The following is a 115,343-nucleotide window of genomic DNA, read 5'->3' on the forward strand; positions in this document are numbered from 1 at the left end:
AGCCCTTGCCAAAATCTGAACAAGGTTTTAGGCCACACATTTTTTATTAAAATACCAATGCATAGCATAACAACAAGCAACATGATCTCTAAAAATATAAACGGCGGCTGATCATATAGATACAGCGCTAAAATAGCCGCTATAGTTAAGGCAGAAACAAAGGCATACTTTACAACATAGTGGGTTTGGTTAAGCGTTTGCTGTGCGTTTTCTTTTAGCCGTAAAAGCCGGCGCTTGCTTGCGTATATCCATGCTAAAAAAACTATTAATATAGTTATGGTAGCTGTATGGCTAACAATATTTATATGGCTGGTTGTTGTTGGGTCGAAAAAGTATTTTAATAATTTAGTGTTTAACCGGGTAGTTTTTGAAGCAACGGTATCAAAAGGCGTTAACTTTTTATTGTTGTTTTGCCAGATGTAACCATATTCGTTTGTGAGCGACCTTACCGTAAAATCATGGATCTTTAAATCAATACCGTCATTAACATCCAGGTAAGTAAGATCAAGTGCTGTTACCCTGTTTTGTAAAAGGCCTAATTTTATAATACTTTTTTGCATACATGAGTCAACCTTAGCCCATTTTTGCTGTATCTGGATAATCTGGGCCATGTACTTTTCTCTTAAAGTACTATCTGTTGGTACCGTATGCATAGTGGTATCCTGCTTAAATTCAGTATAGTCACTATGTATTTTATCAAGCCTGGCGTTGTCGTTGGTTAGTTCAGTCTGCCAATCGTCCAAGTCATCTTTGGAGTGTGATATCAGGTCGCGGATGGTAAAAAGATATCCTAAAGTACTCGACTGATCATTTTGGATTAAATTGCCTAATACAATCATCCGCCTTTCCATCGATGGCAGTTTCTGGCTAATATCTAAAGTATCAAACCCCCGGTTATAATCTGCAAGACCTTGATTATAAGAACTGTTATAATACTCTATTTTTTGGAGCAGGGCATTTAATGAATTGTCCGAATGTTTAAAGGTGCGCATCAATGAGTCGCGCTGTAAAACAGCATGGCGCAATGAATCGCGAACGGTGCGGTGAGCTTTTGGCTTTTTTCTTTGTGCATTACAATCAACAGCTGTTAATACAAACAAAAGTGAAAGCAAAATAAAGGCAGATATTTTAAACGGGTTGCGCATTGTTATTTTAATCAGTTAACAGGCTTTCAATAGCTAAACGGTATGATTCCATCCCAAAACCGGCAATTACGCCTTTACAGCTGGCTGCCAGCATTGAGCTGTGCCTAAATTCTTCGCGTTTATAAACGTTAGAGATATGTACTTCAATAACAGGTGTATTTATGGCGGCAATAGCATCGGCAATGGCAATAGAGGTATGGGTATAAGCACCGGCATTTAAAACAACACCGTTGTAGCTAAAGCCAATTTCGTGTAATTTGTTTATAATTTCGCCCTCTACATTACTTTGGTAATAATCAATTTGAATGTGGGTGTAACGCCTGCGAAGTTCCTGAAGGTAGGTTTCAAAATCAGTATTTCCGTAAATAGATTTCTCGCGAACGCCAAGCAGGTTTAAATTTGGGCCGTTTATAATTTGTATCTTCATCAGTTCAAACTTAAAAAAAAAATCAATTGGATTGGCGGTCGGCAATAAAAGGTTTTCAGGCTTATTTAAAATTAGAAAAATCGCTTTCGCCCAACTCTATCGAAGCATATAGCAGGGATATAGAAAAGCTCCATCAATTTTCTGACAGAGAGGGATTTAAAGTAAATCCAGAAAGCATAACCTTAACAGACCTGCGTTTGTTTATTGTATGGGCCAGCGAACTTGGGATGATCCCTTCTTCGCAAGCCAGGATCTTATCGGGCATAAAAGCATTTTATAAATACCTGCTGATGGAGGATCTGATAAAAAGTGATCCGTCAGAATTACTTGAATCGCCTAAAATTCAAAGAAAACTGCCTGATACTTTAAGTATTGCCGAAATAAATAAGCTGATAGATGCTATTGACCTATCCAAACCCGAAGGCGGCCGTAACAAAGCCATACTTGAAGTATTGTATGGTTGTGGCTTAAGGGTATCTGAGCTAACAGAGCTTAAGTTATCAAATCTATACCTGGAAATTGAATTTATAAAGGTAACGGGCAAAGGCAGTAAAGAGCGCTTAGTACCTATCGGAGGCTCGGCAGTAAAGGCTTTGAAAATCTGGATAGAGAATATCCGTGTACATATCCCCATAAAAAAAGGTGAGGAAGACCTTGTTTTTTTAAACAGGAGAGGATCAAGACTAAGCAGGGTATATGTATTTATGCTGATCAAACAATTAGCCTTACTTACCGGGATCAATAAAACAATAAGTCCGCATACTTTCAGGCATTCGTTTGCTACGCACCTGGTTGAAGGTGGGGCCGACCTGCGCGCCGTGCAGGAAATGCTTGGCCACGAAAGTATTACTACGACAGAGATCTATACCCATTTAGACAGGGAGTACTTGAAAGGAACTATTATCCAGTTTCACCCACGCAGTTAAGTTATCTAAACCCAAACGATTAAATCATTTACTTGCTTTTATCATCCTGTCTCTGCCGCTCATGTCTTTTCTTAACTCAGTGTTTATAAAGCCATTAGCAGTTAATAGTTCAACTGTTTCATTACCAAAACTTTCATTGATCTCAAAAAATAATAACCCGTTTTGGGAAAGATGGGCGCTTGCAAAAACGGCAATTTCCCTGTAAAATAATAACGGATCATTTTCAGGGACAAATAGTGCAGTATGCGGCTCAAAATCGGTTACATTACTGTGCATTTGTGTTTTATCATGCAATGTAACATAAGGTGGGTTGCTCACTATTATATCAGCTTTCAGCCGTTCAATTTCTGGGGTTACGTTTAAAATATCGCCTTCAATAAACTTAACTTCAGCATTGTTAAGCTCGGCATTTGACCTTGCAATTTGTAATGCTTCGGCCGAAATATCAATAGCCGCAACAGTAAAGGCAGGTAAATTATTTTTCAGGCTGATAGCAATACAGCCACTGCCTGTGCCAATATCTATAATGTTGCCGCCGATAAGTTTGTTGTTGTTTACTGCTGATAATACCCATTCTACTAATTCCTCGGTTTCGGGCCGGGGGATAAGTACGGATTGGTTTACATTGAATGTTAAACCATAAAACTCTGTTTTACCTAAAATATATTGTATTGGTTTGCCTGTTTTTAATTGGGAAAGGATGCTTACCAAATTTTCTATTTGTTCAATTGGCAGTTCCTTTTCAGGAAAAGCCTTGATTATGGCTTTTGATAGTTCGCTTATTTCACTGATAACTAAAAGAGTAAGGGCCTCTGTTTCGTTTGTGTCATACACTTCATTCAAGCCTTGTTTAAAAGCGGCAAAAACATCCTTTATAGTTTTCATGCAACAAAGTAACATAAAAGCTACTTTTGCAGCATGGTGCAACATGAAAAATATATGCAACGCTGCCTTGAACTTGCCGAATCAGGTAAAGGTTATGTAAGCCCGAACCCAATGGTAGGGGCAGTTGTGGTATATGAGGGCAACATTATAGGAGAAGGTTATCATCAAAAATACGGTGAAGCGCATGCTGAAGTAAATGCCATTAACCAGGTAATTAATAAGTTTCCTGATTTTGATGTACTGCTAAGTAAATCAACTATTTATGTTTCGTTGGAGCCCTGTGCTCATTATGGCAAAACGCCCCCCTGTGCCGATCTGATCATTAAAAACCGGCTATCAAAAGTTATGGTTGGCTGCCGCGATCCCTTTGCCCAGGTAGATGGTAAAGGCATTGAAAAACTACAGGCTGCAGGTATTGAAGTAATTACAGGCATTTTAGAAAAAGAGTGCCAATGGCTTAACCGCAGGTTTTTTACAAGGGTACAGAAGCAGCGGCCATATATTATATTGAAGTGGGCACAAACAAAAGATGGCTTTTTTGCACCTGATGATAACAGCCAGTTTTGGATAACTGGTGATGAATCGCGCAGGCTGGTACATCAATGGAGGGGCGAGGAAGATGCTGTTTTAGTTGGTAAAAATACCGCAGCTATTGATAACCCGCAATTAAATGTACGTTACGGCCAAGGCCGTGCACCCAAAAGAGTGGTGATAGACAGAAGGCTTGAACTGAGCTCTAAATTAAACTTATTTGATCAATCAGTAGAAACATTGATTTTTAATGAGGTTAAAATGGACGTTGATGGTAAAAACAAGTATATTGCCCTCGAAGATTTTGAACGCTATGTACCCCAATACATCTTGTTCCAGCTTTATCTTCAGGATGTACAGTCGGTAATTATTGAGGGCGGCGCTCATACATTAAATACTTTTATCGAAGCAGGGTTGTGGGACGAAGCACGTATTTTTACGGGGTGCGGAGAATTGAAAAGTGGAATCAGGGCACCGTCAGTTGCAGGTAAAAATACAGGCGAATACTCATCCGGGAACGATAAATTATTAATATTGATGAATGAGTGATTTTATCATTCATAAACATTTAATCAACCTAAATAAATGCTCTACGTTTTTTTAAGTATTTGCTGCAGCGTAATTGTTTCAATCATGCTAAAATTGGCTAAACGGTACCATATCGATGTGTATCAGGCTATAACATGGAATTACTCTATCGCAATTATTCTTTCCTGGCTGTTTTTAAAACCGCAGCTAAGTAATCTGGGCAATACTCCTTTTTATATCTATGGCACATTAGGCATTTTGTTGCCGGCATTATTTATTATTATGGCAGCATCCGTAAAAATTACGGGTATAGTACGTACTGATGTAGCTTACAGGCTATCGCTTTTTGTACCCATAGTTGCCGCTTTCCTTATTTTCGACGAAAAGCCTGATGCATTAAAAATCATCGGGATAGCTATTGGCTTTGTGGCTATAATTTGCTCAATCCCATGGCAAAAACAAATTGCTGGTACCAAAACGCCTGCAAACGCCTGGATCTATCTTTTAGTTGTATTTTTTGGAATGGGTTTAATTGATGTGCTGTTTAAACAGGTTGCCGCTTTTAAACAGGTATCAACAGGTACTTCACTTTTTATTGTTTACACCCTCTCGTTTGTAATAGCATTAATAGGCTTACTGTACCAGGTTTTTACAAAAAAAATGCGGTTCTCATGGCCTCATATTTTTATTGGCTGGGTATTAGGGATAGCCAACTTTGGTAATATTTTGTTTTATATAAAAGCCCACCAGGTATTGGCTAAAAATCCGTCGATAGTTTTTTCAGCCATGAATATCGGCGTTATTGTGTTTGGTACTTTGATAGGTGTATTTATTTTCAGGGAAAAGTTGAGCACGCTAAACAAAATAGGGATCGTATTAGCCATTATAGCTATCGCCGTTATTTATGATCCGGAATTTTTTACCCATTTGTTTTCGCATATTTCTTAATGCTTTTTGATGATACTTACCGCACTATTGAAAGGCCCTGCGAAGGTATTTTTCGTGATCGCGGCAGCAAATTCTTGGCCTTTGCTTACCCTATAAGTAATGAGGGAGAACTAAAAGAAATATTGGGTAAGTTAAGATCCGAACATCCCAAAGCTAACCACCATTGCTGGGCCATGCGCTTAGGCATTGACCGTTCTGTGTTCCGTATCAATGATGATGGCGAGCCGTCGGGCACAGCAGGCCGACCAATTCTAAACACATTGCTCTCTAAAGATCTAACCAATCTGGTGGTTATTGTAGTCCGCTATTTTGGAGGTACCTTACTGGGTGTTCCCGGTTTAATAAATGCATACAAGGCAGCTACCGAAGAAGCCTTAAAGAAAGGTGCTGTAATTGAACGGACAGTGAACGATATTTACACCATTCAGTTTGATTACCTGCAAATGAACGATGTAATGCGGATAATTAAGGAAGATAACCTGACTATTATAAAACAGGAATTTGATAATAACTCAATCATCCAACTCTCCATCCGCAAAACTCAGGTAAATCAAACCGTATCCAAATTAAATAAGCTGGAAGGGCTGATACTACGATACGATCACAGTTTGTAAACAAAGGGCTTAAATCTCCTTTTAAAGGACAAATTCAAACCTTTTTTATTCGCTGGTTGCGGCATAAATATGTATTTTAGTCGGATATGCAATCGTTTGAAATAGATAAGTCGGATCTGTTACGTATCGAAACCGCATTAGCGGGTGATGATGCTGAATTAGAGGTGGTTCTGAAAGAATACCATGCCTCTGAGATCGCTATGCTTTTTGAACGTTTGCCACAGGAAGCTAAAGAAAGGATCATCAACATTCTGCCTACTGACGTTGCTTCGGAAGTTATTTCTGAAATGCACGAGGAGCAGGATCCCGGAGAATTGCTGATCGGCCTTCATCCCGAAAAACGTTCTGAAATTATTGAGGAACTGGATTATGATGATGCCACCGATATTATCTCGCAGCTGGATGAAGATGAACAGCAGGAAATATTAGAAGACCTTGACCAGGAAGATGCCGACAGCATCCGCGCACTTTTAAAATACGACGAGGATACCGCCGGTGGGTTGATGAACTCTGAAATTATCAAGGTGAACATTAACCTGGATAAAAAAGATGCGCTGGATGAGATCATCCGCCAATCTGAAGAGATGGAGGAGTTTTACACCATTTACGTGGTAGATGATGCTGATATTTTACAGGGTATCTTATCCGTTAAATCTATATTAAAAGCCCGGCCTGAAGCGCGTGTACGGGATTTGGTGAACACTGATTTTGTGTTTGTAAAAGCCGACCTGGATCAGGAGGATGTAGCTGGTTTAATATCTCAATACAATTTAACAACCATACCCGTTGTTGATGATAATATGAAACTGCTTGGCCGTGTTACCGTCGATGATATAATGGACGTAATGGAGCAGGAGAGTACCGAGGATATATTAAAGATTTCGGGGGTATCAGAGGATGAAGAGCTGAGTGGTAACTGGAAAGATGCTGTTAAAAGCCGTTTGCCCTGGTTGGTTATCAATTTAGGTACGGCCTATCTTGCGGCATCAATTATCAGGCATTTTGATGCTACAGTAGCCCAATTGCCGGTATTAGCTGCCTACATGACCATTATTGCAGGTATGGGTGGTAATGCTGCTACACAAGCATTGGCTGTAACGGTAAGGCGTATATCCTTAAGTGATCTTAGCGATAAGCAAGCCTACAATACGGTATTAAAAGAGTTTTTAGTGGGGCTGATAAACGGCGCTGCTAATGGCTTGATCGTATTTTTTATAGCTATGTTTTATGATGCCGACCCATTACTGGGCCTTGTTTTGTTTTTAGCGATGACAGGTAACCTGATAGTGGCCGGCTTAACCGGGGCATCTATCCCATTGGTACTGAAAAGGGTAGGGATTGACCCGGCTGTGGCATCCTCCATCATCATAACCACATTTACTGATTGTGCCGGCTTTTTACTGCCTTTGTGGTTTGCTACTAAACTTTTATTGCACCATTAATAAGAAATAAAGACTTTTGTAAACACTAAATACATCAACGTAAAAGAATATAATGACTGAAGTAAGATACAACTGGACAAAGGAAGAGATAGCAGAAATTTATAACAGACCGTTATTAGACCTGGTTTATGAAGCGGCAAGCGTGCATCGTGAAAATAAGGATTATTCTGAAGTACAGATCAGTTCTTTAATCTCGATCAAAACTGGTGGCTGCCCCGAAGATTGTGCTTATTGCCCGCAGGCAGCACGTTACAATACCGGGGTTGATGTACACGCTATAATGCCAAAAGAAGAAGTTATTGCCGTGGCTCAAAAAGCTAAAGATGGTGGTGCATCCAGGTTATGTATGGGTGCCGCATGGCGCGAAGTACGTGACAACCGCGATTTTGATAAGGTTATTGAAATGGTGAAAGCGGTGAATGAGCTTGATATGGAAGTTTGTTGTACGCTGGGCATGCTTAACGAGGCACAGGCGCAACGTTTAGCTGACGCAGGCCTGTATGCTTACAACCATAACCTGGATACATCAGAAGAAGATTATAAACGTATTATTTCAACCCGTACTTATGATGAGCGCCTGCAAACGCTTGAGCATGTACGCAAAGCAAAGATCACCGTTTGCAGCGGTGGTATCATTGGCCTTGGCGAAACTGTTCAGGACAGGATCTCGATGCTTAAAACATTATCAAACTTACCTAAACACCCCGAATCAGTACCAATTAATGCTTTGGTGCCAGTAAAGGGAACACCACTGGCCGATCAGCCGAGGGTATCAGTTTGGGATATGGTACGTATGATTGCTACAACCCGTATCATAATGCCTAAAACAGTGGTACGTTTATCAGCAGGTCGTACAGAAATGAGTGTGGTTGAGCAGGCTTTTTGCTTTATGGCAGGAGCCAATTCTATTTTTGCCGGTGAAAAATTACTAACAACCCCAAACCCATCATTTGATAGCGATATGGCAATGTTTGAACTGCTTGGCTTATCCCCACGTAAAGCATTTAAAAATGGCAGGCCGGGTGTGGCTAAACAAGAAGAAACTGCTACAATTTAAATTCTTTTTAAAATATATTTAAGCAATCCTGTTGTTGATAGCGGGATTGCTTAATACTACTCAAAGTTACTATACCTTAGCATTTAATAACCAACGCCAGGCCCAGCGGGTTACAAGGTTAAAGCCTTTCCATTCATCAACAAATTTGATAATATCTTTCAGGCAGTTCTCGCTGAACTTATTCCTGAAGTTTTTGGATGCCAGCTTATAAGCTTCTTCTGGATTTTCGAGGCCTATGCGTTCATATATTTCCTTTTTTACGTACATGGTACGCACAAAATAAATATTAAAAAGAATCACATAACTATACAAGGTCCGTTTAATATAGCCTGCTTTTTGTGAGTATGTTTTCAGCAGGCTTTTAGTGAAAAGAATGTGCCGGCCCTCTTCAATATTATGCAGGTCGAACATCTTTTTTAATACTGGGTAAATGTTAGGTGCCCTGCGTGCATAATTACCATAAACATCAGTCACTAACTCTACGGATATGCTGCCCATAAATAAATAGTCGGCAGGCAGGTATTTATTGCTGAACTTCCCGAAAAATTTATGCATGCCCGATTGCTTAATGGGTTTACCGCCTAATTTTTGAATAGCCTGCCCAAACATTTCCTGGTGCCTGAATTCTTCAATCAGTTCTCTGAGGATAAAACGGTGTTCCACATTATCTGCAGGCAAGGTGAGGAGATGCCGGGTCATAAACAAACAGAACAGGCATTCGCCCCATGCGTAGGAAGCTACTACCTGTACCAGTTCATGCCTGCCAAGTTCTAATTTTTGTAATGGAGTAAGGGTATCGTAAATTTCAAGCCCTTGAAGCGAGGTTAAAAGTTCAGGCAAAAATATATCATCGGGCTGAGGATCAATCTGCCAGGGGATGTAAGTTTCAGGCAATAGGGGGTGTTCCTTACTGATTTTTATTAAGCGCTCAACCTCTTTTACATCCATAACCTCATCTTTTATTGATATTATCTATTTTACTATACCCTTAATGTGGGTGATAGGTTTTTATACGGCAAATAGTTGACCAAGATCTTTAAACGATTTAAACTCGAGCGCATTGCCTGATGGATCTAAGAAAAACATGGTAGCCTGTTCGCCGGGTAAACCCTTAAAACGGATGTAGGGTTCAATTACAAACTTTACCTGGTGCTTTCTTAGTCTTGTCTCCAGCTTCTGAAACTCATCCCATTCCAAAACAACTCCATAATGCGGAACGGGAACATCGTGCCCGTTGACAGGGTTAAAATGCTGTTCTGGTCTTTCATCAGGGCGAGGTTTCAGGTGTATTACAAACTGGTGGCCATATAAGTTAAAATCAGTCCAATGGTCAGCGCTCCTGCCTTCGCCACATCCCAATATCTCCCTGTAAAATTTTCTTGATTCTTCAAGATCATAAACCGGTAAAGCTACATGAAATGGCGTCAGTTTGCTCATAGTTATTATTTAACAGTGTACCTGAAAAGTTGGCGACCAATGTTACCATCCTTGTCTATACCCTCAATAATGGCGCGATAAGTGCCTTTACCATCAGCATTAAAAAACTCAACTGATGTTGTACCGGTTGTTTTATCGGTTGATATATTGGGGTTCCAGTAAATAGTACTGCGGGTATCTATCTGGTTTGGCTGTGTTTCTCTCGGGCCGCTATATCTTGGCAAATAAAATGCTCTTTTTATTTCATATCCCTTAGGCGCAAAAGTAAGCTCGTTTTTTAGCGGGATCATATCCTTTAACTGCTGTAGCGAGATTTTGGTCGACTCAATTTTTTTCATGTTCACAACCAAAGCGCCATTACTGTTATTTGCGCTGTTTACTAGCCCTAAATCATCCTTTAAAAACACCTCTACTGATTCAATGCTCATCGGGCTTATGTTATCCAGGTAATTAGCATCAACAGGCATACCTTTAACAAAAACCTGTACAGGAACTTTCTTCCCCTGGTTGTAATCTCGCATTACATAAAAGTTTCCCTGGTCATATATCATACCCATTGCCATGCCTTTTATACAATCAAGGGCATTGTTGCCGCAGTTTGTTAGCATATTGGTAGTTATCATGTGATCTGGCTGGCTGCCTAAGCTCGATGTATTGCTGTAATCGCTATGGCTGGCAGTTTTTACGATTCGTTTATCTTTAATTACCACCTCCTTTAATACGTGCGCATAGCTGTAGTGAAGTTTACTGTTTTGCATGTACGAGCTTAGCGTACTATCAATATTTATGATCTCATCGGGCGTGTTCGGGTTTACAGCAATACGCTGGTTTGGATCACCATCAACGGTTAGTACCAGGTCACTTGCTCGTGGATTATTCCGGGCGCTTAAATTTAGCTGGGTTGAATCTGAAAATACCAGGTTTGAAAACCTGAAACGGCCATCAGCATCAGTTATTGTGTTTTCTGAATAGTGTTTATCCTTAATCAGTAATCCAACGTTACCACGGTTAACTGGTATGCCGTTTGATGCTCTTAATGTACCTGTTAATACAATGCCTTGCTCCGGTAAAAAGCTGATTGCCGGATATTTATCATTTAATATACCTTCGTAATTAAACCTGCGGTATCCCTGTGTTTGCAGCAAAATGTCAAGGTCTGCACGCTTCTTATCATCCGGCTGATTAAAGTAGTAGTTTGGTTTTTCAATATATCCTGCAATATCGGCAGTTAACAGCAAATTTGTTAAAATGGTGCTTTCGGAATTTTCATCAAAAGGTACTTTTGAATCATCAATTACAGTCATAGAGAAATTACCATCTACCGGAGCACCGTTAAATTTGGCTATAACATTTAGTTTAACTTTTTGCCTGGTATTGTAGGTAGGATGCTCGCTTGCTATTGATAGGTTTAACTGATCATTATGCTGTATAAAAGCTATGCGCTCACTTAAAGGCTCACCATCTTCGGTAAACAGGGTTACTTGTACAATACCGGTTGGGAATTTATTTTTTGGGATAGATGAACTGTAAAACTGGCTCTCTAATTTTGTTTGTGCTGCAAAACAAATAACGCCTGCTGATTTTGCAAGTATAAAAAATGTTTTACCCTGGTAGTCTTTCAAAAATGCAGCATCAGCCTGTAGCTTTACCTTAAGGTTATCAGGATCGGTATTGTCAATGCCCAGGGCTATTGCATCATTAAACACTTTAGGCAGATCGGCCGTAGTTGTTGATCCATCTGCAAATGTTACGTTGGCCGTATAAGTTTTTCCTGCTTCGGGTGTAAAATCAAATACCCCCATCCCCAAATGTGACGAACTGAATTCAGCCGCTACCTTATTGGTATTATCGGTAATGGTTCCTTTAACATCAATACCTAAACCTGTTGATTTTGTGGCTTTAAAAGCAATTTTTGATTTTAAGCCCGTTATCAACTGCCCGCCTTCAGCAAAAAATTGAAAATCATTGGGTTTTGCAATTGATTTTAACGGAAAGATAGCACCGCCCTGCCGTCTATCGCCCTTGTCAATAGTTGTTATCAGGGTGGCAGAATCAAGCGTGTAGTTTTTGGGATTATAAAAGCTAATATCAATAAAGCCGTTTTTATCGGTATTGCCTTTGCCTTTCATAATATCCTCAAAATCCCGTTGAACGGTCCACGTTACTTTTTTATCGGCATACGGTTCGCCCTTGTCATTTTTATAATAGATGCCTGCCGATATTTTAGATGTTTTACTGACTACGGACCTTTTTAAAGAGATCTGCGTAGCCATATCGCTGTTTATAATATCGCCAATGGTAATGTTTTTGTTGAAGAAATAGGCTACATCCGAGTTATTCATCCAATTGGTATAGGCAACTACCCTGTAATTACCTTTTTTAAAGCTGTATTGTGAAAGCGGAATATCGGCCCATGCCACACCATTTTTTACAGGAAGTTTTAAGGTTTGTACCAATGAATCGTGAGCGGCAAGTATATCAACATAAATAATTTTGCTTATAGGCGATAACAAGTGCTGATCCATTGTTAAATAAGCCTTAAACCATATCGTATCGCCAACGGCATAATAGGGCTTATCAAAATGCAGGTAAACCCTTTCAATCGGGTAATCATTATAAAGCTTAGCCGTTTTAGTCATTATTTTATTTAAAACGGGATCCACATTTTGTGCGGATGCACTTAAGGAAAAGAGAATTAAAAACAGGGAGGAGATAAAAATGGTCTTTAAAGATCTCATGAAATTAGATTAAGACGAATTGTATAGGGCTAAGATAGCCCATTACGGTTTAAATACGCAGAAATGCCTGCCAGTTTAACATATTTTTACACTTGCCAACAGCAATGTTACTTAACAACCAATTGTATGGTGTTACGGCTTACCTGCTCAAGCAATATGGTTTTGCCATCGGTTAACTCTTTTAACGATGCAGGTGAATAATGGCGTACCGTAATTAAGGTAAGCCCCTGGTTATATTTAACCCTAAAACTTTGATTTAAGCCGTTTAAAAGCTTTTTAAACCTGTCCTCAAAAAGATCAATACAAACCGTAAAGCTCAGAGCCGATGTTTGCATCATGTTAACCTTAACCTGGCTTTTTGCAAATAAGCCGAAGATACCGCTTAAATGATCTTCGGAAATAAAGGAATAATCTTTGGCTGATATGGAAAGTAATACCTGGTTTTGTTTAAGGATGATAACGGGCTTCTCAAACTTATTGATGCCATTTTCTTTAATCACTGTTCCAGCTTCGCCGGGGTTTGTGAATGGTTTTACCAGCAATGGTATGTTGGCATTTTGAAGTGGTTTTATAGTTTTTGGGTGAATTACACTGGCACCATAATAGGTCATTTCAATAGCTTCGGAGTAGGAGAGTTCATCAAACTTAACGGTATCCTCAAAAAATTTGGGATCTGCGTTTAATATCCCCGGTACATCTTTCCAGGTAGTAACCGATTCGGCATCCAGGCACGATGCAATGATTGATGCCGTATAATCAGAGCCCTCGCGGCCTAAGGTGGTGGTGAAGTTTTCAGATGTGCCGCCTAAAAAGCCTTGCGTTACTACAATACCTTTTTGTAGTAGCGAAGGTATATCCTTATTAATACTTTCTTTTGTTTTATCCCATTGTACCACACCTTCGCGGTAAGTATTATCTGTGTGAATATATCCACGCACATCAAGCCACTGGCTATTTAAACCTGCTTTATTTAAATAGGCATTAACTATCCGTGTTGATACCAGCTCACCGATGGATACAATCTGATCATAAATAAAGTCGTAATCATCATGCGGCTCTTCTTCAATCATCCAGTCAATTTCAACAAAGCTATTGGCTACATCATTAAATATAGGGTTTGATGGCTCAAAAAGCTCCTCAATTATAGTATAATGATATTTTTTAATGTCGTTAAAAATATCATGAACATCCTCATCCTGGTCTACATAGGACTTAGTGAGTTTTTCAAGCGCGTTGGTGGTTTTACCCATTGCCGAAACTACGATCAGTAATTGATTGCCCTGGTACTGCTTAACAACGTTGGCAAGGTTAACTATGCCGCTTGCATCTTTTACCGATGCACCTCCGAATTTAAAAACAAGCATTATTTATATATTGTGCTACAGGTATTTTGGCTGTAGTAATGATTTAATTTGTTGGTTAAGCTATTCTTAAAGCTGTTCTTTTGATAATGATGCATTAAGCCAGCCTGCTTCCATATTGGCTTCGTACTTTTTATAAAAGTTAATTGCCGGTTCGTTCCAGTCAAGCACCTGCCAGGTCATTCCGCTAAAGCCTAATTCTTTGGCTTCAACAATTAATTGGTCAAATAATAGTTTTCCAATACCTTGTCCGCGTACGGCTTCGGTAACTATCAGATCTTCCAGGTACATACGGCTGCCTTTCCATGTCGAATACCTGATGTAGTACAAAGCAAAACCTGCAATTATTCCATCAGCCTCAACCACAAATGCTTTCCATACAGGCTTGGCCCCAAAACCGGCTTCTTCAAATTCATTCAGTGTAACGGTAACTTGTTCCGGAGCTTTTTCATAAAGTGCAAGCTCCTTAATCAGTTCCATTAAACGCGGGCAATCTTCTCTTTTAGCTACTCTTAAATTTAAATTCATTTTATAATTTTTGTTTATTGAGTAACCATTAGTTCTGCTCAATTATAAACCTGTTATTAATTGTTTTTGAAATGCTTTATAATTCGCTTGCCAAAAATAGTACTGCCTAAACGTACCATATTACTGCCCTGTTCAATAGCTAATTTATAGTCGGACGACATGCCCATCGATAAGGTGTCAAAAGCAGTATCTTTTCTAAAAAAGCTTTGTTTCATACCATCAAAAAACGTCCGGAGTTCGTAATATTCGTCCTTTATCTGTTTTTCATTATCGGTATTGGTAGCAATACCCATTAAACCACGTATGCAGATGTTTTTTAAGGCTGCTATTTCTTCTGAGCGTATTAGCTCAATTGCTTCGTCAAAACCCAAACCATATTTGGTTTCTTCATCAGCAATATAGATCTGTAAAAGGCAATCAATAACCCGCTTATTCTTTTCGGCATGTTTATTTATTTCCTGCAACAGCTTCAGGCTGTCAACAGATTGTATCATGCTGATAAATGGGGCAATGTATTTTACCTTGTTACTTTGCAGGTGGCCTATCAGGTGCCATTTAATATCTTTGGGTAGCTGTTCGTATTTTTCAACTAATTCCTGTACCATGTTTTCGCCAAACAAACGCTGGCCTGCATCGTAAGCCTCCTGCAGCTCTTCGGCAGGTTTGGTTTTTGATACGGCAATTAATGTTACGTTTATTGGTACAGTTTCTTTTTTTAAGCTTTTGATGTTCTCTGCAATGCTCATTTATCCGTAAATTTGCTTAATAATAAGCCGCTAAATTACAGAATGCGTAAATATATCACCTTGTTTTTTTCAGTATTGATTTTTTTATACTCATGTAAGAGTAATAAAGCACCTGATGGCGTTATCGATCACGATAAAATGGTTAGGTTACTGACCGAAGTTCATATCGTTGATGGCAGGTTGTATGGCGTTTTGCAATCGCAGGATAGTATTAATAAATACAGCACGGGCAAGTACGATCTCTTGTTTAAAAGATTCAATACCGATTCCACCCATTTTATAAAAAGCTTTAAATACTACGCTACCCAGCCCACAGAGTTGCAGGTTATGTATGATACAATAATGATTCGCCTAAAAAAGAAAACAGATTCATTAAACAAAGTGCAGCTCAAAAAAACAGATTCTACCAATAAATCCCGCTCAAAAAATGCTTTACCCCAATAATAGCGCCGATAAGCTGGGTTTTACCGAAGTTAAGGAATTAATTAAAGAACATTGCCTGAGTGAAATGGGCCAGCAAATGGTTGATAAAATTCAGGTAATGAATAATTACGACCAGATTCGTAAGTTTCTATACCAGGCAAATGAGTTTAAAAATATACTGGTAAATGATGCGGCTTTGCCTATCCATCATTTTTTCGACATTAAATCACTGGCCAACAAAGCTAAAATTGAAGGCACATTTTTAAGCGAAGAAGAGTTTTACCAGGTACAGGCATCATTAACCACTGTTTTTGCTGTTATTGGTTACTTTAACGAACGCGAAGGCCAATACCCCAACCTGGAAGCTTTATTTGAGCACCTGCCGATAGAAAAGGCGATTCTTAAAAAGATTGACCTGATTATTGATCCGAAAGGAAAGATAAGGCCCAATGCTTCGCGTGATCTTGCCGAAATAACATCAGGAATAGCCAAAGCTGAACAGGAAGCCCGCAAAAAGATTGATCAGGTATTTAAAAGTGCAGCAGGTAATGGTTGGACAGCCGACGGCTCACTAACCATTCGCGATGGCCGGTTGTGTATCCCTTTATTAGCCGAAAATAAACGTAAGCTTAAAGGTTTTATACATGATGAATCTGCATCGGGTCAAACGGTTTATATGGAGCCCGAGGAGGTTTTTACCCTGAATAACAGAATCCGCGATTTAGAGTTTGAACGCAGGCGCGAGATCATAAAAATATTAACTGCTTTAACTGACGAATTGAGGCCCTATGTGCCGCTTTTACTATCGTACCACAGTTTGTTAACCAAGCTTGATTTTGTACGGGCCAAGGCGTTATTCGCTATTGACGTGGAGGGTGAAATGCCCGAAGTGGTGAACGAGGCCAAGCTAAAACTGACCAATGCGCGTCATCCTTTATTGTTTTTAAATTTTAAAAAAGAGCAAAAAACGGTTGTGCCGCTCAACGTTCATATTGATGAGGGTACCCGTATCATTGTTGTATCTGGGCCCAACGCAGGTGGTAAATCTGTTTGTATGAAAACGGTTGGTCTTTTACAAATGATGGTGCAGGCAGGTTTACTGATCCCGGCTGCAGAATCAAGTATAGTGGGTGTTTTTAAACAACTTTTTGTTGATATTGGTGACGACCAGTCTATTGAAAGTGATTTAAGTACTTATAGTGCCCATCTATCAAAAATGAAAAATTTTGTAGAGCAGGCCAATGGGAAAACACTGATTCTGATAGATGAGTTTGGTACAGGTACCGACCCGCAGTTTGGCGGCCCGATAGCCGAAGCCGTTTTAGAAACCTTGAACCATAAAAAGGTTAAGGGTATGGTTACCACACACTACTCAAACCTTAAAATATTTGCCAGCCATACCGAAGGTATAGAGAATGCATCTATGCTTTTTAATAATGTGGAGATGAAGCCGCTTTACATGCTCGAAGTTGGTAAACCCGGTAGCTCATATGCGTTTGAGATCGCCCAAAAAATCGGTTTGCCTCAAAATGTGCTTAATCTTGCAAAAAACAAAGTAAGCGCCGGGCAAAAAAAGGTGGATACCCTATTAGTTGACCTTGAGCGTGAAAAGAAAGAGATCTTCGATACCAAACTCAAGTTAGATAAACAGCAAAGGCAGGTAAATACTCTGCTTGCTGAAAATGAAACTCTAAAAAGTTATTTAGAAGAGAATAAAAAGGCTTTAATAAGGGATGCTAAAGATCAGGCTAAAAACATTATTTTAAATGCCAACAAGTTGGTTGAAAACACCATATCCGAAATTAAGAGTAGCAACGCCGATAAAGAAAAGACCCGTAGCCTGCGCGAAAACCTGAACGTTGAACTTCAAAAAAATACTGTAAAACCAATAGTTGCCAAACCTGCCGCAACAGATGAGGAATTAAAACCTGGCGACTGGGTTAAACTTATTGACAGCGAAACCACAGGACAGGTTATTGAACTGATAAAAGATAACGTAGTAATTGCCATTGGCGATTTGCGTACGGTAGCTAAAAAGAAAAGGGTTGTTAAGGTTGCAAAATCAACCGTGCCAAAAGAGATAAGGAAAAGCTTTAACCATACGGGCGATGTTGCCAGCTTTAGCCCTGAAATTGATGTAAGGGGAATGCGTACCGAAGACGCTTTAAGCAATATTGAACGTTTATTTGATCGCGCCTTAATGATGGGTTTTGGTAACCTGAAAATTATTCATGGCAAGGGCGATGGTATTTTGCGTAAAATGATCAGGCAATACCTTAAAAAATATGACCAGGTTGACCGCATGGAAGACGAGCATTTAGACCGAGGCGGCGACGGAATTACTTATGTATATTTTAAATAATCAATAAATTAATATGCGTTTCAAATACCTTATTATCATTTATTTTTTTCTGACAGCTTTTAGTTGTAAAGCTCAAACTATAATTAATTATAATGATAACCATATTCATTATATGGGGCGCATTGCTATGAGAGATGACGCTGCTGAGCTATCATGGTCTGCCAGTTCAATAAAAATTAATTTTGAAGGCACGGGCGTGAGTGTTGTTTTAAAAGATGAAAGAGCCGATAATAATTATAACGTAATTGTTGATGGTAAGGTAATAAGTGTGCTTCACCCGGAAAACGGGAAAAAGGAATATGAGCTTGTAGCTGGGTTGCCAAAAGGTAAACACAGTTTAGAGTTATTTAAGCGTACCGAATGGGCAATGGGTAAAACATGGTTTTACCAGTTTGAGCTTGAAAATAAAGGTAAAATATTGGCGGCCCCGGCTACTAAAAAACGAAAGATTGAATTTTTTGGTAATTCTATTTCATGCGGATATGCTGATGAAGATACCACCGGGCAGGACAGGGGCACAAGCGCTTACGAAAACGGATATATCAGCTATGCAGCGCTAACCGCAAGGCATTATAATGCCGAGCTTCATAATACATCAAAAAGTGGGATAGGTGTAACTGTAAGCTGGTTCCCGATGGTAATGCCTGAGATGTACGACCGCCTTGATGCAACTGACCCAAACAGTAAGTGGGATTTTTCAAAGTATACGCCCGATCTGGTGGTTATCAACCTGTTTCAAAATGATGCGTGGATAGTAAATTTGCATGATAATGAACAGTTTAAAGCGCGGTTCGGCAATACGCCACCAACTACCGACTTTATAATAAATGCCTACGCTAATTTTGTAAAAAACATACGGGCTAAATACCCCAAAGCACATATCCTTTGCATCTTAGGTAGTATGGATGCCACTAAAGCAGGTTCACCATGGCCGGGATATATTGATAAGGCTGTTGCGGGCCTAAACGATAAAAACGTCTACACGCATTTTATCCCTTATAAAAACACCAACGGGCACCCAAGCGCTAAAGAGCAGCAAGCTATGGCAAACGACCTGATTACTTACATTGATAAAAACATAGCCTGGTAAAGGCTATGTTTCTAAATGATTCTCCTCGTCATCTTCATCTTCATCTTCGCCAACTTTTTGTTGATCCGGTAATTCATTAGGTCCGGGGATATTAACCTCGTCATCATGATAGGTGTTGCCTTTATGCGGGCGGTCATTTTCTCCGTCGCCACGTTCAACTTTTTCAGGTTTTGGCTCCCCGCTATTCCAGTTAGCGTAGGCTTGGGCTTTGTTATAATCTGGCTCGCCTTCCTGCGCTTTATCTTTAAAATTACTGTTTTCGGGATGCTCTTCAGATGGTTCGGTACGTGCCAGGTAAGCATTTGAGTAGCCAGCATTTTGCGAAGGATTGTTTTTATCATCCCCTGCAGGTGTGTTGCTACTTTTACCAAAGTTGTGTCCACCCATTCCCTGGCCTTCCATAACCGGCTTCATATTGTTTTCACTCTTGCCATAAAGGTTTCTTTCCAGGTTTTTTTCTTTTAAACCCTTTTCATCTTCCACCCGCCATGCCTTGGGTTTATCTTCGTCCTGGTTTGAATAATTATCCTTGTCATCCAAACCGTCTTCATTATTAATTGCCATATTATTTATTGATGATGTATAATTAATAAGGCTTCAATTTTATAATTGTTTCATTTATTTTGTTGTGGTTGAGTACTATTGCTGCAAGATAAAAAGGCTACTTTATTTTATTTGCTGAATAAAAGGAAAAGTATGTGCTATATCCTGCCGTCTATCCACAAAAAGAACTAATTTTACCGCAACCAATTATTGAAAATGAACAAAATAGTTAGTGGAGCTGATGAAGCTATCCATGATATTAAGGATGGTATGACCTTAATGATGGGTGGGTTTGGCATGTGCGGATTACCCGAAAATTGTATTGCGGCACTTGTACGCAAAGGCACAAAGGAACTTACCTGTATATCAAATAATGCCGGGGTTGATGATTTTGGTATCGGCCTGATGCTAAAGCAAAGGCAGGTGAAAAAAATGATTTCATCGTATGTTGGTGAAAATGCCGAGTTCGAGCGGCAGTTGCTCAGCGGCGAACTGGAAGTTGAACTAATTCCGCAGGGAACATTAGCCACCCGCTGCCTGGCGGCAGGCTATGGTATGCCCGCAATTTTTACCCCTGCCGGGGTAGGTACAGAGGTATCCATAGGTAAGGAGATCAGGAATTTTAACGGCAAGGATTATTTAATGGAAATGGCCTTTGAGGCTGATTTTGCTATTGTAAAAGCCTGGAAAGGTGATTCGATGGGGAATTTAGTTTTCCGTGCCACGGCCCGTAATTTTAATGCCGTTATGGCAACCGCCGGAAAGATCACCATTGCCGAGGTTGAGCATTTGGTTGAACCAGGTGAGCTTGACCCAGATCATATCCATACACCGGGAATTTATGTGCACCGGATATTTCAGGGTGTGGATTACGAGAAACGAATTGAACAGCGCACCGTAAGAAAGAGGTAACTTAAAAAGGTAATCCCTTAAAGTTGATAGTGATAATATTATAGAAAGATGCTTGATAAAGAAGGTATAGCGAAACGAATTGCAAAGGAAATTAAAGACGGATATTATGTTAACCTTGGTATTGGCATCCCTACGCTGGTGGCTAACTACATCACCGAAAATATAGATGTGGTGCTGCAGTCAGAAAATGGCTTATTAGGTATGGGGCCGTTCCCGCTTGAGGGCGAAGAAGATGCCGACCTGATAAATGCCGGTAAACAAACCATTACCATGCTGCCCGGTTCAGCTATATTTGATTCGGCCATGAGCTTTGGAATGATAAGGGCCAAAAAAGTAAACCTTACCATCTTAGGGGCGATGGAAGTATCAGAAAATGGTGATATAGCCAACTGGAAAATCCCCGGTAAAATGGTAAAGGGAATGGGCGGTGCTATGGATTTAGTGGCTTCGGCCGAGAATATTATTGTAGCCATGCAGCATGTTAACCGTGCAGGTGAATCAAAATTATTACCCAACTGCACCCTGCCATTAACAGGTGTAAATTGCGTTAAAAAAATTGTTACAGAATTAGCCGTGCTTGATGTATTACCCGGTGGCGGTTTTAAATTATTGGAGCGTGCACCCGGTGTAAGCGTCGAAGAAATTAAAAATGCCACAGCTGGCAAACTGATTATTGAGGGAGAAATACCAGAGATGGTTATTTAGAAATATATCAAGTTCAGTATTGTATTACTGACCTTGATGTTAACTTAATACATTACCGCGCAAATTCTTTGAAATCTCTTCGGTAATACAGATAATATCATCCGCCACGTGCGAGTTGTTTACAATTACTTCGTCACACTCATCCCTATAGGGTAATAAATACTCCTGGTAAGCGGGTACAACATGGTTCATCCATTTGTACATCACATCATCGTGCGAATAACCGCGCTCCAAAAGGTCGCGCTTAAGGCGGCGTTGCAGGGCAATCTCATCATCGGCCTCAATAAATATTTTAAGGTCAAGCGTTTCGGCTATTTTTTTAAAGTGCAGGATAAATAAACCTTCAACTATCAGGATAGGTGCGGGTTTTATTTCCAGCATCTTGGGGATAGCATCAGGATTATTAAACGTGTATTCTTTTTTAAGGATAGCCTGCCCGCTCATCAGCTTATCAATATCATCCTCAAAATGCTGGTGATCAATAGTGCCTGGCAGGTCGAAATTATAAAGCTTATTCTCCTCTTTGGTCATGTTATGTGCCACGGGAATATAATAGTCGTCCTGCGATACAAGGCTCACCTCATGCTCAGCAAAATGCTCTAAAAAACATTTCAGAAAAAACGTTTTGCCAGAACCGCTTCCCCCGGCAATACCAATAATATACGGTTTATTCATTCGGGCTACCGTAGCTGATAATTACATGAAAACGCTTATCTAAAGCACCTAACGAGTCGGCAACGTTTTTAGTCATCACGATAATAACGTCTTTGGTCGATTCATTGTCAGTAAACCTGCCAACTACCTTTGCAAAGGTGGTGCGATTGGTCATTGGGTTAGTGATCTTTACCACAGTTCCAATAGGAGCGGTGCGGTGCAGCACTAATTTTTTATTAGGATCAAGGCTGGTATCATCAATCCAGGTGGCTACACCTTTTTCATTTTTCTCGTATAAGCCAAAACGGTTTGCATTTAAGTGTTTTTCGGCATTGCTGCTATCTAAAGCAGGTGTTTTAATAACAGAATCGTGTTTGGCAACCTGGTCGTTATTTGCAACAGGTGCTTGTTGCTGAGGCTGTGGCTGGGCCGGTTGAGGCGTAGCCGCTCCCGATCTAACAGTTAATAACTGACCCGGGGTTAAATTGGTTGAGGTAAGGCTATTCAGCTTGGTTAAATCATCAACCGTAGTGTTAAATCTTTTTGAGATAGCGTATAAAGTTTCGCCGGCAGATACTTTATACTGCATGGTTGGCGAGGTATTCTCCTGTGGTACTTGCTGTACCGGTTGCGCAGGCAATTGTACCTGCACCGGTTTTTGAACTGCACGCTCCGGGGTTGATTCTTGCTGTTCAGCAGGTTCAGGGTTTTCTGATTGTTCTTTATGCTTGTGCTTTTTCTCTTCTTTGGCTTCCTTAGCTTCCTGTGCAAGGCGTTCTTTCTTTTCCTTCTTGGTTTCCTTTTTCTCAGGCTTTTCAGCTACTTCCTTAGTTTTTTCCTTTTTGGATGATGTTTTTTTATAAGGCTGATCGGTTGGTACCTCAACAATGGCACCTATCGACAGCGTTTCTTTTTTACTGTCGTTAAACTTCATTAAAGTTTGCGGCTTTATGTTGTAACGCCTTCCTATAGAATAATAGGTATCCTTGGCTTTAACTTTAAATAATATCAGTTTTTTACCGTCGTTGTTTTTAACACCAATTGAATCAATTAAAGGCTTGGCAGCAAGCGATAAGGAGAGGGTGAATAACGATAGGGTGATCAATAAAATCTTAAATCTCATAACTAAATCTGGATCAATAATTTATAGGGCTAAAACTTTTAGCTCGGTTGTGTTTTTAATATAAATCAAGCGGTTTTTGTGCAATATAAACGCTTCGGGTTGCATTTTTTGTATATCTGTATTTAACAAATCCTCGTAAACTCTGTTCACCCCGTCAAAAATATAAATTGCCTGAAATAACTGCCCTGCTTTTAACGCGTGCAAAGATACAATTCTGAAATTATTGTATTCAAGGTAATGTATCATATTTCCATAAGGATGTATGGATAATAAACCATAAGGTAAAAGTTCTTCGGTAATAACCGCCGGCACTATTACGCTATTTTTCATATCCATATAAACAGACGGTTCATAGATACGGGTTGTTGCACCGGTTTTAATATCTGCTAAAAATAATTTCCGGGGTTGTACACGTGCATCATATAAAACGGGCCCGTTAACTGATAAATGATCAAAAGAATAGCTGTAATTGCTCCAGAGTGTTTCGGTAGTCATGGCATCTACAGCCATTAGGCCTTTATGTGTGGGCCCGGTTTCTGATTGGTAATAATGCAATAGCAGTACACCATTGTGGGCTGCTTCAATGCCGGTAAGCCAGCGCTCGGGCGTGTCCAGGTTTTTAAGAAGGGTTAAACCGGTGTTTAAATCAAGGGCAGCAAACTGAACTTTTTTTTCTTCATTATTGCGGATCTCAACAAAAAGTATTTCGCTTAGCTCGTCAATTTCCATGCGCCAGATGGCCCCGCTGAATTGCTCGCTGATATGTGGCGACAGTGTCATAATGCGTACAAATATGAGTATAAATAACCGTGAATTGTTAAATTTGAACTATCACAACAACAAACAAATATGAACATGTTTGTTGTTGCTAAAACAATTATTATCATGAAAGCAGATAAAATAAGTCTTAAAGAATCAAAAGAAAAACCGGTTGTTGATCATTTAAATGAGTTATTAGCTAATTACCACATCTATTACCAAAAAGTACGCGGCTGCCATTGGAATGTTAAAGGCAAAAGCTTTTTTACCTTACACGTAAAGTTTGAAGAACTGTATACCGAAGCCCTTGCCAATATTGATGAACTTGCCGAAAGGATATTAACCCTTGGTAAAGCACCATACAGCACGTTTGGTGATTATATCAAAAAATCTGAATTAAAGGAAATTGATACTATCGGCCTAAAGGATACAACAATGGTTAAAGCTATTATTGATGATATAGCAACTTTAATTAAGCTGGAACGCGATATTTTAGAGATCACCGCTGATGCAGGCGATGATGGTACAAACGATATGATTAACCGCTTTATGCAGTTTAAAGAAAAAAATACCTGGATGCTGCGCTCATTTGTAAATGAAGACTAAGTAGTTTATAATCAAGCTATAAACAAAGCCCCGTTTAAAATTAAGCGGGGCTTTTTATTGCTTTTATGGCCTGTATTAATTTAATAATTCGGGTAAATCTTAAAATCGGTTAAATGATGGCTCATACAGCTTAAAATTTATAAATTTGAAGGCTGTAAATATTGCAGTATACGTTAATCTATCCAAAAAATAATATGAGTAAAGGGGTTGTAAGTAAAGACGAAGATTATTCACAATGGTATAATGACCTGGTGATAAAAGCCGACATGGCCGAGTATTCGCCGGTAAAGGGTTGTATGATCATTAAACCTTATGGTTATTCTATCTGGGAAAAAATGCAGGCTACGTTAGATGTTATGTTTAAAGAAACAGGACACAGCAATGCTTATTTCCCGCTGTTTATACCAAAGTCTTTCTTTTCAAAAGAAGCCAGTCACGTTGATGGTTTTGCTAAAGAGTGTGCCGTTGTAACGCATTATCGTTTAAAAAATGATGGTAATGGAAATATAGTGGTTGATGAAGATGCAAAGCTGGAAGAAGAACTGATCGTTCGCCCAACATCCGAAACTATTATCTGGAACACTTATAAAGGTTGGATCCAGTCATACCGCGACTTACCTATTTTGGTTAACCAATGGGCTAACGTTGTACGCTGGGAAATGCGTACCCGTTTGTTTTTGCGTACAACCGAGTTTTTATGGCAGGAAGGCCATACGGCACACGCTACCGCCGAAGAGGCAATAATTGAAACCGAGCAAATGCTTAATGTTTATGCTGATTTTGTGGAGAACTGGCTGGCATTACCCGTTGTGCGTGGTAAAAAAACGGCTAATGAGCGTTTTGCAGGCGCTTTGGATACCTATTGTATTGAGGCATTGATGCAGGATGGTAAAGCTTTACAGGCAGGTACATCTCACTTTTTAGGACAGAATTTTGCCAAAGCATTTGATGTTAAATTTACTAACCGCGAAAATAAGCTTGATTATGTTTGGGCAACCTCATGGGGCGTATCAACCCGTTTAATTGGGGCCCTCATCATGGCGCACTCTGATGATGCTGGCTTGGTATTGCCACCAAAATTAGCACCGATCCAAGTTGTAGCTGTGCCTATTTACAAGCACCAGGAAGAACTGGATAACATTTCGGCTTATATAGCTGAGCTTACCAAAGAGTTAAAAGCTAAAGGTATCTCTATCAAGTTTGATAAACGTGATACCCACCGCCCCGGAGCTAAGTTTGCCGAATACGAGTTAAAAGGTGTTCCTTTACGTGTTGCCATTGGCAGCCGTGATATGCAAAACGGTACTGTTGAACTGGCCCGCCGTGATACCAAAACTAAAGAAACTGTAAACCAGGAAGGCTTAGCTGCACATATTGAGCAGTTGTTAGAAGAGATCCAAAATAACATTTACCAAAAAGCTTTAAACTTTAAAACTGCTAACACTACCGAAGTTGATAGCTATGATGAGTTTAAAAGATTGTTAGATGAGCAACCTGGCTTTATATCAGCCCATTGGGATGGTACCTCAGAAACTGAGCAACAAATAAAAGACGAAACAAAAGCGACAATCCGTTGCATCCCTTTGGATAATAAGCAGGAAGCAGGCAAATGTATTTTAACCGGGAAACCATCAACACAAAGGGTGTTGTTTGCAAGGGCTTATTAATAAAGTGTTTCTAAAAGATCAGGATAATTAAGAACTGAATTTAAATAAAATCACCCATTTAAGGGTTAAGAGCTAATATGAAATTCGCAACCAAAGCTATACACGCAGGGCAGGAGCCCGATCCTACTACAGGAGCGGTGATGACACCGATATACCAGACATCCACCTACTGGCAAAAATCGCCAGGCGATAATAAGGGTTATGAGTACTCGCGTGGTACCAATCCAACCCGTAAGGCTTTGGAAAACTGTTTGGCTGCATTGGAAAATGCTGAATTTGGTCTTGCCTTTTCGAGCGGAATGGGTGCAACTGATGCAGTGATGAAACTGTTACAGCCCGGTGATGAAGTAATTACCGGTAATGATCTGTATGGCGGTTCGTACCGTATTTTTACCAAGGTATTTGCCAATTATGGGATCAAGTTTCATTTTCTTAACCTGTCAGATCCCGAAATTATCCGTCAGTATGCCAATGAAAATACCAAACTGATCTGGATTGAAACGCCTACTAATCCAACCATGCAGATTGTTGATATAGAGGCAATAGCCACCATCAGCAAAGAGAAAAATATTCTATTGGCTGTTGATAATACCTTTGCATCACCGTACCTGCAAAACCCGATTGATTTGGGTGCCGATATTGTAATGCACTCGGTAACCAAATACATTGGAGGCCACTCCGATGTAGTTATGGGTGCCCTGATGTTGAATAACGAAGAGCTTTATAAAAGACTTTGGTTTATATATAATGCCTGTGGTGCAACCCCGGGCCCTATGGATAGCTTTTTGGTATTACGTGGTATAAAAACCCTGCATTTACGTATGAAAGCACATTGCGAAAATGGCCGAATAATAGCCGAATACTTAAAAACGCATCCTAAGGTTGATAAAATATACTGGCCGGGCTTTACCGATCATCCTAATCATGAAGTTGCTAAAAAGCAGATGCGTGATTTTGGTGGTATGATCTCTATCACCCTAAAAGATGCCGACTTGCAGGAAACCTTTCGCATAGCTTCATCATTTAAGGTGTTTGCTCTGGCCGAATCATTAGGCGGTGTGGAATCATTGATTAACCATCCCGTTAGCATGACGCATGGATCAATTCCAAAAGCGGAGCGCGAAAAAGTTGGTGTAGTTGATAACCTGCTACGTTTAAGCGTAGGGGTAGAGGATGTGGATGATCTGTTAGATGATTTGAAACAAGCGCTGGCTTAACTAATCTTCTGTAAAGAAGATTTTAAATTCCGGAATGTTAAAAGATGATTTTCAAAAGCTCCCCTTCCAGGGGACCGGGGAGATAAAAACTTTCCTCGATTCAAAAGTAATTCAATATAACCGGCCCGATTTTATAACAAACGACCCTGTTTCAATTCCTCACTTGTTTACCCAACAGCAGGATATTGAAATAATGGGTTTGTGGGCGGCTGTGCTGGCATGGGGGCAGCGGGTAACTATCATTAATAAATGCCGGGAACTAATCACCCTGATGGATGGCGCGCCTTATGATTTTATCATCAACCATCAGGAGCCTGATCTGAAAAAGCTGCTGTATTTTAAGCACCGCACTTTTAATGATATTGATACCCTTTACTTTATCTCATTTTTCAGGTATCATTACGAAAGTCATGAGTCATTAGAATCTGCATTTTTGCCCGGCGAAACCAATACAAGCGCAACGCTTATCAGTAAAAATAATGATTTAGAAGATGCGCCGGAGCCCATCGAAAAATACCTGAACCATTTCAGGAACTATTTTTTTTCATTGCCCGATTTTCCGCATCGTACAAAAAAACATATCTCCTCACCATCACAAAAATCAACCTGCAAGCGCTTAAATATGTTTTTACGCTGGATGGTAAGAGATGATAAATGCGGGGTTGATTTCGGGATCTGGAAGCAGATTAAACCATCTGAACTGATTTGCCCTTGTGATCTGCATGTTGACCGTGTGGCCCGCAGGTTAAACCTGATAACCCGCAAACAAACCGACTGGCAAACAGCCGTAGAACTTACCCAGGGCCTTCGGCAGTTTGATCCTAATGATCCTGTAAAGTATGATTTTGCTTTATTTGGGTTAGGGATTGAAGAAAGATGGGGCGTACAGTTTTAGATATTATTTAAAGTCGCTGTTAGGCAGCATCACTAATGCCAAACTGTTTGGCAAGTATATTTACCGCCTCGTCACGGCTCTTACCTTCTAAAGTCATAATAAACTCGATAGGTCCACCTTCTTTACCACAGCCAAAGCATTTGTAAATATTTTTGGCTGGCGATACCATAAATGAATCAGAATTATCAGTATGAAATGGGCAGCTGCCTTTTAAAATACGGCGCCCTTCCTGTAATATTAAATATTTTGAAATGATCTTTACCAGGTCGGCATTGGCCTGAATTTTTGAAACAATACTATCTGCAGACATTTATGCAACAAACATACAAAAACCAATCAGCAGTCGCCAAAAGGTATTGATGATATATTGAAAATTATTAGCAGCTGCTATTTAAGCCGGTAACCCAGCCAAACATTCATTAGCCCGGTAATAATAAATGCAATAGCTATAAATATAATAATGGTCAATGAGCCAAATACGGCGTTAAATATAATCATCAGCGCAAAAATTATATTTAGTACGGCACCTATAGTTAGCAATACGGAACCACCAGTGATACGCGAAAAACTGAACAATGAAATACCGCGGAACAAGAACCAGAAACCAACAATAATACGCAGAATAGCCACACTGGTAGCTACATGACCCATTAAAACAATGCCGAGGATAATATCAACAATACCCAGCATCAGGTGCCATGAGCGGCTGCCTGCATCCTTGTCGCGCACTACGCGCAACAACTCGGTTACACCTGCTAACAGGATAATTAAGCCGAATACAAAACCGAGGGCCACAAAGCTGGTAGCAGGATTAGCTACCATATAAATGCCAACTAAAATGAATAAAGCACCCCTTAAAACAAATACCCACCAGTGGCGGATACTACGGTCGACAGATAACAAGTTCATAGATATTAATTTTTCTTATTAACTGATAGCTGTGCCTAATGTTTTACCTGCAAAAAAAATATCTGCCGGAATCTAATACCTGGGTTTTTGTATCGTTTTAAACTGATAGATTATTTCCCTGAGTAAGCACTTGAGTCTTCAATTTGCACTGACGATACTTTATTATAATCGGGCATAAAGGTTGTAGAGCCGCTGATAGCCATATCCATTTCAAAACTGAGCGGATATGGTGTGGCTAACAAGCTTCCTTTAGGAATATAAGGGAACAGCTGGGCATAAGTTTGTATTTCGCTGTGGCTGATGCGCCTGTAAATAAACATACGGTGCATATCGCAGGGATGTTTTAAACCTGCTGCGCCTGTCATTTGCACGGCACTACTAATGGTTTGCCTGTGAAAATTGGCTACCCTTACTTTTTTATCTTCAACAACCAAGCCCTTCATCAGGCTCTTATCCTGCGTGGCAACACCGGTAGGGCAGGTATTGGCATTACACTCAAGGGCCTGGATGCAGCCAAGGGCAAACATCATTCCGCGGGCACTGTTACACATATCCGCACCCAAGGCAAAGTTCTTTACCAAATCAAAACCGGTAGCCACTTTACCAGAGGCTATAATCCTGATGTGTTTTTTAAGATCAAAGCCTGTTAAGGCATCATAAACAAAAGCCAGTGCTTCTCTCAATGGCATACCTACCGAGTTTGAAAACTCCAAAGGTGCAGCACCTGTACCGCCTTCGCCGCCATCAACCGTAATAAAATCCGGGTAGATCTTGGTTTCTTTCATGGCCTTGCAGATAGCTAAAAACTCGCTTTTATGGCCTAAACATAGTTTAAAACCTGTGGGTTTGCCACCAGACAGTCCGCGAAGTTTTTTAATGAACTGCATAAGTTCAAGCGGAGTGCTAAAAGCAGTATGATAGGGCGGCGAGATTACATCTTCGCCCATTTCCACCAACCTGATCCGCGCAATTTCGGGCGTTACCTTTGCTGCCGGTAAAATACCGCCATGCCCCGGTTTGGCACCTTGTGAAAGTTTAACCTCAATCATTTTAACTTGCGGCAATGCGGCTCTTTGTGCAAATGCATCAAAATCAATTGTGCCATCCTTGTGGCGGCAGCTAAAATAACCAGTACCTATTTGCCATATAATATCGCCGCCTTGCTGTAAATGGTAATCGCTTAAGCCACCTTCGCCGGTGTTGTGTGCAAAGTTGCCGATTTTGGCACCTCCGTTTAAAGCTAAAATTGCATTTTCACTTAATGAGCCAAAGCTCATGGCCGATATATTAAAGATACTTGCCGAATAAGGCTGCGTGCAATCGGGGCCGCCTACCTTTACTCTTGGCGATAAATTAAGCTGATCGTGCGCAATAGCGGCTATGCTATGGTTTAACCATTCATATCCGTTTTGATAAACATCCAGTTCCGTACCAAATGGGCGGGTATCATCAACCATTTTGGCCCGCTGATAAATAACACTACGGTTTTGGCGGTTAAATGGCGTGCCGTCAACATCGCTTTCAATAAAATACTGGTATATTTTTGGCCTCAGGTCTTCCATCACAAACCTTAAGTGCCCAAAAACAGGGAAATTGCGCACTATGCTGTGTTTCTTCTGGAAAAGATCATAAATGCCCACAATAAAAATAGGGCCGAAAATAAGGAACGACCATACTGCCGGCCTCCATAAAAAGCTCCAGCCAACAAGCAGGGCTAAAATAATAACAGTTGAAATAATGAAAAGCTTACGCATGGCTCAGTGTTTTTGTAAAACTAAAAAATATGATGAACAGCAGAGTAATTACACAGTTATTTTAAATTGGGATGATTATGCGATTGCTAAAACCTAATTAACAGCAAAAGATCCTGCAATACATTACATGATCTTTTTACATTTGTTTTTGTATTGAAATACTATGGGTCCAATGGATCAAGCGGATCCATGTGCAGACTTTCATAAACAGGATAAAAAACAACATCGTGGTTTGAGATACTTTTTTTACCGCTGTAAGGTACGTAACCTAAATCGTGCAGGTTCCTGGCGTCAAATGTATCGCTCATGGCATAATCGTGCTGGCTTTTGCTGGTTACAAATAAATCGGGTTTATTTGTTGGGATACCATAACGTATCATCAGCCGGTCGGCATTCCTTATGTTAGTAGTAGTGTGGCGGGCATGCGGATCAATAATAATAGCATCTTCAGGGATACCAAATTTAGTAATCAGGTATTTTTTCATTTCAATAGCTTCGCAATAAGGCCCCCTGAAAGGATAGCAATAACCACCGCTGGTAATAATAAACGGAGCCATTCCTTTCAGATAACGCATTGCCGCCAAGTCACAATGAATCTTATTATCCGGGCTGATAGGAGTGGTAAACAACTCCGGGCCGTTGCCCGGTATCACGATTGCTGCATAAGGATATTTGCTCCATTGGGTCAACTTTATTTTACTGATGGCTTTTTTATTATCCTTTTGTTCCATTGGCTCAAAACGAGCAGGTTCATCACGGTCATTAGCATCCATCAGGTGCAGTGCTACGGCGAGCGATGGCTGGTAGAACAATTTCATACCATCACTTTGCTCATCAAGCAAGCCAAACATATCCTTCAAAACGGTGCGGTAGTAGCGGCTGCTAACCACATAGCTTGCTGAATCAATCCGTGGAAAACGCATTTTTTTACCAAGGCCGAACTGATCAATTATATAGTTGACACCATAAATGTATTGACCCCATGCGTGTAAAAGCAGATCGGCATTGCTCATGCCTGCAAAACGCTGGTAATATCCTGATGGTCGCAGGTGGTTATTGATCAGCAGGTCAAAATCTGAACGATGTGCATTATATAACGAGGTGAGGATTTGCGCAATTTGAACGGAATCTTCTTTACTATATTTAAAGCCGCCAACCAATGATAATGGTTTGGTGCAGGTATCGGCAACGTGGGCTTTAAGTATAGATAACCGTGCAGCAAAAAACTGTTTCAGGCTGGCATCATCAGCTATAAGTTGTTTGATTTTTGGCGATTGATCAATTACCGTTAACAGGTAAAAGTTTTTATCGGCCACTAAATTATCCGAGTGCAAAAAATGATAGTTTTTATCATAACCGGCGGTTGGCTTAACCTGTGCAGCCAGTTTATTACAAAATGTTAGGATAAGGCACGTGATCAATAATGCCGGACGTAGGTTTTTTAAATTTTTCATAGTTTAAATGGTACCTGTAAACTTGCAGTGTAAAATAAGCACTTGTTTTTATATCTATTAAAAAGGGAGCTTTTAAAGCTCCCTTTTTAATTTGACGGATTATTAATAACCCGGATTTTGATACATTTTTACCGGGTTAAGCTTATACTCATTAAACGGTATTGGATAATACCTGTCTTTAGTAGTAAAGTTTCCTAACAGGGCCAAACCAAAGTTAGACTGGCTTTTGGCATGGAAATAAGTTACCAGTTCATCAGTAGTAAAAAAGCGAAGAAGATCAAACCAGCGGTGGTGCTCAAACGCTAATTCAACACGTCGTTCATGCAATATAGCTAATTTAAGAGTTGGAAAATTAGCACTGTAGGCCGGAGTTTGTGACGAAACTTCGTAGGTAGGCATTCCGGCTCTGGCACGTACCATATCCAGGTATTGTATAGCTGCGGTATTATTACCCAGGTACATGTTTACTTCTGATAGCATCAGGATAACATCAGCATAGCGCATTAATATCCAATCGTTACCTCCATAGCCATTGATACCTGCAGAACTGCTTGCATCCCTGAATTTGGTTACAAACCAATCTTTTACCGTTGGATCATTAGCATATTTAATTGAAAAAGTACTGCGGGCATCATTGGTTTCGTACTCGTTCACCAAATCATGTGTTACGTTATCACCAACGCTTGATGATGGTTTTTGCGAATCAATGGTTTCGCCTTTTGCCTGGCTGTTTGCTGCAATGCCCGAGCTATAAATAGGATCACCCTGTTTGTTTACAATCTGCCAGATCAATTCAGGACAGGTTGATTTTTTGGTCACATCAAAAACATCGGTATAAGGAATATCCTTAAGGTTGGCAAACGTTTTTAGATTATAAGCTGCAGTAAGATAAGTTAAGGCGCTGTTAAGATTAGCGGTTTTATTGCTTTGATCTCCGGTTGTAGCCATAGTTAAATAAACCTGGCCCAATAAAGTGTTTACAGCAGCTAATGATAAACGGCCAATTGTACCTGTTGATTGTGTTGCCGGTAAAGGGCTGTTTACCGCATCCTTTAAATCGCTTACTATTTGTCCGTAAACTGTAGCCTGCGGGGTACGGAAGGTGTTGGCTGTAACTTGTGCAGCTGTGGTAAGCTGTGTGGTTACCAATGGTACATCTCCCCATTGGCGTACTAAATGGAAATAGATAAGCGCGCGTATAGCTTCTGCCTCGGCTTTGTATTGCTGTTTGGTGTTTGCGCTTGCAAAATTAACTTTGTCAATATTTGATAATACTACGTTGCAATCGGCAATTACGGTGTACATAGCAAGCCAGTGGGCATAAAGGTAACTGTTGGTAGGAATTAATGAAAAGTTATTGAACTGAAATGGTTCGCCTGCGTTAGACTGGTTATCATTTGTGCCTGTATCGTCAGAGCGCTGATCTGTCCAAAGGTCACTGCCCTCGCCAATGGTATTACCACTTCTTAAAGCTGAATAACAGCCGTTAACAGCAAGCAATACATCATTTTCGCTTCTGAAATAGTTGGTTACCGCGATGGAATCCGGATCGTTTTGCTGTAGAAAATCTTTTTTACATGAGCCTAAAACCATTAAGGTAATAAGGCTGATTAAGGTGATATATTTATTTTTCATTTTGTTTCAGAATTAAATTGCTTAAAAGGATGCTTTAACGCCAATGTTGTACGAACGAACAAGCGGGTAAACGCCATAATCAATACCCGGAGCAAGGTTAGCACCCTGCGAACCGCCGTATGAGTAATCATAATCAACCTCTGGGTTATAGCCTTTGTATTTGGTAATGGTAAAGGCATTATTTACTGCCCCAAATACCCTTACGGCACTCATACCCAAAACACGACTAACAAATGCCGATTTTACATCATAACCAAGGGTGATATTTGTACACCTTAAGAAAGAGCCATCCTGCAGGTAAAAGGTAGATAACCTTGTGCTGTTACTTTGTGTACTACCACGTGATGCACGGAAAACGGTTCCATTGCCCGGATCTGATGGATTGCGGTAACGGTTCACAACATCTTCGTACTGGTTACCTGAACCTTCCATGTTATACAGGTAGTAATCCTGGCCATCTAATACCTGGTTACCGTACGATCCGTTAAAGGATGAACTGATTGAGAAGTTTTTATAGCTTGCGTTAACAGCAAACCCATAAGTGAATTTAGGGTATGGGTTACCTATTATGCCCGCATCTTTACTGTTGATAATACCATCGCCGTTTGTATCCTGAAAATACATATCGCCCACATGCAGCGGATTGGTGGAAAAAGATGAACGTGCAGGACCCTTAAGCTTATAACCCGCCGGGAACGATTGTGTGGCTGCGTTATAAAAAGTGTTGTCAATAGCAATGTTGGCCATATCTGCCGGGGTTACTATACCCTTAACTTTATAGCCATAAAACATACCTATAGGGTAGCCTGCTTCGGTTATACTTGTTAGGTATGAACGCTCGGCACCATTGGTAATAATGGTATTGCCACCGCCTAAATTAAGCACCTTGTTACGGTTAATAGAGATATTACCCGATACATTAAGTTTAAAATCTTTAGTAACTATTGGTTTGGCATCTACTTGTATATCAAAACCTTTGTTGCTTACTTTTGAATCGCGTAAGTTGGTTAGGATTGATGAACTACCTGAAACCGCTGAGATTGGCTGGTTAAATAACAGGTTGTATGAGTAGCTCAGATAATAGTTGGCTATGATGAATAAGCGGCCCTTCAGTAAACCAAAATCGGCACCAAAGTTATATTGCGAGGTTGATTCCCAGCCTAAGTTATTGTCTTTTATACCCGCCGGTGTATTGGCCGATGTTACAGTACCAGTACCATAAACCACACTTGTTGGTGCGTTAAGTACTTGCTGGGTATTATAGTTACCAATATTGTTGTTACCGCTTAATCCCCAGCTTGCCCTTAACTTAACAGTTGATTCATCGCCAAGCCAGCTGTGGTAAAATGATTCGTTTGATAAACTCCAACCTGCCGACACGGATGGGAACACGCCGTAACGATTGTTAGGTCCGAACCTTGATGATCCATCTGTACGGATCGATCCTGATAAAAAGTATTTGCTGTCGTAATTATAATTTACCCTGCCTAAATAGGATAATAAGGTATACACTGATTTTCCTGTGTTTTGAGTGCCCTCTGGAGCGCCGCTGGTAATCAGAGTGATGTTGTTTGGTGCAGCGCCTGTTATATTGGGTACGTTATCATTCTGGAAACCTGTGCCTTGTACGGTAAGCACATTATTGGTTGTTTTTTGTGCGGTATAACCGGCAAGTGCATCAAAGTGGTTTTTGCCAAATTGTTTGGTATAGTTTAAGGTAAACTCACCAAGCTGATCCTGGTAGGCTATAGTTTGCTGGATAGCTTTAGCCGCCGCTACAGACTGTGATGAGTAGGGTGGGAAGGCACCGCTGCTTAAACTGGTTGGCAGGTAATAATTATAATTTTCGCCATACGTTTGCATGCCCAAATTGGCTTTGAACGAAAAGCCGGGTAAAATTTGATATGTGGCCTGTGTATTATAGGTTGCACGGTTACCAACGCGGCTTATCTTAATCAGCTCGGCAGTTGCAATAGGGTTTTCGATAGACTGGTAACCATAAGCTGTTGATTGTGCAGCCGCTAAATTGGTTGCTATACTGCCATCAGCATTGTAGGCCGGGAAGATTGGCATATAGATCAATGCACCCATTGCCGGGCTATGATCCCAGCGTCCGTCCTGTGTTTCCTGGTTGGTGTTTTGGGTGAAAGCTATATTGGCTGATACTTTTAACCTTTTGCCAATATTTCCATCAATATTTGCACGCAGGTTTATTTTCTTTTGCCCGGTACCTAACATAATCCCTGGCTGATCCTGATAACCGGCACTTAAATAGTATTTGGTGTTGGTTGAACTGCCGTTAAATGACAGGTTATGACTTGATGTTAATGCATTACGGTACAATTCATTCTGCCAGTCGGTATTTATGGTTTGATGAATTAAGGTTTGCGAACCGAAGTTATATAAACCTAAAGGGATACTAACCGAACTTGCATTACCTACATTGGCAATACGCGTGGCATTGTTATCCGAGTACATGGCATCGTTCCAGGTGTGGCCGGTATTTATCCAAAGATCATGGTAAGTATCATTTCTGCCATCAATAACTAACTGGGCAAACTGATCTGAATTTAAAAGATTTACTTTTTTGGCAAGCTGGTTAATACCGATTTGAAAATCGTACTCAAATTTTCCTTTTTCGTCTTTAGCGCCGCGTTTGGTTGTAATTAAAACTACACCACCCGCTGCCCTTGATCCGTAAATTGCTGCCGATGCCGCATCTTTTAATATATCGATAGACTCAATATCTTCAGGGTTAATAAACAAATCGTTTCCTGCCGGGTAGCCGTCAATTACGTATAATGGATCAGAGCTGGCATTAATTGTTCCAACACCCCTTACCCTTATTTTTGTACTTTGGTAAGGTGCACCGCTTACCTGAGATACCTGTACACCAGCTACCTTACCAACCAATGCCTGGCCAACAGTAGGGGCCGACAGGTTAAGTTCGCTTGCTTTTACGCTTGAAATAGCACCTGTAAAATCACTTTTACGCACGGTGGTATAACCAATGGCAACAACCTCGTTCAAAATATTGGTAGCTGGTTTCAATTTTACATTGATCTCTGTTTGATTGTTAACCACAATTTCCTGTGTTTCGTAACCGATAAAGGAGAATACCAATGTTGAACCCTGCTCAACTGTAATGGTATATTTACCATCAACATCGGTAGCTGTTCCCTTGTGCGATACCTTTTCATAAACGTTAACCCCAGGAATGCTAAGGTTTTTTTCATCAACCACAGTTCCTGTTATCTTAACCTGTATCTGCTGAACTTTTATAGGTGATTTTGCCACTACGGGTGCTTTTTCAACCCTGATTAATACGTGGTGGTCATCTACCTGGCTAATGGTGCCCTTATAATCCTGTAATAATTGCTTTAATATCTGGCTAACAGATTTATTAGTGATGTGTAAGGAAACGTGTTTTTTTACATCAACGGCATTATCATAGCCGATTATAAATTCTGTTTTCTTTTCTATGATGTTAAATACATCCTTTACTGACAGATCTTCTGCCATGATTGATATACGGGTATTATCAATAGTTTGCCCGTCGGCGGCAAAAGCGGGGATCCCCGCATTAATTATTAATAAAAATGTTAATACCGAGGGTAATATTGTAGGTATTAAGCGTTTTATTAATGAAGTTGAAAGCTTGATCCGATAAAAATTTTGCATTTTTGATTGATTTTTTAATGATTGTATGATCGTTTAAAATGATGCGCTACCGTGCGCTGCCATGCAGGGGATGTTCCACCATTCCCTGCGCCTGGTAAGTAGAATGCTATTTCATGGTTTTTTACAGTTTTTTAAATGAATTGATATGGTGCGGTTATCGATTTGATAGCTCATTCCGGAAAGGTCCTTCAGAACCTTTAGTACATTGGTAACAGGTTCATTATTAAAGCTTACTGTATACCGGCGGCATTGGCCTGCGTTGCTGTTTAGTTTTATGGTTATGTTATACCATCTTTCAAGTGTGGTTGAAATTTCTTCCATCGATGCATTGTCAAAACGTAGTTGGTTTTGTTTCCAGGCTATGATCTCATCAGTCTTAATTTCGTTCAAAACATGGCTTTCACTTTGCCTGTCATATATCAGCTGTTGGTTATGGGTAAGTGAACTTGCAAAGGTTTCGGGCTTATGATCAGGGCTGTTTTTCTGTACGCTTACCTCACCACTTTCAACAGCTACACGGATCTGTTTATCTTCGGGATAGGCCTTAACATTAAAAGCAGTTCCTATATCAGCAATTACCAGGTTGCCTGCGTGGATATTGAATGGTTTTGCGGCGTTGTGCGTAACTACAAAATAAGCTTCACCCAAAAGCTCAACCTGCCTGTCTTTAACTCCAAAGTTTGATGAGATCCGTACGGATGAGCCGGAGTTAAGATATACAAACGTACCATCGGGCAGTGCACATTGCTTTTTAACACCTTTTGGTGCCGAGATCAGTGTATAGGTAAGCGGTTTGTTTAAATCAGGTTTTTTGAATGTCCTGAATAAAAATAACCCTGTAGCTATAAGCAAAATAGCTGCAACTTGTAACCATTGGCTGCTAAACCAAAGTTTTTTGGCCTGGGGATATAGCATTGCATGCATAGCCTGATCCATTTGCCCAAATATTGCATCCGTTTTTTCTTCGCTTAATTTTTCCTGCTGTTCATTGTTAAAACCAGCGAACCAATCCTCAACAATCTTACATTCTTCTTTACTTGCTTCGCCTGCCTGATAGCGCCCGAATAATTCTTTAACCCTTTTGTCCACTAATTGTATTTTAACATAGCTCGTGCAGAAAGGCAGAATGTCCTTTAAGCCAGTGTTACCAATAGGTTAATTTTTTGCAGGGATTTTAATTTTGGAAAAACAGGGGATGAAGTAAAGTAAATAACAGCAGGCCCATCAATTCGGGGTGGCTGCTTTGGAGATTCAACCTCAGCCGTTTAAGTGCTTCAGAAACATTATTGCGCACCGTTTTTTCTGAAAGGTTCAGCATATCGGCTATTTCGCCATTCTTTTTGCCTTCGTTTTTACTTAAATGGTAGCAGTTACGCATGGTTTCGGGTAATTGCTCAACGGCTTTCACTATGGTGCCGTTCAGTTCCCTGGCAAACCGATGGTCTTCGGCAGAGTGTTCTAATTCATCAAGCTGTTCTATCAGGTAACGCTCACCTTTCAGGCGGATGTTTTGCTTGCGATAGGCAGATACAACCTGGTTACGGCTCAAAACAAACAGGTATGTTTTAAACTCCCGTATATTCCTCAATTGTTCCCTTGAAGCCCATAGATTTACAAAAATATCCTGGGTTATATCTTTTGCGCTATCCTCGTCATAAAGCCTTGCAGAAACTACGGCATAAACAAATGCTTTATACCGGTTGTAAATTTCATTAAAAGCACTCGCATCGCTATCACTGCATTTAGTCAACAGCAATTGTTCTGATAGATTTTGATATATCATATTGCCCGGAAGATTTAATGCCGCAAATCTATCAGACTAATAATTACACTTTGTTAAGGGCGTATTAACAAAAGGATACTTTTACCTTTATTTAATTACCAGCCAATTTTCATATAGTTGACATTGTTCTTATGGGATGAGGTTACCGCTATGCCTTTGTTGGCGTCGCCTATAAAAGCAAAACCTTCTAACTCATCGTTCCTATCGTCAATATCCACAACCTTAATAACCTGCTGCTGCCCGGTTTGGATTGATTTTTCAAGATCGACATAGGTAAATCGCCATTTGCGGCCTTCAGTTTGATTTTGGATCAGTACAATTATACCTTTATCGGCCAGCCAGTATAAGTTTTGCACCCATGGCGTGCAGGTGAATTTTTTAAATAATACCCCCGGCTCACTTGTTTTGGCGCAGTGGCTTAAACGCTCGGGATCATACAGACGCACCTCGTTGCCATGATTACCATAATCGGCGGTTGCTACGTACCATTTGTTATGGTATTTTACATATTCGGGCCGGGTGCCTTGTATGCAGGTATCATCATCAATGGTTTGTAGTAAGTTGCCGTCTAATGTTCCGGTTTTCCATAAGCCGGCCCAGTTTATCCGGTAAATTACGGCTTTCCAGGCAGTCCCTTCCTTATTCAGCCGGATGGAATTACCCATAAACACTGGCAGATCACCATGAAATGCCACACCGGTTGGGTGATTGATTACATCCTTACCATCAATAGTTAACTTACACTCTTTATGATCGTAAACCAAAGTATCATGATCAAAGGAAAACTGCCTGATCATCCCCACTTCGCGATCGCCATAAAGTAAAGCCTTGCCGTTTTGATAGGAGATACCTTGGCAGGCACCCAATGAATCAATAGTTACGGAATGTTTGATATTCATTTGAATATCAGGTATATAATAATAACCTATAAAGCAGGTAATAAATGAAATTAGGATGAGTTTCATGGAGCTGGTTTATTAATCACCCTAACCATTTGATCGGTTTTTCAAAAAACGCTCATGCTTATTAGGTAAAGGTTAATTCAATATTATATTCTTATTGCTTTATCCCAGTTTATTCAACGCATCGGTTAATGCAATTATCTGGGCATCGGTATTAAATGAATGAAGGCAAATGCGGATCCTTTCGCTACCTTCAGCAACTGTTGGGCTGAGTATAGCCCGTACATCAAAACCTGTTTGTTGTAGCTGACTGGCAATGCTTTTTGTTTTTTCGCGGCCATCAAATACAATACATTGGATTGCGCTGTCACTGGGAATCAGTTTAAGACTACTGCTATTGATGTGCTGCTTAAAAAGGTAAATGTTATTTTTTAATAATTCTATTTCTGCAGATGCTGATACCAATAATTCGTAAGCCATCCAGATAGCTGCAAGCTGGTGGAATGGCAGGGCAGTTGTATAAATAAATGGCCTTGAAAAATTGATCAGGTATTCGCGCAGCATATTATTGCCCAATACAATAGCCCCGTGGCTGCCAAGCGCCTTGCCGAAGGTTACTATTTTAGCGAAAATACGGCTGTTAAGTGAAGTATCAGTTAAGCCAAAGCCATATAATCCAACAGCATGTGCCTCGTCAACTATTAAATGGGCATTATATTTTTCTGTTAGCTCGAGGATGTTTAAAATCGGCGGACTATCACCATCCATTGAATAAACACTTTCAATAGCTACGTATACATTCCCTTTGGCCCGCTGTAATTTATCTTCAAGGCTGGCCAGGTCGTTATGACTAAAGGTAAAGCGTGTGGCATGGCTTAAGCGTACCCCGTCAATAATTGAAGCATGGATAAGCTCGTCGGTTATAACCGTATCACCACGCTGCAAAATGGCCGAGAATAACCCAAGATTAGCCGTATAGCCAGAATTAAAGATCAGCCCGGCCTCACTTGCATGCAAGGCCGCAATGTGTTTTTCTAATTCCTCAGCATATTCAGAGTTTCCGGATATTAACCTTGATCCTGTTGCTCCGTTTGATACCTGTTCGGCATTGCTGAGCTCATTAGTGATTTTATCCTTTAAAACAACTGACTTTGCAAAACCGAGGTAATCGTTTGAGCAAAAATCAATGAGCGGGCTTTCTGTTTTCAGGGTTCTGTAAGTACCTGCTGCCAGCCTTTCCGTTAATTTTTTTTCAAGGAAGGATCTGGGCATTATTGTAAAACCAAATTGGTAGCCAATGCTGTAACCCAGTTTGCAAATAAATTACTTTCTAACTCAACCGCTCTTTGAGCATGATGCTTCCAGTTTGGTAAAAATTCTTCCAACTGGTTTATCATTTCCTCTAAATGGCCTTCTTCTTCTAATATAATTGATTTAACATTGATCTTACTGCCAGCATTTTCAAGTGCAGTTTGATATTGCGGATAAAGCTCATCTGCCCTTAATTCAATGGCATAAGTAACTAACAGGTAAGCGGTAAAGCGCAGCTCTTTACCATTCAGATCAAGTGCATCTTTTAAATACCGGCTAACAGAAATATCAAGCTGGTGTAAATAATGCTTGCTGCTGATAGGGGCCAGCAAATATTCGTCGGCATAGGTAGGGCAGGCTATCCCGGTTTTTTCTATCTGCTTCTTTAAAAAATAAGCGTGACGGTGCTCTTCGGCGGCATGTTTTAAAATAATAAGCGTTAAAGTACGCAAGTCTTCACCGGCAGATATTTTGCGCGCACCTGTATTTTCCATTAACGACAGGCTGTTGAGCCAGCGGGCATGGAGTTCATTATCTGTTATTATATGGGGGAGTAGTTCGTTCAATTCCATAACTGTATTTTATAGTTAGCACCACAAATGTATCAACTACTTTTTTATCGGGCACCCTAAAAAATACATGTTTATGTTATGTGTCTAATTATCAAAAGCATAACAATTAAACAATTTAAACAGATTGCAAACTATCCTAATACTTCTGCATCAAGCGCAGTTTCTACTATCTTTCCGCCTTCTGCCGATACCTTGTAAACCTTACTTGTTTTGTCAGATGCAATTACCCTTGCAATTTTATTGTTTTCAAAATACAAACCTGCGTTATTATCAAGCCCATAGCCCGGCATTATGGTTCCCTTGCTTATCATTTCCTGGTAAACAGTGCTTCTTTCGTTAGTTGAGTGGTAATGCGGGCAGCAGCTTCCCTCAAAAAAACCAAGTCCGTCAACCGCGCTTAACTGTTTGGGCCTTGAGTCAGATAAACCCTGCTGAAACCAGCAAACGGCGCCTGCGCTTGAGCCGGTTAAAACAATGCCTTTTTCCCAGGCTTTTTTAAGCACAAGGTCAATTCCGTGTATCTTCCATAAAGCCATCATATCAAGCGTATTACCGCCAGGTACCAAAATGGCATCCATGCCTAACAACGATTCTTCAAAAGAAAGTTTTTGTTCGGATGATGAAATAAATACCTTTTGAACAAAGGGTTCTACAGGCAGATCTTTTGCTGTTTTAAACCAGTAATCGATATAAAACTGGTTATCGCCCGATGCTGTGGGCAAAAAACATACTTTGGGTTTGTCTTTCCCGGTAAGCGATATCATGTAATGAAACCAGTTAAGGTCATATATACCGCCCGAAAGTAAGATCTTTTTAGTGATAGTGGCTGAAGACAAATTATTAGCCAATACGGAGTTTGATAGGGTAAGTCCGGCTCCCGCAAGGACGGTGTTTTTAATAAATGTTCTGCGTTCCATTTATAATAATTTAAGTATGAATGCTCACTTGCAAATTAATATAAATCCTGTTAATTTCAGTTCTGTAACCTAATAAAGATTGTTATTGCTTTACCCTGATAAATATGAAACCAAAAACCATTAAAATTATATATTGGTGCGTAACCATTTTATTTGCTTTAGCTATGTTTGGAGATGCTTACGGAGGGATTACTGAACAACAGGCCGGGGTTGATGTACTTAATCATTTAGGCTATCCTATATACAATATGCCTATGTTTGGTGTAGCAAAGCTATTAGGTGCAATTGCGCTGTTACAGTCAAGGTTTCGTATTATTAAGGAGTGGGCTTATGCTGGTTTTACCTTTAATTTTATAAGTGCATTTGTTTCGCGGGCTATTGTGGGCGATGGCATTAGTTTACTTATTCCACCACTGATAATGTTAGCTATAATGTTTGTTTCTTATTTTTTTTGGAAAAAGAGCCAGGCATTGGCTGTTGCCAGTTAACCCTGAATAATTAAGATCAATATTATTTCAGTCAGCCATATTGATCTTAATTACTAACTTTTTCACTTTATCATAGCCATCAACTTTAATATTGGGCCGGTGTACATCGGCAGGGAAAAATAAAAAGAAAAGATCAGGGGTAGCTAAATAATATTGCCCTTCTGCAGTATAATTGGCACCGTCTGTTTTTTCGTTATAGGGTATAATAACCGTAGCGCTGGTAATTGATGCCACACCGATTTTCTCTCTCCCCTTTATCACATAATGCAGATCAATATATTTACGGTGCGATTCCCAGGCCGACTTGTCAAATTCTTTTGATGGTGCCTCGGTGATGGAAGCAAAAGCATTATCGCCATCAATTACATACTTGCCGGGCTTAATGTTTGCCAGGTCGCTATCACGCAGAAAAGCAAAAACCTTATCCCAAACAGCTTTGTTTTTTTGATATTGCTCAGCAAATACAAGTTTATTTACAGATTGATGAACCTTTAATTTTAGCCCGTTTTTCCATTCGCCTTTGTTTAACCATTTTGCAGCACTTTTTTCTGTCCATTTATCCGTAGCTATTTTTTGGGCAGCTACTATATGGGTTAAACACCCAAAACAGATCAGCATAAAAAGCCATTTAGGTAATTTTGATTTTATCATAATATATTGGCTATTTAATTGGTAAATGAAATATAAGCCAATGTAAAAACTATTTTACTTTTATTTAGCAAGCTAAACAGTACCTTTATTTAACCAAGCAGTATCATGCTGCTTAACCTTTATAAATTTACAGCTACTACCTTGAAAGTATTACACAGCGTACATCCCGACGATTTTAAAACGTATGATACCGCATTGATCAGGGAACGGTTCCTGATTGAGGATACCAATGATACCGATACAGTAAACTGTGTTTACACACATTATGACCGGATGATTGTTGGCACCATCAAACCCATAAAACAACAATTGGTATTAGCAAATTACCCCAATTTAAAAGCTGATTATTTTTTAGAACGCCGCGAAATAGGAATTATTAATGTTGCCGGCCCTGGAACTGTTACAGCCGATGGCGAGCACTACGAATTAAATAAGTTTGATTGCCTTTATATGGGTAAGGGTGTAAAGTCCGTTTCATTTAAAAGCAATAATAGCAGTCAGCCAGCTGTTTTCTATATTTTGTCGGCACCTGCACACGCCGCTTATCCTACAACACTAATGAGTTTAAATGAGGCTGTGAAAGTTGAAGCAGGCAGTATCAACACAGCAAATCAACGTACTATAAATAAATATATCCATGCCGATGGGATTAAAAGCTGCCAGTTAGTAATGGGTTTAACCATCTTACATCCGGGTAGCGTTTGGAATACCATGCCTGCGCACACGCACGACAGGCGCATGGAAGCTTATTTTTACTTCGATCTCCCGGCAGGGCAAAAAATAGTACACTACATGGGAAAGGGTGACGAAACAAGGCATATTATGCTGAATAATTATGATGCGGTTGTTTCTCCGCCCTGGAGCATCCATTCGGGCTGCGGCACTACTAATTATAATTTTATATGGGGAATGGCTGGTGAAAATCAGGACTATACCGATATGGATGCCATTGCAATAACAGATCTTAGATAACACTACTGATAGATAAAAATGACCGATCAATTTTCATTAAGCGGAAAAGTAATTGTGGTAACCGGGGGCACCGGTATTTTAGGTAATTCGTTTGTTAACGGTATTGTTGAAGCCGGCGGTGCAGTGGGTATTTTGGGCCGTAACCAGGCAATTGCCGAGGAACGTGCAGCAAAGATCAATGCTAATGGCGGTAAAGCTATAGCCTTAATTGCTGATGCTTTAAATACAGATGAACTAATTGCAGCCAAAAATAAAATACTTAACGCTTTTGGAAAGATTGATGGCCTGGTAAACGGCGCAGGTGGTAATATGCCGCAGGGTGTTTTACAGCCGGATGAGGATATTTTTAACATGAACCTGGAAGGGATGAAAAAAGTAACCGAGGTTAATCTTTGGGGTACTATTTATCCAACCCAGGTATTTGGCGAAGCTATTGCCAAAACTGGCAAGGGCAGCATTGTAAACATATCATCCATGAATTCAAAAAGAGCCATTACCAAAGTTTTGGGCTATAACATGGGTAAGGCAGCTGTTGATTGCTACAACCAATGGTTTGCTGTTGAATTAGCTAACCGTTATGGTGATGCCATAAGGATGAATGCATTGGCCCCCGGATTTTTCCTGACCGAACAAAACCGGAGCTTATTGACACTGCCCGAAGGTGGATATACCGAACGAGGCGAAAAAGTGATCAGGAATACACCGTTTAAAAGGTTTGGGCACCCGGACGAATTAATCGGCGCTTTGGTGTGGCTTTTAAGTGATGCATCGGCTTTTGTTACAGGCTCTATGATTTGCGTGGATGGGGGATTCTCCATTTTTGGAGGGGTTTAGCGCCTTTAAGATCAAAGCAGTATGAAAATACTGCTTCATTTAGAACGATTTAAGTTTACACTGTGTTAAACAATAAGGCAGTGTAATTGCTATTATATAACCAATAATAAATCTTCTTAATATGATGGATCGTAGAAAGTTCATTCAAACCACTTCGGTTGCGGGCACAAGTTTTTTGCTTGCGCCGCATTTAGGTAAGGCTGCCGGGTTTTACAAAGGATCGCCAAACGAAAAGGTAGTAATCGGAATGATGGGTACGCATAGCCGTGGCCTTTATCTTGCCCAAAACTTTGCTAAAATCCCTAATGTAGAGATTGGTTACGTATGCGACGTTGATTCGAATGTGGTTGAAAGTACCATTGCCGATATTTATAAACGCACCGGAAAAAAACCGGAAGGGATAACCGACATCAGGAGGTTACTGGAGAAAAAAGATGTGGATGCCATAGTAATTGCAGCACCCGATCATTGGCATGCCCCGGCAACCATTATGGCCTGCCAGGCAGGTAAACATGTATATGTTGAAAAACCCTGCAGCCATAATCCGCACGAAGGGGAAATGGCCGTAGCCGCTTCAAAAAAATATAATCGCCTGGTACAAATGGGCAGTCAGCGCCGCTCCTTTTCAAACGTGCAGGGCATGGTTAAGGAATTGCATGATGGCGTTATTGGCCGCACCTATTATGCTAAAGGCTGGTATACCAACCACAGGGAAAGTATTGGCATAGGCAAGCAGGTTCCCGTACCCTCAAACCTTGATTATGAACTATGGCAGGGCCCGGCACCACGCAAGCCCTATCAAAATAACCTGATCCATTACAACTGGCACTGGTTTTGGAACTGGGGTACCGGCGAAGCACTAAACAATGGTACTCATGAGCTGGATGTGATCCGCTGGGGATTAGATGTTGATTTTCCAAGTAAAGTAGTTTCTACAGGCGGGCGTTTTCATTTTAAGGATGACTGGCAAACGCCAGACACCCAAAATATACTATACAATTTCCCGAATAACACGGCAGCCGAATGGGAGGGAAGAAGCTGTAACGGCTTTAATGTAGAAGGATTGGGCCGTGGCGTGATTTTTTATGGTGATAAAGGAACTTTGTTTTATGGCGGCGGCAATGGCTACAAGGTTTATGATGGTGATAATAAATTTGTTAAAGAGGTAAAGGACGATACCGTTGTAGATGCCACAAATAAAGTAAGCCCTACGGAAGCATTGGATGGTTTGCATATGAAAAACTTTGTTGATGCTGTTCGTGGAGTAAGCCCTTTAAACTGCCCTATTGAAACCGGTTTTAAATCTACCTTATTGCCGCAGCTGGGTAATATCTCTTACCGGGTTGACAGGGTTTTACATATCGATCCCTCAAACGGGCATATTTTAAACGACCCGGAAGCTATGAAACTATGGAGCCGTGAATATGAAAAAGGCTGGGAAGTTAAAGTATAAAGATATTAAGCCACGTTAACCAATTATAATCTCAAACGTTAAGCCAATTATAGATCTGCCAATATGAAAAAGATAGTTCATCCGGTAATCGCCTTACTGCTTTTATCAGTATTCATAAAACCAATAACCATACACGGGCAAAATACACCTGGTTTGTTTGATGGTAAAACCCTGAACGGCTGGAAAAGACTTGCCGGTACTGCTGATTATAAAGTAGAGGACGGCGCCATTGTAGGTACAACGGTACTTAACTCGGGCAATACTTTTTTGGTTACCGAAAAAGAATATGGCGATTTCATATTAGAATTGGATACCAAAATAGAGAGCCCTTTAAGTAATTCGGGGGTGCAAACGAGGAGCCATTTTGATCCGGCCGGAAATAATGGAAAAGGCAAAGTTTATGGCAGGCAGTTTGAGATCGATCCGTCTGATCGTAAATGGTCTGGCGGGATTTATGACGAGGGCCGTCGGGATTGGCTCTATCCTTTAGATCTGAATGCCAAAGCAAAGGATGCCTTTAAAGTTGGTGTTTATAACCACATCAGGATAGAATGCATAGGGAATGAAATGCGCACCTGGATAAACGGAGTTGCTGTAGCCGATGTGGTAGATACAGTTGATAGCAAAGGCTTTATCGGTTTGCAGGTGCATGCCGTTACTAAAGAAGAGCAGGCCGGTAAAAAAGTATATTTTAAAAACATCCATATCCAAACCAAAAACCTAGTCCAAAAGCCATTTCCTAAAGATATTTACACCGTAAATTATACGTCCAATTCATTATCGGTGCATGAAAAATCGAGCGGTTGGAAACTACTATACGATGGACATACAGCAACCGGATGGCACGGTGCTACAATATCCTCTTTCCCCGCAAAAGGATGGGAGTATGGTGAAGGCGTGATGCATGTTTTGCCATCCGCAGGAAAAGAAGAATCAGGAGGTGGCGATGTAGTTACCGATGCCTTATACAGCGCATTTGATCTTTCGTTCGAATTTAAGTTAACACCCGGCGCAAATAGTGGTGTAAAATATTTTGTTACCCTGTCTGAAGTTACTAAAGGTTCGGCAATAGGCCTGGAGTACCAGGTTTTGGATGATAAGCTTCACCCCGATGCAAAACTTGGCCGTGATGGCGACCGTACGCTGGCTTCCTTATATGATTTGATCAGGGCGGATAAGCCGGAACGTTTTATACACCCGGTTGGTGCCTGGAATACAGGCCGGATAATTGTTTACCCTAATAATCATGTAGAGCACTATTTAAACGGTGTTAAGGTGCTGGAGTATGAACGCGGCTCAAAATCATACCGCGATTTAGTAGCCATCAGCAAATTTGTGATATGGAAAAACTTTGGCGAGGCAAAAGAGGGGCATATCCTTTTGCAGGATCATGGTAATGAAGTTTTCTTCAGAAGCATCAAGATCAAAACACTGTAACTGGAGTTTACTGATCCCTTTTCTGAAAGCTGTAGAACAAATAAAACAGTGATGGTAATATCAAAAAGCTACCGATAAAAAGGCCCCACCCAAGATCCTGGATAGTTTTCTCGGGTGCGTGGAGTGTGAGCAGAGATAGGTTTTGCCCATTTTTAACCATTACTATATTGGGGTAGTGCATATAGCCTATGGATAAAAGGATCATGGTAACCTGAAACCCTGCGCCTACACGGATTATTTTACGCTTGCCCTTATTGATCAGGATCCATGAGATGATAAGCGAGATGGATGCAGCTATTACTGCGGTTAAGCTTACCGGGTTACCAAATATCCAATGCGCCATGCGGATGTTCTCAAATTCTGCAGTTATAAAAACAAGTCCGCCAAAAATTACGGCCATTATGTTCATCACTTTGGCTTTTTTAATAAAACGCCTGGCATCTTTTTCATCATCGGCTTCGCCAATCAGATAAATAGCTGCTAAATAACCGCTTAGGGCTACCGTAAATAACCCAACCGCTACCGAAAAATAATTTAACCAGCTAAAAATGTAAGCATCTACAAAATTGGTAGCGTGCAGGTCTATCTGCCTTGAAATTACGCTGCCGGCAATAATTCCTAAAAATAAAGGGGTTATAAAGCTGGAGTAAACAAATATATGGTTGTAAAATGTTTGCGTACGTTCGTCTTTAATAGCATCATAACTTCTGAAAGCAAACGCAGTGCCGCGTGCTGTAATCCCTAAAAGCATGATCAATAAAGGGATATGCAGGTAGGTGCACAGGTCACTGTAAATAACCGGGAACCCGACAAACATAATTACTACTGCAATTATCAGCCACATGTGGTTAGCTTCCCAAACCGGGCCAATGGCCTCGTACATGGTTTTGCGGGTTTTTGATTTATTGGTCTCGGATGTAAAAAGCTCAATTATACCTGCTCCAAAATCGGCACCGCCTAACAAAAAGTATAGTACAATTGCTAAAAACAAAAAAGTGATAACTACATATAACATAAGCTATAATTTAGTGTACATATAACTTTGAAACCATTTTTATCTGTCGCATTAATAAAAATACTACAGCAACGCTTAAGGTAAAATATACGGCGGTGAATAAGTAAAAAGAATAACTGATGCCCGGCATTGGTGTTACGGCCTGGCTTGTACGCATTATGCCTTGTATTATCCAGGGTTGCCGCCCAACTTCGGTAACTGTCCAGCCTGCTTCAACGGCTATAAATCCTAATGGGGTTGAAAGGATAAACAGCTTTAAGAACCACTTTTTAGTGAGCCAGCTTTTCTTTTTCCATAAGGCTATAAAATAAATGATCCCGGCCAGCATCATTGCCGATCCGATTGCTATCATCAGCTCAAAAGCCAAATGCGTTACCATTACATTGGGCTGGTTTTTTGCGGGGATCTTATCGAGCCCGGTTACTTCCTCTTTAAAATTATCGTGCACCAAAAAGCTTAACAGGCCGGGAATCTCAATACCATAATTCACTTTCTTATTGGCCGTATCCGGAATGCCACCAATAACTAAAGGCGAATAAGGCACCGTATGATAGTAAGCTTCCATTGCCGCTAATTTGGCGGGCTGGTTCTTGGCTGCATTCTTTGCAGAAATATCACCGCTAAAGGGCTGTAAAATTGCGGCCACTGCACCAAATACTATTGCTATTTTAAAAGCTTTGGTATGAAACTGAATGTTGGTTCGTCTGTAGATCATCAGCGCATGGATGCCTGCCACAGCAAAGCCGGTAGCTGCAAAGGCAGCAATCGTCATGTGTAAAGCTTCGGAGAACCATGAACCATTGAACATGGCTTTTATCGGGTCTATGTTTTGATACTGTCCGTTTACAAAATCAAAGCCTGAAGGATTATTCATCCATGAGTTGGCCGAAACCACTAATATACCGGATATAACACCGCTTACACCCACCATTATACCTGTGCACCAGTGAAACCATTTGTTAAACCTGTTCCATCCATACAGGAAAAACCCTAAGGCAATTGCTTCAATAAAAAAGGCAACACCTTCTAACGAAAATGGCATCCCAAATATAGGCCCGGCATGTTCCATAAACCGGGGCCATAATAGCCCTAATTCAAAAGATAGGATAGTGCCTGATACTGCACCAGTGGCAAAAAATATAGCTACGCCTTTGCTCCAGGCCTGGGTAATATTTTTATAAACGTGATCGCCTGTCTTTATCCATTTATAATGCGATATAGCCATAAACACAGGCATCACCATACCAATGCAGGAGTATATGATATGAAACCCTAATGAAATGGCCATTTGCGACCGTGCTGCTATAAAATCATTCATATCTGTAAAATTAATGAGGCAATTTTTCGCGGAGCAAACCATAAACCCATGTACCAGCAATGGCACTCAACAGCGTAACCATGGTTATTATAAAGCCGCTTCCTATCTGCGCAAACAGTGGGCCTGGGCATGCACCTGTAATAGCCCAGCCAAAACCAAATATCAGCCCGCCGTATACATTGCCCCAATGGAATTTTTTTGTTGGGATGATGATAGCTTCGCCGCCAAGTGTTTTAAGCTGAAAACGTTTAATGATGAGTACGGATATGGTACCAACAACTATAGCACTCCCGATTATGCCGTACATGTGGAAGGACTGCAACCTGAACATTTCCTGGATCCTGAACCACGAAATAACTTCTGATTTAACCAATACAATTCCAAACAGCAGGCCGGTTATTAAATATTTCAGGTTACGGATCATAATTGAAGCAGGTAAGGTAAAATAAACCAGGTCATTAAAAATCCGCCAATCATAAAACAGCAGGTTGCTATCAGCGATGGCCATTGCAGGGTTGATATACCCATTATGGCATGGCCAGATGTACACCCGCCAGCATAACGTGTTCCAAAGCCTACCAAAAACCCGCCTGCAACTATAAATACAATTCCTTTTAGCGTAAAGAGTGTTTTAAAGCTGAATATATCTTGCGGTAAAAGACCGCTAAAATCTTTTACGCCCTGCTTTTTTAATAATGCTGCAGTATCAGGATTTATGTTAACCGGGTGTTGTCCGTTTAAAAAATGTGCAGCAATATAACCACCGCCTATAATACCTGCTACAAAAAATAAGTTCCAGGTTTCCTTTTTCCAGTCGTATTTAAAAAATGGGATATTGGCCGGTATGCAGATGGCACAAATATGCCTTAACGAAGATGATATACCGAAGGCCTTATTACCGGCTAATAATAATAGCGGAACAACTAAGCCAATAAGCGGCCCGGCTATATACCAGGGCCAGGGTTGTTTTATAAAATCCATATACTATACTATCCGGGTGAAGGTTTACAAATATAATCATTAAGCATCCCTACATTTTACCTGTGCAACATTGAATGTAAAACAGAATGTTTCTAAATATTTTTTTGCCGGGGAAAATATTTCTTGATAATAAAAAATTATTATATACATTTACGATATTATAAACCGGTACCAAGCCAAGTCCTTATTAATTGAAACGTTTTTTTGCCATAGCGCTGTTAAGTATTCACCTTTTTAATATAGGTGGTTATTCGCTGTTGTTTCAATATTACATCCACAAATCGGACGTGCAGATGGTTAAGGAGATTTTTGACAACAAAATTGATGAGGCGAAACTCATTGAGATCAAGATCCCTGTACATTTCCCAACTATTCAGGATTGGTCGGATTACGAAGTGATTGAAGGTCAAATACAACTGAAGGATGCGTATTATAATTACGTGCGGCTCAAAATGACCCGCGACACTATGTTTTTTATATGTATTCCAAATACAGTTAAAACACAGTTGGCTAAAGCAAATATTATTACCGCTAAGGAGATAAGCGATGTGCCTTTTAGTAAAAAAGGGCATGACCAGGCCGCCAAAAAAGTAAATTCAGTCAGCGATTATCACCTGCAGGCATTCCAATACAAATATTCGGAATTTGAAACTTCACTCAAGCAAAATATCAAGCCTAAATCTTATCACCTAATCAGGCCGTTTATCGAGTCGCCGGGTAAACCACCCAATTTTATCAGCTAATACTGCTGTTTAAACTTTTTGTATTTTTTTATTTATAAGACTATAGATAGTTATTAATACTGTTGCAATATATATTGTATCGTATTAAATAATAACCTGTTTTGTAAATTGCATACAACAAATTGTTCAGCAGTTTCCACCAACATGCTGCAATATTACCAAGCCATAAATGCTTGGTGATCCACGCATTTTTTGACCCAATTAATTTACTATTTTAACTAAAAAGATGATGAAATCTTTACCCCTGTATTTTTACAGGTATTGTATGCTTGTATGCTTTTTCCTTGCATTTTCTCAATTGGCAAAAGCTCAAACTGATGCTGATGCCTTAATGATCCCTAAAAACTTTTACTGCGCCGGTGTGGTTTATAACCATAGCGACTGGAAAGATTACTGGGAAGGCACTTTTAAACGTAACAATGCTAACATTGGTACCTTATCAAGCAATACTTACACTGTAGTAGGTAATTATGGCCTAACCAATAAGCTTGATGTTTTATTTTCCGTACCCTACATTACTACCAATGCATCGGCCGGGACACTTAAGGGCCAGCATGGTGTTCAGGACCTTACCTTCACTTTAAAATATCTGGCTCTTACTACCGAAATTGGTAAAGGCCTGTTCAGTGTGCATGCCATTGCTTCCGGATCAATCCCGTTAAGCAATTACGAACCCGACTTTTTACCGGTATCTATTGGCTTACATGCCAAAAGCGTTTCACTACGCGCACTTGTTAATTACCAAACCGGCAGGTTCTTTGTGGCCGGTGCCGGTCAGTATGTTGAACGGAGCGATATTACTTTAGATCGCAACTCATACTATACTGATCATTTGATATATAGTAACCGCGTTGATATGCCAAATGTATCAAACCTGCTTTTTAGCACAGGTTACCGCAGTTTGCAACTAAATGTTGAGGGAATCCTTTCGCAAACCACTACACAGGGTGGTTTTGATATCCGCAAAAACGATATGCCTTTCCCAAGCAATAAAATGAATATGACCACAGCAGGTGGCCTTATTAAATACAGCTTTCAGTCAGTTACCGGGCTTGAGCTAACCTTTGGTGGTAACTATGTTTTAAAAGGACGTAATGTTGGGCAAACCACCAATTTATACGGAGCCGTTTATTACATCCTTGATTTTTCAAAAAAGAACGCTAAATAATTAAATCATGAAAAAACAATTAATATATATATTACCCCTGTTAACTATAACAGCCTCAGTTTTTTTAGGATCGTGTAAAAAAGCGGTTATTGACCGTACTACTCAATACCCTGCACTTGCACCTGCTAATATTGATTTAAATGCAGATACCTGGAAACCTGTACTGATAACCAACCCGGCATCATTTACCGTTGCCGCGCCTGATGCGGTTACCTCGCCTGCTTATGTAGCCGATATTAACGAGATAAAAGGTTTTCAAAGCAGTTTAACTGACGATCAGAAAGCCATAATTAAATACTGGAGCGCCGGTGCCGTATTACGCTGGAACGAAATACTGCGCGATTTGGTAGCTAAACATAATCTGCCGCCATATCAAAATCTTGATGGTACTTATCCTGCACCAAATTCTGCAAATCCATTTTCCTATCCTGAGTTTCCATTTTCAAACCCGCCTTATGCTGCACGTGCTTATGCTTATGTAAGTGCTGCCCAGTATGATGCGCTTATTGCAGCTTATCACTTTAAAAAGTTATATAACCGTGCTGCACCGTATAGCTTTGATGCTAACGTAAAGGCACTTATCCCAAAATCAACCTTACCATCGTACCCTAGCGAAGATGCCGTTGTTGGTGGTGCTACAGTTGAAATAATGAAACTGTTATTCCCTACCGAGATTGATTACATTGAACAAAAAGAAGCCGAACAAAAACAATACCGCATAATGGCAGGTGCTAATACCCGTGGCGAAATAAATGCAGGTGAATCATTAGGCACACAGGTTGCTGATGTTTTTGCAGCCCGCGCCCGTACTGACAGAGCAGGTAAAGCTATTGGCACACAAGCACTATGGACACAATTACAGGTACAAACCGCAGCTAAAGGCGAGCAATACTGGATAAGCCAGGAGTCGCCGTTAAGGCCGCCGATGTTGCCTTTGTTTGGAAAAGTAATTCCGTTTTTGTTTGATACACTTACTGTTGTGGCACTAAGACCGGGCCCGCCGAATCTTACAAATTCTGATGCCTTTAAAAAGGAAGTTGCTGAAGTACTGAATTATAGCCAAAACCCGACCCGCGAACACCAGGCACAAGTTGAATTTTGGGCGGATGGTGTGGGCACTTACACGCCACCAGGCCATTGGAACGCTATTGCTGCCGATGAATTTGTGAAACAGAATTACAGCGAAGTACGCTGGGCAAGAAATTTTGCCCTGCTAAACATGGCCGAAATGGATGCAGCAATTGTTTGCTGGGATACCAAGTACTTTTACTTTAACCAAAGGCCAACACAGGCAAATCCAAAAATTAAAACGCTAACAGGTATTCCTAATTTCCCGGCTTATACATCAGGGCACTCAAACTTTAGTGCAGCCGCCGCAGCCGTTTTAACTTATTTATTGCCTGATAGAGGAACCAAGTTTACCGATCTGGCAAACCAGGCGGCCATGTCAAGGCTTTATGGTGCAATACATTACCGTAGCGATGTGGAAGTTGGTCTTGTTACCGGTAATAAGGTTGGCCAGTATGCAATAAGAAGAGGGCAGGCAGATGGTTCAGGAAATTAAATTATAAACAAACCCTGTTTTAAATAAGATAAGGTATCTGTAAAAAAGATGCTTTTTAAATTAACCCCGATAACACTATAACAATTACAATGAAAACTACATTCAAGGCATTATTAGCCATTACTATATTTATATTATTTACCCAAACAAAAACATTTGCGCAAGGTTGCGTAGCTATCAGAAGCACTGGTGGTGTTTGCACAATGGATGAACATCCCGATAGCTCTAATAAATCAGCAGGGTATTGGTTGTTTAACAGCAATAGCCGTTATTATAAATCATTCAGGCATTTTATAGGTAAGCAGGAGCAATTTCAACGCTTTACACTACATAATAACGTAATTAATAAAGTTTACACGCAGGATCTTACCTTAACCCGGGTGTTAAATAACCGCTGGTCTGTAGCGTTGGATATTCCAACTGCCGATAACAGCCGTTCACAGGTTAGCAGTGGCACGCGCTTTAGTACCCATTCTTTTGGTGTTGGCGATATTCATTTATCGGGTTATGTATGGTTATTAAACCCGGCTAAGGCGAAAAACGGAAATATCCAGGCAGGTTTAGGCATTAAATTCCCTACAGGAACTTACAATTACCAGGATTACTTTTTAAACGGCGCTACCGGAGCCAGAACCCTTGGCCCTGTTGATCAGTCTATACAATTAGGCGATGGTGGTACAGGTATCACTGCCGAAATTAATGCGTATTATAACTTTACGCACAAGTTTGGGGTATATGGTAACTTTTACTACTTAGCCAGCCCTAAGGATGTTAACGGCGTTTTAAGATCAACAACCCCAGCAAGCGCAACTACTATAGCAGCAACCGGCGATGTTTTAAGCGTACCTGACCAATACCTGATCAGGTTTGGTGCAAGTTTGGCCGTTAAAAAGTTTGATTTTTCTTTAGGTGTACGTGATGATTGTTTACCTGTTCATGATTTGGTTGGCGGTAGCGATGGTTTCAGAAGACCAGGTTATATTATAGCTGCCGAGCCTGGTATAACTTATCATGTTAAAGGCTTTTCATTATATGCTTACTGCCCTATAGCAATTATCCGTGATCGTACACAAAGTGTACCGGATATCAGAACCACACAACTTACAGGTACCTACACGCATGGTGATGCAGCATTTGCTGATTACGTTGTTAACGTGGGGGTAACCTTCAAATTTTAATAAGAGTTGATTATTTGATTTATAAAGCCGGGCCTGAGATACCCGGCTTTTTATTTATGTTTGTTTTTAAATACTACTTATAAAAATGAATACTCCTGAACAAAACTTTGCAGCATTAGGTCTTAATCTGCCGCCTGCTCCCAAACCACTTGGTGTATATAAACCCTGCCTTATAGATGGTAAATATCTTTACCTATCCGGCCATGGAACCGTACAGGATGACGGCACCCTTATAATTGGCCGCGTTGGCGATAACATGACACCTGAAGAAGGTAAAGTAGCTGCCCGCCAGGTTGGCTTAGCCATATTAGCTACCATTAAAGCAAATATCGGCAGTCTTGACAAAGTAAAAAGAGTGATAAAAGTATTGGGAATGGTTAACTGTACGCCCGATTTTGAAAAACATCCTTTTATTATAAACGGTTGCAGTGAGTTATTTGCAAAGGTTTGGGGCGATGATAACGGCATAGGTGTTCGCAGTGCTGTAGGAATGGGTTCATTGCCTGATAATATCCCTGTAGAAATTGAAGCATTGTTTGAACTAATGTAACTGCATTAGGCGGGCCTGAATTTAAATTTACCTGTATACATGGCAGAACGAGACTGGTACCTGATTAATGATATTGATAGCTTAGATACGCCTGCATTGGTTGTTTATCCCGATAGGGTAAAGCAAAATATCATTATGCTTATTGGTATGATTGATAATGCAGAAAGGTTAAGGCCGCATGTTAAAACATTTAAAAGCAAAGAAGCTGCCTTATTAATGATGGCAGCAGGGATTACTAAATTTAAATGTGCCACCATAGCCGAAGCAGAAATGCTTGGTATGTGCCATGCAACCGATGTGTTGCTTGCCTATCAGCCCGTTGGGCCTAAACTAAAAAGGTTTATTAAACTGATAAAGGCCTATCCCGATACCCATTTTTCCTGTTTGATAGATAATGCTTTCGCAGCCGGCGAAATATCAGTATCTGCTATAGGAAATAACATGCAGATCACGGTTTATTTAGATCTTAATATCGGCCAAAACCGTACCGGGATAAAACCTGATGAAACAGCCCTACAACTTTATAAGGATTGTGTGAAATTGCCGAGCATTATCCCGGTTGGCCTGCATGCTTATGACGGGCATATCCATAATCCTGATTTTGAAATGCGCAAAACTGAATGTGATGAAGGTTTTGAGCCTGTCCTTAAACTGCAGTCTGCAATAAAAGAAGAAGGCTTTCCTGAACCCATTATTATTGCCGGCGGTTCGCCAACGTTTCCTATCCACGCCAAAAGAAAAGCTATTGAATGCAGCCCCGGTACCTTTGTTTATTGGGACAAGGGCTATGAAACCATGTTGAGCGAACAACCATTTTTACCTGCCGCATTGGTAGTTACCAGGGTAATATCAAAGCCTGATGAAACATTGATCTGTTTGGATCTCGGGCATAAATCCATAGCCGCCGAAAAAGAACTGGGCAGCAGGGTTTATTTTATCAATGCGCCGGATTTAATACCAGTAAGCCAAAGCGAGGAGCATTTGGTAATGGATGCCGGAAAAGATCATTCCTATAAAGTAGGAGATGTTTTATTCGGAATGCCTTATCATGTTTGCCCTACTGTGGCTTTATATGAGCGTGCCATTACTATTGAAAATGAACATATTAGCGGTGAATGGAAAAATATTGCCCGCGACCGTAAAATAACTATTTAATTACCCTGACAGATGTCAGTTATCCTGCTAAATCAATAACCAATGTTTGCCATAGATGCTCATTTAGACCTAAGCATGAACGCCCTTGAGTGGAACCGCGATCTTCGGAAACCCATAGCCGAAATAAACGAACGCGAAAAAGGATTAACCGATAAGCCTGACCGCGCCAAGGGGGTGGTTTCATTTCCTGAATTGCGCAAGGGCAATATAGGTTTGGTAGTAGGTACTCAAATAGCCCGCTATGTAGCCCCTGATAATTTACTGCCCGGATGGCACTCGCCCGAACAGGCATGGGCTCAAACACAGGGACAGGTTGCCTGGTACAAGGCAATGGAAGAGGCTGGTGATATGGTACAGATAAATGATTTGGCAAGTCTTGAAAAACATATTAAACTATGGCATGATGATACCTCAAATGATAATAAGCCCATTGGTTATATTTTAAGTTTGGAGGGGGCTGATTCCATTGTGACCATAAGCCATTTAGAGCGTGCTTATAATTATGGCTTAAGAGCCGTTGGCCCTGCACACTATGGCCCCGGCAGGTATGCACAAGGTACAGATGCAACAGGTTACATGGGCTCAAAGGGACATGAACTGTTAAAAGAAATGGAGCGCCTCAATATTATTTTGGATGCTACACATTTATGCGATGATAGTTTTTGGGAGGCATTGGATCATTTTAATGGGAATGTATGGGCCAGCCACAACAATTGCAGGGCACTGGTTAACCATAACCGCCAGTTTAGCGATGAACAGATAAAAGAACTGATCAACAGGGGGGCCGTAATTGGCGGTGCTTTGGATGCCTGGATGATGGTTCCGGGATGGGTGAGGGGTAAATCTAATCCCAAAGAAATGAACTGTAATTTAGAGGTGATGATAGATCACCTGGATCATATCTGCCAGATAGCCGGCAATACGCTGCATGTAGGCATAGGATCAGATTTGGATGGTGCTTTCGGCCGCGAGCAATGCCCGTATGATATTGAAACCATTGCCGATCTGCAAAAATTACCGGCCCTGTTAACAAAACGTGGTTACAAAGAAACCGACATTGAAAATATGATGCACGGCAACTGGCTTCGTTTTTTGAGGAATGCCTGGAAATAGTTGTTTCACAAATTATAATAATTAAGTTCAGCCTAAGGTCAAATATGTGTTTATTATTTGTTGCGCTGGTAGTAAATGTTATCTTTATTTCGGAGGTGGCTTACTAATTGGCTGCATCAAGTATTAATTCCTCACCCAATATCTTCTACATAAAAATATGAACGCAGAGCAGGAAAGACTAAAAGACTCATTATGGAAAAAATGGGGGCCATACGTAAGCGACAGGCAATGGGGCACAGTTAGGGAAGATTATAGCGCCAACGGCGATGCCTGGAACTATATTACCCATGATATGTCGCGCAGTAAAGCTTACCGCTGGGGCGAAGAAGGTATTGGTGGAATCTGCGATAACGAACAGCTTTTATGCTTTTCTGTTGCTTTGTGGAATAAAAAAGACCCGATCATAAAGGAGCGCTACTTTGGTTTAAGCAATCCGGAAGGTAATCATGGTGAGGACGTTAAGGAGTTGTATTACTATCTTGATAATACACCCACACATTCTTATCAAAAAATGCTTTATAAATATCCGCAGCAGGAATATCCCTATGCCTGGCTATTGGATGAAAATAAACGCCGTACCCGGAACGATCCGGAATTTGAATTAATAGATACCGGCCTACTTAATAACGATGAATACTTTGATGTATTTATTGAATATGTTAAAAATACGCAGCAGGACATCCTAATAAAAATTACGGTACATAACAGGGGTGCCGCAGATGCAAAACTAAATGTATTGCCAACCATTTGGTTCCGTAATACCTGGGCCTGGGGATATGATGATTATAAGCCCGAATTAACGGCTGATTCAAACGGTGTAATAGGTATATTTCATAAAACATTAGGGCAACTTTGGCTAAATACCGAAGGAACACCTGATCTGTTGTTTTGCGATAACGAAACTAATACCAAACGTTTATATAATTATGATGACGGTAAACCATTTTATAAAGATGGTATTAACGATCACCTCGTAAGCGGCGCCAATACGGTCAATCCTAAAAAAACGGGTACCAAGGCAGCTGCTAATTATGATATAAATGTTCCTGCAAAACAAAGTGTAACCATCAAACTTCGTTTATCAGATAATGCAAATAACGGCTTTGATGATTTTGATAAACTATTTGACGCCCGTAATAGCGAGGCAAACCAGTTTTATGCAGATCTACAAGAGGGAACAAGCGATTTAGACCGGGCACTAATTCAGCGGCAAGCATTGGCCGGTATGCTTTGGAGCAAACAGTTTTATTATTATAATATAAATCACTGGCTAAACGGTGATCCGGCCGAGCCAAAACCACCGGTGCAAAGGCAAACTGCCCGTAATGCAAAATGGCAGCATTTTAATACCAGGGATATTATTTCAATGCCCGATAAATGGGAATACCCGTGGTTTGCGGCATGGGATCTGGCTTTTCACTGTATCCCGCTGGCTTCGATTGATATGACCTTTGCTAAAAACCAGTTGAGCCTGCTGATCCGCGATTGGTACATGCACCCCAATGGCCAGTTACCGGCCTATGAGTGGGATTTTAATGATGCCAACCCGCCGGTACATGCAATGGTGACCTGGAAGATCTATCAGCAGGACAAAGCAGCTAACAATGGAAAAGGCGATACCTATTTTTTAGAGCGGATTTTCCATAAACTGATGCTCAATTTTACGTGGTGGGTAAACAGGAAAGATGCAGCAGGAAATAACGTATTTGAAGGCGGCTTTTTGGGTCTTGATAATATTGGCGTATTTGACAGGAACGCGAAATTACCCAGAGGGGAACACCTGGAGCAAGCCGATGGTACCAGCTGGATGGCTATGTACTCATTAAACCTGTTACGCATAGCCGCTGAACTTGCCGAAACCGACAAAGCCTATAATGATATTGCCAGTAAATTTTTTGAGCACTTTATTTATATAGCAGGTGCATTATCAAGCATAGGCTCAAACAACGAAGGCCTGTGGGACGAAACCGACGGATTCTTTTACGATCAGTTGCGTTTGCCCGATAACAGCACGCAAAAAATGCGTGTAAGGAGCATTGTAGGTTTAATACCCTTAGTTGCTGCCGAGGTATTGGATGATAACGATATTTTAAATAACCCCATATTCAGTAACCGCTTAAAGTGGTTTGCCGAAAACAGGCCCGACCTGGCCTCGTTAGTATCCCGCTGGGCCGAAACAAAAACTCCCGGTAAACACCTGATCAGTTTATTGCGTGGCTACCGCATGAAATCATTGTTAAGGTATATGCTTGATGAAAACGAGTTTCTGAGTAAATATGGGATCCGGTCGGTTTCAAAATACCATTTAAATAACCCGTATTATGTGGAAGTTGATGGTATGGAGTTCAGTATAAAATATACGCCTGCCGAAAGTGACAGCGGTCTTTTTGGAGGAAACAGTAACTGGCGCGGCCCTATCTGGATGCCGATGAATTACCTGTTGATTGAAAGTCTGCAGAAATTTCACCAGTATTACGGCGACGACTTTAAAATTGAGTGCCCAACCGGCTCAGGTAATTTCATGAACCTGCAACAGGTAGCTAATGAATTGTATACACGGGTATCCAATTTGTTTTTAAGGGATGAGCAGGGCAGAAGGGCCGTATTTGGCAATTATGATAAGATTCAATTTGATCCGGAGTTTAAAGACTATATCCTTTTCCATGAATATTTTGATGGCGATAACGGCCGTGGCGTAGGCGCATCGCACCAAACCGGGTGGACGGGTTTGATAGCCACCTGTTTATATCAATAACCTTTGCCTTTTTTAAAGGTAAAGGTTCACTATTTAACGGTTTGCAATCTTAATGTGTTAAAATGACACATTAATTTTTTATTTCGGCTTAATTCATTTAGTTTTACTTAACCACATAAACTAAATTACCAATAAGCATGAATTACAACAGACGTAAGTTTTTGCAAAGTGCAGGTACACTGGCACTTGGCGGCATTGCTTTATCAGGCAAAGCCAGTTCTTTTCTTAATAGCATGGCCCCGCACCCTGTGGGTTTACAGCTTTTTACTTTTTTTGGAGTTATTGACGAGGATGTAAAGGGAACCTTAACAAAAATAGCTGCCATTGGCTATAAGGAAATGGAATCTGCATTCTGTAAAAAAGGCGGTTATTATGGTATGAACCCCCAGGGTTTTAAAGCTATGGTAAATGACCTGGGTATGTCGTGGAAATCACACCATGTACTTGGTGCACCATTTAAATTACCAAAAGGGTATAAAATGCCTTTAGGTGCCGATGGTAAGCCAATGGTTTTGCCACCTATGATGAACCTGCGCGACAATATGCAGCAATTGGTTGATGAAGCAGCAGAGGGGGGCGTTGAATACCTGGTTTGTGCTAATGCGCCAACCGGAACACTTGAAGAAATAAAATCGTCAATAATTATACTAAACAAAACAGGTGCAGCAGCAAAAAAAGCAGGTATCCAGTTTGCCTATCATAACCATGATATGGAGTTTAAAGCTGTTGACGGAAAAATCCCTTACCATTTATTGTTAAGCGAAACTGATGCTAAAACTGTGAAAATGGAGCTTGATCTGGCCTGGGCCGTAAAAGGCGGACAGGATCCTGTTAAGTTATTTAAGGAGCATCCGGGCAGGTTCCCGCTTTGGCACGTTAAAGATTTAGATGCAAGCCATACCAATATATTACCGGTGGGTAGTGGTACTATTGATTTTAAACGGATATTTGAATTAGGAGCTGCCCCATCAGGAATGAAACACTTTTTTGTGGAGCACGATAATCCAAAAGATGCTTTTGCAAGCATCAGGAGCAGTTATGGCTATATCACCAAAACACTTAAAGCATAACATGCTTACTAAAAACTATAAAACAGCAAAGCCGGCGGATTTAATAACCTGCCGGCTTTGTTGTTTTATAATGTGTGATCAATAAAACCTTTAGGCATTAAGATGCCGGAGATGGTTTTATTGCAGACCTGAAGTTTCTTAAACCATTTTTTATCCAGGTATAAACGGTTGAATATTCAAGGTAGTTTCTTATCGAGTCGTCATTACGGATGGCGGTTGCCAAATCTCTCAATATGTTTTTTAAAGGCGAACTTTTGCTCACTGTAGTTACAATTTCCTCAAGCTGATCTGCATAAATAACTGCTTCATATTCATTATCAAAAAGCAATATGGTATCCTTGTTATCTTTAGCTGCTACTCCTTGAGAAGGCACAGGTAAATGATAATTTTCAAAATCGGCAGATGTTATAGGGGTTGGGCCGGTAGCGGGAATGTTGATACGTAACATAAGATCAAATTTTAAATAAATTTAAGTTTGTTGTATATAACTCTGTACAAATTCGTCATTGCGTATAGCCATAATAATATCACCAATGGCAATATTTTGAATAGAAGACTTATCATCTAATTCGTTCGATAAGTTTTCTAATTGTTCGGCATAAATAACAGCCTCTTCTTCATCCTCAAACTTCAATATCACGTCATTGTTTATCTCAGCATCAACACCGCTCAAGGGTGCAGGTAATTCATATTCTTCAAATGTATTGAAGTTTAACTGAGATCTTGTATCTGATGGAATTGATATGCGTAACATAGCGTTTTTTTGTTATATGATCACTGAATATTCAGTATTCATTCAACACCTCAAATGTAAACCTGTTTTAATAAATTTTACATTTCGTAAACATTAATTTTTCAGTAAGTTTTCTCCACCTCATTAACAATTACATAACATACGGGCATTTTGAAGTACTTTGCTTTTTGAGTATCTTAAGGCGGCATAAATTACCTTACAGCATACTATGGCAAATGTAAATACAGAGCAGTTAAAAAGGGTGTTAAAACCAATTCATCTTTGGGCTATAGCTGTTGGCCTGGTAATTTCAGGAGAGTATTTTGGCTGGAACTTTGGCTGGGCGGTTTCAGGTACAGTAGGGTTTCTGATAGCTACATTGGTTATTACCCTTATGTACATTACATTTATTTTTAGCTATACTGAATTAACCACATCAATACCACATGCCGGCGGGGCTTTTGCCTATGCATACAGGGCAATGGGGCCATTTGGTGGTCTGATGGCGGGCTACGCTACCCTTATAGATTTTTTGTTTGCTACACCCGCAATAGCTTTTGGCTTAGGGGCGTATCTGCATTTTTTATACCCGGTTATATCGGTATTATATTCAGCCCTGTTCTTTAACGTGGTATTTATAATTATAAATATTTTAGGGGTCAAGGAGTCTGCCACATTTTCGGTATTTATAACCATACTTGCCGTTGCCGAACTTTTATTATTTATGGGGATAGTTGGGCCGCACTTTAAATCTGCCAATTTTTTAAGCCACCCTATGCCATTTGGCTGGACTGGAGTTTTTGCGGCTTTGCCTTATGCGGTTTGGTTCTACCTGGCCATTGAGGGGGTGGCTATGGTTGCCGAAGAAGTAAAAGACCCTAAAAGAAATATCCCAAAAGGGTATATATCGGGTTTAGCCACACTGGTATTATTAGCGCTCGGGGTAATGATCTTTACCGGCGGTATATCCGACTGGCGGAAACTCAGTAACCTTGATTATCCATTGCCCGAAGCTATCAGCATAGCATTAGGTAAAACCAACAGCTTTACTAAAATATTTGCCAGCATTGGCTTATTCGGTTTAATAGCTTCTTTCCATGGCACTATACTGGCCTCATCAAGGCAAGTTTTTGCAATGGCGCGCAGCGGTTATTTGCCAAAGGGTCTATCAAAGGTTAGTCATAAGTTTAAAACACCGCATTGGGCCATCATTGCAGGTGGTTTTGTTAGTTTTATTGCGCTTTTTACAGGCACAACCAACCAGGTAGTTATCATATCGGTAATGGGGGCAGTTTTTATGTATATGATGAGCATGATTAGTTTGTTTGTGCTCCGCCGTAAGGAACCAAATTTAGAACGTCCTTTTGCTTCACCGTTTTACCCGGTATTTCCGGCTATTGCATTAATTATATCTGTTATCACATTAGTGGCTATGATCTACTATTATTTTATGTTGAGTCTTATATTTTTTGCGGGTTTAGCCTTAGCCTGTTTTGTATTTATACTGATGGGTAAGCATAAAGCCATACTCAATGAAGATTTTATGATAGCCCCCGTTACTGTATAGTTAATTTTATTTTTTAAATGAGCTACCATTTCACCATACGTAACAAGGTTTATCGGTTCAGCGATCTTAAAACATTGCTGGCAAAGGCATCACCATACCGTACCGGCGATGCTTTAGCTGGTGTTTGTGCCGAAAGCTACGAGGAACGGGTAGCTGCCCAGATAGCATTAGCTGACGTACCCTTAAAAACTTTTTTGAATGAAGCGATAATTCCTTATGAAAGCGATGAGATAACGCGTTTAATCATTGATAATCATAATATTATATCATTTAATTTAATAAGCCATTTAACTGTTGGCCAACTGCGTGACTGGCTTTTAACCGAAGGAACAGATACCACAACTTTAAAATTAGTAGAGGACTGTATTACCCCTGAAATGGCCGCCGCAGTATCAAAACTGATGCGCAACCAGGATTTGATAGCGGTAGCGAAAAAGTGTGAGGTAGTAACCAGGTTTCGGAATACTATTGGATTAAAGGGACATTTTTCTACCCGATTACAACCTAATCATCCAACAGATGATCCGAAGGGTGTTGCGGCAAGTATTATTGATGGCTTGTTATATGGAAGCGGGGATGCTGTAATTGGTATTAACCCGGCTACAGATAGCCCTGCTGCTGTAATGAACCTATTGCGCCTGATAGATACCATAAGGGAGCAATTTAGTATCCCCACACAATCATGTGTATTAAGCCATGTAACTACTACCTTAGATTTAGCGAACCAGGGTGCGCCTGTTGATCTGTGTTTTCAATCGATTGGTGGGACCGAAAAAACAAATACCAGCTTTGGAATAAACCTTGCTTTGCTGGATGAAGCATATGAAGCAACATTATCGCTAAAGCGCGGATCAGTGGGCCGGAATGTTATGTATTTTGAAACAGGACAAGGTAGCGCGCTATCTGCAAATGCCAACCATGGCGTTGACCAGCAAACCTGCGAAGCAAGAACCTATGCTATTGCCAGAAAATATAAACCATTGTTAGTCAACTCAGTTGTAGGATTTATCGGACCTGAATATTTATATGATGGCAAGCAGATAATCCGCGCTGCACTTGAGGATCACTTTTGCGGTAAACTGCTTGGCTTGCCAATGGGAGTTGATATTTGCTATACCAATCATGCAGAGGCAGACCAGGATGATATGGATAATTTACTAACCCTGCTTGGTGTTGCAGGCTGTAATTTTATAATGGGCATCCCCGGATCTGACGATATAATGCTCAACTATCAATCTACATCATTTCATGATGCGTTGTATTTACGAAAGGTTTTGGGATTAAAACCAGCTCCCGAATTTGAACAATGGCTAATAAAGCAGGGAATTGTTGATGATAAGGGAAGCATCTTAACGGTTAATTCATCACATAAACTATTATCGGGGATATTGTAATTGAAAAAAGAAATTGATAAAACCGACCCTTTACTTTACCTGCGCGAGTTTACAGCAGCAAGGATAGCTATTGGCCGCGTTGGTAACAGTATTCCGCTAAAGCAATCGCTGGAGTTTAAATTAGCGCATGCGCATGCCCGTGATGCTGTGTATTCTTTATTAGATATTGATGGATTAATGGAGAGCCTTAAGGTATTTGAATTGCCTGTTTTGCATTTATACAGCAAAGCGGATAGGCGGCACACTTATTTAAAAAGACCTGACCTTGGCCGGCAATTAAATGAACAATCGATAAGGCAATTAGCTGAATACAAAACTGATGCAGATATATCAATTATTATAGCTGACGGCCTTTCAGCAACAGCTCTTAATGACAATACTTTTAACTTGTTAGAGGTTTTGATACCTATGCTAAGATCAGCTAAATTAACAATAGGGCCAATTACATTGGTCGAACAGGGTAGGGTAGCCATAGGCGATGATATAGCACATGAATTGGGCGCCGGCTTATCAATTTTACTCATTGGTGAAAGGCCCGGTTTAAGCGCTGCTGATAGTATGGGCGCTTATCTGACCTATAAACCAAAGCCCGGCTTAACGGATGAATCACGCAACTGTATTTCCAATATCCGGCCCGAGGGATTGATCCCGAAGCTTGCTGCCGATAAAATATTTTATTTAATAAAAGAGGCGTTTAGCCGCAAGTTATCGGGTGTAGCACTAAAAGATAATGCCGGACTATTAAGTTAATTGACCTATTTTAACTTGTTATATTACAGCTATTTAAATTATTTTTTAGGCTTTATTTCTTCTATACTTCCGTTAAATGATATGGCATCACGGTTACTGCTGATAACCTGTAACGAGGCATAGCCACTTGAAGTAATACTTAACCGCAAATACCTTACACCCTTAAAGTCATTTTGATCAGAATCTTTTGGCTTGATGACGATGTTGTAACCGCCGTTCTTTCCTTCGGTAGAAGTATAATCAAAGTTTGTGGAGGTGAATTTTATTCCGCCATCTGTTGTACCAATTGGTGCAACGTAGGCGCGACCATAATAAGGTAGATAAGCAACTACCGTATCTTTTGTAACTTTAAGATCATAGCCATAAGTTAACTGCTTCATCCCGCCGCGTGTAGGATTCGCCTGATCGGCTGTAAAAAGATAATTATGGGCTTCAACCATATTTTTTAACTGCGCCGCTTTTGCAGCTTGTTTCTCTTTTTTAGTGCTTTGCGCAAACAGGGAATTTACACTTCCTAAAATCAGTATAAATACAAAAAATGATCTGATGGTTTTCATGGCTGATATATTTAGGTATAACGATTAAATAACTTAGGATGATACAACTAAGTTAAGATTTTATTAAACAAAAAAGCCACTCGTTAGGAGTGGCTTTTGAAATTTTATAAGCTGAACTTATATCAGGTTAACACTGCGGTTAACAAATTCAGTAAGTTCGGCACCAGTTAATAAACCTTGTGAAAGTAAGGCCAGGTCAAATGCTTGTTTTGAAAGTGCAGCCTGTACTTCTGCATTTTCTTCATTTAAAATCCGGCTGATCAGTTTGTGGTTACCATTCACAATAACTTTATAGTTATCGGGCATGCTGCCATAAAAGCTCATTCCTCCACCCATTGCTGCCATTTCTTTCATGCGGCGCATAAATTCATCCATGGTAACAGTTACCGGCAATTCATCAGGGTTTAAGCTTTCCAATTCAACTTTGTAGGCTGGTTTGTTAATTGCCTTATCAAAAATTGCTTTAACCTGGGTAGATTGTTCTTCGCTTAAGATATGCTCAAGGGTAACATCTTTTTTAATCAGTTTATCAGCAACATCAGCATCTACACGTTTAAATGATGTTTTTTCAAGCTTTTGCTCCATTTGGCCAATGAAGTGGTTATCAATAGCCGAGTTCATCAACAAAACATCATAGCTCTTTTTATTAGCTGATTGGATAAAAGCATCTTGTTTAGCCGGATCATTGGTATAGATGTATACCAGGTTACCATCTTTATCAGTTTGCTCTGGTTCAACCTTGTCTTTATATTCAGCCAAGGTGAAGTTTTCGTTTTTTGTATTGGTTAGCAAAACAAAGTCTTTAGCTTTATCATAAAACTTATCTTCGCTCACCATACCATATTTTACAAATAAACCAATGTCGGCCCATTTATCTTCAAAAGCTTTACGGTCACTTTTAAACAGTTCTGCCAATTTATCAGCTACTTTTTTAGTGATATAGCTGTTGATCTTTTTAACGTTGCTATCGGCCTGTAAAAAGCTGCGCGATACGTTTAACGGAATATCTGGTGAATCAATAACCCCATGCAATAACATTAAAAACTCAGGAACAATATCTTTTACTTCATCAGTAATAAATACCTGGCGGGAGAATAGTTTGATCTTATTGCGCTGGATCTCAAAATCGTTTTTAAGCTTAGGGAAATAAAGTACCCCGGTTAAATTGAACGGATAATCAACATTAAGGTGAATCCAGAATAAAGGATCTTCAGAGAATGGATACAGCTGTTTGTAAAAGCTCAGGTAATCTTCATCCTTTAGTTCAGATGGAGCCTTTGTCCAGATAGGGTTAGTATCGTTGATGATGTTATCAACTTCAACAGAGATGTATTTTGGTTTACCTTCTTCGTCAACACCATCTTCTTCTTCCTGTGTGGTTGTACCAAACTTGATAGGAACAGGTAAAAATTTACAGTACTTATCCAAAATCTCCTGTAAGCGGTTCTTATTTAAAAACTCTTCAGAGTCTTTGTTGATATGCAGGGTAATTTCAGTACCTCTTTCGGCAAGGCTGCCTTCGCTTATTTCAAATTCAGTACTGCCATCGCATATCCAGTGTGCAGGTTCTGCACCATCCTGGTACGATAGGGTTTCAATTTCAACCTTATCGGCTACCATAAAGGCAGAGTAAAAGCCCAAACCAAAACGACCGATGATCTCATTGGCGTCTTTAGCTTCCTTAAATTTCTCCATAAACTCAGTAGCACCCGAAAATGCTATCTGGTTAATGTATTTCTTGATCTCTTCTGCTGTCATACCCAAGCCGTTGTCAGAAATGGTAATGGTTTTTGCAGCTTCATCAAAAGCAACCTCAACGCGTAAATCACCAAGTACGCCATTATACTGGCCTAATGAGCTTAAGCGTTTAATTTTTTGGGTAGCATCAATGGCATTTGATACCAATTCGCGTAAAAATATCTCGGTATCTGAGTATAAAAATTTCTTAATTATCGGGAATATGTTTTCGGTATGGATCGAAATTGTGCCTTTTTCTTGCATAATCTTTTGTCGTTTTTGAATTAATGTTTAGTGATACAACAGGCTATCAATGCCTGTTCCAAACACGCCCAGGTTGTCAAATTGGCAGTGAACAGTTAGTTAATAGCGTTTAACAGCGCAGTTAAGACAGTTTTTAAGTTTTCAGCCGTTTCATTATCGGTTATATTTCCATTACTGTCAATTTTCGATCTGATGAAGGGGATGAGCAAGGCGGCTGCTTCTACCAGCTGAGCAGAGAGCGCACCCAATATTAGTAGTAAAGCAGCATGTGCATTTGTACCATTTGTTGATGCGGTGATCAATGCAAGCGGCTTATCAGCTAATGAGCCGCTTGAAACAGTCCAGTCTAATGCATTTTTTAGCTGACCGGGTACGCCAAAAGCATATTCGGGCGTGCAAATAATAACGGCATCTGCCTCGCTCATAAAGTTTCTTAGTTCATCTACGGGTTCAGGCGGCTGGTCATTATCTATACCAGGATCAAATGGCGGGATCTTCCCTAAATTCTCATAAATAGTAAAATCAAAACTGGCAGGTAACTGATCTTTTAAAAAACGCAGCACATTATGGTTTGATGAATCGGCACGCAAACTGCCGGAGATGGCGAAAATTTTCATTGATTTTTAATTATCCGGCAGCACTAAACTGTAATATAAATGCCGAGCCAACCCCATCTGTTGATTGTACCTGGATGTTTCCTTTATGTAACAGCATAATTTGCTTACACAAGCTTAGCCCTATGCCGCTACCCGTTTTGCGGGTACTAAAAAACGGAATAAATATCTTATCAAGTAATTCGGAGGGCATACCTAAGCCATTATCTGATACTTTTACCAATGTCCTGTTGTTGCTTTGTATTTCGGCAGATAAGGTTATGCGTGGGCTTTCCCTGTCTTTCACGGCTTCTATCGCATTTACCAAAAGGTTGATCAATACCTGCTCAATAAGGTTAATGTCTGCCTCAACGGCAAGCGTAGGATCGCGTAAAATTATTTCCAGCTCAATGTGTTTTTTCTCAAGCGTTGGCCGCATCAAACTGTTTAATGATTCGAACAGGTTACGCACCAATACTTTGGTAAGGTCAAGCTTGGTGATCTTATTTAAACTGCGGTAGCTTTCGGTAAATTTAAGCAAACCTTCGCTTCGTCTTTTAATAGTATCTATCCCTAACTCCAAATCCTCCAACTGGCTGCTTACCGGACTGTTGGCAATTTCAGGGCTTTGTAAACGATTTTTTAAGGTATCTGCTAATGATGATATAGGCGCCACTGAGTTCATGATCTCGTGCGTCATTACATTTAATAGCTTTTGCCATGCTTTTGATTCTGTTTCATCCAGGGCCTCGCTAACATTTTGAAAAGCAACCAACTTGTAAATTTTATCCTCGCTGCGCATTACGCTTGCCGTAACTAAAATTTTAACCAATTGCTGGTTACGGGTCATGGTAATAATTTTACTATCGCCAGGTTTAAGTTTGATGATCTCCTGGTAAAGTGCTTCTTCCCGTTTTTCGAGCGAGTGGATGGTTTTAAGATAGGGAACACCGATCAGTTTTTTTAAGGCTTCGTTTATCCACCCGGTTTCGCCGCTTTCCTGCTCATAAGATAGGATTCCGGTATCAACTAACTCCAGTATCTTTTGCAGGTAGTGGTATTGTGTTTCTCTTTCACGGCTTATCAGCTTAAAGGTAGTGTTGATCTCATTAAACCCTTTTCTGAGTGGCTTTAACTCATTTGGCGCTTTGCGTACATCAAAATGGCGCGAAAAATCACGGTAATGTATTGATTCAACAAACTGGCTTACCTCATCCTGTGCTTTTTTCTGAAAACGGATCAGGTCTATCACCTCATAAACCGACAGCACAAGCGGTATCACCACAAGCAGGTATTGTTCTTTAACCACTAAAAATGAACCAGCCATCAGCGTAAAGAACATGACAATTACACGCAGCACCAGCCGCCATTCGTAACGATTAAATATCATACTTGCTTAATCTACGGTATAAAGCGGTGCGGGTTAAACCCAGTTCTTTTGCTGCGCGGGTAATGTTACCGTTGTGTTTTTCAATCACCCGCAGGATTGCATTTTTTTCCATGGTACTTAAGGGGATATTGTCATCATCAACAATGGTTTCACCCGGCGTTTCCAATATTGAAAATATAAGGTCGTCAGGCCGGAGTACATGATCGTCTGCCATGATCACTGCACGCTCAATGGTATATTGCAGCTCCCTTACATTACCCGGGAAGTTATATGATTTTAGTTTTAAAACAGCCCCGGCATCAAAATCCATTGATGGTTTAAGGTATTTGCTTGCATAAAGCTTTGCAAAATGTTTTGCCAGTATCACAATGTCCTCATTGCGGCGACGTAATGGGGGCATATTGATCTCCACCGTATTGATCCGGTAGATCAGATCCTTACGGAAACGGTTTTCGTTGGCCAGCTCTGATAGCGGCAAATTAGTTGCACAAATCAGCCTAATGTCGATATCAACGGCTTTATTGGTTCCTAATCGGGTAACCTGCCTGTTTTGCAATACGGTTAATAACTTGGCTTGCTGTTGTAAGGAAATATTTCCAATTTCATCTAAAAATAAAGTTCCGCCATGGGCATCTTCAAAACGGCCGGTACGGTCTTCACGCGCATCGGTATAAGCCCCTTTTTTATGACCGAAAAGCTCACTTTCAAATAGTGTATCCGTCAGCGCGCCCACATCCACCTTCACAAATGGTTTATCTGCGCGTAACGAACGTTCGTGTATAGCCTTCGCCATCAAATCCTTGCCTGTACCGTTTTCGCCTAAAAGTAAAATATTGGCATCGGTAGGGGCAATCTTATTCACCTTGTAAAAAATATCCTGCATCACGTCAGATTCACCTAAAATAGAGGTATCTCCCGCTGTATTTTTAGCTGATGATTTAACAGTTTTAACGCCTTCTTTTTTATCTAAAAGCTCCTTGATGGTTTCAATGAGCCTTTCGTTATGCCAGGGTTTAACAACAAAATCATTAGCGCCTTCTTTTAATGATCGCACTGCCAAATCTATATCGCCATAAGCAGTGATCATTATTACACAAACCTCTGGTTTCCACTCTTTAATTTTGCGCAGCCAGTACAAACCTTCGTTACCGGTATTAATGGCACTGTTAAAGTTCATATCTAATAAAACCAGGTCAACCTGGTTGCGTTGCAGCAGCCAGTTCAGGTTTTCGGGGTTCTTTTCGGTAATAACCTCACTGGCTTCCGTTTTAAGCAAAAGCTTAACGGCGGTCAGCACATCCGGGTCATCATCAACAATTAAAACAGTGGCTTTTTTAAGTATCATTTTTTATTCAGGATCATGGGTTAAAAGATCATAGCGGCAATTAATAAACATCATCAATGCTTATCTCCAATAATACCACTATTATCATTTATTATACAAATCTTTATAAATTTAGTGTTGAAGTTATGGTTCACAGATAACCTCCGGCTAACCAAGGGATAACAATTTTTATGCTAAAGGCGCATGGTTTTATAAGTATAACTATAAATCATTAGCTATTAACTGTTAATTATGGTTTATACCGGGTAAATGAGTATTTGAAAGCTTATTAAGGCTTAAATACATTGTATCATAACCGTACACTTGCTGTAACAGAAGCGTACGCTTTAAACTTATATTTTAGCTTTAATTATCTGAAATACAGTTATTTAATTTGTGGCATATCTTTTTGTATCCCTATACCAAAATATAATATAAAACTGTGGACAGAGTAATTGAAAAAAAGACCTGGAATACCAAAAGGATACTGACTATTGCCGGAATATCGGGCATTGTATTGCTGATTGCCGGAAGCATTTATTTTACATCAGGTAAAAGTAAACTTGATGTTGATACTGAACGCCTTACTATAAGCGAAATTAAAAAAGGCCCTTTCCAGGAGTTTATCCCGGTTAATGGTGTGGTTATGCCGCTTACTACCATTTACCTGGATGCTGCCGACGGCGGCCGTGTTGAAGAGAAATATGTTGAAGATGGTGCCCACCTTAAAAAAGGCGACCCGATTTTAAAATTAGCAAACACTGACCTTGAGCTTACATTGGCCGGGCAGGAAACCAATGTGTATGCACAGCAAATTCAAATGCAGATTTCACATACACAGGTACAATCGGCAACTATATCAAAATTAAATTCAATGGCCGATGTGGATGTAGCATTTAAAGAAGCCGAAAGGGTTTATAAATTAGATAAAGACCTGTACGCCAAAAAAGCTATCGGATCGCAGGAGTTTCAAACAGCGCAAAATCAATATCAGTACCAGTTGAGCCGTAAAAAACTGGCTACACAGATACTTGTTCAGGATACTTCGATTGTAAGGCAGCAGGAAACTCAAACCAGAGAGCAATATGCCCAAATGAAAAGCTCATTGGATCTGTTACGTAAAAAGGTGAGTGACCTTACCGTAAGGGCCCCTTTAGATGGTCAGTTAACATCTTTTGATGCCGAAATTGGACAAAATAAAAATAAAGGGGAACATCTTGGACAAATTGACGTCCTATCAGGGTTCAAAGTAAGAGTTGGGATTGAGGAACATTATATATCACGCATTTTTACAGGCTTAACAGGTGATTTTCAATTTGCCGACAAAACCTATAAACTGGTAATAAAGAAAGTATTTACACAAGTAGTGAACGGACAGTTTCAGGTTGATATGGCATTTATTGGCCCAGCACCAACAGGCATAAGAAAAGGGCAAACATTGCAGGTACGTTTAGCATTAAGCGACCAGACAACAGCGCTTTTATTACCTAAAGGTGGTTTTTACCAGCAAACTGGTGGTAACTGGATATTTAAGCTGAGCGAAGATGGTAAAAAGGCCTATAAGGTTGATATACAGATTAACCGTCAAAGCCCCGATTACTTTGAGTTAACATCAGGATTAAAAGAAGGCGATAAGGTAATAACCTCGAGCTATGAAACCTACGGGGATATACAGGAACTGGTGCTGAAGAAATAGCACAGAATAAGAAATAATAACACTAAAAAAATAAAGGCAATTAATTAACTTAAACTATAAATTAAAATCCACCCCCTGTAACAAGGGTATGGATTTAGGAGGCGCCAATGATAAAAATTACAAATCTTGAAAAATTTTACCGCACCGAAGAGGTAGAAACAATCGCTTTGAACAAGCTGTCAATTGAAGTTAAAACTGGTGAGTTTGTAGCCATAATGGGCCCATCGGGCTGTGGTAAATCAACCTTGCTAAATATCCTGGGAATGCTTGATGATCCGGATGAAGGCAGCTATGTTTTTAACGGGATTGAAGTGGCTCATTTTACCGAGCGTAAACGTGCCGACTTGCGTAAGCATAACATTGGTTTCGTATTTCAAAGCTTTAACCTTATTGATGAGTTAACCGTATTTGAAAACGTTGAGCTTCCGTTGATTTACACAGGTGTACCATCCGCCGAACGCGTAAAAAGAGTAGAAGAGGTATTGGATAAAATGCAGATCATGCACCGCCGTAACCACTACCCGCAACAATTATCAGGTGGTCAGCAACAGCGTGTTGCTATTGCCCGCGCCGTAGTTAACAAACCCAAACTAATATTAGCCGATGAGCCTACAGGTAACCTGGACAGCAGCAACGGTAATGATGTTATGGAATTACTTACAGACCTTAACGAACAGGGTACAACCATTATAATGGTTACCCACTCAGAACATGATGCCCGTTACAGCCACCGTATTATCCGTTTACTGGATGGACAAAGCGTAATGGAAAACATTATGGTATAAAACTGAATACCTAAACCAGTCACAAAGAAAGTTTATAATAAGTTAATAAGTGCCCTCTGCTATCCTCTCCTTAATTGGAGGGGTTAGCCTGAGTGTTGCCTTAATTAAAGCCTTCAGAAAAATAATAAATTGGTTTAACCTTTTGGTAATTAGGCACTAAAAAGGTTTAACTATCCTAATGCTAATAAAAAATATATAATTCACAAAATGACCTGGTAAACTAATTAGTACGAGCATCATGTTTAAAAACTATTTAAAAATTGCGTTTCGCAACTTGAAAAAAGACAGGCAATTTACTTTGCTAAATGTGGTGGGGTTATCTGCAGGTATTGCCTGTACTTTATTAATTTATTTATGGGTACATGATGAAGTTAGCTACGATAAGTTTTTTGTAAACGATAGCCAGATTTACCAGGTAATGGAACACCGCAAGGCAAGCGGTGAAGTACAGCTTTCTGATGAATCATCCGGGCTTGTTAGTGAAACGCTGATCCTCCAAAATCCCGAAGTAGAATATGCTGCAGCTGTAGCCCCAACCGATTGGTTCCAAAAATCTACCCTCTCGGTAAATGAAAAAAATATTAAAGCATCCGGCCAGTATGTAGGCAAAGATTATTTTAATATTTTTTCTTTTAAAATGCTTGAGGGTAATAAGGGGAAAGTGTTGGAAGCAAAAAACTCCATCGTTATATCAGACGAGCTTGCTAAAAAGCTGTTTAGCACCAGCGAAAATGCTGTGGGTAAGGTTATCCGTTTTCAGCATGATAAAGACTTTTTTGTATCAGGGGTTTTTGAAAAAGTTCCTGCACACTCTTCACAGCAGTTTGATTTTGTATTATCATTTGATTACCTGGCCGATGTACAGAGCTGGGTAAAAACCTGGAACAATGGAGGCCCTCACAACTTTATACTGCTAAAAAAGGGAACGGATGTTGACGCTTTTAACCGGAAGATAGCCGGCATTATCACAAAAAACTGTGGCGATACTGCACGCAGCGCATTTGCAATGCGGTTTTCGGATAATTATCTGCAAAATACTTTTAATCATGGGTCGAGGGTTGGCGGCAGGTATGAATATGTTAAGCTGTTTTCGTTGATCGCTGTATTTATACTCATTATTGCCTGCATCAATTTCATGAACCTTTCAACCGCAAAAGCCTCCGGCCGGATGAAGGAAGTTAGTATAAAAAAGGTTGTTGGTGCGGCACGCAGTCAGTTGATCATCCAGTTTCTTTCAGAGTCATTACTGATGGCTGTGTTTACAACGGTATTGGCTGTTGTAGTTGCTTGGCTACTGTTGCCACAATTTAATCAGTTAACAGGTAAAGATATTAAGCTGAATTTTGATGCGCAGCTGATAGCCACGCTGGTAGGCATAACTTTATTTACAGGCCTCATTTCAGGCAGTTACCCGGCATTATATCTTTCAAAATTTAAGCCATTAGCTATTTTAAAAGGAAAATTAAATTCATCTTTTTCAGAGTTAATAGCCCGAAAAGGATTAGTTGTATTTCAATTCACTATATCGGTAATGCTCATTGTTGCCGTATTGGTGGTTTATAAACAGATCCATTTTATCCAATCAAAAACTCCCGGATATAATAAGGATAATGTGATCAGGTTTGATTCTGAAGGGAAACTTCAGGGTAACGAAGAAACCTTTACTGCTGCGCTAAGAAATATCCCGGGGGTGTTAAATGCGAGCTTTACACAGCACAATATGGTTGGCCGCAATTTTGGTACGGCGGAACTAAGCTGGGATGGTAAATATACCCGCCAGGATGTTTATTTTGAAGGGTTTTATGGCGGATATAACTTTATTGAAACCTTAGGAATGCAGATGGCATCAGGCCGGTCATTCTCAAAAAACTATGGCGCCGATGGCAATAAGGTTATTCTGAATGAAACAGCTGTTAAAGCAATGCATTTAAAAAACCCGGTTGGTAAAAACATCAAGATATTTAATAACAGCTACCAGATTATCGGGATAGTAAATGATTTTCATTTTGAATCGTTGCACGAGGCTGTGAAGCCGTCGTTTATACAACTTGCCCAGGGTATTAGTCCGTGGTATAAAATTATGATCAGGATTAAGGGCGATAAGCAACAGGAAACCCTTGCACAGATCCAGCACCTGTATGAAGCCTATAACCCAGGGTTCCCTTTTTCTTATAATTTTTTAGATGCTGCTTACCAAAAGCAATATGAAACAGAGGTAAGGGTTTCTTTGCTGTCAGAATATTTTTCGGTATTGGCAATCCTTATTTCGTGCCTTGGCCTTTTCGGGCTGGTTGCATTTACTGCACAAAAACGGCAAAAGGAGATAGGTATCCGTAAGGTGATCGGTGCCTCAGTAAATAACATCACCATAATGCTCACGCATGATTTTCTGAAGTTAGTTGCTATTGCTGTTTTAATTGCATTCCCGCTATCGTGGTGGCTCATGAGTAAATGGCTAAATGGTTTTGCTTACAGAATTAACATTGGCCCCGGCGTATTTTTAATAGCCTGTGCATCGGTAATTGTGATCACTTTATTAACGGTAAGCTTTCAGGCTATAAAAGCGGCATTGGTTACCCCGGTAAAAAGTTTAAGGAGCGAATAGGTTTTCACTAATGATCAGATTTTAATGTTTATTATCTAATTAATTTAAATAAAAAATGATAATCAATTATATAAAAATAGCCTGGCGCAACCTTGTCCATCAAAAGCTTTACAGCCTCATTAATATATCAGGTTTAGCGGTTGGCCTCGCTGTTTGTATGATGATCATGATGTATGTAGCACATGAAATGAGTTACGACCGTTTCCATAAAAATGGTGAGCGTATATTTAGTCCTCATGCAAAGATAAAAATTGGTGGCAATGTGATGTATATGGCTTATATGAGCTATGCATCGGGGCCAATCATTAAACAGGATCAGCCTGCTGTTGAAGCTTACATGCGCACTTTGGGCTATTTTAAACCGGTTGTGGTTAATAATCCGCAAACGCCCAATGCAAAGTTTGCAGAGGATAAACTCTTATTTGCAGATGTAGATTTCTTTAAATTTTTCACATTTAAGTTATTGTCTGGCTCACAAACCGATGCGCTTAAAAAGCCATTCTCGGTTGTATTATCAAGTGATATGGCTAAAAAATATTTTGGCGATCAAAACCCCATTGGTAAAACCATCACTTTAAAAACGGATAGCGCGTATACTTACCAGGTTACTGGTGTTGCGGAAAATGCGCCTTCTAACTCATCTATTGCTTTTAATTTTGTGGCTTCTACCCCAAGCTTATTGGCAATGAAAGAAGCCACCAACTATATAGGCAAACAGGAGGTAGGCTTTGGCTCTTTTAATATTTACCTGCTGCTAAAACATACAGCTGATACAGCAAGGGTAGCAAAAGGAATGTACCTGATGGCTAAAAGAGATAAAAGTTTTGATGATATAAGCTTTACGATGTCCTCCCTGCCTGATACGCATCTGAAAAATAATTTCGGCGATTCATCAAACACCAAATACCTTAAAATATTCCCTTTAGTGGCCATTTTAATTTTGCTGTTAGCATTGGTTAATTACATGAGCCTTTCTACCGCCCGGGCAACTTTAAGAGCCAAAGAGGTAGGTGTGCGTAAAGTATCCGGCGCGAGCCGCAAAACCATAGCCATGCAGTTTTATGTGGAATCGGCCGTGTTTACCAGCTTATCATTTGTACTTGGCTATTTATTATGTTACCTTTTTAAACCCTGGTTTTTAAACACGCTTGAACTTAAAATTGATAATTCATTTTTATACAGCCCTATTTTATTAGGCTTGTTATTCGCATTGCTTGTGCTTACGGTAATCATAGCAGGGAGTTACCCTTCACTGGTACTTTCGGCGTTTAAGCCGGTTATTACCCTAAAAGGTAAAATGGGCAGGCAAACTGGTGGTATTACTGTACGCAAAATATTTACAACCCTGCAGTTTGCTATTTCGGTAGGGCTTATCATCTGCGGGATTATTATTGACCGTCAGTTATTCTTTTTCAGGCATGCCGATACGGGCATGAACCGGGATAATATTGTGATGATACCCATCGGTAACAGCGTAGGTAAAAACTACCCGGCTTTTGAGCAGGATGTAAAAGCAATGGCCGGGATAAGCAGCGTAGCCACATCGCACTATGCTATGTTTAAGGGTTACGATATGTTTTGGGTTGGCAAAAGCCAGGAAGATAATGTTGGTGTTGCCTCGTTAGTGGTCGACAGTCATTTTATTACTACCCTGGGCCTTAAATGGAAATTTCCACCGGTAGCAAATACAGACCTTTCGAAACGTAAAAAAACCATTATTAATGAGGCGGCCATACAGGAACTGCATCTGCCCGCAAACCCGGTAGGAAGTTTTATCCAGTCGGGCGATAATAAGTTAGAGATAGTTGGGGTATTAAAAAACTTTAACTACTCATCTATGGAATCGGTTATCAAACCGCTTTCTCTCAACATCGCTAATGATAATGATCCTTACTTTAGTACAATGGGGTGTAATCTTTTTGTAAAGATCAAGCCCAATACAAACCTGCCAAGCCTGTTGGCAACCCTGCAAAACACCTATATAAAGTATGATCAGGATAACCCATTTAGTTACACGTTTATGGATGATGCTTTTGATCAGCAATACAAAGCCGAGGATAGGCTGGCTTCTATATTCAGTATATTTACCTATATCACCATTATATTGGCTACGCTGGGTTTATTTGGTTTGGCAGCATTTACTATTGAACAACGCACCAAAGAGATCGGCATCCGTAAAGTTTTAGGTGCAAGCTTGCTATCTATTAACACACTGCTTTCGCGCGATTTCTTGAAACTAGTCATATTAGCTATTGCTATTGCATCGCCAATAGCATGGTGGTCTATGCACAACTGGCTGCAAAATTTTGCATACCGTATAACTATTTCATGGTGGGTATTTTTAGCAGCAGGCCTTGTAGCAATTATTACAGCCGTTACAACCGTGAGTTACCATGCTGTAAGGGCAGCGCTATCAAACCCGGTTAAAAGTTTAAGAAGCGAATAAAATATAACAACCTAAATTATGATAAAGAATTATCTTAAAATAGCATTCAGAAATCTTTGGAGACACAAAAGCTTCTCCATGATCAATATAATAGGACTGGCTGTTGGCATGGCGGCTTGTTTCCTGATTTTTATGTATGTAAAGTTTGAACTGAGCTATGATAAGTTCAACTCAAATTTTGATAATATATACAGGTTAAATACAGATTTAAAAACCCCGAACGAGGTACTGCATTGGAGCAGTGCATCGGCCCCTATGGGCCCTGCTTTACAGGCTGATTATCCGGAAGTAAAAGCAAATGCCCGGGTGTTTGGTGCCAGCTTCTTAGTTGAAAGCAAAAACGAAAAATTCCAGGAAAACAATGTAAGTTTTACCGACCCTGATATATTTAAAATATTTAGCTTCCCTTTTATTCAGGGTGATCCCATTACTGCGCTTAAAGATCCATTTAGCGTAGTATTAACCGAAACAACCGCCAAAAAATATTTTGCCAATGAAAGTGCATTGGGCAAAACATTAATGCTGGATGCCAAGCACCCGGTTAAAGTTACTGGCGTAATTAAGGATGTACCGCTTAATTCGCACTTTAGCTTTGATATGCTTATTTCGGCATCAACAATGGAGCCTTTAAAGCTGATCAATATGAATGAGTGGGGTAATTTTACTAATAACACTTATTTATTACTTGCTGATGGATTTGATGCCAAAAAACTGCAAGCCAAACTACCATCCTTTTTAAGAAAGCATATCAGCGATGATCAGCGTAAAAAAGGCTATAATTATGATCTTTTTGTGGAGCCCTTGAAAGCCGTTTATATGGATAATGATAGGGGCGCTCCGGTAAATGGCAGTATGTCAAACGTGTATATATTCTCCATCGTAGCCATATTTATCCTGCTTATTGCCTGTATAAACTTTGTGAACTTAACTACTGCCCGTGCTACTGAAAGGGCTAAGGAAGTTGGCATCCGTAAGGTGGTTGGTGCAGGCAAGGAACAGCTAACAGCACAATTTTTAGGCGAGTCCGTAATTATCAGTTTGATATCTTTCCTGTTCTCGGTATTGTTAAGCATCCTGCTTTTGCCTTTGTTTAACCAGCTGGCCGGTAAAATTATCAGCCATAATATAATTGAGCATGGTTATATTTTTATCCTGTTTTCCATAGCTGTTGCCATTGGCTTTATAGCAGGAATTTACCCGGCACTTGTGCTTACCAGCTTTAAAATAACCACGGTACTTAAAGGGCGTTTCAATGCATCTGTAAAAGGCATATTTTTACGAAAAGGGCTTGTTGTAGTACAATTTACCATATCAATAGTGCTTATAGTGGGTACACTTATTGTATATAATCAATTGAGCTTTATGCGCAACCAATCACTTGGTTTCAAAAAAGACCAAATGATGGTAATTGATTTTAGCGGCGATTCTGCAGTGCAGGTGATGCACCAAAGTATCAAAAATGAATTAAAATCAATAGACGGAGTTATTGCAGTTTCCGGCTCATCAACAACCCCGGGTAATGGTAACAGCGTGGCTTATACAGAAGTGCAAAGCCGCTCAGGCAGTTTTATGCCAATGAATATGAATATTTACGATGTGGACTTTGATTTTATACCACAATACGGTATGAAAATAGTGGCCGGGCGTGCATTCTCCAATGCTTTTGCTACAGATTCAACACAAGCAATTGTCATCAATGAAACAACCGTAAAAAGTTTAGGCTATGCTAAACCTGATGACGCCATTGGAAAGTCGTTTGCCCAATGGGGCCGCAAAGGCAAGATCATTGGTGTGGTACAGGATTTTCATTTCGAATCATTAAAACAAAATGTAAAACCATTAAATCTGCGTATCAATCCAAGGTATATTAATGTATTTACCGTAACAGTTAAGGGGGGTAATATTCCGGCAACTATTGCGGCTGTGCAGAATAAATGGAAAACAATGGTACCGCAAAGACCATTTGCCTATACTTTTTTAGATCAAAACTTTAACAAGCAATACCTAACCGAAGACCGGTTTGGTAAGCTGTTTATGTATTTCGCAATATTGGCAATCATGATCTCGTGCCTTGGTCTATTAGGGCTTGCTGCTTACAGTACTTTACAACGCCGCCGTGAGATAGGGATCAGAAAGGTTTTGGGTGCCAGTATTCCAGGTATTGTAAATATGCTATCAAAAGAGTTTTTACAATTGGTGCTGATAGCAGCAGTGATCGCATTCCCGCTTTCGTGGCTGGGGATGCATAGCTGGCTAAAGGATTTCGCTTACCGCATAAATATTGGCTGGTGGGTATTTGCGGTGGCCGGTATATTGGCTGTAATGATAGCTGTTACTACGGTGGCTTTCCAAGCCATCAGGGCGGCATTGGCAAATCCCGTAAAAAGTTTACGGAGCGAATAATTAATACCATTGGTGCAACCTTGTTTATATAGTCGGCGTCTTATCAATTAAAATAAGCTTAGGGAAACTATGTTAAAAAACTACTTTAAAATCACCTGGAGAAACCTGTTGCGTCACAAAGCCTTTTCGGCTATCAACATTATCGGCTTAGCAATTGGAATGGCCAGTTCAGCACTGATATTGTTATGGATACAGAATGAGGTGAGTTATGACCAGTTCCACGTAAAAAAAGACAGGTTATATGAAGTTTATAACCGCTCGGTTTTTGATGGTAAGCTTTGGTGCTGGGGAACCACACCCAAAGTAATGGGAAAAACGCTAAAGCAGGATTACCCGCAGATTGAAGACGTAGCCCGTACTAATGATAATACCTTTCTGTTTACCGTAGGCGATAAGCGTTTAACCATCCACGGTAATTTTACCGACCCAGGTTTTTTAACCATGTTTAGCTTCCCGCTGATCAATGGAAACCCTAAAACAGCTTTAAATGATGTTCATGATATTGTTATCACTCAAAAACTATCAAAAAAACTTTTTGGTGATGAAAATGCAATGGGTAAAACAGTTAAAATAGACAGTAATGCTTACTTTACCGTTACCGGCATTTTAAAAGATCTGCCTAATAATACACGTTTTGATTTTGAATACCTGCTGCCGTGGTCGTACATGAAAAAAATTGGCTGGGATGATAACTACTGGGGTAATAACTCCATACAAACTTGGGTATTATTAAAACCGGGGGTTACCGAGGCACAGGCCGATGCGAGCATTATACACGTAACAAAAACACATTCGGATACAAAAGAAATAGATCAGTTTTTACATCCGCTCAGCAAATGGCGCTTATATTCAAAATTTGATGACCACGGAAAGGTATCCGGCGGTAAAATTGAATCTGTTAGGATCTTCTCTATCATAGCCGCGTTTATTTTATTGATAGCCTGTATCAATTTTATGAACCTGAGCACTGCCCGAAGCGAGAAACGGGCGCGGGAGGTCGGCATCCGTAAAGTTGTTGGCGCTTTAAGAAACTCATTGATCCTCCAATTTTTAGGCGAATCGGTATTGATTGCTTTTATTGCGGGTATTATTGCACTTATAATGGTGCAGCTAAGTCTTTCAGGTTTTAATCAGCTCACACAAAAGCAATTATATGTTCCGTACGGAAGCATTTATTTTTGGTTAATTTCTTTATCATTCATTTTATTTACCGGGATAGTTTCGGGCAGTTATCCGGCGCTGTATCTGTCTTCCTTTAAACCAATCAGTGTACTCAAGGGTACTTTACGGGCTGCCAATGCGTTGATAACCCCGCGTAAACTTTTGGTGGTAATACAGTTTACTTTTGCGGTGGTACTTATTATATGCACAATTGTTATTCGCCAGCAGTTGCAATACGCACAAAACAGGGATACCGGTTATAAAAAAGATAACCTGGTTTATGTAATGATGTCGGGTAGTATCGCTAAAAACTATGCATTTATTAAAAACGATCTTATTAATATTGGGGCAGCCACAGCTGTTGCAAAAACAAGTGCACCAATAACACAGGGCTGGAGCGATAGCTGGGGCTACAACTGGACAGGCAGGCCAGCAGGCGGCGAAAAAATAGACTTTAATATATTTAATACCGATGGCGACCTGGTTAAAACTATGGGCTTTAAGATCATTGCCGGGCGCGATATTGATATTAAAACTTACCCTACCGATTCATTAGGAATGTTGCTGAACGAGGCTTCGGTTAAAATTATGGGATTCAAGGATCCGATTGGGCAGATTGTAACACAGGGCGAAGGTAAGGATGCCACAAAATGGCATGTTGTAGGGGTTATAAAAGATTTTATACTGCAATCGCCTTATGAACCGGTAAAACACATGCTGATCCAGGGACCTAAATCATGGTTCAATGTTATTCACTTTAAAATGAATAATGCTAACAATACGGCAAAAAATTTAAAGCTTGCCGAGCAGGTATTTAAAAAATACAATCCCGATTATCCGTTTGAATACAATTTTGTTGACCAGGAATATGCCAAAAAATTTGGCGATGAACAACGAACCGGCATATTAGCCAGTCTTTTTGCCGGGCTAACCATTATCATTTCGTGTTTAGGCTTGTTTGGTTTAGCCGCTTACATGGCACAAAACAGAATAAGGGAAATTGGTGTGCGCAAGGTGCTTGGCGCTTCGGTAGCTGGTTTAACAACTCTGTTGTCTAAAGATTTCCTGAAACTGGTAATGATCTCATTTTTAATAGCCTCACCAATTGCGTGGTGGTCAATGTATAACTGGTTAAAAAGTTATCCTTACCGTATATCCATAAGTATATGGGTATTTATTATTGCGGGTTTAATTACGGTAATAATATCATTAGTAACCGTTAGTTTCCAGGCTATTAAGGCAGCTTTAGCCAATCCAGTAAAAAATTTAAGGAGCGAATAATTCAACAACTTTAATAACTCAACAAAAATGCTATGTTAAAAAACTATTTCAAAATTGCCTGGCGAAATTTAAAAAAGAACAGGTTGTATGCTTTTGTAAATATCACCGGTTTAACTGTTGGAATAGTTAGCTGTTTGCTGATCGGCATATACATAAAGCACGAACTTAGCTACGATAGTTTTAATAGCAATGCCGATAAAATAGTAAGGGTTACTATGGATTATAACCACGGTACCAATGCACAACAGACAGCCGTTACCGGAACTAAGGTAGGGCCGCAATTTAAGCGCACTTTTCCCGAAGTTGCCGATTATGTAAGGCTGATAAAAAGTACCGGGGTAGTGGGCTATAATGATCGTTTATTTGAAGAGGAGAATGTTTTATATGCCGATCCATCGTTTTTTAATGTGTTTTCTTTTGAGCTGTTAGATGGAAATAAAGCTTCGGCCCTGAGTTCGCCGGATAAGATCATCATCGCACAAACTGCTGCAAAAAAGTATTTTGATAATGCCGACCCCATAGGGAAAACTCTAAAAGTTGGCGAAAAAAATTACCTGGTATCAGGCGTGGCAAAAGATGCCCCCTCAAACTCACAAATAAGGTTTGATTTTATTATACCATTTACAGCTTTGGGTGCATCAAAGCAGGAGATCTGGTGGTCGGCTAATTACACTACCTATCTTTTACTTAAAAATAAAGACCAGGTACAGCCATTGCAAAGGCAGGTAACCAACTACATGAGTACTATCAGCAAAGGCGAACTTAAAATGGCTGGCAGCCAATACCTAACATACCATTTAGAGCCTTTAACCAGCGTTCACCTCCATTCAAACCTTAGCGGCGCTTTAGAGCCCAATGGCAGTATTACCTATATTTATATATTGGTAGCAGTTGCATTGCTGATATTAATTATTGCCTGCGTTAATTATGTAAATCTTTCCATCGCGCAATCAGCGGGCCGTGGGGCCGAAATTGGCATCCGTAAAGTTATGGGTGCTGGCAAACTTCAGCTATTCAGGCAGTTTATAGGGGAATCAATTTTTACTACTTCAATAGGGGTGGTATTAGCTGTGTTGTTAGCTTATTTATTATTGCCATACTTTAATCAATTGTCGGGCAAACAGTTACAGTTTAATGCATTGTTAGATCCTGTTATTATAACAGGTTTGGTTGCTTTGGCTATTTTAATAGGTTTTTCTGCCGGCGCTTATCCTGCAATCCTGTTATCAAATGCCCGTTTGTCAAAAATATTAAAGTCTGGTTTTTCTTTTACTTCGGGCCAAAGTGTTCGCAAATCACTTATCATTTTCCAGTTTGTAATTTCAATTTTTCTGATTGTAACCACCGTGGTGATAGTGCAGCAGTTATCCTATATCCGTAATAAGGACATTGGCTATAATAAGAGTAACGTAATTGTTTTACCTGTTGACTATACCATGCAGCCGCAGGTTGACGGATTAAAAAAAGTAATGGCTAACATCCCGGGGGTTGAAGGGGTAGCATCTGCAAATAACGAACCTATTGATGTGAAGTGGGGAGATGGTATAGATACGCCGGATGGTAAGGTATTAACCGTTAATGCCCTGCCAATGGATGAGGATTTTATAAAAACCATGCAGTTGAAAATTATTGCAGGCAGCGATTTTAACCATACCGATGTTTTACAAATTGATACCACTAACCAGGGGAAGAACTTTCACTATTCGTTTATGATCAATGAGTCGGCAGCGAGAGCGTTGGGATGGACACCTGAACAAGCCATAGGTAAAGAAATAAGCAAAGGCTCAACAGGAAAAATAAAAGCTGTGGTTAAAGACTTTAATTTTAAATCGTTTCATGATCCTATCAGTCCGCTGCTGATATTCCTTGACCATTTTCAAACACGTAACTTATTTATCAGGGTAAGTGGCAATAATACAGCATCGGTTATCCCGGCCCTTGCCAAATTATGGAAAGATCGCGTACCCGGCCGCCCATTTGAATATAAGTTTTTGGATGATGATTATGATGCCTTATACCGAACCGAGCAACGTACTGCAAGTATCTTTTCAACATTCTCAATTTTAGCCATTGTATTAGCTTGTATGGGCCTGTTTGCGGTTACAGCTTACGCGGTTATTCAGCGCACTAAAGAAATCGGGATCAGGAAAGTATTGGGGGCAAATGTTTCAACCATTATTGTACTTATTTCAAAAGATTTTTTGCGCCTGGTTATTATCGCAACAATCATAGCTTCGCCAATTGCCTGGTATGTAGCACATAAATGGCTGCAGGATTTTGCCTATCGTATCAATATTCACTGGTGGGTGTTTATTGTTGCAGGCGGTTCGTCTTTATTGGTAGCGGCTGTTACGGTTAGTGTACAGGCTTTAAAAGCGGCATTGGCAAACCCGGTAAAGAGCTTAAAAAGCGAATAATATTATGACTTAAATATATTTATAAATAGATGCAACGTATACAGGTAAATAAGGGTCTATTATAAAAACTTAATATAATAACGATGAAAACTTACCTATTACTATTAGCCCTTATTGGAGGCCAGAGCTACGCATCCTTCGGTCAGGACTGGAACAAAACACCATACCAAACAAAATCATTAGCCAGTGATGCTATAAAAGATGTAGCAGTAAATACAGCAGGTGGCAGCATTATGGTTAGTGGTGCAAGTGGCGAAGCAGCCCGTATTGAAGTATTTGTTACTGGTAATAACGGCAGGGAATTATCAAAGGACGAAATTAAAAAACGACTGGATGAAGATTACATTCTGCAAATTTCTGTAAACAACCACCAGTTAAAAGCAGAAGCCAAAAGAAAACATGATGGCGACTGGGACTGGAAAAGACAGTTAAGCATATCTTTTAAAATATATGTACCTAAGCAAGTAGCTACGCATTTAAATACAAGTGGCGGCGGCATTCGTTTAGATAATTTAACTGGTCAGGAAAACTTTACTACCAGCGGTGGCAGCTTAAACCTTAATAACCTTGCAGGCGAAATCAAAGGCGAAACATCAGGCGGCAGTATTGACATTGCTAACTCAAAAGACATTATTAATTTAGAAACCAGCGGCGGAAATATCCACGCCAGCAATTGTCAGGGTAAATTAAAGCTTGAAACATCCGGGGGCTCATTGCATCTTGAATCATTAAGCGGAAGCATCAATGCCAGCACCAGCGGTGGCAATGTATCGGGCAGTAATATAGCAGGCGAATTAATTACCGGTACATCAGGTGGTAGTGTTAATTTAAGCCGCTTATCATGCAGTCTGGATGCATCAACCAGTGGTGGCAATATGAATATTGAAATATTACATGCCGGCAAATATGTTAAGTTAGATATAAGCGGTGGTAATTTATCACTAAAATTACCATCAAAACAAGGTCTTGACCTTAATTTAAATGCCGAAAGGATCAGCGCATCAACAGCAAACGCATTTTCAGGTACCTGGGAAAAAGACCATGTTAAAGGAAGCATAAACGGTGGGGGTATACCCGTACATGCAGAAGTAAACGGACGTTTGGACCTAAGTTTTAACTAAGTATAACTTCAACATAATTTAAAGGCAGTCGAGATGTTTTAAAACATCAACAGACTGCCTTTTTTTATTTAGTTACAGGGCCGAATAAGGGTTATTAATCATTTATAGTGCAGGTAAAAGCAATTGTATCGTATCCGTACACCGTGTGTTACGCCTGCGTACAGTTGGTTAAAAGTTAAAAATATAAATATTTGATTATTAGGTATTTATATAATTGGTATGTATTTTAAACAATCTATTTAAAATACGGCTGATTATGATATTAAACTACTTTAAAATTGCGTTCCGTAGCTTCTGGAAACATAAGCTATTTACGCTGATAAATATTGTAGGCTTATCTATTGGTATCAGTGCATCGTTGGTGATTTACCTGATAGTTCACTTTGACCTTAATTTTGATAAGTTTCATAAAGATGGCGACCGTATTTACCGCGTAGTTACAAACTTTACATTTTCGGGCGAGCCTGCTTATAATCCTGGTGTTTGCGGCCCATTACCGGGTGCTGTTAAAAGCCAGGTATCAGGCTTAGAAATAGTAGCACCCATTTATAAGCTGTTTCAGCCTGATGTATCTATCAGCCAAAACAAAAATACGCCTGTAAAATTTAAAGCTCAGCGTAATGTGATCCTAACGGATGATAGTTATTTTAATCTGATTGAATATAAATGGCTTGCAGGTTCAGCAAAAACAGCGTTGAACAAACCGTTCCAGGTAGTACTCACTTCTGAACAGGCTAAACTGTATTTCCCAAATGTACCTTGTGCGCAAATACTCGGTAAAACTGTGGCTTATGATACTATTAAAACTACTGTAACCGGGATAGTTGAAACTCAAACAGAAAATACAGATTTTACTTTTCACGATTTTATATCCTACTCCAGCTGCTTCACTAATAACGACCTTAAAGCGGCTTTACGCTTACACAATTGGGGTGGTACTTCGGTAAAATCGCAGCTATTGGTTAAGTTATATCCAAATACCAAAGTATCACAGATAGAAAAACAGCTGAATGATATTTTAAAAAGGAATAATTCCCCGCGCCCAGATACTAAGGGTAATACCCAGAAATTTGCATTACAGCCATTAAGCGATATACATTTTAATGCAAACTATGGTGTTTTTGATGGCGGCCATATTGCTAACCAGACTACTTTAATTGAGTTGCTTACCATTGCCGTATTCCTGTTATTGTTGGGATGCATCAATTTTGTTAATTTAACTACAGCACAGGCAGCCCAGCGGGCAAAGGAGATCGGCATCCGGAAAACTATGGGCAGCAGCCGCCAGCAGCTGATATTTCAATTTTTAAGCGAAACTTTTTTTATTACCACCATAGCAGTTATTATTTCGGCAGCTATGGCGCCAGCCATATTAAAGTTGTTTGCAGCATTTATACCGGCAGGTATAAATGCCGATCTGATCCGTCAACCTGGTATAATTTTGTTTTTATGTGGGTTGACAATATTGGTAAGCCTGTTATCCGGTTTTTACCCGGCTATTGTTTTATCGGGTTATAAGCCTGTATTGGTACTAAAAAACCAGGCGCAGAGCAATAGCAGCAAAACACGCAGCGCATGGTTACGTAAATCATTAACGGTAACACAATTTATAATAGCCCAGTTTTTTATAATGGCTACCGTTTTAGTGAGCAAACAGATCTATTATGCAGTGCATAAGGAGCTTGGCTTTAAAAAGGATGCAATAATTGTTATTAATTCGCCTTACAAAAACAGGAAGGTAAGCAGTAACCTGGTTTTCCTTAATAAACTGCATGCTATGCCCCAGGTAGAGATGGTAAGCATGGGTAATGATCCGCCTTCGTCCGAAAATACCAGCTCGACCGAAGCTACTTACCGCGATGGTAAGAAAGAAATAAAAATGGGGGTTGATGAAAAGTTTGGTGATGAAAACTACATTAAACTATATAAAATAAAACTGCTGGCCGGGCGCAACCTGCAAACAGGCGACGCAAAAAAAGCATTTTTAATAAATGCTGCTTATAGCAGAATTTTAGGTTTTAAAGACCCGCATGATGCCGTTGGTAAAATGATTGATGATTTTAACGGTGATACACAGATGCAGATAGTAGGTGTGGTATCTGATTTTCACCAGGAATCACTTCATGCACCTATTGATCCGTTGATTATCCAAACCAGTGCCGACACTGATTTTAGCGGTACTTTCCATATTGCCTTAAAACAGCAGTCGGCAGGAGGACAGGAGTGGAAAACTGCTATTACAGCTATGGAATCATCGTGGAAGGAAATTTATCCCGAAGATGATTTTGAATATCATTTTATTGATGAAACAGTTGCTAAGTTTTATGAAAGCGAACAGCATACTTCTCAATTGCTTGCATGGGCAACTGGCTTATCTATATTTATAAGCTGCCTTGGATTATTAGGCTTAGCTATTTATACCACCAGCCAGCGTACCAAAGAGATTGGGGTACGTAAAGTACTGGGCGCTACGGTTGCACAGATAGTAACCTTACTGTCAACAGAATTGATCTGGCTTATTTTACTCGCTTTTATAATTGTAACGCCTATGGCTTGGTATGCTATGAATAAGTGGATGCAGAGCTTTGCAGACAGAACACCTATAAGCTGGTGGATATTTGCTTTAAGCGGTTCCGGTATGTTAATAGCCGCTGTATTTACGTCAAGCTTTCAAACTGTTAAAGCGGCCATTGCTGATCCTTCTAAAAGTTTAAGGAGCGAATAAATATTTAATAAATTATTGTACCTAACCCAACATAAAAATCATGATAAAAAACTATTTTAAAATTGCCCTCCGCGGATTTTGGCGTCACAAGGTGTTCACCCTGATAAATATTATAGGTTTATCAATTGGGATCAGTGCAGCACTGGTAATTTATCTTATTGTTCATTTCGATTTTACGTTTGATAACTTTCATCCTGATAAAGACCGTATATACCGAGTAGTTACCAACTACACCTTCTCGGGCGAAGCAAATTATAACAGCGGAGTTACGGGCCCATTACCGGATGCTGTTAAAAACGAAGTAACAGGTTTGGAAACATCGGCCCCATTTTTTACGCAGGGCGAAGCAAACGTAACCGTAACACAAAATAAAAAACCCGAAAAGTTTAAGCATAATACGGGTGTTGTTTTCGCCGGGCCTGAATTTTTTGGCATTATTCAATATAAATGGCTGGCAGGTTCGGCTAAGTCATCTTTAAACGGGCCTTACCAATTAGTATTAACATCGGCCCAGGGCAAAAAATACTTTCCTTCATTGTCATACGATCAGATGCTGGGCAAACAGGTAATTTATGAGGATACCATAAAAACCACCGTTACAGGAATTGTACAGGAATTTACAGAAAATACGGATATTACTTTCCATGATTTTATTTCCTTCGAAACCATGAAGGTGAATAACGACCTTAAACAGCAATTAACAGAATGGGGAGGTACCACATCAAACTCTCAATTTTTTATAAAACTGCTGCCTAAAACAACAGTTAAAAATATAGAAGGCCAATTAAATGCCTTACTAAAAAAGCATAATCCGCCAAAGGCCGAAAACAAAGGCAGCACACAGGATTTTCACTTGCAGCCCTTAGGTGATCTGCATTTTAATAGTAAATATGGCACTTTTGATACTTCGCCAGCAAATAAAACCACTTTATATGGCTTAATGGTAATTGCTTTATTTCTGTTGTTATTGGGTTGTATCAATTTTATAAATCTGACAACGGCACAGGCAGGCCAGCGGTCAAAAGAAATTGGCATCCGCAAAACTATGGGCAGCACACGTGGGCAGCTTATATTTCAATACTTGAGCGAAACTTTTATAATTACCCTGTTTGCGGTTCTTATTGCTGTTGCGCTTACACCACTTATCCTGAAACTATTTGCTGATTTTATTCCTAAAGGCTTAACCGCTAATTTTTTCCATCAGCCCGATCTGATACTGTTCCTTTTTGTACTAACCGTTGTTGTTAGCTTATTATCAGGATTTTACCCGGCACTTGTGCTGTCGGGTTATAAACCTATCCTGGTACTTAAAAATCAGGCTTATGCAGGTACCAGTAAAACACGTAATGTTTGGCTGCGTAAATCGTTAACGGTTACCCAGTTTGTGATTGCTCAGTTTTTTATAATGGCCACGGTTTTGGTAAGCAAGCAGATCTATTTTGCACTACACACCGATCTTGGTTTTAAAAAGGACGCAATTATTTATGTATACACTCCCTGGAAGGACAGGAGCCAGGGTCATAAGCAAATATTGCTGGATAAGATCCGTTCGCTGCCACAGGTTGCATTGGTTAGCGTAGGTGGCGATATACCGTCATCAAATGGGTGGAACTCGCAGGAGATCACTTATAAGGATGGTAAGAAAGAAATAAAAACCGATCTGCAAACCAAAACGGGTGATGAAAATTACATTAAAGTATACGGTATAAAACTACTTGCCGGAAGAAACATTACCATGGCCGACACCGCATCGGGTATGTTGATCAATAGTAATTATGCCCATATCTTAGGTTTTAAAGATGTAAAACAAGCTATTGGTAAAATGATAGACTTTGGTAAAAAGAAACAAATTGTAGGGGTTATAGCCGATTTTCACCAGGCATCGCTGCATGCGGCTATTAAGCCATTAGCTATTTACCCAAGCGCTAAATTTAATAACGGCACTATTCATATCGCCTTAAGGCCGCAAACAGCCAATGATGGTGGGGATTGGAAAAAAGCAATTGCTGCAATTGGGGAAACATGGAAACAGGTTTACCCAGATGATGATTTTGATTATCACTTTTTTGATGAAACTGTTGCTAAATTTTATAATACTGAGCAGCATACCTCAACATTGCTTACCTGGGCAACGGGCTTATCTATATTTATCAGCTGCCTGGGTTTATTGGGCTTGGCTATTTACACCACTAACCAGCGTACTAAGGAGATTGGTGTACGTAAGGTTTTAGGTGCTTCTGTAGCACAAATAGTTACACTACTATCAACAGAGCTGATATGGTTGATATTGTTAGCTTTTGTAGTGGTTACGCCAATTGCCTGGTACGCCATGAATAAATGGATGGAAAGCTTTGTAGACCGCACAGCTATAAGCTGGTGGATATTTGCGATAAGCGGTGCTGCTATGCTGCTTGCAGCTGTATTTACATCAAGCTTTCAAACAATCAGGGCTGCAATAGCCAACCCGGTTAAAAGCCTCAGAAGCGAATAATCATATTGAAAAATTAATAGTAAAACTATGTTAAAGATCAACCTAAAACTGGCTTTCCGTAATATTTTCAGGAACAAGCTGTATACAACTATCAATATTATTGGCTTAAGCGTAGCCAGTGCCTTTTGTATACTGGTTTATTTATATGTAAAAAACGAGCAGTCGTTTGATAGTTTTCATAAGGATAATGAACAGTTGTTCAGGGTAGAAGAAACAGATCTGTTCGGTTCATTCAGAGGGGATAAATTCAAAAAGAATTTTTTTTCCTTCCTGATGAAGGATGCAGAAGTAAAAAGGATGATTCAAACGCCAATGATACTGGCTGGCGATCTTAAAAAGACCTTTCCGGAAGTGGAGAGTGCCGTTCGTATTAAAACAATGTACAACCCGATCATCAAAATTGGTAACCAGAGCTTTAAAGAGAATGGTGACAATGCAGCTTATGTTGATGCTGATTTTTTTAAGATATTCAATTTTCCATTGGTTAGCGGCAGTTCATCAAATGTATTAGCTTCAGCCAACCAGGCGGTAATAAGCCAGCGATTGGCTAAAAAGTATTTTGGTGCTTACAACCCGGTTGGTAAAACATTAGCTGTAGACACCGTACTATACACCATTAGTGCGGTTGCAAAGGATTTTCCTTCAAATTCGAGTTTTCAATACGACCTGATAGTTCCCAGGGAGTCTGATCCTGATTATTTGGGTGGAATGGGGCAGGGTACTAACAGCTTTAGTGATTACCTGATCATAAAGCTTAAACAGGGAACTAATACTTCCATATTCCAAAAAAAACTTACTGATTATAGTAAAACTTACTTTAAAGCATTTGCTGAAACCATGCAGAAGTATGATACCAAGCATGAGTTTAAAGCTGTAAATATTTACTTACGTCCATTTGCCCAGGCGCATTATAACGAAAGCGAGGACTGGAGCCACTACACTGATCTTAAAAATATTTACCAGTTGGGTTGCCTTACCGTTGTTATCCTGCTTATTGCCTGTTTAAACTATATTTTACTAACACTTACCAACGCCATATCGCGCTCGCAGGATGTTGGCGTACGTAAAACTATTGGTGCTGGCCGCAAACAAATTGTGTTGCAGTATTACACCGAAACACAGCTGCTTGCTTTTATTGCCGTTATAACCGGTTTTATATTGGCATCGGTATGCCTGCCATTTTTTAGTAATCTTACAGGAACAGTTTTACAGCTGTCATCTTTTTCTTTTGGAACCATAGCGGCATTGTTATTTGGCCTGGCAATAGCCTTGGGCTTATTGGCAGGTATTTACCCGGCAATGGCCATGTCTGGCCTTAAACCGTTAAATATTATGCGTGGGTTTTCGGCTTATCGAATTAGTCCGCTTTTATCAAAAAGTTTGGTAGTGCTACAATTTACCATTTGTGTTATTTTGGTTATTTCAACCCTGGCTATTAATAAACAAATGCACTACGTTAATAACAGCAGCATGGGCTTTGATAAAGACCAGGTAGTGATACTGCAGAACCCGTATAGCTGGAAACAGGTGCAGCAGTCTGACGCGTTTAAAAAGATTTTTTATAACTATGCTGCTACCGAACCTGCTATACAGGACGTTACAGACGCATCATTTAATTTTGGTGCCTATAACTATTCGGGATTTATGCTTGATGGTAAAAAGGTGATGTTACAGGCCTTAAATGTTGATTATAATTATTTCTCTTTTAACAAAATCCCCATCCTTAACGGCAGAACATTTAACAAAGACATAGCAGGTGATAGTGCAGAATTAAAAGTTCCTTCACTCGGAAAATCAAGCCACAGTTCGTCAATTAGGCATGCCATTGTGGTTAATGAAACACTTTATAATATGCTGGGTAAACCGCAATTAGGTGTGTTAAATACTGCTATTAACGGGGTTATTATTGGTGTTTGTAAAGATTACCATACTGATGATTTTACCAAGAAGATAGAGCCCGCCTACCATACAGTTAATGCAAATCGTACAGCATATTATTGGGTGAAGATTAAAGCAGGAAAAAGCATCCCGAAAACAATGGAAAAAATAAAGGATAACTGGAACAAGTTAACCGGTAACTTACCTTTCAGCTATACATTTATGGATGAGGATGTAGCCAAAAAGTATGAAGCCTACTTGCGCTGGATGACAACTATAACCACATCCTGCATTCTGGCCATAATTATTGCCTGCCTCGGGCTTTTCGGATTATCAGGTCTTACAACCATTAACCGTACAAAAGAAATAGGCATCCGTAAAGTATTAGGGGCATCGGTATCAAACCTGTTCCTGCTGCTTAACCGGGGCACTATTTTACTGGCAACCGGATCATTTATTATAGCCGCCCCCATAGCTTTTTATTTGGTACATGAGTGGCTTGATAACTTTGCTTACCGCATAAAGCCCGATTGGACATTGTTTGTTTCGGCAGCAATAATAGCTATGCTTACAGCCATATTTGCAGTAAGCTACCATACCATTAAAGCGGCAATGAGCAACCCGGTGAAAAGCTTAAAGAGCGAATGATTTAAGTTATAGCATTGAGAAAAAAGCCGTTTAAATGTTTATTTCAATACTATAAAATATTCAACTGTATCATTAACGAACATATAGTGTTACACTTACGAACATATTCGTATAATTTTAATGTTTTTAATTATTTGATTATCAATTAATTAAACTTTTGGTACGCCTTTTAAGTATTATCAGTTATATCATTTTATTATGCTTAAAAACTATTTCAAAATCGCCTGGCGTAATATTATCCGCCATAAAGGATATGCAGCCATTAATATATCAGGGCTTACAGTAGGTATAGCTGCCTGCCTGCTCATATTTGTTGTGGTACAATATGAATTAAGCTTTGAAACCTTCAGGCCAAATTTTAAAAACATTTACCATGTAGTAACACAAGAAAAACGGGAAGATGGCTTTGCCTACAATCCCGGTATTGCTATCCCTTCAACCGATGCTTTGCGTTTGGATTTTCCCCAGGCAAAGGTGGCGGCCATAAATACAAATTACGGCAGCCAGGTTACTGTGCCCGATAATGGTTCATCAGGTGGTGTCAATGATAAAAAATTCACCGAGAACATAGGCGTAATGTTTATGGAGCCGCAGTTCTTTGACATTTTTAGTGCCACATGGCTGGCTGGCGACGCAAAGACACTGGCAGAACCCAATATGGTGGTTATAGACAAAAGCAGTGCTATAAAATACTTTGGCGACTGGAAAAATGCGATGGGCAAATCCCTTAAAATGGATAACGTGCTCAATTTAAAAGTAGCCGGCGTAATTGAGGATGCCCAGCCCAACAGCGATTTCCCGCTTAAAGTATTGGTTTCGTTTATAACCTGGAAACAGCATCCGAATGATTACGGATACAGCAACGATTGGCACTCAGTAAGCAGCAGTCACCAGGTGTTTATGCTTTTACCTCCAAGTGAATCTATTGATAAAATAAATGCACAGCTTAAAAACTTTAATTACAGGCACTCAGGCGATAAGGGCCGTGTAAGCAGGATTCAGTTTTTACAGCCTTTGAGCGAAATGCACTTTGATACCCGTTTCGGTAATACCATCGGCGATCATTTAACCACTAAAGCAACCCTCCGTACACTATCATTTATAGCCATTTTGATCATCATAATGGCCTCAATCAACTTTATCAATCTATCAACGGCACAATCAGTAAGCCGTTCAAAAGAGGTTGGGATCCGTAAAGTATTAGGCAGCAGCAGGGTGCAACTCATCAACCAGGTAATTGGCGAAACAGGGATCATTGTGGTAGGTGCAGTAGTATTGGCTGTAATTATTGCAAAAATATCCTTGCCATATCTAAAAAACATTGCCAACGTACCCGATGATATTAGCTTAATAAGTGCGGGCAGCCTGCTGTTTTTAGTATTGGTTACTATTGTGGTTGTACTTTTATCAGGAGTATATCCCGCATTGGTAATGTCGGGCTTTAAACCTGTTTTAGCATTAAAAAATAAAATAACAGCTGCTTCTATAGGTGGTATCCCGCTTCGCAGGGGCTTAGTTGTGGGGCAGTTTGCCATATCACAGTTATTAATTATCGGTACTATCATTGCTGTGAAGCAAATGAACTTTGTTAACGCGGCCGATCTGGGTTTTAACAAAAGTGCGGTTCTGATCATTCCCGGATATACAGATAGCATCAGTTTGGGTAAAATCCAATCGTTTAAGGAGCAGCTACAGCAAAATTCTGATGTTAAGTCGGTAAGCTTTGCATCTGATGCACCCTCATCAGAAAATAACTGGGGTACTAATTTTTACTTTGATCATTCGGAAAAGGAACTCGGTATCACTACCTTTTTAAAGTATGGGGATGTTGACTATTTTAAAACTTACGGACTGCGTTTTGTGGCTGGTAAAGGTTATGATCAAAGTGATACCATACGCCAGGTAGTGGTGAACGAAACCTTTCTTAAAAAGTTAGGGATTAAAAACCCTGAAACTGCAATAGGCAAAACCGTACGTTTGGGTGGTAATAAAGCATTTTGGGCACCTATAGTTGGTGTAGTTAAAGATTTTAAAACCAACTCGTTACGTGAAATAGTTAAACCAATTGTTATTTCTCCGCGCAAAAAATTCGAATCGCAGGTAGCTATTAAAATCGAAACTAAAAACCTAAGTAAAACAGTTTCAAAATTGCAAAAGCAATGGGAAAACATGTATCCAGAGTATGCTTATAACGGCTTTTTTCTTGATGACAACATAGCCCAGTTTTACAAGCAGGAAAATCAGCTGGCATTGGTTTACAAAATATTTGCTGCTATAGCAGTATTTATCTCATGCCTTGGTTTATATGGACTGGTATCTTTTATGGTTGTTCAGCGCACGCGGGAAGTGGGCGTACGCAAAGTATTGGGTGCATCAGTAAGTAGTATTGTGTTCCTGTTCTCAAAGGAGTTTATGATTTTGATAGGTATATCATTTGCCATTGCTGTACCTGTATCCTGGTACCTGATGGCCGGCTGGTTGCAAAGCTTTGTTTATCGTATCACCATAAGTGCCGATGTGTTTTTATTGGCTGTTTTCTCGTCTATAATATTAGCTTGTTTAACGGTAGGGTATAAGGCAATAAAAGCAGCGCTTACCAATCCGATTAAAAGCCTAAGGAGCGAATAAACTAATTTAGTTTTTAACTGACAGATATAGATGTTTCTATAAGATGATAAAGAATTATTTAAAAATCGCATGGCGTAACATTGTGAATAGTAAGGTTTACAGTGCGATCAATATTTTGGGGCTGGCTGCAGGGATGGCTGTGGCTTTGCTTATTGGCTTATGGGTATTTAATGAATATTCATACGATAAGTTCTTACCAAATTACAATCAACTATACCAGGTCGAACTAAATTTTACCAGTCAGCACGATGGGGAACATACACAGACTGCATTGGCAATTCCTTTATCAGATGTATTAAGAAAAGAAATACCGGGAATTAAACGGGTTGCAGAGGCTGATTATTTGGGCTGGATGAACCACGATCTTTTAGTGGGGGATAAAAAGCTGTACCTGGGTGGTGGTGCAACACATCCTGATTTTTTAAAAATGTTTCAATATCCTTTTGTTAAAGGAAACGCACAGTCTGCCTTAACCGAAACCTATTCAATTGTTTTAACAGAATCAACCGCTAAAGCATTATTTGGAAACGATGACCCAATAAATAAATATGTTCGTTTTGATAATAAGCAAAATTTAAAGGTTACCGGCGTATTGAGAGATCTGCCAAAAAATGCAACCTTGCAATTTAGTTACCTAACTCCTTTCAGCTTTAAAGAACAAACTGAATCCTGGATGAAGGGTGCACGCACCACCTGGACTAATAATTCATTTACAACTTATGTAGAACTGCAACCCGGTGTAACCTATGAGCAGATTGAACCTAAGATAAGGAACATTGTTTATCAAAAGAGCCCGCAGATGCGGCCTGCCAAGCCCGTTGTGGTGTTGCATGCTTTAAAAAACTGGCATTTATACTCCGACTTTAAAAATGGTAAGGAAGTTGGCGGCTTTATTGACTATGTACGCATGTTTAGCCTCATCGGTATATTGGTATTGATCATTGCCTGTATCAATTTTATGAACCTTTCAACAGCGCGCTCTGAAAAAAGGGCCAGGGAAGTAGGTGTTCGTAAGGCAATAGGTTCACAGCGTAAAGATCTGATATTACAATTTTTAACAGAATCAGTATTAATAACTTTTATTGCATTCTTGTTATCGTTAGTGTTTACGCAGCTGGCATTACCATCTTTTAATAAGCTTATTGGCAGTTCTATAAGTATCCCTTATGGCAACCCCTTGTTTTGGACAGTGATGATATTATATGTATTAATTACTGGCTTATTAGCAGGCAGCAGGCCCGCGTTTTACCTGTCATCATTTAACCCGGTACAGGTTTTTAAGGGGGCTATTCAAGTTGGTAAAGCGGCTGCATTACCGCGCAAAATATTAGTAGTGGTTCAGTTTAGCTGTTCTATCGCGCTAATAATAAGTACTGTTATTGTGTATCAGCAAATACAGTATGCTAAAAACAGGCCCACAGGTTACAGCGCTGCCCGTTTAATGATGACTGATATGAGCGGCGATCTTATTACGCATTATGATGCGCTAAAAAATGAATTGTTAAGCAGTGGAATAGTAGAGAGTGTAGCAGCAGCATCAAGCCCGGTAACTAATGTTTACAGTCATTTGTCGCTTGATAAATGGCCCGGAAAAAATGCGGGTGATGAATCGGTAAATATTGGTGGTATCTGGGTATCAGACAGCTATTTTAAAACTTTGGGAATAACCTTTAAAGAGGGGCACGACTTTGCAGCCGATTGGAAAACGGACACCCTAAATGTTGTGCTTAACGAAGCTGCGATAAAACGTATCGGTCTTAAAAATCCTATAAACCAATTAATAACGTGGAATGGAAGCAACTTACCTGTCCGCATAATTGGTGTAGTAAAAGATGCCTTGATGGAATCACCGTTTACGCCTGTTGCACCAGCAATTTTCTGTCATGGGCAAGGTGGTAATACTGTTATGTACCGCTTAGCAAAAAATGTAAGCACGCACGATGCTATTGCAAAACTTACAAAAATATTTGATACCTATAACCCTGCCTATCCATACATCTATCAGTTTGTTGATGATGAATACAACCACAAATTTAATCTTGAGTTATTAGTTGGTAAACTGGCTGGGGTATTTGCCGGCCTTGCTATTTTTATATCATGCCTTGGCTTGTTCGGCCTTGCAGCTTATGTTGCCGAACAACGTACTAAAGAAATCGGGATCCGCAAAGTACTGGGGGCGTCTATATCACAGGTTTGGCTGCTCCTCTCACGCGATTTTATTTTATTAGTTATAATTAGCTGTGTAATAGCTTCACCAATAGCGCTTTATTTTTTAAAAGGTTGGTTGCAAAAATATGATTACCGTATTACTATCGGCCCCGGGGTATTCATATTATCGGCCTTAGCTGCAATTGTAATTACACTGATCACTATAAGTTTTCAAGCAATTAAAGCAGCTTTAACAAACCCGGTAAAAAGCCTAAGGAGCGAATAATAGATTTGAGGATATTATTTCAATAGCACAAATAAAGTAGGTAATGATAAAGAACTATATTAAAACTGCATGGCGCAGCCTTATCCGCAATAAAAGTTATACCATTATAAATATTACTGGTTTAGCTGTGGGCATAGCTGCCTGCCTGCTTATTTTTTTGGTTATAAACTTCGAAAACAGCTTTGATAATTTTCACCCTAAAAAAGATCATATATACCGGGTACTTACTGCTTTTAAAAACCAGCAGGGCGGGGTAGACCTGGATAGCGGGATCCCTTTTCCAACAGCAGATGCTTTAAGGATCGATTTTCCGCAGTTAAAGGATATTACGGCTGTAATGCGCAATAGGGGCAGTTATTTTATGGTGACGACCAATGGTAATGAACAAACTGTAAAGAAGTTTAAAGAAGATGATACCTTTTATGCTGAACCGCAGTTTTTTAATGTTTTTAAGTTTGATTTGCTGGCCGGAGATAAAAAAAGCTGCCTTAACGAACCCAACAGTATAATTTTAACAAAAAAAGAAGCCAATAAGTTTTTTGGCGACTGGAAGGATGTAATTGGCAAAACAGTAAAGCTTGATAATAAACTAACACTCAAAGTAACAGGGGTTTTAAAAGACATACCGGTAAATACAGATTTTCCGCTGAAGGCAGTAATCTCATACGCCACTTTAAGGGTTAAAGGGAGTGATTTTTATAACAATATGCAGGATTGGGTTAGCATCATAAGCTCCAACAATTGTTATGTTGTACTGCCTGAAAATCAAAATATCAAACAGTTTAATGTTGAGTTAGCTGCATTTGCAAAAAAGCATCAATCGGCAGAATATGCATCACAAAGTATGCAACTTCAGGCGCTTACCGATTTGCATTATGACAGTTCGGTTGACATATACAGTAATCATCCGTTCAGTAAACAACTTATCAATGCCATCAGCTTAATAGGTTTATTTCTGCTGATAATAGCCTGTGTTAATTTTATAAACCTGGCAACAGCACAGGCAGTAAACCGCTCAAAAGAAGTAGGCATCCGTAAAGTATTGGGCAGTAGCCGCAAGCAACTGATCTTTCAGTTTATCAGCGAAACATTGATCATTACTTTATTGGCGGTTGCGTTGGCTATAGGCATAACAAGTTTAGCGCTTCCCCCACTTAACCAGTTAATGGAAATTGAACTCAGCAAGTCCTTTCTGTTTGAACCTGTGGTTCTTATTTTCCTTGCTGGGTTAGTTGCTGGGGTTACATTATTGGCAGGCTTTTATCCGGCAATGGTATTATCGGGCTTTAATCCCATAACGGCGCTTAAAAATAAGATAGCAGCATCCAAAGCAAGTGGTATATCGCTAAGAAGAGGCTTGGTGGTATTACAATTTTGCATAGCGCAGGTATTGGTTATTGGCACTTTGGTAATCATCAGCCAAATGAATTATTTCAGTAATAAATCATTAGGCTTTGCAAAAGATGCAGTAGTTATGGTACCGCTCCCGGCTGATAGCTTAAGTGAAAGCAGGATGAGCTCATTAAAGAACCAGCTTTTAGAAGCACCTGGTATAAAAGATGTGAGCTATAGCTTTGCAGGCCCATCCGATTATACAAGTTGGAATACTGGATTTAGGTATAATAACTCCGATAAAAAGACAAAGTTCAGTGCCAATTTAAAATGGGCCGATGCCGAATATTTTAAGCTTTATAAACTGCAGTTTTTGGCAGGTCAGCCTTATAAAACCGGAGATACAGTGAGCGGATATGTAGTGAATCAGGCCCTGATAAAAGAATTAGGCATTCGCGATCCTAAAGATGCAATTGGTAAATACATTCAGTTAGGGTATAATAAATCAAAGCATGCTCAAATTACCGGTGTGGTAAAGGATTTTAATGTCAGTTCACTGAAAGATGCTATTCCTCCGGTTTTGATGGGGTCATGGAAAAAAATGTACCAGGTGATCAACATAAAAATTGAGCCATCAAATATCAATCAAAGCCTTGCATCCATCGAAAAGCTTTGGAACAAATCATTCCCTGATTATTTATATGAGTACCAGTTTTTAGATGAAAAGATTGCCACTTTTTACAAAAATGAAAATCAACTATCACAGCTTTATAAAGTATTTGCTGGCATAGCCATTTTTATTTCTTGTCTGGGCTTGTATGGCTTAATATCATTTATGGCAGTACAACGTACCAAAGAGGTTGGGATCCGCAAAACATTGGGTGCATCGGTAGGTCATATTGTTTACCTTTTTTCAAAAGAATTTACCCTGCTAATTTTAGTGGCGTTCGCAATTTCGGCGCCCGTTGGCTGGTATTTTATGAATAAATGGTTACAGGCATTTACGTATAAAATAACCATAGGCCCCGGCATATTTGTATCAGCCATATTGCTATCCGTAATAATTGCCTGGTTAACTGTGGGGTGTAAAGCCATCAGATCGGCATTGGCAAACCCGGTAAACAGTTTAAAAAACGAATAATCCTTATTAGACAAAAGATTCCAATAAACTAAACCATGATAAAAAATTACCTAAAGATCGCCTGGCGAAACATCTGGAAGAACAAGGTTTTTTCGGCAATTAACATTATCGGTCTGTCCATTGGTATGGCAGCCTGTATTGTTATCATGCTGTTTGTTTCGTACGAAAAGAGTTTCGACAATTTTCACACCAAAAACATTTACCGTTTAAACGAGGTTCAAAAATTTCCGGGGATGGTGGCATCGCAAAAGGTTGCACTATCCATGTTCCCGATGGGGGCAACGCTAAAAGCTGAATTTCCGGAGATCCAGAATTTTACAAGGATCCGCTGGCAGGAGAAGTTTCAATTAACTTACCAGGAAAAAAGGGTGTTTATACCCGAAGCCTTTTTTGTGGATACCACTTTTCTTAACATATTTGATTTTAAGCTGATAAAAGGCGACCGGGCAACTGCGTTATTAAAACCGCACAGTGTTTTACTTACACAGGCTACCGCTGAAAAGCTTTTTGGCAACCAGGATCCTATTGGCAAAACAATTACCCATTATGGTGGCGATACAGCCAGTTATGCTGTTACCGGTATAGTAGCAAATCCACCAAAAAACTCGCAGTTACAGTTTGATGGTTTATTTTCTTTCAGTACTATTTTTAAACCCTGGATGATCAATAACTGGGGTGGTAACTGGCTAAATACTTATTTAGTATTAGCCCCCGGGACTAATATCAATGCCCTTGAAAAAAAGATGCCTGATTACCTGAAAAAACACATAGGCGGTACAGACTGGAATCATTACGAGTTGTTTTTTTTGCCGCTTAAGGATGTACATGCCAACTCTGCCGATATTGGGCTGGATTACCTTAACTATCAGAAATTTGACAGGAAGCTAACTAACCTTTTTGCTGCCATAGCACTTATTGTATTGGTAATAGCTTGTATAAACTTTATCAACCTTTCAACCGCCCGCTCTGCCGAAAGAGCCAAAGAGGTAGGTATAAGAAAATCAATAGGGGCGTACCGCTTTCAATTAGCCATACAGTTTTTAGGCGAAACCGTTATGCTCTCCCTAATAGCATTAGTTTTTGCTGTTGTGCTGGTTGAAATTGCATTGCCGTACATCAATAACCTTAGTCAGCGGGAAATAAGTCTTCCGGTTTTTAGTAATTTGGGGATAACAGGATTGATTGTTGTTTGTACTATAGTTGTAGGCTTAATCTCGGGGATCTACCCGGCGGCTTATTTGTCCGGATTTCAGCCTGTACAGGTATTGAAAGGATCCATTCAAACAGGTAAAAATAAAGGTTTATTAAGGAATATATTGGTTGTTGGGCAGTTTACAAGCGCCATCTTTTTAATGATAGCCACTGTGCTTGTTGTAAAGCAATTAAACTTTATGCAGAAACGTGATCCTGGTTTTGTACGCGATCAGGTAGTTACTGTGCCCTTAAATATGGTTACACCTGCAAAGTATGATCTGCTTAAGCAACAATTGTTAAACAGTTCACTAATCAGCGGGGTTACCGCATCGCAGGATAATCTGGGTAGCCATTTGGATCAGTCAGGAGTCGAGTTTCATCCGGCAGATGGGCCTAAACGGCAATTAACTGCTACTCAGCTTATAGTTGATAATGATTATTTGAGTTTATATAAAATAAAACTGTTAGCGGGTAAAAACTTTTCGGGCGAGAAAACGCAGGAAGGTAAGGAATACATCATTAATGAAACCCTTGCTAAAGAGTTATTAAAAGATCAAAAAGGGAAACCGCTATCATCGCTAATCGGCCTGCGTTTTGGATATGATTCATTGGGTACTATAAAAGCTATAGTTAAAGATTTTAACTTTAACTCGCTGCATTATAAAATTGAAACCTTATTTATATTGAGTGATAAAGGCAATGGCTTTAGCACCATGTCGGTAAAAATTAATGGTGGCAAAACTACCGAAGCTATTGACTATATAAAAACAACCTGGAAAAGTATTGAGCCCGAAATTCCATTTAGCTACCAGTTTTTAGACGATCATTTTAATGATGTTTACCGTGTTGACGATCAGGTAAGTAAAATTGTAGGGATGCTGGCCGCACTGATCATTATTATCTCTTGCCTGGGCTTATTTGGCCTAGCCTCGTACTCTGCCGAAAAAAGGGTGAAAGAAATAGGTGTTCGCAAGGTACTTGGTGCATCAGTACAAAATATTACCCTGTTACTTTCGGGCAATTTTCTGAAACTGGTTTTGATTGCCAACCTTTTTGCATGGCCAATAGCCTGGTTTTTTATGAGTAAATGGTTGCAGGATTTTGCCTTTCGCATCAGTATTCAATGGTGGGTATTTGTTTTAGCGGGGATAATTTCATTACTGATAGCTTTTTTAACAGTAAGCTTTCAGTCTGTTAAAGCAGCTATAGCCAACCCGGTTAAGAGTTTGAGGAGCGAATAGTTTTACACTAAACTAAACAGCCTTAAGTCTGGAGTTTTAAGTCATCCAAGTATGATTTTAATGCTCCGGATTTAAGGCTTTTTGGTTTAATCTATTGTATCATTACCGTACGCTTCCTGTTACATAAGCGAACAGTAATTACTTTATCTTTTATTGTTAACTATTTGATTATAAGATTATTAAAAGTTTGGTATATTATTGATACTTAAGTGGCATATCAGGTAAGTAAATACCGTTAATTAAAATACTTTATTTAATAAATTAGCGATCCGGTAAATCACTAATTCAACAAATTACTAATTAATTTATACACATGTTATCACTACAGCATATTTCAAAATACTACCAGGTTGGCGGCAATAAAAATTTTGTACTTAACGATATTAACCTTGAGGTTGATGAAGGTGAATTTATTTCCATTATGGGCCCTTCAGGTTCCGGAAAATCAACCTTGTTAAATGTTATAGGTATGCTTGATGAACCCTCAGACGGCTATCATTATTTTGTTAATAACGCAGTGCATCAGCTTAAAGACAAACAGCGATCGGCTTTATATAAGCAATACATAGGCTTTGTATTTCAGGCCTATCATTTAATTGATGAACTTACTGTTTATGAAAACATTGAAACCCCGCTAATTTACCAGGATTATAAAAGCAGCGAACGTAAAGCCATAGTGGCTGATATGCTTGATCGTTTTCAGATAGTAGGAAAAAAAGATCTTTTCCCGGCGCAGCTATCAGGAGGACAGCAACAGTTGGTGGGTATAGCGCGTGCACTTATTGCCAAACCTAAACTGTTATTGGCAGATGAGCCTACAGGTAACTTAAATTCAAAACAAGGCGACGAAATAATGCAGTTGTTCCGCAAGCTGAATAAAGAAGATGGTGTTACCATAATCCAGGTAACGCACTCCGAGAAAAATGCAGAATACGGTTCAAGGATCATTAACCTTTTAGATGGTAAAGTAGAATCATCCAGAAAATTCTAAACCGAAAAGATAAATATCATAATCATGTTTTTTAAAAAAATACCCTTATTACTTTTACTTCTTTCAATAGCCGGTATTTCTAAAGCCCAGCAGCTTCAGGATAGTGTTTTAACATTACAGCAATGTGTTGATATAGCCATTAAAAATAACCTTACCGTTAAGTTGAGTGAAACCCAGGTAGAACGCGACCGTATAGCCTGGAAACAAACCCGAGAAAACCTTTTACCAACCCTAAATGGTAATGCATCACAAACATTAAGTAATGGCCGCAGCCAGGATCCTACAACGTATAACTATGTAAACCAGCAAATTAATATTGGCCAGTACAGCCTTAACAGCAGTGTTATTTTATTTAACGGTTTAAGTATGGTGAATAGCATCAAGCAAAATTCCTTAGCTTACCAGGCTGGTAAAATGGATTTCCAACAGGTTAAGGATTTAACTACACTAAATATAATTTCGTTGTATTTACAAGTTCTGAGCAGTGAAGACCAGCTTACACAGGCAAACTTCCAGTTTAATGGTTCTAAAATTAACTTAGACCGCGAAACCATTTTAAATAATGCCGGCTCAGTAGCCCCGGCAGACTATTATAATATTAAAGGAACCCATTCAAGTGATGCATTAACCGTTATAAATGCTAAAAATGCGGTGATAACTGCCAAATTAAATTTGTTAGAGGCCATGAACGTTCCCTTTAAAAAGGATGTTCAATTGGTTAGGCTAACTGCAGACCAGGTTCCGGTAAAGTATGATCAAAGCCCGAATCAGATTTATGCGACAGCCTTAAGTGATTTAGCTTTGGTAAAAGCAGCCGATCTGCGTGTTAAATCGGCTCAAAGCCAGGTAAAAGCTGCGAGGGGAAGATTGTATCCAACCCTATCATTAGGCGGCTCAATAGGTACTAATTACTCAAGTACAGCATCTGCAAATTTTTCAAATCAGTTCAGAAACAACTACAATTACGGGCCTACTTTAAATTTACAGATCCCCATTTTAAATTATTTTCAAAACAGGAATAATATAGCCATTGCAAAAATTAACCTGGAGGATGCTCAAAATACCAATACCAATACACAGGTACAGCTTAAGCAGCAGATAGAGCAGGCACATGCCAATATGTTAACCTCGTACGAGCGTTATGCAGTGTTATTAGATCAGATAACCGCATACCAGGAAGCATTTAATGCACAGGAGATTAAATTTAACAGTGGGGTGATTACTGCAGATATTTTTGTGATAGCCAAAAATAACCTGGATGCTGCAAACGTTAGCCTTATTAATGCAAGGTATGATTATCTTATCCGTACTAAAATATTGGATTATTACCAGGGAAAGCTAAATTTCTAAATTTTTGATAACCCTTTCAGTGTAACTTAAAATAGGTATATTTATCTTATAATCAATTATATATCCGGTCAATATTAATTTTTTAATATTGACCGGATATTGCTGCATATAGCGCACAATTTTTTATCTGTGCTTTATGTTGATTATTAATGCTGCATCATACATCTATAGCTATTATATCATGAAAAAACTGATTATAACATTAACAATTATTGCAGCAGCAAGTAGTTTTGCAGCAGCCCAGGCTTTACCATCTTTTCAATTTGGGATAAAGGGAGGGTTAAATCTATCTGGCCTTGATTATTCAGGATCTACCTTTAATAGCAGCAACCGTGCTGGTTATTTAGGAGGCTTTTGGGCAAGATTTGGCGCGTTGGGTTTTAACTTTCAGCCCGAAATTTATGCCACCTCAAAAAATGTCCAGATCTCTGATGGTAACAGTGAAGTTAAAGCGAAATTTACCAGTATTGATGTACCGCTTTTGTTTGGTGGTAAAGTTGGTGCATTTGGTTTGGGCGGTCGTTTTTATACAGGCCCTGTAGTTTCATTCGCTATAAATAAAGATCAAAGCTTTAGCGGAGCCGTAAACAATGCAACATCATTGAACTATAAAGATCAAAACTTTGCCTGGCAGTTTGGCGGTGGCATTGATATACAAAGGATTTCTATTGACTTACGGTACGAAGCCGGTTTAACCAAGCAAACCTACGGTAATTCGCATACCCGGGTAGGCTTGTTTAATTTGAGCCTTGCATACACTCTGTTCAAAATTTAAAACTTATTCGTAACATTTTAAAGGGTTCGCTCATATATGGGCGAACCCTTTTTTGTTTAATGTATTTTAAGCCCTATTATTATTTATATATAATTTGCCTGTTTAGTATCACTTTTTAATATAAAGTATGTCAATTTAGTATTATACTTATTGTATTACTTACACATATCTTTATCAACCAATTATCCACTTTAAAACTGATAAATACTCATGACCAATAAGTATTCAAATCCATGCCTTATCTGTGTATGTATGCTTGGCGTATTGTTATTGTTTATTACACAAAAATCTATTGGCCAGGATACTGCAAGGTTGATCCGGCTAAATCAGATCGGGTTTTATCCGGATGCCCCTAAAACAGGGATCATATTAAAAAGCAGTGGTAATAAATTCTATATCCAAACTACAGCTAAAAAAACGGTGTTTACCGGGGTGTTAAAAGCATCGGTAAAGCCTGATTTTGCAGGTAATACACTTCAAATAGCAAATTTTACTGCTTTCCATACTTCCGGTACTTATGTTTTATATATACCAGGTTCTGGATATTCTTATCCGTTTCAAATTAAAAATGCCGTACATAAAGAAGTAGCAGCGGGCATCATTAAGGCTTATTATTACATGCGCGCTTCTATACCTCTTCAGGAAAAGTATGCGGGCAAATGGAATAGGGCCGAAGGGCATCCGGATACCAGCGTGTTGGTGCATGCATCAGCAGCTACTGATAAACGCCCAACTGGCACAGTTATTTCGGCCCCGCGCGGATGGTATGATGCAGGCGACTATAACAAATATATTGTTAACAGCGGCATAAGCACCAGCACTTTATTGTCGTTATATGAAGATTTTCCGGAACACATGCAATCGGTTAATTTGAATATTCCGGAAAGCGGCAACCATATTCCGGATGTATTGAACGAGGCATTATGGAATTTGCGCTGGATGCTCACCATGCAGGATCCAAACGACGGCGGGGTTTATCATAAACTTACCAATGCCGCATTTGATAAAATGGAAATGCCTGATAAAGGTACGGCCCCCCGTTATGTGGTGCAGAAAGGAACCGCAGCTACGCTTGATTTTGCAGCCGTGATGGCGCAGGCCAGTCGGATATTCAGAAAATTCCCTCAACAAGTTCCCGGTTTGGCTGATTCCTGTTTAAATCAGGCTAAAAAAGCATGGGATTGGGCTGTTAAAAACCCGGATATAGCTTATCAGCAGGATGAAATGAACAAAAAGTTTGATCCTAAAATAACAACTGGCGCGTATGGCGATAATACTTTTACTGATGAATTTATTTGGGCAGCATCAGAGCTTTTTGTAACCACTCAACAATCAGAATATTTAAAACAGGTTAATTTATTGCCTGATAATAATATGCCCATCCCAACCTGGGGACAAGTTAGGTTATTGGGCTATTATTCATTGATTAAAAACTGTGATCCGGCCAAAGGTAATTCACCAAAAGAACTACCGGAACTTAAAAAACGCCTGATCGCTTTAGCTGATGATATGATTAACGGTGCTGATGAAACAGCATATCAAACCGTAATGACCAAGTCTGCCCATCATTTTGGCTGGGGAAGCAACTCAGAAGCAGCAAATGAAGGTGTTATGCTCATTCAGGCCTATAAGCTATCCGGCAATAATAAATACCTTAAGTATTCATTGGCAAACCTCGACTATATTTTAGGCAGAAATGCTACGGGTTATTCCTATATAACCGGGTACGGAAGTAAAACGCCTATGCACCCGCACCATCGCCCATCAGTTGCCGATGGTATTGTTGACCCTATACCGGGTTTATTGGCTGGCGGCCCCAATCCGGGCATGCAGGATCATATCAAAGTACCTTCAATTGTGCCCGATGCAGCATATATTGATGACGACAGGGCTTATGCCGTAAACGAGATTGCAATTAACTGGAACGCCCCGGCGGCTTATTTAGCAATTGCGATAGAAGCGCTTCAAAATCAGTTAAATACATCAAATAAAAATTAATAAATTTATAGTCCAATTAAGGCCTTGAACCAAACCGACAAATCATGAAAAGAATTTTTACTTTAGTAAATTTCATTTTATTAAACGCGCTGCTTTGTGCCGCACAACCTAAAAAGCCACAACCGGCAGGCACCGAACTTGATAAAAAAGTTGACGCGCTGATAGCCAAAATGACCCTCGAAGAAAAAATAGGGCAAATGACCGAAGTAACATCTGATGTGGTATCAACGACCAAAAATGGCGTACATCAAATTGATGCTGATAAGATAAAAGAAGCCATTTTAAAATACCATGTGGGCTCCATACTAAACGTAAGCGGCCAGGCTTATGATCGTAAGCATTGGTACGAAGTAATTTCAACCATACAGCAGGAAGCGGCCCAGGATCGTTTAAAAATTCCGGTTATTTATGGTATTGATGCTATACATGGCGTAACTTATACAACAGGCAGTACGCTTTTTCCGCAGGAAATTGCAATGGCAGCTACATTTAATAAAGAGATAGCTTTTAAGGCAGGACAGATTACCGCTTATGAAACACGTGCAAGTTATATCCCATGGAATTATTCGCCGGTTTTAGATTTAGGTAAATCACCATTATGGCCACGGATCTACGAAACTTTTGGTGAGGATCCTTTCCTGATCAAAACAATGGGTGCCTCAATTATTAAAGGTTACCAGGGTAATGATGTAGGCGATAAATACCATGTTGCCGCTTGTATGAAACACTATTTAGGTTATGGCGACCCACTAAGCGGAAAAGACCGTACCCCAGCCTGGATCCCTGACCGTTACATGCGCGAATACTTTTTACCACCTTTTGAAGAAGCTGTTAAAGCAGGTGCCAGAACGCTGATGATCAACTCGGGCGAGATCAATGGCGTACCCATCCATGCAAGTAAATATATGCTTACGGATGTATTACGCGGCGAACTGCATTTTGATGGTATTGCCGTTAGCGATTGGAAAGATATTGAATACCTGCACGAACGCCACCATGTTGCCGCCACCGAAAAAGACGCGGTAATGATAGCTGTAAATGCCGGGGTTGATATGAGCATGGTTCCGTATGAATATAGTTTTTATAACTACTTAGTTGAATTGGTACACGAGGGTAAAGTACCTATAAGCCGTATCAATGAGGCTGTTCACCGTATCCTGAAAGTAAAATACCAGTTAGGTTTGTTTGAGCGCCCGGTTGGTAATCCTGATGATTATCCAAAATTTGGATCTGAAGAGTTTCGCCAGGTAAGTGTAACGGCAGCTACAGAGGCAATTACACTACTAAAAAACAATAATCATATCCTTCCGCTTAAAAAAGATCTGAAAGTATTTGTTACAGGCCCAACAGCCAATACTATGCGTGCCTTGGATGGTGGATGGAGTTATACCTGGCAGGGCGACCAGTCGGATGTTTTTGCAGCCAGCAAAAACACCATTTTAGAAGCTATTCAGCAAAAAATAGGAAAAGATAATGTAAGCTACGAACCAGGAGCCGCATTTGATAGTCTTAAAAACATCAGTGAAACCATTAAAGCTGCAAAAAAAGCAGATGTGATTGTGCTTTGCTTAGGCGAACTTTCGTATACTGAGAACGTAGGCAATATTGATGACCTGAGCTTACCTGCTGCACAAACCGAACTGGCAATGGAATTAGCTAAAACAGGCAAGCCAGTTATTTTGGTTTTAGCCGAAGGCCGCCCACGCATTGTTACCCAGGCCGAAAGCCAGTCGGCAGCTACCGTGATGGCTTATCTATCAGGTAACGAAGGGGGAGATGCATTAGCCAGCATTTTATTTGGTGATGTAAATCCATCAGGTAAATTACCGGTTACTTACCCGCGTTATACCAATGCTTTGGTTAATTATTACCGTAAAAATCTTGAAAATGGTAACCCTGATGATAAACATGGTTATAATCCGCTTTATGAATTTGGTTATGGCTTAAGCTATACAAGCTTTAGCTATAGTAACCTGCATATCAGTAAACCTGATTTGAAGGCTAATGAATCATTAACCATCACTGTTGATGTAAAGAACACAGGCCAGCGTGAAGGGAAGGAATCGGTTTTACTTTACATAAGCCAGCTTTATGCAAGTATAGCACCCGATACCAAACGTTTAAGGGGTTATGACAAAATAGACCTGCAACCCGGCGAAACAAAAACAGTCACTTTTAAAATAACGCCAAGGGATATTACCTTTGTGAATGACATAAGCAAAACGGTTACAGAGGCCGGGGAGTTTAAGATCCAGCTTGGCGATCAGACACAAAGCTTTAATTATCTATCAAACGAAATCCCGTCAAGAACCGGTAAATTATAATCATCAGCGTATATAAACAGCTGTAAAACAGCCTGCATTTTAGTTTAATGCAGGCTGTTTTTATTTATAAACTTTCTGTTAGCAGGAGTAGGTTTAATCTTCAAAATAATAAATGTTAAATAAACATTTTATTTTTCAAGCCTGAATTTTATATTTGTCAAAGCCTTTGGCGACACCAATTTATAAGCTAAAATTCCTGTATGAAAAAAGTATTAAGTGTATACTGCATTGCATCACTGTTTTTGATTTTATCATGTTCAAACAAAGGGAGTACACCTACGCCCGCACCTGTGCAAACGTCAACTTACACTGCGCCGGTAGTAGCAGCTACTTTTGC

At 39.8% G+C, this 115,343-nt stretch carries 90 protein-coding genes (2 of these 90 only partly in view); 53 read left to right on the forward strand and 37 right to left on the reverse strand.

The window, feature by feature from the left end:
- Positions 1–1,145: the beginning of a mechanosensitive ion channel family protein gene (locus tag ACQY4U_RS19925; protein WP_428331212.1), read on the reverse strand. Its footprint begins 1,411 nt before the window's first position; 1,145 of the gene's 2,556 nt are visible here — the first part of the coding sequence; its start codon is at positions 1,143–1,145; the stop codon falls past the left edge of the window.
- 7 nt (positions 1,146–1,152) lie between these two features.
- Complete coding sequence (aroQ, locus tag ACQY4U_RS19930) at positions 1,153–1,572, reverse strand: type II 3-dehydroquinate dehydratase (protein WP_428331213.1); 420 nt, start codon at positions 1,570–1,572, stop codon at positions 1,153–1,155.
- Positions 1,573–1,598: 26 nt separating this feature from the next.
- Between aroQ and xerD the strand changes: the two genes are divergently transcribed.
- Positions 1,599–2,498: a site-specific tyrosine recombinase XerD gene (gene xerD / locus ACQY4U_RS19935; protein WP_428331214.1), complete on the forward strand. Its 900-nt coding sequence runs from the start codon at positions 1,599–1,601 to the stop codon at positions 2,496–2,498.
- A 24-nt stretch (positions 2,499–2,522) separates the two neighbouring features.
- Here the strand turns inward: xerD and prmC are convergent, their stop codons facing one another.
- Complete coding sequence (gene prmC / locus ACQY4U_RS19940; protein WP_428331215.1) at positions 2,523–3,383, reverse strand: peptide chain release factor N(5)-glutamine methyltransferase; 861 nt, start codon at positions 3,381–3,383, stop codon at positions 2,523–2,525.
- A 33-nt stretch (positions 3,384–3,416) separates the two neighbouring features.
- Here prmC and ribD point away from each other — a divergent pair, with 33 nt between their 5' ends.
- The 5 genes from ribD to bioB all read left to right on the forward strand — a co-directional run bounded on the left by ribD (position 3,417) and on the right by bioB (position 8,503).
- Positions 3,417–4,463, forward strand: coding sequence for a bifunctional diaminohydroxyphosphoribosylaminopyrimidine deaminase/5-amino-6-(5-phosphoribosylamino)uracil reductase RibD (gene ribD, locus ACQY4U_RS19945; protein ID WP_428331216.1), 1,047 nt, complete (start codon positions 3,417–3,419; stop codon positions 4,461–4,463).
- Positions 4,464–4,547: 84 nt separating this feature from the next.
- The gene (locus ACQY4U_RS19950) at positions 4,548–5,390 is read left to right on the forward strand and encodes an EamA/RhaT family transporter (protein WP_428331217.1); all 843 of its coding nucleotides are present in this window, start codon (positions 4,548–4,550) and stop codon (positions 5,388–5,390) included.
- Complete coding sequence (locus tag ACQY4U_RS19955) at positions 5,390–6,004, forward strand: IMPACT family protein (protein WP_428331218.1); 615 nt, start codon at positions 5,390–5,392, stop codon at positions 6,002–6,004. Before ACQY4U_RS19950 ends, ACQY4U_RS19955 begins: the two co-directional genes overlap by 1 nt.
- Before the next feature lie 86 nt (positions 6,005–6,090).
- Entirely contained in the window at positions 6,091–7,446 is a 1,356-nt protein-coding gene (mgtE, locus tag ACQY4U_RS19960) for a magnesium transporter (RefSeq protein WP_428331219.1), read from the forward strand.
- 52 nt (positions 7,447–7,498) lie between these two features.
- Positions 7,499–8,503 carry a biotin synthase BioB gene (bioB, locus tag ACQY4U_RS19965; protein ID WP_428331220.1) on the forward strand — a complete coding sequence of 335 codons (1,005 nt, stop codon included), beginning with the start codon at positions 7,499–7,501 and terminating at the stop codon, positions 8,501–8,503.
- 69 nt (positions 8,504–8,572) lie between these two features.
- On the opposite strand, the gene ACQY4U_RS19970 is transcribed toward bioB, so the two are convergent.
- The 6 genes from ACQY4U_RS19970 to ACQY4U_RS19995 all read right to left on the reverse strand — a co-directional run bounded on the left by ACQY4U_RS19970 (position 8,573) and on the right by ACQY4U_RS19995 (position 15,313).
- Complete coding sequence (locus ACQY4U_RS19970; protein WP_428331221.1) at positions 8,573–9,451, reverse strand: diiron oxygenase; 879 nt, start codon at positions 9,449–9,451, stop codon at positions 8,573–8,575.
- 60 nt (positions 9,452–9,511) lie between these two features.
- Positions 9,512–9,940: a VOC family protein gene (locus tag ACQY4U_RS19975; RefSeq protein WP_428331222.1), complete on the reverse strand. Its 429-nt coding sequence runs from the start codon at positions 9,938–9,940 to the stop codon at positions 9,512–9,514.
- Between the two features lie 5 nt (positions 9,941–9,945).
- Complete coding sequence (locus tag ACQY4U_RS19980) at positions 9,946–12,579, reverse strand: carboxypeptidase regulatory-like domain-containing protein (protein WP_428331223.1); 2,634 nt, start codon at positions 12,577–12,579, stop codon at positions 9,946–9,948.
- 206 nt (positions 12,580–12,785) lie between these two features.
- On the reverse strand, positions 12,786–14,042 hold the full coding sequence (locus ACQY4U_RS19985; protein ID WP_428331224.1) for an aspartate kinase: 1,257 nt from the start codon (positions 14,040–14,042) through the stop codon (positions 12,786–12,788).
- A gap of 66 nt (positions 14,043–14,108) precedes the next feature.
- Complete coding sequence (locus tag ACQY4U_RS19990; RefSeq protein WP_428331225.1) at positions 14,109–14,567, reverse strand: N-acetyltransferase family protein; 459 nt, start codon at positions 14,565–14,567, stop codon at positions 14,109–14,111.
- 56 nt (positions 14,568–14,623) lie between these two features.
- Positions 14,624–15,313 carry a YggS family pyridoxal phosphate-dependent enzyme gene (locus ACQY4U_RS19995; RefSeq protein WP_428331226.1) on the reverse strand — a complete coding sequence of 230 codons (690 nt, stop codon included), beginning with the start codon at positions 15,311–15,313 and terminating at the stop codon, positions 14,624–14,626.
- A gap of 42 nt (positions 15,314–15,355) precedes the next feature.
- On the opposite strand from ACQY4U_RS19995, the gene ACQY4U_RS20000 reads away from it, so the two are divergent.
- Genes ACQY4U_RS20000 through ACQY4U_RS20010 form a run of 3 tightly spaced genes read left to right on the forward strand, consistent with a single transcriptional unit; the run spans position 15,356 to position 19,188 of the window.
- A complete protein-coding gene (locus ACQY4U_RS20000; protein WP_428331227.1) occupies positions 15,356–15,757 on the forward strand; it encodes a DUF4296 domain-containing protein in 402 nt (133 codons plus the stop codon).
- On the forward strand, positions 15,741–18,098 hold the full coding sequence (locus ACQY4U_RS20005; RefSeq protein WP_428331228.1) for an endonuclease MutS2: 2,358 nt from the start codon (positions 15,741–15,743) through the stop codon (positions 18,096–18,098). Before ACQY4U_RS20000 ends, ACQY4U_RS20005 begins: the two co-directional genes overlap by 17 nt.
- Positions 18,099–18,111: 13 nt before the next feature.
- Positions 18,112–19,188, forward strand: coding sequence for an SGNH/GDSL hydrolase family protein (locus ACQY4U_RS20010; RefSeq protein WP_428331229.1), 1,077 nt, complete (start codon positions 18,112–18,114; stop codon positions 19,186–19,188).
- A gap of 3 nt (positions 19,189–19,191) precedes the next feature.
- Here the strand turns inward: ACQY4U_RS20010 and ACQY4U_RS20015 are convergent, their stop codons facing one another.
- Positions 19,192–19,752, reverse strand: a complete 561-nt coding sequence (locus ACQY4U_RS20015; RefSeq protein WP_428331230.1) for a hypothetical protein — start codon at positions 19,750–19,752, stop codon at positions 19,192–19,194.
- Between the two features lie 195 nt (positions 19,753–19,947).
- Here ACQY4U_RS20015 and ACQY4U_RS20020 point away from each other — a divergent pair, with 195 nt between their 5' ends.
- On the forward strand, positions 19,948–20,643 hold the full coding sequence (locus tag ACQY4U_RS20020) for a CoA transferase subunit A (RefSeq protein ID WP_428331231.1): 696 nt from the start codon (positions 19,948–19,950) through the stop codon (positions 20,641–20,643).
- A gap of 48 nt (positions 20,644–20,691) precedes the next feature.
- Positions 20,692–21,348, forward strand: a complete 657-nt coding sequence (locus ACQY4U_RS20025; protein WP_428331232.1) for a 3-oxoacid CoA-transferase subunit B — start codon at positions 20,692–20,694, stop codon at positions 21,346–21,348.
- A gap of 39 nt (positions 21,349–21,387) precedes the next feature.
- Here ACQY4U_RS20025 and ACQY4U_RS20030 read toward each other — a convergent pair whose 3' ends face one another.
- The 3 genes from ACQY4U_RS20030 to ACQY4U_RS20040 are packed head-to-tail and all read right to left on the reverse strand — an operon-like array spanning position 21,388 to position 23,905.
- On the reverse strand, positions 21,388–22,023 hold the full coding sequence (locus ACQY4U_RS20030; protein WP_428331233.1) for a uridine kinase family protein: 636 nt from the start codon (positions 22,021–22,023) through the stop codon (positions 21,388–21,390).
- Positions 22,016–23,125 (reverse strand): LysM peptidoglycan-binding domain-containing protein, encoded by a 1,110-nt coding sequence (locus ACQY4U_RS20035; RefSeq protein WP_428331234.1) that lies wholly within the window; start codon positions 23,123–23,125, stop codon positions 22,016–22,018. The genes ACQY4U_RS20030 and ACQY4U_RS20035 overlap by 8 nt, the downstream gene beginning before the upstream one ends.
- 21 nt (positions 23,126–23,146) lie before the next feature.
- The gene (locus ACQY4U_RS20040) at positions 23,147–23,905 is read right to left on the reverse strand and encodes a DUF4905 domain-containing protein (RefSeq protein ID WP_428331235.1); all 759 of its coding nucleotides are present in this window, start codon (positions 23,903–23,905) and stop codon (positions 23,147–23,149) included.
- A gap of 105 nt (positions 23,906–24,010) precedes the next feature.
- On the opposite strand from ACQY4U_RS20040, the gene ACQY4U_RS20045 reads away from it, so the two are divergent.
- The 4 genes from ACQY4U_RS20045 to ACQY4U_RS20060 all read left to right on the forward strand — a co-directional run bounded on the left by ACQY4U_RS20045 (position 24,011) and on the right by ACQY4U_RS20060 (position 28,269).
- Positions 24,011–24,490 (forward strand): Dps family protein, encoded by a 480-nt coding sequence (locus tag ACQY4U_RS20045; protein WP_428331236.1) that lies wholly within the window; start codon positions 24,011–24,013, stop codon positions 24,488–24,490.
- Between the two features lie 194 nt (positions 24,491–24,684).
- Positions 24,685–26,157, forward strand: coding sequence for a proline--tRNA ligase (gene proS, locus ACQY4U_RS20050; RefSeq protein ID WP_428331237.1), 1,473 nt, complete (start codon positions 24,685–24,687; stop codon positions 26,155–26,157).
- A gap of 77 nt (positions 26,158–26,234) precedes the next feature.
- Positions 26,235–27,374, forward strand: coding sequence for a cystathionine gamma-synthase (locus tag ACQY4U_RS20055; RefSeq protein ID WP_428331238.1), 1,140 nt, complete (start codon positions 26,235–26,237; stop codon positions 27,372–27,374).
- A 34-nt stretch (positions 27,375–27,408) separates the two neighbouring features.
- Positions 27,409–28,269, forward strand: a complete 861-nt coding sequence (locus ACQY4U_RS20060) for a TIGR02757 family protein (RefSeq protein ID WP_428331239.1) — start codon at positions 27,409–27,411, stop codon at positions 28,267–28,269.
- Between the two features lie 19 nt (positions 28,270–28,288).
- On the opposite strand, the gene ACQY4U_RS20065 is transcribed toward ACQY4U_RS20060, so the two are convergent.
- From ACQY4U_RS20065 to ACQY4U_RS20120, 12 genes are all read right to left on the reverse strand, one after another.
- A complete protein-coding gene (locus tag ACQY4U_RS20065; protein WP_428331240.1) occupies positions 28,289–28,579 on the reverse strand; it encodes a CHC2 zinc finger domain-containing protein in 291 nt (96 codons plus the stop codon).
- Positions 28,580–28,656: 77 nt separating this feature from the next.
- Positions 28,657–29,178 carry an HdeD family acid-resistance protein gene (locus tag ACQY4U_RS20070; protein ID WP_428331241.1) on the reverse strand — a complete coding sequence of 174 codons (522 nt, stop codon included), beginning with the start codon at positions 29,176–29,178 and terminating at the stop codon, positions 28,657–28,659.
- Between the two features lie 110 nt (positions 29,179–29,288).
- On the reverse strand, positions 29,289–30,932 hold the full coding sequence (locus tag ACQY4U_RS20075; RefSeq protein ID WP_428331242.1) for an FMN-binding glutamate synthase family protein: 1,644 nt from the start codon (positions 30,930–30,932) through the stop codon (positions 29,289–29,291).
- A gap of 161 nt (positions 30,933–31,093) precedes the next feature.
- Positions 31,094–32,386 (reverse strand): YdcF family protein, encoded by a 1,293-nt coding sequence (locus ACQY4U_RS20080; RefSeq protein WP_428331243.1) that lies wholly within the window; start codon positions 32,384–32,386, stop codon positions 31,094–31,096.
- A 102-nt stretch (positions 32,387–32,488) separates the two neighbouring features.
- On the reverse strand, positions 32,489–34,021 hold the full coding sequence (locus ACQY4U_RS20085; protein ID WP_428331244.1) for a RagB/SusD family nutrient uptake outer membrane protein: 1,533 nt from the start codon (positions 34,019–34,021) through the stop codon (positions 32,489–32,491).
- Positions 34,022–34,042: 21 nt separating this feature from the next.
- On the reverse strand, positions 34,043–37,702 hold the full coding sequence (locus tag ACQY4U_RS20090) for a SusC/RagA family TonB-linked outer membrane protein (protein ID WP_428331245.1): 3,660 nt from the start codon (positions 37,700–37,702) through the stop codon (positions 34,043–34,045).
- A 111-nt stretch (positions 37,703–37,813) separates the two neighbouring features.
- Positions 37,814–38,791, reverse strand: coding sequence for a FecR family protein (locus tag ACQY4U_RS20095; RefSeq protein WP_428331246.1), 978 nt, complete (start codon positions 38,789–38,791; stop codon positions 37,814–37,816).
- 85 nt (positions 38,792–38,876) lie between these two features.
- Positions 38,877–39,485, reverse strand: a complete 609-nt coding sequence (locus ACQY4U_RS20100) for an RNA polymerase sigma factor (protein WP_428331247.1) — start codon at positions 39,483–39,485, stop codon at positions 38,877–38,879.
- 95 nt (positions 39,486–39,580) lie between these two features.
- Positions 39,581–40,450 carry a hypothetical protein gene (locus ACQY4U_RS20105; RefSeq protein ID WP_428331248.1) on the reverse strand — a complete coding sequence of 290 codons (870 nt, stop codon included), beginning with the start codon at positions 40,448–40,450 and terminating at the stop codon, positions 39,581–39,583.
- 99 nt (positions 40,451–40,549) lie between these two features.
- Entirely contained in the window at positions 40,550–41,659 is a 1,110-nt protein-coding gene (locus ACQY4U_RS20110) for an aminotransferase class I/II-fold pyridoxal phosphate-dependent enzyme (RefSeq protein WP_428331249.1), read from the reverse strand.
- The gene (locus tag ACQY4U_RS20115) at positions 41,659–42,270 is read right to left on the reverse strand and encodes a hypothetical protein (protein ID WP_428331250.1); all 612 of its coding nucleotides are present in this window, start codon (positions 42,268–42,270) and stop codon (positions 41,659–41,661) included. Before ACQY4U_RS20115 ends, ACQY4U_RS20110 begins: the two co-directional genes overlap by 1 nt.
- Before the next feature lie 131 nt (positions 42,271–42,401).
- A complete protein-coding gene (locus ACQY4U_RS20120; RefSeq protein WP_428331251.1) occupies positions 42,402–43,187 on the reverse strand; it encodes a Type 1 glutamine amidotransferase-like domain-containing protein in 786 nt (261 codons plus the stop codon).
- Between the two features lie 104 nt (positions 43,188–43,291).
- Between ACQY4U_RS20120 and ACQY4U_RS20125 the strand changes: the two genes are divergently transcribed.
- The gene (locus ACQY4U_RS20125; RefSeq protein ID WP_428331252.1) at positions 43,292–43,675 is read left to right on the forward strand and encodes a DoxX family protein; all 384 of its coding nucleotides are present in this window, start codon (positions 43,292–43,294) and stop codon (positions 43,673–43,675) included.
- A 27-nt stretch (positions 43,676–43,702) separates the two neighbouring features.
- Here the strand turns inward: ACQY4U_RS20125 and ACQY4U_RS20130 are convergent, their stop codons facing one another.
- On the reverse strand, positions 43,703–44,326 hold the full coding sequence (locus ACQY4U_RS20130) for a YhcH/YjgK/YiaL family protein (RefSeq protein WP_428331253.1): 624 nt from the start codon (positions 44,324–44,326) through the stop codon (positions 43,703–43,705).
- A gap of 105 nt (positions 44,327–44,431) precedes the next feature.
- Between ACQY4U_RS20130 and kduI the strand changes: the two genes are divergently transcribed.
- From kduI to ACQY4U_RS20150, 4 genes are all read left to right on the forward strand, one after another.
- Positions 44,432–45,298: a 5-dehydro-4-deoxy-D-glucuronate isomerase gene (gene kduI / locus ACQY4U_RS20135; protein ID WP_428331254.1), complete on the forward strand. Its 867-nt coding sequence runs from the start codon at positions 44,432–44,434 to the stop codon at positions 45,296–45,298.
- A gap of 18 nt (positions 45,299–45,316) precedes the next feature.
- Positions 45,317–46,132 (forward strand): SDR family oxidoreductase, encoded by an 816-nt coding sequence (locus ACQY4U_RS20140; protein ID WP_428331255.1) that lies wholly within the window; start codon positions 45,317–45,319, stop codon positions 46,130–46,132.
- 121 nt (positions 46,133–46,253) lie between these two features.
- A complete protein-coding gene (locus ACQY4U_RS20145) occupies positions 46,254–47,585 on the forward strand; it encodes a Gfo/Idh/MocA family protein (protein WP_428331256.1) in 1,332 nt (443 codons plus the stop codon).
- A 63-nt stretch (positions 47,586–47,648) separates the two neighbouring features.
- Positions 47,649–49,022 carry a 3-keto-disaccharide hydrolase gene (locus ACQY4U_RS20150; protein WP_428331257.1) on the forward strand — a complete coding sequence of 458 codons (1,374 nt, stop codon included), beginning with the start codon at positions 47,649–47,651 and terminating at the stop codon, positions 49,020–49,022.
- A gap of 7 nt (positions 49,023–49,029) precedes the next feature.
- Here the strand turns inward: ACQY4U_RS20150 and ACQY4U_RS20155 are convergent, their stop codons facing one another.
- From ACQY4U_RS20155 to ACQY4U_RS20170, 4 genes are read right to left on the reverse strand one after another with little or no spacing between them, the layout of a single operon-like run.
- Entirely contained in the window at positions 49,030–50,037 is a 1,008-nt protein-coding gene (locus ACQY4U_RS20155) for a cytochrome d ubiquinol oxidase subunit II (RefSeq protein WP_428331258.1), read from the reverse strand.
- Between the two features lie 10 nt (positions 50,038–50,047).
- A complete protein-coding gene (locus tag ACQY4U_RS20160; protein ID WP_428331259.1) occupies positions 50,048–51,355 on the reverse strand; it encodes a cytochrome ubiquinol oxidase subunit I in 1,308 nt (435 codons plus the stop codon).
- A 10-nt stretch (positions 51,356–51,365) separates the two neighbouring features.
- Entirely contained in the window at positions 51,366–51,779 is a 414-nt protein-coding gene (locus tag ACQY4U_RS20165) for a DUF6691 family protein (protein ID WP_428331260.1), read from the reverse strand.
- The gene (locus tag ACQY4U_RS20170; protein ID WP_428331261.1) at positions 51,776–52,336 is read right to left on the reverse strand and encodes a YeeE/YedE family protein; all 561 of its coding nucleotides are present in this window, start codon (positions 52,334–52,336) and stop codon (positions 51,776–51,778) included. Before ACQY4U_RS20170 ends, ACQY4U_RS20165 begins: the two co-directional genes overlap by 4 nt.
- Before the next feature lie 191 nt (positions 52,337–52,527).
- On the opposite strand from ACQY4U_RS20170, the gene ACQY4U_RS20175 reads away from it, so the two are divergent.
- From ACQY4U_RS20175 to ACQY4U_RS20215, 9 genes are all read left to right on the forward strand, one after another.
- Positions 52,528–53,079 (forward strand): hypothetical protein, encoded by a 552-nt coding sequence (locus tag ACQY4U_RS20175; RefSeq protein WP_428331262.1) that lies wholly within the window; start codon positions 52,528–52,530, stop codon positions 53,077–53,079.
- Positions 53,080–53,305: 226 nt separating this feature from the next.
- Positions 53,306–54,247, forward strand: a complete 942-nt coding sequence (locus ACQY4U_RS20180) for a hypothetical protein (protein WP_428331263.1) — start codon at positions 53,306–53,308, stop codon at positions 54,245–54,247.
- A gap of 7 nt (positions 54,248–54,254) precedes the next feature.
- Complete coding sequence (locus ACQY4U_RS20185; RefSeq protein WP_428331264.1) at positions 54,255–55,811, forward strand: phosphatase PAP2 family protein; 1,557 nt, start codon at positions 54,255–54,257, stop codon at positions 55,809–55,811.
- A gap of 89 nt (positions 55,812–55,900) precedes the next feature.
- The gene (locus ACQY4U_RS20190; protein ID WP_428331265.1) at positions 55,901–56,989 is read left to right on the forward strand and encodes a hypothetical protein; all 1,089 of its coding nucleotides are present in this window, start codon (positions 55,901–55,903) and stop codon (positions 56,987–56,989) included.
- 85 nt (positions 56,990–57,074) lie between these two features.
- The gene (locus tag ACQY4U_RS20195; RefSeq protein ID WP_428331266.1) at positions 57,075–57,539 is read left to right on the forward strand and encodes a RidA family protein; all 465 of its coding nucleotides are present in this window, start codon (positions 57,075–57,077) and stop codon (positions 57,537–57,539) included.
- 39 nt (positions 57,540–57,578) lie between these two features.
- Positions 57,579–58,694 carry a D-TA family PLP-dependent enzyme gene (locus tag ACQY4U_RS20200; protein ID WP_428331267.1) on the forward strand — a complete coding sequence of 372 codons (1,116 nt, stop codon included), beginning with the start codon at positions 57,579–57,581 and terminating at the stop codon, positions 58,692–58,694.
- 42 nt (positions 58,695–58,736) lie between these two features.
- Positions 58,737–59,807 carry a dipeptidase gene (locus tag ACQY4U_RS20205; protein ID WP_428331268.1) on the forward strand — a complete coding sequence of 357 codons (1,071 nt, stop codon included), beginning with the start codon at positions 58,737–58,739 and terminating at the stop codon, positions 59,805–59,807.
- A gap of 157 nt (positions 59,808–59,964) precedes the next feature.
- Entirely contained in the window at positions 59,965–62,562 is a 2,598-nt protein-coding gene (locus ACQY4U_RS20210) for an MGH1-like glycoside hydrolase domain-containing protein (RefSeq protein WP_428331269.1), read from the forward strand.
- Positions 62,563–62,699: 137 nt separating this feature from the next.
- Positions 62,700–63,632, forward strand: coding sequence for a sugar phosphate isomerase/epimerase family protein (locus tag ACQY4U_RS20215; protein ID WP_428331270.1), 933 nt, complete (start codon positions 62,700–62,702; stop codon positions 63,630–63,632).
- A gap of 97 nt (positions 63,633–63,729) precedes the next feature.
- Here ACQY4U_RS20215 and ACQY4U_RS20220 read toward each other — a convergent pair whose 3' ends face one another.
- Positions 63,730–64,080, reverse strand: coding sequence for a hypothetical protein (locus tag ACQY4U_RS20220; protein ID WP_428331271.1), 351 nt, complete (start codon positions 64,078–64,080; stop codon positions 63,730–63,732).
- A 21-nt stretch (positions 64,081–64,101) separates the two neighbouring features.
- Positions 64,102–64,386, reverse strand: coding sequence for a hypothetical protein (locus ACQY4U_RS20225; RefSeq protein WP_428331272.1), 285 nt, complete (start codon positions 64,384–64,386; stop codon positions 64,102–64,104).
- A gap of 208 nt (positions 64,387–64,594) precedes the next feature.
- On the opposite strand from ACQY4U_RS20225, the gene eat reads away from it, so the two are divergent.
- From eat to eutC, 3 genes are read left to right on the forward strand one after another with little or no spacing between them, the layout of a single operon-like run.
- Complete coding sequence (gene eat / locus ACQY4U_RS20230; RefSeq protein WP_428331273.1) at positions 64,595–65,932, forward strand: ethanolamine permease; 1,338 nt, start codon at positions 64,595–64,597, stop codon at positions 65,930–65,932.
- A 17-nt stretch (positions 65,933–65,949) separates the two neighbouring features.
- A complete protein-coding gene (locus tag ACQY4U_RS20235) occupies positions 65,950–67,326 on the forward strand; it encodes an ethanolamine ammonia-lyase subunit EutB (protein WP_428331274.1) in 1,377 nt (458 codons plus the stop codon).
- Positions 67,327–68,076 (forward strand): ethanolamine ammonia-lyase subunit EutC, encoded by a 750-nt coding sequence (gene eutC, locus ACQY4U_RS20240; RefSeq protein ID WP_428331275.1) that lies wholly within the window; start codon positions 67,327–67,329, stop codon positions 68,074–68,076.
- 38 nt (positions 68,077–68,114) lie between these two features.
- Here eutC and ACQY4U_RS20245 read toward each other — a convergent pair whose 3' ends face one another.
- From ACQY4U_RS20245 to ACQY4U_RS20265, 5 genes are all read right to left on the reverse strand, one after another.
- Entirely contained in the window at positions 68,115–68,633 is a 519-nt protein-coding gene (locus tag ACQY4U_RS20245; protein WP_428331276.1) for a DUF4251 domain-containing protein, read from the reverse strand.
- A gap of 117 nt (positions 68,634–68,750) precedes the next feature.
- Entirely contained in the window at positions 68,751–70,634 is a 1,884-nt protein-coding gene (htpG, locus tag ACQY4U_RS20250) for a molecular chaperone HtpG (protein WP_428331277.1), read from the reverse strand.
- 95 nt (positions 70,635–70,729) lie between these two features.
- On the reverse strand, positions 70,730–71,251 hold the full coding sequence (locus tag ACQY4U_RS20255; protein WP_428331278.1) for an NADPH-dependent FMN reductase: 522 nt from the start codon (positions 71,249–71,251) through the stop codon (positions 70,730–70,732).
- A gap of 10 nt (positions 71,252–71,261) precedes the next feature.
- The gene (locus ACQY4U_RS20260) at positions 71,262–72,617 is read right to left on the reverse strand and encodes a sensor histidine kinase (protein WP_428331279.1); all 1,356 of its coding nucleotides are present in this window, start codon (positions 72,615–72,617) and stop codon (positions 71,262–71,264) included.
- Positions 72,607–73,962: a sigma-54-dependent transcriptional regulator gene (locus ACQY4U_RS20265; protein ID WP_428331280.1), complete on the reverse strand. Its 1,356-nt coding sequence runs from the start codon at positions 73,960–73,962 to the stop codon at positions 72,607–72,609. Before ACQY4U_RS20265 ends, ACQY4U_RS20260 begins: the two co-directional genes overlap by 11 nt.
- A 421-nt stretch (positions 73,963–74,383) precedes the next feature.
- Between ACQY4U_RS20265 and ACQY4U_RS20270 the strand changes: the two genes are divergently transcribed.
- From ACQY4U_RS20270 to ACQY4U_RS20370, 21 genes are all read left to right on the forward strand, one after another.
- Positions 74,384–75,637: an efflux RND transporter periplasmic adaptor subunit gene (locus tag ACQY4U_RS20270; protein WP_428331281.1), complete on the forward strand. Its 1,254-nt coding sequence runs from the start codon at positions 74,384–74,386 to the stop codon at positions 75,635–75,637.
- A 107-nt stretch (positions 75,638–75,744) separates the two neighbouring features.
- The gene (locus ACQY4U_RS20275; protein ID WP_428331282.1) at positions 75,745–76,422 is read left to right on the forward strand and encodes an ABC transporter ATP-binding protein; all 678 of its coding nucleotides are present in this window, start codon (positions 75,745–75,747) and stop codon (positions 76,420–76,422) included.
- A 238-nt stretch (positions 76,423–76,660) separates the two neighbouring features.
- The gene (locus ACQY4U_RS20280; RefSeq protein ID WP_428331283.1) at positions 76,661–79,027 is read left to right on the forward strand and encodes an ABC transporter permease; all 2,367 of its coding nucleotides are present in this window, start codon (positions 76,661–76,663) and stop codon (positions 79,025–79,027) included.
- A gap of 55 nt (positions 79,028–79,082) precedes the next feature.
- Positions 79,083–81,473, forward strand: a complete 2,391-nt coding sequence (locus tag ACQY4U_RS20285) for an ABC transporter permease (protein WP_428331284.1) — start codon at positions 79,083–79,085, stop codon at positions 81,471–81,473.
- Positions 81,474–81,491: 18 nt separating this feature from the next.
- Positions 81,492–83,876 carry an ABC transporter permease gene (locus ACQY4U_RS20290; protein WP_428331285.1) on the forward strand — a complete coding sequence of 795 codons (2,385 nt, stop codon included), beginning with the start codon at positions 81,492–81,494 and terminating at the stop codon, positions 83,874–83,876.
- Positions 83,877–83,945: 69 nt separating this feature from the next.
- Positions 83,946–86,318 carry an ABC transporter permease gene (locus tag ACQY4U_RS20295; RefSeq protein ID WP_428331286.1) on the forward strand — a complete coding sequence of 791 codons (2,373 nt, stop codon included), beginning with the start codon at positions 83,946–83,948 and terminating at the stop codon, positions 86,316–86,318.
- A 32-nt stretch (positions 86,319–86,350) separates the two neighbouring features.
- A complete protein-coding gene (locus tag ACQY4U_RS20300) occupies positions 86,351–88,735 on the forward strand; it encodes an ABC transporter permease (protein WP_428331287.1) in 2,385 nt (794 codons plus the stop codon).
- 83 nt (positions 88,736–88,818) lie between these two features.
- Positions 88,819–89,856, forward strand: coding sequence for a hypothetical protein (locus ACQY4U_RS20305; protein ID WP_428331288.1), 1,038 nt, complete (start codon positions 88,819–88,821; stop codon positions 89,854–89,856).
- A 256-nt stretch (positions 89,857–90,112) separates the two neighbouring features.
- Entirely contained in the window at positions 90,113–92,581 is a 2,469-nt protein-coding gene (locus ACQY4U_RS20310; protein ID WP_428331289.1) for an ABC transporter permease, read from the forward strand.
- A gap of 40 nt (positions 92,582–92,621) precedes the next feature.
- Positions 92,622–95,072 (forward strand): FtsX-like permease family protein, encoded by a 2,451-nt coding sequence (locus tag ACQY4U_RS20315; RefSeq protein ID WP_428331290.1) that lies wholly within the window; start codon positions 92,622–92,624, stop codon positions 95,070–95,072.
- A gap of 27 nt (positions 95,073–95,099) precedes the next feature.
- Positions 95,100–97,598, forward strand: coding sequence for an ABC transporter permease (locus tag ACQY4U_RS20320; protein ID WP_428331291.1), 2,499 nt, complete (start codon positions 95,100–95,102; stop codon positions 97,596–97,598).
- Positions 97,599–97,796: 198 nt separating this feature from the next.
- Complete coding sequence (locus tag ACQY4U_RS20325; protein ID WP_428331292.1) at positions 97,797–100,226, forward strand: ABC transporter permease; 2,430 nt, start codon at positions 97,797–97,799, stop codon at positions 100,224–100,226.
- A 43-nt stretch (positions 100,227–100,269) separates the two neighbouring features.
- Positions 100,270–102,660, forward strand: a complete 2,391-nt coding sequence (locus ACQY4U_RS20330) for an ABC transporter permease (protein ID WP_428331293.1) — start codon at positions 100,270–100,272, stop codon at positions 102,658–102,660.
- Positions 102,661–102,703: 43 nt separating this feature from the next.
- Complete coding sequence (locus ACQY4U_RS20335) at positions 102,704–105,133, forward strand: ABC transporter permease (protein ID WP_428331295.1); 2,430 nt, start codon at positions 102,704–102,706, stop codon at positions 105,131–105,133.
- A gap of 35 nt (positions 105,134–105,168) precedes the next feature.
- On the forward strand, positions 105,169–107,568 hold the full coding sequence (locus ACQY4U_RS20340) for an ABC transporter permease (protein ID WP_428331296.1): 2,400 nt from the start codon (positions 105,169–105,171) through the stop codon (positions 107,566–107,568).
- A gap of 313 nt (positions 107,569–107,881) precedes the next feature.
- Positions 107,882–108,559, forward strand: a complete 678-nt coding sequence (locus ACQY4U_RS20345; protein ID WP_428331298.1) for an ABC transporter ATP-binding protein — start codon at positions 107,882–107,884, stop codon at positions 108,557–108,559.
- Positions 108,560–108,583: 24 nt separating this feature from the next.
- Positions 108,584–109,909 carry a TolC family protein gene (locus tag ACQY4U_RS20350; RefSeq protein ID WP_428331299.1) on the forward strand — a complete coding sequence of 442 codons (1,326 nt, stop codon included), beginning with the start codon at positions 108,584–108,586 and terminating at the stop codon, positions 109,907–109,909.
- 181 nt (positions 109,910–110,090) lie between these two features.
- A complete protein-coding gene (locus ACQY4U_RS20355) occupies positions 110,091–110,684 on the forward strand; it encodes an outer membrane beta-barrel protein (protein ID WP_428331300.1) in 594 nt (197 codons plus the stop codon).
- Positions 110,685–110,894: 210 nt separating this feature from the next.
- Positions 110,895–112,682: a glycoside hydrolase family 9 protein gene (locus ACQY4U_RS20360; protein ID WP_428331301.1), complete on the forward strand. Its 1,788-nt coding sequence runs from the start codon at positions 110,895–110,897 to the stop codon at positions 112,680–112,682.
- 44 nt (positions 112,683–112,726) lie between these two features.
- Positions 112,727–115,006 carry a glycoside hydrolase family 3 N-terminal domain-containing protein gene (locus tag ACQY4U_RS20365; RefSeq protein WP_428331302.1) on the forward strand — a complete coding sequence of 760 codons (2,280 nt, stop codon included), beginning with the start codon at positions 112,727–112,729 and terminating at the stop codon, positions 115,004–115,006.
- 200 nt (positions 115,007–115,206) lie between these two features.
- Positions 115,207–115,343 carry the 5' portion of a glycoside hydrolase family 53 protein gene (locus ACQY4U_RS20370; protein ID WP_428331303.1) on the forward strand. It continues 916 nt past the right edge of the window, so only the first 137 of its 1,053 coding nucleotides appear in the window; it begins with the start codon at positions 115,207–115,209; its stop codon lies off the right edge, out of view.

Origin of the sequence: Mucilaginibacter sp., assembly GCF_965277465.1 — a bacterium.
GTDB lineage: Bacteria > Bacteroidota > Bacteroidia > Sphingobacteriales > Sphingobacteriaceae > Mucilaginibacter.

What these genes read in the sequence shown, in the direction of transcription:
- aroQ (WP_428331213.1), bottom strand. Translation starts at nt 1,572, where the DNA reads ATGAAGATACAAATTATAAACGGCCCAAATTTAAACCTGCTTGGCGTT.
- prmC (WP_428331215.1), bottom strand. Translation starts at nt 3,383, where the DNA reads ATGAAAACTATAAAGGATGTTTTTGCCGCTTTTAAACAAGGCTTGAAT.
- ribD (WP_428331216.1), top strand. Translation starts at nt 3,417, where the DNA reads ATGGTGCAACATGAAAAATATATGCAACGCTGCCTTGAACTTGCCGAA.
- ACQY4U_RS19950 (WP_428331217.1), top strand. Translation starts at nt 4,548, where the DNA reads ATGCTAAAATTGGCTAAACGGTACCATATCGATGTGTATCAGGCTATA.
- ACQY4U_RS19955 (WP_428331218.1), top strand. Translation starts at nt 5,390, where the DNA reads ATGCTTTTTGATGATACTTACCGCACTATTGAAAGGCCCTGCGAAGGT.
- mgtE (WP_428331219.1), top strand. Translation starts at nt 6,091, where the DNA reads ATGCAATCGTTTGAAATAGATAAGTCGGATCTGTTACGTATCGAAACC.
- bioB (WP_428331220.1), top strand. Translation starts at nt 7,499, where the DNA reads ATGACTGAAGTAAGATACAACTGGACAAAGGAAGAGATAGCAGAAATT.
- ACQY4U_RS19970 (WP_428331221.1), bottom strand. Translation starts at nt 9,451, where the DNA reads ATGGATGTAAAAGAGGTTGAGCGCTTAATAAAAATCAGTAAGGAACAC.
- ACQY4U_RS19975 (WP_428331222.1), bottom strand. Translation starts at nt 9,940, where the DNA reads ATGAGCAAACTGACGCCATTTCATGTAGCTTTACCGGTTTATGATCTT.
- ACQY4U_RS19980 (WP_428331223.1), bottom strand. Translation starts at nt 12,579, where the DNA reads ATGACTAAAACGGCTAAGCTTTATAATGATTACCCGATTGAAAGGGTT.
- ACQY4U_RS19985 (WP_428331224.1), bottom strand. Translation starts at nt 14,042, where the DNA reads ATGCTTGTTTTTAAATTCGGAGGTGCATCGGTAAAAGATGCAAGCGGC.
- ACQY4U_RS19990 (WP_428331225.1), bottom strand. Translation starts at nt 14,567, where the DNA reads ATGAATTTAAATTTAAGAGTAGCTAAAAGAGAAGATTGCCCGCGTTTA.
- ACQY4U_RS19995 (WP_428331226.1), bottom strand. Translation starts at nt 15,313, where the DNA reads ATGAGCATTGCAGAGAACATCAAAAGCTTAAAAAAAGAAACTGTACCA.
- ACQY4U_RS20000 (WP_428331227.1), top strand. Translation starts at nt 15,356, where the DNA reads ATGCGTAAATATATCACCTTGTTTTTTTCAGTATTGATTTTTTTATAC.
- ACQY4U_RS20005 (WP_428331228.1), top strand. Translation starts at nt 15,741, where the DNA reads ATGCTTTACCCCAATAATAGCGCCGATAAGCTGGGTTTTACCGAAGTT.
- ACQY4U_RS20010 (WP_428331229.1), top strand. Translation starts at nt 18,112, where the DNA reads ATGCGTTTCAAATACCTTATTATCATTTATTTTTTTCTGACAGCTTTT.
- ACQY4U_RS20015 (WP_428331230.1), bottom strand. Translation starts at nt 19,752, where the DNA reads ATGGCAATTAATAATGAAGACGGTTTGGATGACAAGGATAATTATTCA.
- ACQY4U_RS20020 (WP_428331231.1), top strand. Translation starts at nt 19,948, where the DNA reads ATGAACAAAATAGTTAGTGGAGCTGATGAAGCTATCCATGATATTAAG.
- ACQY4U_RS20025 (WP_428331232.1), top strand. Translation starts at nt 20,692, where the DNA reads ATGCTTGATAAAGAAGGTATAGCGAAACGAATTGCAAAGGAAATTAAA.
- ACQY4U_RS20030 (WP_428331233.1), bottom strand. Translation starts at nt 22,023, where the DNA reads ATGAATAAACCGTATATTATTGGTATTGCCGGGGGAAGCGGTTCTGGC.
- ACQY4U_RS20035 (WP_428331234.1), bottom strand. Translation starts at nt 23,125, where the DNA reads ATGAGATTTAAGATTTTATTGATCACCCTATCGTTATTCACCCTCTCC.
- ACQY4U_RS20040 (WP_428331235.1), bottom strand. Translation starts at nt 23,905, where the DNA reads ATGACACTGTCGCCACATATCAGCGAGCAATTCAGCGGGGCCATCTGG.
- ACQY4U_RS20045 (WP_428331236.1), top strand. Translation starts at nt 24,011, where the DNA reads ATGAAAGCAGATAAAATAAGTCTTAAAGAATCAAAAGAAAAACCGGTT.
- proS (WP_428331237.1), top strand. Translation starts at nt 24,685, where the DNA reads ATGAGTAAAGGGGTTGTAAGTAAAGACGAAGATTATTCACAATGGTAT.
- ACQY4U_RS20055 (WP_428331238.1), top strand. Translation starts at nt 26,235, where the DNA reads ATGAAATTCGCAACCAAAGCTATACACGCAGGGCAGGAGCCCGATCCT.
- ACQY4U_RS20060 (WP_428331239.1), top strand. Translation starts at nt 27,409, where the DNA reads ATGTTAAAAGATGATTTTCAAAAGCTCCCCTTCCAGGGGACCGGGGAG.
- ACQY4U_RS20065 (WP_428331240.1), bottom strand. Translation starts at nt 28,579, where the DNA reads ATGTCTGCAGATAGTATTGTTTCAAAAATTCAGGCCAATGCCGACCTG.
- ACQY4U_RS20070 (WP_428331241.1), bottom strand. Translation starts at nt 29,178, where the DNA reads ATGAACTTGTTATCTGTCGACCGTAGTATCCGCCACTGGTGGGTATTT.
- ACQY4U_RS20075 (WP_428331242.1), bottom strand. Translation starts at nt 30,932, where the DNA reads ATGCGTAAGCTTTTCATTATTTCAACTGTTATTATTTTAGCCCTGCTT.
- ACQY4U_RS20080 (WP_428331243.1), bottom strand. Translation starts at nt 32,386, where the DNA reads ATGAAAAATTTAAAAAACCTACGTCCGGCATTATTGATCACGTGCCTT.
- ACQY4U_RS20085 (WP_428331244.1), bottom strand. Translation starts at nt 34,021, where the DNA reads ATGAAAAATAAATATATCACCTTAATCAGCCTTATTACCTTAATGGTT.
- ACQY4U_RS20090 (WP_428331245.1), bottom strand. Translation starts at nt 37,702, where the DNA reads ATGCAAAATTTTTATCGGATCAAGCTTTCAACTTCATTAATAAAACGC.
- ACQY4U_RS20100 (WP_428331247.1), bottom strand. Translation starts at nt 39,485, where the DNA reads ATGATATATCAAAATCTATCAGAACAATTGCTGTTGACTAAATGCAGT.
- ACQY4U_RS20105 (WP_428331248.1), bottom strand. Translation starts at nt 40,450, where the DNA reads ATGAAACTCATCCTAATTTCATTTATTACCTGCTTTATAGGTTATTAT.
- ACQY4U_RS20110 (WP_428331249.1), bottom strand. Translation starts at nt 41,659, where the DNA reads ATGCCCAGATCCTTCCTTGAAAAAAAATTAACGGAAAGGCTGGCAGCA.
- ACQY4U_RS20115 (WP_428331250.1), bottom strand. Translation starts at nt 42,270, where the DNA reads ATGGAATTGAACGAACTACTCCCCCATATAATAACAGATAATGAACTC.
- ACQY4U_RS20120 (WP_428331251.1), bottom strand. Translation starts at nt 43,187, where the DNA reads ATGGAACGCAGAACATTTATTAAAAACACCGTCCTTGCGGGAGCCGGA.
- ACQY4U_RS20125 (WP_428331252.1), top strand. Translation starts at nt 43,292, where the DNA reads ATGAAACCAAAAACCATTAAAATTATATATTGGTGCGTAACCATTTTA.
- ACQY4U_RS20130 (WP_428331253.1), bottom strand. Translation starts at nt 44,326, where the DNA reads ATGATAAAATCAAAATTACCTAAATGGCTTTTTATGCTGATCTGTTTT.
- kduI (WP_428331254.1), top strand. Translation starts at nt 44,432, where the DNA reads ATGCTGCTTAACCTTTATAAATTTACAGCTACTACCTTGAAAGTATTA.
- ACQY4U_RS20140 (WP_428331255.1), top strand. Translation starts at nt 45,317, where the DNA reads ATGACCGATCAATTTTCATTAAGCGGAAAAGTAATTGTGGTAACCGGG.
- ACQY4U_RS20145 (WP_428331256.1), top strand. Translation starts at nt 46,254, where the DNA reads ATGATGGATCGTAGAAAGTTCATTCAAACCACTTCGGTTGCGGGCACA.
- ACQY4U_RS20150 (WP_428331257.1), top strand. Translation starts at nt 47,649, where the DNA reads ATGAAAAAGATAGTTCATCCGGTAATCGCCTTACTGCTTTTATCAGTA.
- ACQY4U_RS20155 (WP_428331258.1), bottom strand. Translation starts at nt 50,037, where the DNA reads ATGTTATATGTAGTTATCACTTTTTTGTTTTTAGCAATTGTACTATAC.
- ACQY4U_RS20160 (WP_428331259.1), bottom strand. Translation starts at nt 51,355, where the DNA reads ATGAATGATTTTATAGCAGCACGGTCGCAAATGGCCATTTCATTAGGG.
- ACQY4U_RS20165 (WP_428331260.1), bottom strand. Translation starts at nt 51,779, where the DNA reads ATGATCCGTAACCTGAAATATTTAATAACCGGCCTGCTGTTTGGAATT.
- ACQY4U_RS20170 (WP_428331261.1), bottom strand. Translation starts at nt 52,336, where the DNA reads ATGGATTTTATAAAACAACCCTGGCCCTGGTATATAGCCGGGCCGCTT.
- ACQY4U_RS20180 (WP_428331263.1), top strand. Translation starts at nt 53,306, where the DNA reads ATGATGAAATCTTTACCCCTGTATTTTTACAGGTATTGTATGCTTGTA.
- ACQY4U_RS20185 (WP_428331264.1), top strand. Translation starts at nt 54,255, where the DNA reads ATGAAAAAACAATTAATATATATATTACCCCTGTTAACTATAACAGCC.
- ACQY4U_RS20190 (WP_428331265.1), top strand. Translation starts at nt 55,901, where the DNA reads ATGAAAACTACATTCAAGGCATTATTAGCCATTACTATATTTATATTA.
- ACQY4U_RS20195 (WP_428331266.1), top strand. Translation starts at nt 57,075, where the DNA reads ATGAATACTCCTGAACAAAACTTTGCAGCATTAGGTCTTAATCTGCCG.
- ACQY4U_RS20200 (WP_428331267.1), top strand. Translation starts at nt 57,579, where the DNA reads ATGGCAGAACGAGACTGGTACCTGATTAATGATATTGATAGCTTAGAT.
- ACQY4U_RS20205 (WP_428331268.1), top strand. Translation starts at nt 58,737, where the DNA reads ATGTTTGCCATAGATGCTCATTTAGACCTAAGCATGAACGCCCTTGAG.
- ACQY4U_RS20210 (WP_428331269.1), top strand. Translation starts at nt 59,965, where the DNA reads ATGAACGCAGAGCAGGAAAGACTAAAAGACTCATTATGGAAAAAATGG.
- ACQY4U_RS20215 (WP_428331270.1), top strand. Translation starts at nt 62,700, where the DNA reads ATGAATTACAACAGACGTAAGTTTTTGCAAAGTGCAGGTACACTGGCA.
- ACQY4U_RS20220 (WP_428331271.1), bottom strand. Translation starts at nt 64,080, where the DNA reads ATGTTACGTATCAACATTCCCGCTACCGGCCCAACCCCTATAACATCT.
- ACQY4U_RS20225 (WP_428331272.1), bottom strand. Translation starts at nt 64,386, where the DNA reads ATGTTACGCATATCAATTCCATCAGATACAAGATCTCAGTTAAACTTC.
- eat (WP_428331273.1), top strand. Translation starts at nt 64,595, where the DNA reads ATGGCAAATGTAAATACAGAGCAGTTAAAAAGGGTGTTAAAACCAATT.
- ACQY4U_RS20235 (WP_428331274.1), top strand. Translation starts at nt 65,950, where the DNA reads ATGAGCTACCATTTCACCATACGTAACAAGGTTTATCGGTTCAGCGAT.
- ACQY4U_RS20245 (WP_428331276.1), bottom strand. Translation starts at nt 68,633, where the DNA reads ATGAAAACCATCAGATCATTTTTTGTATTTATACTGATTTTAGGAAGT.
- htpG (WP_428331277.1), bottom strand. Translation starts at nt 70,634, where the DNA reads ATGCAAGAAAAAGGCACAATTTCGATCCATACCGAAAACATATTCCCG.
- ACQY4U_RS20255 (WP_428331278.1), bottom strand. Translation starts at nt 71,251, where the DNA reads ATGAAAATTTTCGCCATCTCCGGCAGTTTGCGTGCCGATTCATCAAAC.
- ACQY4U_RS20260 (WP_428331279.1), bottom strand. Translation starts at nt 72,617, where the DNA reads ATGATATTTAATCGTTACGAATGGCGGCTGGTGCTGCGTGTAATTGTC.
- ACQY4U_RS20265 (WP_428331280.1), bottom strand. Translation starts at nt 73,962, where the DNA reads ATGATACTTAAAAAAGCCACTGTTTTAATTGTTGATGATGACCCGGAT.
- ACQY4U_RS20275 (WP_428331282.1), top strand. Translation starts at nt 75,745, where the DNA reads ATGATAAAAATTACAAATCTTGAAAAATTTTACCGCACCGAAGAGGTA.
- ACQY4U_RS20280 (WP_428331283.1), top strand. Translation starts at nt 76,661, where the DNA reads ATGTTTAAAAACTATTTAAAAATTGCGTTTCGCAACTTGAAAAAAGAC.
- ACQY4U_RS20285 (WP_428331284.1), top strand. Translation starts at nt 79,083, where the DNA reads ATGATAATCAATTATATAAAAATAGCCTGGCGCAACCTTGTCCATCAA.
- ACQY4U_RS20290 (WP_428331285.1), top strand. Translation starts at nt 81,492, where the DNA reads ATGATAAAGAATTATCTTAAAATAGCATTCAGAAATCTTTGGAGACAC.
- ACQY4U_RS20295 (WP_428331286.1), top strand. Translation starts at nt 83,946, where the DNA reads ATGTTAAAAAACTACTTTAAAATCACCTGGAGAAACCTGTTGCGTCAC.
- ACQY4U_RS20300 (WP_428331287.1), top strand. Translation starts at nt 86,351, where the DNA reads ATGTTAAAAAACTATTTCAAAATTGCCTGGCGAAATTTAAAAAAGAAC.
- ACQY4U_RS20305 (WP_428331288.1), top strand. Translation starts at nt 88,819, where the DNA reads ATGAAAACTTACCTATTACTATTAGCCCTTATTGGAGGCCAGAGCTAC.
- ACQY4U_RS20310 (WP_428331289.1), top strand. Translation starts at nt 90,113, where the DNA reads ATGATATTAAACTACTTTAAAATTGCGTTCCGTAGCTTCTGGAAACAT.
- ACQY4U_RS20315 (WP_428331290.1), top strand. Translation starts at nt 92,622, where the DNA reads ATGATAAAAAACTATTTTAAAATTGCCCTCCGCGGATTTTGGCGTCAC.
- ACQY4U_RS20320 (WP_428331291.1), top strand. Translation starts at nt 95,100, where the DNA reads ATGTTAAAGATCAACCTAAAACTGGCTTTCCGTAATATTTTCAGGAAC.
- ACQY4U_RS20325 (WP_428331292.1), top strand. Translation starts at nt 97,797, where the DNA reads ATGCTTAAAAACTATTTCAAAATCGCCTGGCGTAATATTATCCGCCAT.
- ACQY4U_RS20330 (WP_428331293.1), top strand. Translation starts at nt 100,270, where the DNA reads ATGATAAAGAATTATTTAAAAATCGCATGGCGTAACATTGTGAATAGT.
- ACQY4U_RS20335 (WP_428331295.1), top strand. Translation starts at nt 102,704, where the DNA reads ATGATAAAGAACTATATTAAAACTGCATGGCGCAGCCTTATCCGCAAT.
- ACQY4U_RS20340 (WP_428331296.1), top strand. Translation starts at nt 105,169, where the DNA reads ATGATAAAAAATTACCTAAAGATCGCCTGGCGAAACATCTGGAAGAAC.
- ACQY4U_RS20345 (WP_428331298.1), top strand. Translation starts at nt 107,882, where the DNA reads ATGTTATCACTACAGCATATTTCAAAATACTACCAGGTTGGCGGCAAT.
- ACQY4U_RS20350 (WP_428331299.1), top strand. Translation starts at nt 108,584, where the DNA reads ATGTTTTTTAAAAAAATACCCTTATTACTTTTACTTCTTTCAATAGCC.
- ACQY4U_RS20355 (WP_428331300.1), top strand. Translation starts at nt 110,091, where the DNA reads ATGAAAAAACTGATTATAACATTAACAATTATTGCAGCAGCAAGTAGT.
- ACQY4U_RS20360 (WP_428331301.1), top strand. Translation starts at nt 110,895, where the DNA reads ATGACCAATAAGTATTCAAATCCATGCCTTATCTGTGTATGTATGCTT.
- ACQY4U_RS20365 (WP_428331302.1), top strand. Translation starts at nt 112,727, where the DNA reads ATGAAAAGAATTTTTACTTTAGTAAATTTCATTTTATTAAACGCGCTG.